The 111007-nt window shown below is 72.2% G+C and carries 111 protein-coding genes and 1 tRNA gene (2 of these 112 cut by a window edge); 59 read left to right on the top strand and 53 right to left on the bottom strand.

The genetic code is table 11. The features are described 5' to 3' along the window. From ACIBST_RS27435 to ACIBST_RS27420, 4 genes are all read right to left on the bottom strand, one after another. On the bottom strand, positions 1–1043 hold the 5' portion of the coding sequence (locus ACIBST_RS27435; RefSeq protein ID WP_397175698.1) for a glycoside hydrolase family 15 protein. It extends 787 nt beyond the left edge of the window; the window shows 1043 of its 1830 coding nt (coding positions 1–1043); its start codon is at positions 1041–1043; its stop codon lies beyond the left edge, outside the window. A 34-nt stretch (positions 1044–1077) separates the two neighbouring features. Further along, positions 1078–2115 carry an NAD(P)-dependent alcohol dehydrogenase gene (locus ACIBST_RS27430; protein ID WP_397175697.1) on the bottom strand — a complete coding sequence of 346 codons (1038 nt, stop codon included), beginning with the start codon at positions 2113–2115 and terminating at the stop codon, positions 1078–1080. Positions 2116–2275: 160 nt separating this feature from the next. Then, positions 2276–3049, bottom strand: coding sequence for an enoyl-CoA hydratase-related protein (locus tag ACIBST_RS27425; RefSeq protein ID WP_397175695.1), 774 nt, complete (start codon positions 3047–3049; stop codon positions 2276–2278). A gap of 41 nt (positions 3050–3090) precedes the next feature. Continuing rightward, positions 3091–4188 (bottom strand): nitric oxide synthase oxygenase, encoded by a 1098-nt coding sequence (locus ACIBST_RS27420; protein WP_397175693.1) that lies wholly within the window; start codon positions 4186–4188, stop codon positions 3091–3093. Between the two features lie 376 nt (positions 4189–4564). On the opposite strand from ACIBST_RS27420, the gene ACIBST_RS27415 reads away from it, so the two are divergent. Next, entirely contained in the window at positions 4565–5383 is an 819-nt protein-coding gene (locus tag ACIBST_RS27415) for a hypothetical protein (protein ID WP_397175691.1), read from the top strand. Between the two features lie 305 nt (positions 5384–5688). On the opposite strand, the gene ACIBST_RS27410 is transcribed toward ACIBST_RS27415, so the two are convergent. Further along, positions 5689–5760 (bottom strand) — tRNA-Asn (locus tag ACIBST_RS27410). A 126-nt stretch (positions 5761–5886) separates the two neighbouring features. On the opposite strand from ACIBST_RS27410, the gene ACIBST_RS27405 reads away from it, so the two are divergent. Then, positions 5887–6204 (top strand): YtxH domain-containing protein, encoded by a 318-nt coding sequence (locus ACIBST_RS27405; protein ID WP_352318894.1) that lies wholly within the window; start codon positions 5887–5889, stop codon positions 6202–6204. Between the two features lie 67 nt (positions 6205–6271). On the opposite strand, the gene ACIBST_RS27400 is transcribed toward ACIBST_RS27405, so the two are convergent. Genes ACIBST_RS27400 through ACIBST_RS27390 form a run of 3 tightly spaced genes read right to left on the bottom strand, consistent with a single transcriptional unit; the run spans position 6272 to position 8207 of the window. Further along, a complete protein-coding gene (locus ACIBST_RS27400; RefSeq protein ID WP_397175690.1) occupies positions 6272–6745 on the bottom strand; it encodes a hypothetical protein in 474 nt (157 codons plus the stop codon). Further along, positions 6742–8016 (bottom strand): amylo-alpha-1,6-glucosidase, encoded by a 1275-nt coding sequence (locus ACIBST_RS27395; RefSeq protein WP_397175688.1) that lies wholly within the window; start codon positions 8014–8016, stop codon positions 6742–6744. Before ACIBST_RS27395 ends, ACIBST_RS27400 begins: the two co-directional genes overlap by 4 nt. A 32-nt stretch (positions 8017–8048) precedes the next feature. Continuing rightward, positions 8049–8207 (bottom strand): hypothetical protein, encoded by a 159-nt coding sequence (locus ACIBST_RS27390; protein ID WP_352318900.1) that lies wholly within the window; start codon positions 8205–8207, stop codon positions 8049–8051. 175 nt (positions 8208–8382) lie between these two features. On the opposite strand from ACIBST_RS27390, the gene ACIBST_RS27385 reads away from it, so the two are divergent. From ACIBST_RS27385 to ACIBST_RS27355, 7 genes are read left to right on the top strand one after another with little or no spacing between them, the layout of a single operon-like run. Continuing rightward, positions 8383–9549 (top strand): hypothetical protein, encoded by a 1167-nt coding sequence (locus ACIBST_RS27385; RefSeq protein ID WP_397175686.1) that lies wholly within the window; start codon positions 8383–8385, stop codon positions 9547–9549. Continuing rightward, positions 9546–11738 carry a tetratricopeptide repeat protein gene (locus ACIBST_RS27380; RefSeq protein ID WP_397175684.1) on the top strand — a complete coding sequence of 731 codons (2193 nt, stop codon included), beginning with the start codon at positions 9546–9548 and terminating at the stop codon, positions 11736–11738. The genes ACIBST_RS27385 and ACIBST_RS27380 overlap by 4 nt, the downstream gene beginning before the upstream one ends. Then, positions 11735–12586 (top strand): PP2C family serine/threonine-protein phosphatase, encoded by an 852-nt coding sequence (locus ACIBST_RS27375; RefSeq protein ID WP_397175682.1) that lies wholly within the window; start codon positions 11735–11737, stop codon positions 12584–12586. Before ACIBST_RS27380 ends, ACIBST_RS27375 begins: the two co-directional genes overlap by 4 nt. Further along, positions 12579–13865, top strand: a complete 1287-nt coding sequence (locus ACIBST_RS27370; RefSeq protein WP_397175681.1) for a VWA domain-containing protein — start codon at positions 12579–12581, stop codon at positions 13863–13865. The genes ACIBST_RS27375 and ACIBST_RS27370 overlap by 8 nt, the downstream gene beginning before the upstream one ends. Beyond that, the gene (locus ACIBST_RS27365; RefSeq protein ID WP_397175679.1) at positions 13865–14503 is read left to right on the top strand and encodes an FHA domain-containing protein; all 639 of its coding nucleotides are present in this window, start codon (positions 13865–13867) and stop codon (positions 14501–14503) included. Before ACIBST_RS27370 ends, ACIBST_RS27365 begins: the two co-directional genes overlap by 1 nt. After that, entirely contained in the window at positions 14500–15879 is a 1380-nt protein-coding gene (locus ACIBST_RS27360; RefSeq protein ID WP_397175677.1) for a hypothetical protein, read from the top strand. The genes ACIBST_RS27365 and ACIBST_RS27360 overlap by 4 nt, the downstream gene beginning before the upstream one ends. Next, positions 15876–16682, top strand: coding sequence for a transporter substrate-binding domain-containing protein (locus ACIBST_RS27355; RefSeq protein ID WP_397175676.1), 807 nt, complete (start codon positions 15876–15878; stop codon positions 16680–16682). The genes ACIBST_RS27360 and ACIBST_RS27355 overlap by 4 nt, the downstream gene beginning before the upstream one ends. Before the next feature lie 64 nt (positions 16683–16746). Here ACIBST_RS27355 and rpoD read toward each other — a convergent pair whose 3' ends face one another. Together rpoD and dnaG are read right to left on the bottom strand one after the other, a co-directional pair. Next, positions 16747–17850 carry an RNA polymerase sigma factor RpoD gene (gene rpoD, locus ACIBST_RS27350; RefSeq protein WP_241563834.1) on the bottom strand — a complete coding sequence of 368 codons (1104 nt, stop codon included), beginning with the start codon at positions 17848–17850 and terminating at the stop codon, positions 16747–16749. 354 nt (positions 17851–18204) lie between these two features. Then, on the bottom strand, positions 18205–20046 hold the full coding sequence (dnaG, locus tag ACIBST_RS27345) for a DNA primase (protein WP_397175674.1): 1842 nt from the start codon (positions 20044–20046) through the stop codon (positions 18205–18207). A 242-nt stretch (positions 20047–20288) separates the two neighbouring features. Here dnaG and ACIBST_RS27340 point away from each other — a divergent pair, with 242 nt between their 5' ends. Further along, on the top strand, positions 20289–21185 hold the full coding sequence (locus ACIBST_RS27340) for a M23 family metallopeptidase (protein WP_397175672.1): 897 nt from the start codon (positions 20289–20291) through the stop codon (positions 21183–21185). Here ACIBST_RS27340 and ACIBST_RS27335 read toward each other — a convergent pair. Both ACIBST_RS27335 and ACIBST_RS27330 read right to left on the bottom strand, forming a co-directional pair. After that, positions 21148–22311: an NAD(P)/FAD-dependent oxidoreductase gene (locus tag ACIBST_RS27335; protein ID WP_397175671.1), complete on the bottom strand. Its 1164-nt coding sequence runs from the start codon at positions 22309–22311 to the stop codon at positions 21148–21150. The two genes, ACIBST_RS27340 and ACIBST_RS27335, sit on opposite strands and share 38 nt — an antisense overlap. Positions 22312–22388: 77 nt before the next feature. Further along, positions 22389–23609 (bottom strand): deoxyguanosinetriphosphate triphosphohydrolase, encoded by a 1221-nt coding sequence (locus tag ACIBST_RS27330; protein ID WP_397175669.1) that lies wholly within the window; start codon positions 23607–23609, stop codon positions 22389–22391. An 80-nt stretch (positions 23610–23689) separates the two neighbouring features. On the opposite strand from ACIBST_RS27330, the gene ACIBST_RS27325 reads away from it, so the two are divergent. Continuing rightward, entirely contained in the window at positions 23690–25180 is a 1491-nt protein-coding gene (locus ACIBST_RS27325; RefSeq protein WP_397175667.1) for a M48 family metalloprotease, read from the top strand. Here ACIBST_RS27325 and ACIBST_RS27320 read toward each other — a convergent pair. Both ACIBST_RS27320 and ppdK read right to left on the bottom strand, forming a co-directional pair. After that, positions 25177–25635, bottom strand: a complete 459-nt coding sequence (locus tag ACIBST_RS27320; RefSeq protein ID WP_397175665.1) for a GNAT family N-acetyltransferase — start codon at positions 25633–25635, stop codon at positions 25177–25179. The two genes, ACIBST_RS27325 and ACIBST_RS27320, sit on opposite strands and share 4 nt — an antisense overlap. 285 nt (positions 25636–25920) lie before the next feature. Further along, the gene (gene ppdK, locus ACIBST_RS27315; protein ID WP_397175664.1) at positions 25921–28557 is read right to left on the bottom strand and encodes a pyruvate, phosphate dikinase; all 2637 of its coding nucleotides are present in this window, start codon (positions 28555–28557) and stop codon (positions 25921–25923) included. A 400-nt stretch (positions 28558–28957) separates the two neighbouring features. Here ppdK and ACIBST_RS27310 point away from each other — a divergent pair, with 400 nt between their 5' ends. Then, entirely contained in the window at positions 28958–29401 is a 444-nt protein-coding gene (locus tag ACIBST_RS27310) for a hypothetical protein (protein WP_397175662.1), read from the top strand. Between the two features lie 51 nt (positions 29402–29452). On the opposite strand, the gene ACIBST_RS27305 is transcribed toward ACIBST_RS27310, so the two are convergent. Beyond that, positions 29453–30625 carry an ATP-binding protein gene (locus tag ACIBST_RS27305; protein ID WP_397175661.1) on the bottom strand — a complete coding sequence of 391 codons (1173 nt, stop codon included), beginning with the start codon at positions 30623–30625 and terminating at the stop codon, positions 29453–29455. Then, positions 30622–31284, bottom strand: a complete 663-nt coding sequence (locus ACIBST_RS27300; protein ID WP_352323395.1) for a response regulator transcription factor — start codon at positions 31282–31284, stop codon at positions 30622–30624. Before ACIBST_RS27300 ends, ACIBST_RS27305 begins: the two co-directional genes overlap by 4 nt. A 150-nt stretch (positions 31285–31434) precedes the next feature. Between ACIBST_RS27300 and ACIBST_RS27295 the strand changes: the two genes are divergently transcribed. Continuing rightward, positions 31435–32346, top strand: a complete 912-nt coding sequence (locus ACIBST_RS27295) for a dienelactone hydrolase family protein (RefSeq protein WP_397175659.1) — start codon at positions 31435–31437, stop codon at positions 32344–32346. A 92-nt stretch (positions 32347–32438) separates the two neighbouring features. On the opposite strand, the gene ACIBST_RS27290 is transcribed toward ACIBST_RS27295, so the two are convergent. Together ACIBST_RS27290 and ACIBST_RS27285 are read right to left on the bottom strand one after the other, a co-directional pair. Further along, positions 32439–33824: a glycine--tRNA ligase gene (locus ACIBST_RS27290; RefSeq protein WP_387672600.1), complete on the bottom strand. Its 1386-nt coding sequence runs from the start codon at positions 33822–33824 to the stop codon at positions 32439–32441. Between the two features lie 94 nt (positions 33825–33918). Further along, positions 33919–34206, bottom strand: coding sequence for an antibiotic biosynthesis monooxygenase (locus tag ACIBST_RS27285; protein WP_358292153.1), 288 nt, complete (start codon positions 34204–34206; stop codon positions 33919–33921). A gap of 57 nt (positions 34207–34263) precedes the next feature. Here ACIBST_RS27285 and ACIBST_RS27280 point away from each other — a divergent pair, with 57 nt between their 5' ends. The 5 genes from ACIBST_RS27280 (at position 34264) to ACIBST_RS27260 (ending at position 37632) form a co-directional block, all read left to right on the top strand. After that, positions 34264–34608 carry a DUF6703 family protein gene (locus ACIBST_RS27280; protein ID WP_397175657.1) on the top strand — a complete coding sequence of 115 codons (345 nt, stop codon included), beginning with the start codon at positions 34264–34266 and terminating at the stop codon, positions 34606–34608. Between the two features lie 75 nt (positions 34609–34683). Further along, positions 34684–35601, top strand: a complete 918-nt coding sequence (locus ACIBST_RS27275) for a metal ABC transporter solute-binding protein, Zn/Mn family (RefSeq protein WP_397175655.1) — start codon at positions 34684–34686, stop codon at positions 35599–35601. Next, positions 35598–36377: a metal ABC transporter ATP-binding protein gene (locus tag ACIBST_RS27270; protein ID WP_397175654.1), complete on the top strand. Its 780-nt coding sequence runs from the start codon at positions 35598–35600 to the stop codon at positions 36375–36377. The genes ACIBST_RS27275 and ACIBST_RS27270 overlap by 4 nt, the downstream gene beginning before the upstream one ends. Then, positions 36374–37246 carry a metal ABC transporter permease gene (locus ACIBST_RS27265; RefSeq protein ID WP_397175652.1) on the top strand — a complete coding sequence of 291 codons (873 nt, stop codon included), beginning with the start codon at positions 36374–36376 and terminating at the stop codon, positions 37244–37246. Before ACIBST_RS27270 ends, ACIBST_RS27265 begins: the two co-directional genes overlap by 4 nt. Beyond that, positions 37243–37632, top strand: a complete 390-nt coding sequence (locus tag ACIBST_RS27260; RefSeq protein WP_352323403.1) for a transcriptional repressor — start codon at positions 37243–37245, stop codon at positions 37630–37632. Before ACIBST_RS27265 ends, ACIBST_RS27260 begins: the two co-directional genes overlap by 4 nt. On the opposite strand, the gene ACIBST_RS27255 is transcribed toward ACIBST_RS27260, so the two are convergent. Further along, complete coding sequence (locus ACIBST_RS27255) at positions 37572–38489, bottom strand: DMT family transporter (protein ID WP_397175650.1); 918 nt, start codon at positions 38487–38489, stop codon at positions 37572–37574. The genes ACIBST_RS27260 and ACIBST_RS27255 overlap by 61 nt on opposite strands. A 91-nt stretch (positions 38490–38580) precedes the next feature. Between ACIBST_RS27255 and ACIBST_RS27250 the strand changes: the two genes are divergently transcribed. After that, positions 38581–39108, top strand: a complete 528-nt coding sequence (locus ACIBST_RS27250; RefSeq protein WP_397176061.1) for a CGNR zinc finger domain-containing protein — start codon at positions 38581–38583, stop codon at positions 39106–39108. Positions 39109–39364: 256 nt separating this feature from the next. On the opposite strand, the gene ACIBST_RS27245 is transcribed toward ACIBST_RS27250, so the two are convergent. The 3 genes from ACIBST_RS27245 to recO are packed head-to-tail and all read right to left on the bottom strand — an operon-like array spanning position 39365 to position 41082. Beyond that, positions 39365–39556 (bottom strand): hypothetical protein, encoded by a 192-nt coding sequence (locus ACIBST_RS27245; protein WP_397175649.1) that lies wholly within the window; start codon positions 39554–39556, stop codon positions 39365–39367. A 12-nt stretch (positions 39557–39568) separates the two neighbouring features. Further along, on the bottom strand, positions 39569–40351 hold the full coding sequence (locus tag ACIBST_RS27240; RefSeq protein WP_397175647.1) for an isoprenyl transferase: 783 nt from the start codon (positions 40349–40351) through the stop codon (positions 39569–39571). Further along, the gene (recO, locus tag ACIBST_RS27235; protein WP_357979377.1) at positions 40348–41082 is read right to left on the bottom strand and encodes a DNA repair protein RecO; all 735 of its coding nucleotides are present in this window, start codon (positions 41080–41082) and stop codon (positions 40348–40350) included. Before recO ends, ACIBST_RS27240 begins: the two co-directional genes overlap by 4 nt. Positions 41083–41222: 140 nt before the next feature. Here recO and ACIBST_RS27230 point away from each other — a divergent pair, with 140 nt between their 5' ends. The 5 genes from ACIBST_RS27230 to ACIBST_RS27210 all read left to right on the top strand — a co-directional run bounded on the left by ACIBST_RS27230 (position 41223) and on the right by ACIBST_RS27210 (position 47000). Next, complete coding sequence (locus tag ACIBST_RS27230) at positions 41223–42731, top strand: CDP-alcohol phosphatidyltransferase family protein (RefSeq protein WP_397175645.1); 1509 nt, start codon at positions 41223–41225, stop codon at positions 42729–42731. Continuing rightward, positions 42728–43447, top strand: coding sequence for a DUF5941 domain-containing protein (locus tag ACIBST_RS27225; protein WP_352323408.1), 720 nt, complete (start codon positions 42728–42730; stop codon positions 43445–43447). Before ACIBST_RS27230 ends, ACIBST_RS27225 begins: the two co-directional genes overlap by 4 nt. Before the next feature lie 177 nt (positions 43448–43624). After that, positions 43625–44404: a hypothetical protein gene (locus ACIBST_RS27220; RefSeq protein WP_397175644.1), complete on the top strand. Its 780-nt coding sequence runs from the start codon at positions 43625–43627 to the stop codon at positions 44402–44404. A gap of 93 nt (positions 44405–44497) precedes the next feature. Next, a complete protein-coding gene (locus ACIBST_RS27215) occupies positions 44498–45895 on the top strand; it encodes a glycoside hydrolase family 16 protein (protein WP_397175642.1) in 1398 nt (465 codons plus the stop codon). 157 nt (positions 45896–46052) lie between these two features. After that, positions 46053–47000: an isopenicillin N synthase family dioxygenase gene (locus ACIBST_RS27210; RefSeq protein WP_397175641.1), complete on the top strand. Its 948-nt coding sequence runs from the start codon at positions 46053–46055 to the stop codon at positions 46998–47000. Here ACIBST_RS27210 and ACIBST_RS27205 read toward each other — a convergent pair. After that, positions 46997–49345 (bottom strand): GH1 family beta-glucosidase, encoded by a 2349-nt coding sequence (locus ACIBST_RS27205; protein ID WP_397175640.1) that lies wholly within the window; start codon positions 49343–49345, stop codon positions 46997–46999. The two genes, ACIBST_RS27210 and ACIBST_RS27205, sit on opposite strands and share 4 nt — an antisense overlap. Before the next feature lie 91 nt (positions 49346–49436). On the opposite strand from ACIBST_RS27205, the gene ACIBST_RS27200 reads away from it, so the two are divergent. From ACIBST_RS27200 to rocD, 3 genes are all read left to right on the top strand, one after another. Continuing rightward, a complete protein-coding gene (locus tag ACIBST_RS27200; RefSeq protein ID WP_397175639.1) occupies positions 49437–49925 on the top strand; it encodes an Lrp/AsnC family transcriptional regulator in 489 nt (162 codons plus the stop codon). 125 nt (positions 49926–50050) lie between these two features. Next, positions 50051–50848 (top strand): dimethylargininase, encoded by a 798-nt coding sequence (ddaH, locus tag ACIBST_RS27195; protein ID WP_397175637.1) that lies wholly within the window; start codon positions 50051–50053, stop codon positions 50846–50848. Position 50849: 1 nt separating this feature from the next. After that, a complete protein-coding gene (gene rocD, locus ACIBST_RS27190; protein ID WP_397175635.1) occupies positions 50850–52055 on the top strand; it encodes an ornithine--oxo-acid transaminase in 1206 nt (401 codons plus the stop codon). A gap of 63 nt (positions 52056–52118) precedes the next feature. Here the strand turns inward: rocD and ACIBST_RS27185 are convergent, their stop codons facing one another. From ACIBST_RS27185 to ACIBST_RS27170, 4 genes are all read right to left on the bottom strand, one after another. Next, positions 52119–53345, bottom strand: coding sequence for a CU044_5270 family protein (locus ACIBST_RS27185; protein ID WP_397175634.1), 1227 nt, complete (start codon positions 53343–53345; stop codon positions 52119–52121). Continuing rightward, positions 53338–53928 (bottom strand): RNA polymerase sigma factor, encoded by a 591-nt coding sequence (locus tag ACIBST_RS27180; protein WP_397175632.1) that lies wholly within the window; start codon positions 53926–53928, stop codon positions 53338–53340. Before ACIBST_RS27180 ends, ACIBST_RS27185 begins: the two co-directional genes overlap by 8 nt. 73 nt (positions 53929–54001) lie before the next feature. After that, entirely contained in the window at positions 54002–54718 is a 717-nt protein-coding gene (locus tag ACIBST_RS27175) for a class I SAM-dependent methyltransferase (RefSeq protein ID WP_397175631.1), read from the bottom strand. A gap of 9 nt (positions 54719–54727) precedes the next feature. Then, positions 54728–56257 carry an alkaline phosphatase D family protein gene (locus ACIBST_RS27170; RefSeq protein WP_397175629.1) on the bottom strand — a complete coding sequence of 510 codons (1530 nt, stop codon included), beginning with the start codon at positions 56255–56257 and terminating at the stop codon, positions 54728–54730. Between the two features lie 240 nt (positions 56258–56497). On the opposite strand from ACIBST_RS27170, the gene ACIBST_RS27165 reads away from it, so the two are divergent. From ACIBST_RS27165 to ACIBST_RS27155, 3 genes are all read left to right on the top strand, one after another. Next, positions 56498–57775 (top strand): Glu/Leu/Phe/Val dehydrogenase, encoded by a 1278-nt coding sequence (locus tag ACIBST_RS27165; RefSeq protein ID WP_397175627.1) that lies wholly within the window; start codon positions 56498–56500, stop codon positions 57773–57775. A gap of 72 nt (positions 57776–57847) precedes the next feature. Then, complete coding sequence (locus tag ACIBST_RS27160) at positions 57848–58042, top strand: hypothetical protein (protein WP_397175625.1); 195 nt, start codon at positions 57848–57850, stop codon at positions 58040–58042. Positions 58043–58070: 28 nt separating this feature from the next. Beyond that, positions 58071–58553 carry a cupin domain-containing protein gene (locus tag ACIBST_RS27155; RefSeq protein ID WP_397175624.1) on the top strand — a complete coding sequence of 161 codons (483 nt, stop codon included), beginning with the start codon at positions 58071–58073 and terminating at the stop codon, positions 58551–58553. Here ACIBST_RS27155 and ACIBST_RS27150 read toward each other — a convergent pair. After that, entirely contained in the window at positions 58522–59007 is a 486-nt protein-coding gene (locus ACIBST_RS27150; protein ID WP_397175622.1) for a MarR family winged helix-turn-helix transcriptional regulator, read from the bottom strand. The genes ACIBST_RS27155 and ACIBST_RS27150 overlap by 32 nt on opposite strands. A gap of 51 nt (positions 59008–59058) precedes the next feature. On the opposite strand from ACIBST_RS27150, the gene ACIBST_RS27145 reads away from it, so the two are divergent. The 4 genes from ACIBST_RS27145 (at position 59059) to ACIBST_RS27130 (ending at position 63460) form a co-directional block, all read left to right on the top strand. Next, a complete protein-coding gene (locus ACIBST_RS27145; protein WP_397175620.1) occupies positions 59059–60138 on the top strand; it encodes a substrate-binding domain-containing protein in 1080 nt (359 codons plus the stop codon). A gap of 57 nt (positions 60139–60195) precedes the next feature. After that, entirely contained in the window at positions 60196–61563 is a 1368-nt protein-coding gene (locus tag ACIBST_RS27140) for an APC family permease (protein WP_397175618.1), read from the top strand. Continuing rightward, a complete protein-coding gene (locus tag ACIBST_RS27135; protein WP_387672540.1) occupies positions 61560–62564 on the top strand; it encodes an acetamidase/formamidase family protein in 1005 nt (334 codons plus the stop codon). Before ACIBST_RS27140 ends, ACIBST_RS27135 begins: the two co-directional genes overlap by 4 nt. A 71-nt stretch (positions 62565–62635) precedes the next feature. Beyond that, positions 62636–63460 (top strand): trypsin-like serine peptidase, encoded by an 825-nt coding sequence (locus ACIBST_RS27130; protein WP_397175617.1) that lies wholly within the window; start codon positions 62636–62638, stop codon positions 63458–63460. Here the strand turns inward: ACIBST_RS27130 and ACIBST_RS27125 are convergent. Genes ACIBST_RS27125 through ACIBST_RS27115 form a run of 3 tightly spaced genes read right to left on the bottom strand, consistent with a single transcriptional unit; the run spans position 63444 to position 65592 of the window. Continuing rightward, a complete protein-coding gene (locus ACIBST_RS27125) occupies positions 63444–64328 on the bottom strand; it encodes a Gfo/Idh/MocA family protein (protein ID WP_397175616.1) in 885 nt (294 codons plus the stop codon). The two genes, ACIBST_RS27130 and ACIBST_RS27125, sit on opposite strands and share 17 nt — an antisense overlap. Beyond that, positions 64325–65236: an NAD-dependent epimerase/dehydratase family protein gene (locus ACIBST_RS27120; RefSeq protein ID WP_397175615.1), complete on the bottom strand. Its 912-nt coding sequence runs from the start codon at positions 65234–65236 to the stop codon at positions 64325–64327. Before ACIBST_RS27120 ends, ACIBST_RS27125 begins: the two co-directional genes overlap by 4 nt. A 2-nt stretch (positions 65237–65238) precedes the next feature. Continuing rightward, positions 65239–65592 carry a YrdB family protein gene (locus tag ACIBST_RS27115; RefSeq protein WP_397175614.1) on the bottom strand — a complete coding sequence of 118 codons (354 nt, stop codon included), beginning with the start codon at positions 65590–65592 and terminating at the stop codon, positions 65239–65241. Between the two features lie 117 nt (positions 65593–65709). On the opposite strand from ACIBST_RS27115, the gene ACIBST_RS27110 reads away from it, so the two are divergent. Beyond that, the gene (locus ACIBST_RS27110) at positions 65710–66405 is read left to right on the top strand and encodes a TetR/AcrR family transcriptional regulator (RefSeq protein WP_397175613.1); all 696 of its coding nucleotides are present in this window, start codon (positions 65710–65712) and stop codon (positions 66403–66405) included. A 67-nt stretch (positions 66406–66472) separates the two neighbouring features. On the opposite strand, the gene leuA is transcribed toward ACIBST_RS27110, so the two are convergent. Together leuA and ddaH (ACIBST_RS27100) are read right to left on the bottom strand one after the other, a co-directional pair. Continuing rightward, a complete protein-coding gene (gene leuA / locus ACIBST_RS27105; protein WP_397175611.1) occupies positions 66473–68179 on the bottom strand; it encodes a 2-isopropylmalate synthase in 1707 nt (568 codons plus the stop codon). A 251-nt stretch (positions 68180–68430) separates the two neighbouring features. After that, positions 68431–69177 carry a dimethylargininase gene (gene ddaH / locus ACIBST_RS27100; protein WP_397175609.1) on the bottom strand — a complete coding sequence of 249 codons (747 nt, stop codon included), beginning with the start codon at positions 69175–69177 and terminating at the stop codon, positions 68431–68433. A gap of 38 nt (positions 69178–69215) precedes the next feature. Here ddaH (ACIBST_RS27100) and ACIBST_RS27095 point away from each other — a divergent pair, with 38 nt between their 5' ends. The 6 genes from ACIBST_RS27095 to ACIBST_RS27070 all read left to right on the top strand — a co-directional run bounded on the left by ACIBST_RS27095 (position 69216) and on the right by ACIBST_RS27070 (position 76156). Then, a complete protein-coding gene (locus tag ACIBST_RS27095) occupies positions 69216–69461 on the top strand; it encodes a DUF2630 family protein (protein ID WP_352327988.1) in 246 nt (81 codons plus the stop codon). 58 nt (positions 69462–69519) lie between these two features. Further along, on the top strand, positions 69520–70494 hold the full coding sequence (locus ACIBST_RS27090) for a GNAT family N-acetyltransferase (RefSeq protein ID WP_397175607.1): 975 nt from the start codon (positions 69520–69522) through the stop codon (positions 70492–70494). Positions 70495–70520: 26 nt separating this feature from the next. After that, positions 70521–72740: a glycoside hydrolase family 6 protein gene (locus ACIBST_RS27085; protein WP_397175605.1), complete on the top strand. Its 2220-nt coding sequence runs from the start codon at positions 70521–70523 to the stop codon at positions 72738–72740. A gap of 108 nt (positions 72741–72848) precedes the next feature. After that, positions 72849–74159, top strand: coding sequence for an MFS transporter (locus ACIBST_RS27080; protein ID WP_397175604.1), 1311 nt, complete (start codon positions 72849–72851; stop codon positions 74157–74159). A 9-nt stretch (positions 74160–74168) separates the two neighbouring features. Next, positions 74169–74834: a response regulator transcription factor gene (locus ACIBST_RS27075; RefSeq protein ID WP_397175602.1), complete on the top strand. Its 666-nt coding sequence runs from the start codon at positions 74169–74171 to the stop codon at positions 74832–74834. Beyond that, the gene (locus ACIBST_RS27070) at positions 74831–76156 is read left to right on the top strand and encodes an ATP-binding protein (RefSeq protein ID WP_397175601.1); all 1326 of its coding nucleotides are present in this window, start codon (positions 74831–74833) and stop codon (positions 76154–76156) included. Before ACIBST_RS27075 ends, ACIBST_RS27070 begins: the two co-directional genes overlap by 4 nt. On the opposite strand, the gene ACIBST_RS27065 is transcribed toward ACIBST_RS27070, so the two are convergent. Further along, positions 76147–77046, bottom strand: a complete 900-nt coding sequence (locus ACIBST_RS27065) for a TAXI family TRAP transporter solute-binding subunit (protein WP_397175600.1) — start codon at positions 77044–77046, stop codon at positions 76147–76149. The two genes, ACIBST_RS27070 and ACIBST_RS27065, sit on opposite strands and share 10 nt — an antisense overlap. 26 nt (positions 77047–77072) lie before the next feature. On the opposite strand from ACIBST_RS27065, the gene ACIBST_RS27060 reads away from it, so the two are divergent. Further along, a complete protein-coding gene (locus ACIBST_RS27060) occupies positions 77073–77804 on the top strand; it encodes a Mut7-C RNAse domain-containing protein (RefSeq protein ID WP_397175599.1) in 732 nt (243 codons plus the stop codon). Between the two features lie 325 nt (positions 77805–78129). Continuing rightward, complete coding sequence (locus ACIBST_RS27055; protein ID WP_397175597.1) at positions 78130–78609, top strand: hypothetical protein; 480 nt, start codon at positions 78130–78132, stop codon at positions 78607–78609. A gap of 13 nt (positions 78610–78622) precedes the next feature. Here ACIBST_RS27055 and ACIBST_RS27050 read toward each other — a convergent pair whose 3' ends face one another. Together ACIBST_RS27050 and ACIBST_RS27045 are read right to left on the bottom strand one after the other, a co-directional pair. Beyond that, entirely contained in the window at positions 78623–78865 is a 243-nt protein-coding gene (locus tag ACIBST_RS27050) for a DUF397 domain-containing protein (RefSeq protein ID WP_397175596.1), read from the bottom strand. After that, positions 78856–79629: a helix-turn-helix transcriptional regulator gene (locus ACIBST_RS27045; RefSeq protein WP_352352480.1), complete on the bottom strand. Its 774-nt coding sequence runs from the start codon at positions 79627–79629 to the stop codon at positions 78856–78858. The genes ACIBST_RS27050 and ACIBST_RS27045 overlap by 10 nt, the downstream gene beginning before the upstream one ends. A gap of 107 nt (positions 79630–79736) precedes the next feature. Between ACIBST_RS27045 and ACIBST_RS27040 the strand changes: the two genes are divergently transcribed. Beyond that, the gene (locus ACIBST_RS27040; RefSeq protein ID WP_397175594.1) at positions 79737–80177 is read left to right on the top strand and encodes an ATP-binding protein; all 441 of its coding nucleotides are present in this window, start codon (positions 79737–79739) and stop codon (positions 80175–80177) included. On the opposite strand, the gene ACIBST_RS27035 is transcribed toward ACIBST_RS27040, so the two are convergent. After that, complete coding sequence (locus ACIBST_RS27035; protein WP_397175592.1) at positions 80174–83590, bottom strand: protein kinase; 3417 nt, start codon at positions 83588–83590, stop codon at positions 80174–80176. The genes ACIBST_RS27040 and ACIBST_RS27035 overlap by 4 nt on opposite strands. A 79-nt stretch (positions 83591–83669) precedes the next feature. Here ACIBST_RS27035 and ACIBST_RS27030 point away from each other — a divergent pair, with 79 nt between their 5' ends. After that, positions 83670–86237: a BTAD domain-containing putative transcriptional regulator gene (locus ACIBST_RS27030; RefSeq protein ID WP_397175590.1), complete on the top strand. Its 2568-nt coding sequence runs from the start codon at positions 83670–83672 to the stop codon at positions 86235–86237. A 152-nt stretch (positions 86238–86389) separates the two neighbouring features. Continuing rightward, entirely contained in the window at positions 86390–86863 is a 474-nt protein-coding gene (locus tag ACIBST_RS27025) for a hypothetical protein (RefSeq protein WP_397175588.1), read from the top strand. Positions 86864–86884: 21 nt separating this feature from the next. On the opposite strand, the gene era is transcribed toward ACIBST_RS27025, so the two are convergent. From era to ACIBST_RS26985, 8 genes are all read right to left on the bottom strand, one after another. Then, positions 86885–87802, bottom strand: coding sequence for a GTPase Era (era, locus tag ACIBST_RS27020; RefSeq protein ID WP_397175587.1), 918 nt, complete (start codon positions 87800–87802; stop codon positions 86885–86887). Positions 87803–87811: 9 nt separating this feature from the next. Then, positions 87812–88282 (bottom strand): NUDIX domain-containing protein, encoded by a 471-nt coding sequence (locus ACIBST_RS27015; RefSeq protein WP_397176059.1) that lies wholly within the window; start codon positions 88280–88282, stop codon positions 87812–87814. A 7-nt stretch (positions 88283–88289) separates the two neighbouring features. After that, positions 88290–88607, bottom strand: coding sequence for a cytidine deaminase (locus ACIBST_RS27010; RefSeq protein WP_397175585.1), 318 nt, complete (start codon positions 88605–88607; stop codon positions 88290–88292). Positions 88608–88617: 10 nt separating this feature from the next. Further along, positions 88618–89268 (bottom strand): hypothetical protein, encoded by a 651-nt coding sequence (locus tag ACIBST_RS27005; RefSeq protein ID WP_397175583.1) that lies wholly within the window; start codon positions 89266–89268, stop codon positions 88618–88620. 309 nt (positions 89269–89577) lie between these two features. After that, positions 89578–90873 carry a hemolysin family protein gene (locus ACIBST_RS27000; protein ID WP_397175582.1) on the bottom strand — a complete coding sequence of 432 codons (1296 nt, stop codon included), beginning with the start codon at positions 90871–90873 and terminating at the stop codon, positions 89578–89580. Further along, entirely contained in the window at positions 90870–91346 is a 477-nt protein-coding gene (gene ybeY / locus ACIBST_RS26995; RefSeq protein ID WP_397175580.1) for an rRNA maturation RNase YbeY, read from the bottom strand. Before ybeY ends, ACIBST_RS27000 begins: the two co-directional genes overlap by 4 nt. After that, positions 91343–92380 carry a PhoH family protein gene (locus ACIBST_RS26990; RefSeq protein ID WP_352352470.1) on the bottom strand — a complete coding sequence of 346 codons (1038 nt, stop codon included), beginning with the start codon at positions 92378–92380 and terminating at the stop codon, positions 91343–91345. Before ACIBST_RS26990 ends, ybeY begins: the two co-directional genes overlap by 4 nt. Positions 92381–92470: 90 nt before the next feature. After that, the gene (locus ACIBST_RS26985; RefSeq protein WP_397175578.1) at positions 92471–92815 is read right to left on the bottom strand and encodes a histidine triad nucleotide-binding protein; all 345 of its coding nucleotides are present in this window, start codon (positions 92813–92815) and stop codon (positions 92471–92473) included. Between the two features lie 279 nt (positions 92816–93094). Here ACIBST_RS26985 and ACIBST_RS26980 point away from each other — a divergent pair, with 279 nt between their 5' ends. Both ACIBST_RS26980 and ACIBST_RS26975 read left to right on the top strand, forming a co-directional pair. After that, positions 93095–93607 carry a SigE family RNA polymerase sigma factor gene (locus ACIBST_RS26980; protein ID WP_049573205.1) on the top strand — a complete coding sequence of 171 codons (513 nt, stop codon included), beginning with the start codon at positions 93095–93097 and terminating at the stop codon, positions 93605–93607. Continuing rightward, positions 93604–94230: a hypothetical protein gene (locus ACIBST_RS26975; protein ID WP_397175576.1), complete on the top strand. Its 627-nt coding sequence runs from the start codon at positions 93604–93606 to the stop codon at positions 94228–94230. The genes ACIBST_RS26980 and ACIBST_RS26975 overlap by 4 nt, the downstream gene beginning before the upstream one ends. Positions 94231–94248: 18 nt before the next feature. Here ACIBST_RS26975 and ACIBST_RS26970 read toward each other — a convergent pair whose 3' ends face one another. The 3 genes from ACIBST_RS26970 to hrcA are packed head-to-tail and all read right to left on the bottom strand — an operon-like array spanning position 94249 to position 97151. Beyond that, on the bottom strand, positions 94249–94974 hold the full coding sequence (locus ACIBST_RS26970; RefSeq protein ID WP_397175575.1) for a 16S rRNA (uracil(1498)-N(3))-methyltransferase: 726 nt from the start codon (positions 94972–94974) through the stop codon (positions 94249–94251). 9 nt (positions 94975–94983) lie between these two features. Next, entirely contained in the window at positions 94984–96126 is a 1143-nt protein-coding gene (gene dnaJ / locus ACIBST_RS26965; protein WP_364339640.1) for a molecular chaperone DnaJ, read from the bottom strand. An 11-nt stretch (positions 96127–96137) separates the two neighbouring features. After that, positions 96138–97151: a heat-inducible transcriptional repressor HrcA gene (hrcA, locus tag ACIBST_RS26960; RefSeq protein ID WP_352324080.1), complete on the bottom strand. Its 1014-nt coding sequence runs from the start codon at positions 97149–97151 to the stop codon at positions 96138–96140. Between the two features lie 156 nt (positions 97152–97307). Between hrcA and ACIBST_RS26955 the strand changes: the two genes are divergently transcribed. The 3 genes from ACIBST_RS26955 to ACIBST_RS26945 are packed head-to-tail and all read left to right on the top strand — an operon-like array spanning position 97308 to position 99588. Next, positions 97308–98126, top strand: coding sequence for a hypothetical protein (locus tag ACIBST_RS26955; protein WP_397175573.1), 819 nt, complete (start codon positions 97308–97310; stop codon positions 98124–98126). 17 nt (positions 98127–98143) lie between these two features. Then, positions 98144–98953, top strand: a complete 810-nt coding sequence (locus ACIBST_RS26950) for a DUF3097 domain-containing protein (RefSeq protein WP_397175571.1) — start codon at positions 98144–98146, stop codon at positions 98951–98953. After that, the gene (locus ACIBST_RS26945) at positions 98950–99588 is read left to right on the top strand and encodes a DUF4870 domain-containing protein (RefSeq protein WP_397175569.1); all 639 of its coding nucleotides are present in this window, start codon (positions 98950–98952) and stop codon (positions 99586–99588) included. Before ACIBST_RS26950 ends, ACIBST_RS26945 begins: the two co-directional genes overlap by 4 nt. Here ACIBST_RS26945 and hemW read toward each other — a convergent pair. Continuing rightward, complete coding sequence (gene hemW, locus ACIBST_RS26940; protein WP_397175567.1) at positions 99581–100798, bottom strand: radical SAM family heme chaperone HemW; 1218 nt, start codon at positions 100796–100798, stop codon at positions 99581–99583. The genes ACIBST_RS26945 and hemW overlap by 8 nt on opposite strands. Positions 100799–100853: 55 nt before the next feature. Between hemW and ACIBST_RS26935 the strand changes: the two genes are divergently transcribed. Both ACIBST_RS26935 and ACIBST_RS26930 read left to right on the top strand, forming a co-directional pair. Next, the gene (locus tag ACIBST_RS26935; RefSeq protein WP_397175566.1) at positions 100854–102059 is read left to right on the top strand and encodes a styrene monooxygenase/indole monooxygenase family protein; all 1206 of its coding nucleotides are present in this window, start codon (positions 100854–100856) and stop codon (positions 102057–102059) included. A 63-nt stretch (positions 102060–102122) separates the two neighbouring features. Next, positions 102123–103367 (top strand): glycoside hydrolase family 18 protein, encoded by a 1245-nt coding sequence (locus ACIBST_RS26930; RefSeq protein ID WP_397175564.1) that lies wholly within the window; start codon positions 102123–102125, stop codon positions 103365–103367. 57 nt (positions 103368–103424) lie between these two features. Here ACIBST_RS26930 and ACIBST_RS26925 read toward each other — a convergent pair whose 3' ends face one another. Beyond that, positions 103425–104057: an MOSC domain-containing protein gene (locus ACIBST_RS26925; protein ID WP_397175562.1), complete on the bottom strand. Its 633-nt coding sequence runs from the start codon at positions 104055–104057 to the stop codon at positions 103425–103427. Positions 104058–104168: 111 nt separating this feature from the next. Next, positions 104169–104486, bottom strand: a complete 318-nt coding sequence (locus ACIBST_RS26920) for a hypothetical protein (protein WP_397175560.1) — start codon at positions 104484–104486, stop codon at positions 104169–104171. 146 nt (positions 104487–104632) lie between these two features. On the opposite strand from ACIBST_RS26920, the gene ccmA reads away from it, so the two are divergent. Beyond that, complete coding sequence (gene ccmA / locus ACIBST_RS26915; protein ID WP_397175558.1) at positions 104633–105256, top strand: heme ABC exporter ATP-binding protein CcmA; 624 nt, start codon at positions 104633–104635, stop codon at positions 105254–105256. A gap of 52 nt (positions 105257–105308) precedes the next feature. After that, a complete protein-coding gene (locus ACIBST_RS26910) occupies positions 105309–106802 on the top strand; it encodes a DUF6297 family protein (RefSeq protein WP_397175557.1) in 1494 nt (497 codons plus the stop codon). A 4-nt stretch (positions 106803–106806) separates the two neighbouring features. Here the strand turns inward: ACIBST_RS26910 and ACIBST_RS26905 are convergent, their stop codons facing one another. Then, complete coding sequence (locus tag ACIBST_RS26905; protein ID WP_397175555.1) at positions 106807–107274, bottom strand: GNAT family N-acetyltransferase; 468 nt, start codon at positions 107272–107274, stop codon at positions 106807–106809. Between the two features lie 91 nt (positions 107275–107365). Here ACIBST_RS26905 and ACIBST_RS26900 point away from each other — a divergent pair, with 91 nt between their 5' ends. Further along, a complete protein-coding gene (locus tag ACIBST_RS26900) occupies positions 107366–107659 on the top strand; it encodes a hypothetical protein (RefSeq protein ID WP_397175553.1) in 294 nt (97 codons plus the stop codon). Further along, on the top strand, positions 107656–107937 hold the full coding sequence (locus tag ACIBST_RS26895) for a hypothetical protein (protein ID WP_397175551.1): 282 nt from the start codon (positions 107656–107658) through the stop codon (positions 107935–107937). The genes ACIBST_RS26900 and ACIBST_RS26895 overlap by 4 nt, the downstream gene beginning before the upstream one ends. A 4-nt stretch (positions 107938–107941) precedes the next feature. On the opposite strand, the gene lepA is transcribed toward ACIBST_RS26895, so the two are convergent. Further along, positions 107942–109777, bottom strand: coding sequence for a translation elongation factor 4 (gene lepA / locus ACIBST_RS26890; RefSeq protein ID WP_397175549.1), 1836 nt, complete (start codon positions 109775–109777; stop codon positions 107942–107944). A gap of 55 nt (positions 109778–109832) precedes the next feature. Between lepA and ACIBST_RS26885 the strand changes: the two genes are divergently transcribed. Then, on the top strand, positions 109833–110822 hold the full coding sequence (locus ACIBST_RS26885) for a hypothetical protein (protein WP_397175547.1): 990 nt from the start codon (positions 109833–109835) through the stop codon (positions 110820–110822). 130 nt (positions 110823–110952) lie between these two features. Beyond that, a protein-coding gene (gene rpsT, locus ACIBST_RS26880) for a 30S ribosomal protein S20 (protein WP_106235424.1) crosses the window boundary here: on the top strand, positions 110953–111007 show its 5' portion. 215 nt of this gene lie beyond the right edge of the window; 55 of the gene's 270 nt are visible here — the first part of the coding sequence; the start codon lies at positions 110953–110955; its stop codon lies beyond the right edge, outside the window.

Below are 111007 nucleotides of genomic sequence, written 5' to 3'. Positions count from 1 at the left end.
TTGCCCCACCGCACCGGCGCCGAGCGCCGGTAGCCCTCCAGGTCGGCGTCGACGACCTCCTCCGGTACGGGGTCGCCGCGCAGCGTGTACATGATCCGCGGCCGGCCGCTCTGCTCGAAGGCGTCGAGTACCCAGCCGAGGAAGCCGTCGGCCTCCTCCGCGAAGCCGACGCGGCGCAGCGCGAAGACGGCGTAGGCGGCGTCGCGGATCCAGGTGTAGCGGTAGTCCCAGTTGCGCACCCCGCCGACGGGCGCGGGCAACGAGGACGTCGGCGCCGCCACCAGCGACCCGTTCACCCAGTCGTCGCACAGCTTCAGCGTGATCACCGACCGCCGGACCAGCGCCTCCTGCGGGCCCCGGTAGGTGCACGCGCCCATCCAGCGCCGCCAGGCGTCGGCGGTCTGCCGCAGCATCGCCTCGGGGTCGAACCGGTGGTGACGGTGGATGCGCCCCCACGACAACACCAGGTCCAGGCGCTCGCCCTCCCGGAGGTCGTGCACGGTGCGCAGCCCGGTCAGCGGCCGGTCGGAGCGCAGGTGCAGCCGCAGGTCGGGGCGGCGGGACACGCCCACCTCCAGGCCGCTGCCGAGCACCCGGGCCTGCCCGCCGCCGCGCGGCGCCAGCTCCGCCCGCAGGCGCACCTCCCCCGCCAGGACGACCGCGGACCTGACCAGCTCGCCCCGCCCGCCGCCGGCGTCGTCGCTGAGGTCGGCGCCGGCGCGCAGGACCAGCGCGTCGGTGATGCGGACGACGCCGGACGGGCCGCGCAGCTCGGTGACCAGGACGGCGGTGTCCGGCTCGTAGTACTGCCTGGCCTCGCGCAGGTCGTCGGTGGTCAGCGTGAAGCAGCCGCCGTGCTCGCGGTCGAGCAGGCCGCACAGCAGCGGGTCGCTGTCGAAGCGCGGCAGGCACAACCACGGGATCGAGCCGTCGAGGGCGACCAGCGCCGCCGTCGTGCCGTCGCCGATGAGCCCCAGGTCCTCCAGCGCCGGGTAGCCGTCCCGGTGGCGCACCGGGCGGAAGGGTGGATCGAGATCGAGCATGGCCGGCGTTCTCCCCCTGTGTGGCTGCTGATCGTCACCGGAAGGTGATCATGACCTTGACCACGTCGTCGAGCTTCTTGTCCGAGACCTCGAAGGCGCGTTCCATCTCCGCGAAGGGGAACGTGTGGGTGGTCAGCGGCGTGGGATCGACCCGGCCGCCCGCGAGGATGCGCAGCAGGCGTTCCATGCGCAGCCGCCCACCCGGGCACAGGCCGGTCGTGATCTTCTTCTCGGCCATGCCGACGCCCCACTCGACGCGCGGGATGCGGACGAACTCGCCCTGGCCGTAGTAGCCGGTGTTGGAGACCGTCCCGCCCGGCTTGACGATCTTGATCGCGGTCTGGAAGGTGGCGTCCGCGCCGAGCGCCTCGATGGCGGTGTCCACGCCGTGTCCCCCGGTCAGGCGGAGCACGCCCTCGACGACGTCCTCGGCGCTGAAGTCGACGATCTCGTCGGCGCCGAAGTCGCGGGCCAGCCGCTTGCGGCGGGGCACCGACTCGACCCCGATGACCAGGCCGGCGCCGCGCAGCCGGGCGCCCGCGGTGGCCATGAGGCCCACCGGGCCCTGGGCCAGCACCGCGACCGTCCCGCCGATGGGGATGTCGCCGTTCTCGGCGCCCATGAACCCGGTCGAGAGCATGTCCGCGCAGTAGACGGCCGTCTCGTCCGGCACCCCGGCAGGGATCTTCGCCATGTTGGCGTCGGCCTCGTTGACGTGGAAGAACTCGGCGAAGACGCCGTCCTTGGAGTTGGCGAACTTGAACCCGCCGAGCGGGCCGCCCGATTGCGAGGGATGGCCGTCCTGGCAGGCGAGGTCGCCCCAGTCGGGGGTGATGGCCCCCACCAGGACGCGGTCGCCCGGCCGGAAGTCCCGCACCTCCTCGCCCACCTCGTGCACCACGCCGACGCCCTCGTGCCCGAGCGTGAGGTCGGTGCGCGGCCCGATGCCGCCCTGGACGGTGTGGGAGTCGGAGGTGCAGATGAGCGCGGTGGTGGTGCGGACGACGGCGTCGCGCGGACCCGGCCGCGGCACCGGTTTGTCCATGAAGCCGACCCGGCCGATCTCCTTCATGACGAAAGCCTGCACCGCGCCCCCCGAACGTGCCCCCCGCTGGACGTGCCCCCACGCCCCGGCCTGTCCGCGAACCCTGCCGGACACGCCCAGCCCTACCCTGCCGGGTTCGCCGTCTAACCTCGGCGCGCTCCGCCCGTACCCCCTCCGGCCTGCGGTTTCACAGCGCCGGGAAGTCCGGCGGGCGGCGCTCCAGGAAGCTGGCGACGCCCTCGGCGAAGTCGGGCCGGCCGAAGGAGGCCAGCATCTCGTGGACGGCCTTCCTGGCCGACTCCTCCAGGGTGACGTCCCAGTCGTGCCACACCTGCCGCTTGATCACCGCCATGGACGCCGGCGAGCTGTGCACGGCCAGCTCCCTGGCGTACTCCTGGGCCTGCTCCAGCAGCGACTCCCCCGGCACCGCCCGGTTGGCCAGCCCCAGCTCGTACGCCTCCCGCCCGCTGAACACCCGGCCCGACAGCAGGACGTCCATGGCCCGCTGCTGGCCCATGACCCGCGGCAGCACCCAGGACAGTCCGTACTCGGCGACCAGGCCGCGGCGCGGGAACGCGGTCGTCCACTTGGCGTCCTCGGCCGTGAAGACCAGGTCGCAGACGAGCGCGTGCACCATGCCGAGCCCGGCGCAGGCGCCGTTGACGGCGGCGATGATCGGCTTGCCGACGGTCGTGGGGAAGGTGTTGGGGCGGGGGTCGGGGGTCTCGTCGTAGGAGCCGGTCTGGATGGCGGCGAGCGTCCTGAAGTCGGCCCCGGCGCAGAAGCCCTTGCCCGCGCCGGTCACCACGATCGCCCGGACGTCCGGGTCCTTCTCGGCCTCGGCCAGCAGGTCGAAGTAGCGCCGGCCCATGGCGTCCGTCCAGGCGTTGAGCGTGTCGGGACGGTTGAAGGTCAGCGTGAGCACGCCCCGGTCCGACGATGAGAGCACGAGTTCCGCCATGCGCTAACCGAACCATGTTCTGGGCGGGGCTGGCAAGCGCATCAGCGGGTGGGGTGGCGGTGCACGTACGCGGGGGTCAGCTCGCAGGTGTCGTAGTAGCGGTGGAAGACCGGGGTCGCGCCGCCCGACAGCGGCGGCACGATCCACGACCAGTCGGCCGGGCAGCGCCGTCCGGCGCGCTCCTCGCGTTCCAGGTGGGTCAGGAAGCGCCGGGACTCGGTGTGGTGGTCGGTGATCGTCACGCCCGCCCGTTCGAACGAGTGCAGCACCGCCACGTTGAGCTCGACCAGCGCGTGGTCGCGCCAGAGCGAGCGCTCGGTGGAGGTGTCCAGGCCGAGGTGCTTGGCCACCTCGGGGAGCAGGTCGTACCGGTCGGAGTCGGCCAGGTTGCGCGCCCCGATCTCGGTGCCCATGTACCAGCCGTTGAACGGCGCGCACGGGTAGCAGACGCCGCCGATCTCCAGGCACATGTCCGAGATGACCGGCACGGCGTGCCAGCGCAGCTCCAGCTCGGCGAACCACGCGTACTCGGGATGCAGCAGCGGCACCTCCAGCACGGCGTCGCCCGGCAGGTTGCACAACAGCGGGTCGCCGAGCCCGGCCCGCACGACCAGCGGCAGCACGTCGAACCGGCCCGGCCCGCCGCGCCAGCCCAGCTCCATGGCCAGGTCGGTGAGCCCGGCGTTGCGCGGGTCGCCGAGGACGCCGCCGCCGTCCAGCCGGTGCCCGGCGTAGCGGACGAGCTGGTCGTTGAGCACCCGCGGGCCCGGCATGGCCGGGGTGTCCGGGGCGAAGACGGTGACGGTGGGCCTGATGCGCCCCTGCCCCGTCGCCTCGCGCAGGTGCGCCACGCACTCCACCGCCACGCCCTCGGCCGTCGTCACCTCCCGCCGGTCGCGCAGCTTCAGCGAACGCCAGTACAGGCGTCCGATGCACCGGCCGCTGTTGCGCCAGGCGACCCGGGCGCCGAACTCCAGCTCCTCGAAGGTGTGGACGTAGGTGCCGTGGCGGGCGACGTCTCTGGCGACGTCGCGCAGCCGGGCGGCCAGGCCGCCGGCGGAGGGGTTCTCGGCGTGGAAGAGCCTGATGAAACGCTCCGCCTCGCGGAGGTCCGTGGTGCGCTCGAACAGCGCGTGCACGGCATGCACATCGAAGGGACGCAGTGACCTGATCCAGGTACGCACGCGGCAACCAACATTTCGCTCAGCGGAGCGCCCCGCCGATTCCGGGTCGGCGGCACGTCCTGCCGGCGGCGCCCTCTCCACGCCCCCGTCACGACTTCCCGCGGCTGCCGGCCACACCCGACCGGCTCCCCCATCTTCCGCCCCGTACCCCTCTTTGTCCCCCCAATCCCAAAATCACCTCCCTCGGCACCGGCCACGTCGGCCTCATCGCCGATCCGGGTTCCGAAGCAAGGCGTTGAAGGTGTACGGCCGGCAAGGGATCCTGACAGCGCACGGGACAGTCGAGGACTTCCTACTTGGACGGGGCCGCATGGTCAGTCTGATATCGGCCGTGATCGCGGTGCTGGGCGCACTCTCGACCGCGGTGATCGGTTTCTGGTGGCAGTCTCGCCTGAGAAGCGCTGAGCGCTCGGACTACATGACTCGTTATCGGGACTCCCTGCTCTGGGTGGCCTTCGACCTGCAGAGCAGGATCTACAACATCCTCTTCGGTCACCAGGTCGACCGCGCAGGCGCCGGCTTCATGCAGGCACTCCTGCTCGAAGGAAGCGAAAGGGAAGCTGAGTACGCCCGGTTCAGCACCGCCTATGTCTTCGCGGAATACCTCGGGTGGGCCGAGATCTTCCGGCGGGACATTCGTTTTCTGGACCTCGGCAAGAACCAGCGTAATCGTAGGGTTCTGCTCTGCTTGGCGAACATCAGCCGCACACTCAGTACCGCTCGCATCCTGGGAACGGACTACCGGCTGTTCCGAGCCGACCAGCGGGCCATCGGCGAGCTCATGATCGCTGAGGACAGCGGTCCCGGAAATCGCTGGTGTCGCGGTTACGCCGAGTTCACGCGCAAGGTCCGAGGTGACGACGAGTTTCGGCACTGGACTCAGGAGCTGTTCCAGCACATCGAGAAAGCGGCCCGCTCTCCGGACGGGGCGACCGAACGGCTGCTGCGCCTCCAACATCAATTGGTCGAGCTGATTGATCTCCTCGATCCCGCCCAGGTTCGGTTTCCCGTCAGTGAGCGGACACGTTTCCAGCCGGCCGAGCCACTCACCGATCTCGAGCCGTACCAGGTTGGCCGACTTGGACCCGCGCACCGAGATTCCTGCTCCAAGGGTGGAGAAAGATCGGGCGATGAGCAGGCCGACGCGTGACGGGCGCCTGCCCTGCCTGCTCTGGGGGCGACGAACCCAGGCGACACCGGACGGCCGGGCGCGCAACGCCTGGCCGAGGCGTCGCGGGAGGAGCGATGGGGACGTCTCGGTGGAACGCATCGCCCATCTCGTCGGCCACCACTCCACCGGCGCCAGATCAGGCCCGTCATCGTCCACGGGCGCGGAAACCATGGCCGCTTCCGGATCCAGGCAGTGGGTTCCCTGCTGGGTCCCGAAACGACTCAGGCCCTCTCGTCTGTCTCCAGAGAGAGGGCCTGAGCTTTGCGATCCTTGGCGGAGCCAAGCTCCCGCGATAGGACTCGAACCTATAACCTGCCGGTTAACAGCCGGCTGCTCTGCCGTTGAGCTACGCGGGATCGTACGTTCGCCCTGCTGGTCGGGCTTGTTGGGCCCTTCCGTCGTGCGCAGGAATAGATTAGCGCACTCCTGGAGTGCGTGTCGCATCGCAACTGGGGTAGGCCGGGAGACAGCGGAGGTGCAAGATGCGTTATCGGATGACATTTGCGGTCGGTCTGGCTGTCGGTTACGTGCTCGGCAGCCGGGCGGGACGCGAGCGGTACGAACAGATCAAGCGGGCTGCCCAGCGTGTGGCTGACAGCCCGAGGGTCCAGGAGGCCGCCGGGGTGGTCGGCGCGCAGGCGTCGAGGCTGGCCGGGGCGGCCAGGGAGAAGGTGGGCGGGACGCTTCAGGAGAAGATCCCGTTCCTCGGCTCCGACGGCCACCACCGGTCCGGCAGCGGCTGGCCCGAGGAGGAGGATCTCGCGGAACGGAAGTCCCGCGAGACCGGCATTCCCTACTGAGGGCCCGGCCTGAGATCCGGCCTCAAGATCGGCCCCGAGATCCGGCGCGGCACGGACGTGTGATCCCTCACACGCCCATGCTGCGCCGGACGCCTTCCAGGGCCTGTTCGGCCTGCGCGCGCAGGCCCGGGTCCGTCGGATCGAGCCCCTCGTCGAAGACGAGCGTCCAGCCCAGCACCTCGCCGCCCGGCGGGCGCCTGGCCACCAGCCGGACGCCGCCGCGCCCCGGCAGGCTGACCCGCTTGTTGACCACGATGGTGGAGTTCACCCGCTCGCGCACGGTCTCGGGCACCATCCGCGGTTCGGCGACGCGCTCGAAGTGGCGGGCGCCGGTGGTGGTGACGACGCGCAGCCCCTCGTCGTCCCAGGACGCCTTGTCGATCTCCTCGTACGGCACCCGCGTCCCGTCCGACAGGAACAGGGCGAGGTTGGTGGCCACCAGGTGACCGTCGGCGGTCTCGGTGAACGTCAGCACCCGCTCCCCCGGCCGGGTGTCCAGGGATCGGCGCACGTCGGCGGGCAGGCGGCGAAGAATGCTCATATCTCCACGGTATCGGCGAGCAGGTCGAGGGTGAGCGCCGCGCTCCAGGAGAAGTCCCTGCACCCGCGCCCGCTGCCGTCGAACGGGTCGAAGCACTCGCGGAACCCGGCCTGCCGGACGAGCCGCAGCGTGCCGTTGGCGAGCTGCCGGCCGAGCTGGTCGAGCGAGTGGACGGCGGCGGCCCGGCGTAACAGCCAGTTGGTGTTCACCCAGGACGGCCCGCGCCAGTAGCGGGTGCGGTCGAACTGGGCGGCGCGGATCTCGCAGCTCGGCACCGGGTAGCCGGTCGCGCCCATGAACCGGGCCGACTCCAGCACCTCGACGCAGGCGTGCAGGTGGTCGCTGGGCAGCCCGGGATCGAGCAGCGGGCCGAACGCGCCCACCGTGCAGACCTTGATCAGCCGGCCGGAGCGCAGGTCGCGGGGGTAGAAGCAGCCGTCCCAGAGCCGGTCGAGCATGGCCTGCCTGAGCCGTTCGGCCTGTTCGGCGTGGGGTGCGGGGTCGGCCCCGGCCACCGGCGCCAGCTCGGCCAGCGCCTGGCAGGAGGCGAGCCAGATCCCGTTGAACATCGGGTCCTCGACCGCGAACGGGTGCTCGTCGCGCAGGTACTCGGCGCGGTAGCCGGCGTCGCGGTACCGCATGGCCAGCCAGACGTAGCGGTCGTGGTCGCTGTCGGGGTGGCGTTCGGCGAGCTGCACGTTGCGGTAGCCGTAGCCGATGGCGGGCAGCGCGGCCAGCGGCTGGTCCCAGGCGGGGCTGTCGTCCATGCCCGACTCCCAGGGGTGGACGATCGCCGCCAGTCCGGCGCCGCCGAGGTCGCGTGCCGAGGCGAGGTAGTGGTGCTGGGCGACGAGCAGCGGGAACGTGCGCCGGACGAAGGCCACGTCGCCGGTGTGCCGGTAGAGCCACCGCAGCGCCAGCGCCTGCAGCGGCGGGGAGGTGAGCCCGGAGGTGCAGACCCTGGGCGCGGACGCGTGCTCCTGCGAGCGCCAGACCGACGGCCCGGGGAAGTACGCCTCGCGGGTGTGGAAGACGATGTGGGGCACCATGCCGGTCGCCCACTGGCCGCTCAGCAGGCTGAGCAGCTCCTCCCGGGCGCGCTCCGGGCGATGCCTGGCCAGGCCGATGACGACGAACGCGGAGTCCCAGCTCCACTGGTGCGGGTAGAGACCCGGCGCGGGCACGGTGCCGCTGCCCGTCCAGTTCGCCTCGAGCACGGCCAGCGCCTCGCGCCCGAGCGCGGCATCGTCAACCGCCGGCCGCGCCTCCATTCACTCACTATGCCTTGGGAAGCGGGCGGAAGCTACGGCCTCTTGGCCCACTTCGCGACGAACGTGACACCGAGGACGACGGCGCCGATGATGAGAGCCCACTTGAGAAGCGTGAAGACGAAACCCACGAGCGGGCCGACGAGAAGCAGTGCGACGATGATCGCGGCGATGATCAGAAGGATGCGTGCCATGTCTCCACCGTAGGAGATCGTTAAGCCGTTTGCAGGTGACCGAGGGTTGAATCAGGGACAAGTCAGGGTCACCCCTACCCTATGGAACCAACCGGTCAAGACTCCCGTTGAGCCGGTAGGACACGGGGCATCGGGGGCCCTCTTCACGGGGAGCGTGATGAGTCTGGGACCACCCATGAGCAGGGAAGGCGCCGAGTACGCGCTGCGCGCTCGGGCCGACGAACGCGACCGGATCTCCGGCGACCTGCTCGATCTCGAATCCCACACCACGTACCAGTTGCTCAAGGGCGCCACGCTGGACGGGGTGACGGCGCAGCGCTGGGCCGCCGTCCAGGCCGCGCTGACCCGGCTGTGGCTGCTGAACGACGCCTACCGGGCCGTGCTGCGCGACGCCGAGCAGGTCAGGGCCGCGCGCGCGAAACTGGGCGCCGAGCAGCTCGACGAGCTGACCCGGCTGCTGTCGGGCACGTCCGTCGTGCTGCGGGCCGCGGCCAAGCCCGTCGAGCAGCGCTCGCTGCTGCCCGAGGCCGACGAGCGGCTGACCCTCGACGAGACCGTCGCCCGCATGGACGGCGCCTTCCGCGAGGTCACCTCGGCGCTCAACGACATCGACGCCGTGTGGAACGCCGTCCTGCCCCGGCTCGACGACGCCGACCGCGTCCTGCGCGAGATCCGCGACCTGGAGCGGGAGCTGGGCGAGAGCGCCGGCCTGGAGGCGCAGGAGTCGGAGCTGCGGCGGATGCGCGCGGCCCTGCTCGCCGACCCGCTCGGCGCGGGCGTCGGCCCCGACCTCGGCGGGGTCGCCCGCGTGCTGGCCGAGGCCCGCGCGGAGATCGACCAGGCGATCGTGGTCAAGCGCGAGTACGCCAGGCGCCGCGAGGACCTGGTGGCCGCCCTCGACCGGGTACGCGCGGCCGAGAGCGAGGCCAGGCTGGCCCACGGCGCGGTCGTGGTCAAGATCGCCCTGCCGCCGCAGGCCCGCCCGCGCAGCCGGGTCGAGGAGCTGACCGGCGAGCTGGCCGCGCTCGACGCCTCGGCCGACACCTGGGTGGTGCGGGCCAGGCGGCTGGCGAGCGTGGAGAGCGAGGCGGAGAAGGCGGCCGACCGCGCGCGGGCCACCGCCAAGGCCCTGTACGGCCTGGTCGGCAGGCGCGACGAGTTACGCGGCCGGCTCGGCGCCTGCCAGGCCATGGCGGTGCGCAAGGGCATGGCCGAGGACCCCGGCGCCACCGCGTGCTTCGAGCGGGCACGATCCCTGCTGTGGAGCGCTCCCTGCGACCTGACCGAGGCGGCCGCCGCGGTCGACACCTACCAGCGCGCGATACACGGAGGTAAGCCATGACCCGCTGCGCGCAGCCGGGCTGCACCGGCACCATCGAGGACGGCTACTGCGACCTGTGCGGCAACGCGGCGGCCGCGCCGCCCCCGGCGGCGTCCGTCCCCCAGCAGGCGTCGGGCCCGGCGTCGGCCTCGGCCTCGGGCCCGCTCTCGGGGCCGCTCTCGGGGCCGCTCTCGGGGCCGGTGAACACCCAGCCGGTGAGCCGGTCGCTGACCTCGCCGGTGAGCAGCAGCGGCAGGTCGCGGGCCGGGGTGCTGGGCGGCATCGCCGACCTGCCGTCCGTGCCGTACCGGGATCCGGCGACGGCCGTGATGGCCGATCCGCAGGTGCCGGAGGAGAAGCGGTTCTGCGCCAACCCGGCCTGCGGCGAGCCGGTGGGCCGGTCCCGGCAGGGCCGTCCCGGGCTGACGGAGGGGTTCTGCCCGCACTGCCGCACGCCGTACTCCTTCACCCCGAAACTGGCCAAGGACGACATGGTGGCCGGGCAGTACCGGGTGCTCGGCTGCCTGGCGCACGGCGGCCTCGGCTGGATCTACCTGGCCGCCGACGAGGCCCTGGACGGCCGCTGGGTCGTCCTCAAGGGCCTGCTCAACACCAACGACGCCGAGGCGCTGGCGGCGGCCGAGGCCGAGCGCAAGTTCCTCACCACGGTCGACCACCCCAACATCGTCAAGATCCTCAACTTCCAGCTCTCCGGCGGCCTCGGCTACATCGTCATGGAGTACGTCGGCGGCCAGTCGCTGCACGAGCTGCGCCGCCAGGGCCCGCTGCCGCTGCGCGAGGCGCTGATCTACGGCCGGGAGATCCTGCACGCGTTCGGCTACCTGCACGAGAACGGCCTGGTCTACTGCGACCTCAAGCCGGCCAACGTGATCCGGGTCGGCCGGCGGCTCAAGCTGATCGACCTGGGCGCCGTCCAGCCGGTCGGCTCGCCGCCCGGCACGTCCTGGGCGACGGTCGGCTACCACGCACCCGAGCTGGACACCCATCCCTCGTCCGTGGCCTCCGACCTCTACACCGTGGCCAGGACCCTGGCGGTGCTGACGATCCCGTCCTGGAGCCCGGCCAAGGGCGGCACTGCCAGTCCGCTGCCGCAGGACTGCGGGCACGAGTCGTTCGCCCGGCTGCTGCGCAAGGCCACCGCGCCCGACCCCGCCGACCGGTTCCAGAGCGCGTGGGAGATGGAGGAGCAGCTCGTCGGGGTGCTGCGGGAGATCAGCGCGGCCGAGGAGGGCGTGCCGTTCCCGGCGCCCTCGACCCTGTTCGGGCCCGAGCGCTCGGCCGTGTGGACGGCGCTGTCGGACTCCCGCCAGGAGGTGTTCGGGCCGCTCGACCCGGCCGCGGTCGCGGTCGAGCTGCCGGTGCCGCACGTCGACCCGCTCGACCCGGCGGCGGGCGCGCTGGCGGGCCTGCTCGGGTTCGACGGCAAGGAGCTGTTCGACCAGCTCTCGGCGATGCCGCCGACGCCCGAGACCCGGCTCATGCGCGCCAGGCTGCTGGCCGAGGCGGGCGCCGCCGAGACCCCGGTGGCGCTATCGGAGCTGGACCAGCAGCTCCCCGGCGACTGGCGGACGACCTGGTACCGCGGGGTGCTCGCGCTGGCCACGCGCCAGACGGACACCGCGGTGACGATGTTCGACGCGTGCGTGTCGGCGCTGCCCGGCGAGCTCGCGCCCAAGCTGGCGCTGGCCTTCGCGCTGGAGTGCGCCGGCAGGCAGTCGGCCCACTGGTACAACGCCGTCTGGCGGACCGACCACTCCTACGTCAGCGCCGCGTTCGGGCTGGCCAGGACGGGCCGCGTCAACGTGCTGGACGAGGTGCCGCCCGCCTCCAGCTACCGGGTCGCGGCGCAGGTGGCCCTGGCCGCCTCGGTGTTCCGCCGGAGCGACCTGAGCACGGTGTCCGCCGCCGACCTGGTGGGCGCGGCCGGACGGCTGGCCAACCTGGCCGACCTCGACCCGCGCCGCCGCGACCTGCTCACCGCCGAGCTGCTGCGCTGCGCGCTGGCCTGGCTGGACAACAACCCCGCGCCGCCCGGGACGAAGCTGGCCGGGGCCGACTTCACCGAACCGGGGCTGCGCAGGCGCCTGGAGTCGATCTACCGGAAGCTCGCGGTGGCGGCCGGCTCCCGCCATGAACGCCACGCGCTCATCGACGAGGCGAACGCCGTACGACCGAGGACGTGGCTGTGACCGAACCCAACCCCCAGAGCTGCCCGATGTGCGCCTCCCCCGTCGTCCAGGGGGACGTCTACTGCGAGCGCTGCGGGCACGCGCTCGGCGCGCCCGTCTGCACCTCCTGCGGCGCGGCCGCGGTGGACGCCGAGGGCTACTGCGAGCGGTGCGGCGCCCGCCAGCCCACCGGCCGCGACCACGCTGAGACCGTCCTGGACGGCGGCGCCGCCGCGGTGACCGACAAGGGCCTGCGACGCGCCCGCAACGAGGACGCCATGGCGCTGCTGACCACCGGCGACGCCGTGATCACGGTGGTGTGCGACGGCGTGGGCAGCTCGCCGCGCGCCGACGAGGCCTCGGCCGCGGCGGTGGAGACCGCGGGCGCCGCCCTGGCCAGGGGCGCCTCCGCGCAGGAGGCGTTCGAGCTGGCCGGGAAGGCCGTGGCCGCGCTGGCGACGTCCGTGGACGACGCCCCCGCCTGCACCTACGTCGCCGCGGTCGCCGCCCCCGGCGGGATCACGCTGAGCTGGGCGGGTGACACGCGGGCGTACTGGCTGCCCGGCGAGGCCCCCGGGCAGGGCGTGCTGCTGACCGAGGACGACGTGGTCCCGACCGGCGAGATCACCGCGTGGCTCGGCGCGGATTCCGGCGAGGTGTCGCTGCATGTGCGCACGCTCGCCCCGGGGGCGCCCGGCCTGCTGCTGGTGTGCAGCGACGGGCTGTGGCGCTACCTGGACGGCTACCGGTTCCCGCAGACGGGAACCCCTCTCGACATGGCCCGCGAGATGCTGCGCCACGCACTGGCCTCCGGCGGCCAGGACAACGTGACGATCGTTCTCATCCCCCTAGGAGAAACGCATGGGTGACCAGCCCACGTTCACGCTGAACATCGACCAGAACAAATACCTGTCCACCGACGCCCGGGAGGTGCACGCGATCCTCACCGTGGCCTCCTCCGGCGGCGGCTTCGCCCAGGCCGCGCCCACCGAGGCGGCCGAGGTCATCATCGTCGACACCTCCGGCTCGATGAGCGGCGGCAAGATCCGCGAGGCCCGGCAGGCCGCGGCGGCGGCCGTGCACGCGCTGCGCGACGGCGTGCACTTCGCGGTGATCGCCGGGACCGAGAAGGCCAAGGTCGTCTACCCCGGCGGCAACGCCAACCTGGTCAGGGCCACGCCCGCCACCCGCGCCGAGGCCGAGCGGGCGATCAGCAGGCTGCTCGCGCACGGCGGCACGGCCATCGGCGAGTGGCTGAAGCTGGCCGGGCACCTGCTGAGCGGGTACCCCAACGCGATCAGGCACGCGCTGCTGATGACCGACGGGCAGAACAACGAGCGCCCCGAGGTGTTCGGGGCCGTGCTGCAGGGGTGGAGCGGCAAGTTCGTCTGCGACAGCCTGGGCGTGGGCGACGACTGGGTGCCCGCCGAGCTGCGGAAGGTCGCCGAGGCGATGCTCGGCTCGTTCGAGTTCGTACGGAACCAGAGCGATCTGGCCGAGTTCTTCCGCCGGGTGACGCAGACGTCGATGAGCAAGACCGTGGCGGACCTGTCGCTGCGGGTGTGGGTGCCGCAGACCGCCAAGCTGAAGTTCGTCAAGCAGGTCTCCCCCACGCTGCTCGACCTGACCGGCAAGCGCACCGACGTCAACCCGCTGACCGGCGACTACCCGACCGGCTCGTGGGGCCAGGAGGAACGCGAGTACCACCTGTGCGTCGAGGTGCCGCCGGGCCAGATCGGCCAGGAGATCAGGGCCGGCTGGGTGAAGCTGGTGCGCCCCGACACCCAGGACGTCGTGGCCACCGGCAACGTGCTGGCCCAGTGGACCGACGACCTGGCGCAGTCCACGCAGATCAACCGGAAGGTCGCCCACTACACCGGCCAGGCCGAGCTGCACGAGCTCATCCAGGACGGCCTCAGCGCCCGCGCCGCCGGGGACGTGGAGGCCGCGACCGCGCGCCTGGCCAAGGCCAGGGAGCTGGCCGCGGAGTCCGGCCGCGAGGACACCGCCCGGCTGCTGGAGAAGGTCGTGGAGGTCGATCCCGCGACCGGCACGGCCCGCTTGCGCAGGAACGTGGACAAGGCCGACGAGATCGAGCTGGACACCGGCTCCGTCCGCACCAGCCGGCTGCGTAAGGGCGAGGGCTGATGGCGACCTGTCCCCAGGGGCACGCCTCCGGCTCCGACGACTACTGCGACGTCTGCGGCGCGCAGATCGGCGGCGCGCCCGCCGCGTCCCAGCCCCAGCCGTCCGCGGCGGGCGCGGGCGGGGGTGACGACGCCTGCCCGGTCTGCCAGACGCCGCGCGCCGGGCAGTTCTGCGAGGTGTGCGGGCACGACTTCACCGGCGGCGGGGGCGGCGTCCCGCTCCCGGTGCGGGGAGCGCGGTGGGAGGCGGTCGCCGCCGCCGACCGCGCGTACTACGAGAAGGTGGTCGCCGAGGGCGGTCCCGACGCGGCGCGCATGGCCTTCCCGCCCTACTGTCCCGAGCGCTCGTTCGGGCTGGTCGGCGAGCAGGTGCGCATCGGACGGCGCAGCCGGGCCAGGAACCTGGCGCCGGAGATCGACCTGACCGGCCCGCCCGAGGACCCGGGGGTGTCGCACCTGCACGCCGTGCTGCTGGCCCAGCCCGACGGCACCTGGACGCTGGTGGACCCGGGGTCGGCCAACGGCACCCAGGTCAACGGCAGGACCCTGGAGATCAACACGCCCGTCCGGGTCGGTCCCGGCGACCGGATCCACCTGGGCGCCTGGACCGTCATCACCATCAGGGAGGGCACACCGTGACCCTGGTGCAGAACCCGGGCGCCGTCGTCCCGGCGGGCGCCCCCGCCCCCCTGCCGCGCCGCAGCGTGCCCGGCCGCATCCGCGTCATCTCCGGCGTCACCGTGGCGGCGCTCGCGCTGCTGTTCGCGGCGCTCGGGGTGGGCAGCCTGACCGCCGGCGACGGGCTGCAGGTCATCGGCCGCGACGCCGGGCCGCAGGTCGTCGCCACCGCCGGGCTCTACCTGGCGCTCAGCGACATGGACGCCCAGGTCGCCAACGCGCTGGTCATGGGCGACCAGTACGGCCAGCAGCGCCGCGAGGCCGTCGACCGGTACGAGCGGCGGCGCACGGAGGCCAACCAGGCGCTGCTGAAGGCGTTCGAGCTGGCCGGCGACAACGCCGCCGAGCGGCGGACCGTGCAGTCGGTGCTCGACGGCCTCGGCCGCTACGAACGGCTCGCCGGGCAGGCGCTGCTGCTGAACGAGCAGGCCCGGCACGCGCCCGGCGCGCCGCCGGACGACGTCGTGGGCACCTACCGGCAGGCCACCGACCTGATGCGGCTGGTACTGCTGCCGCAGGCCTACAACCTGACCCTGGAGAGCGGCACGATCGTCCGCCGCACCTACGACGACAACAACGCCATGGTCCCGCTGCTGCGCTCGGCGGTGCTGCTGGCCGGGCTGCTCGCGCTGGGCTGCCTGATCTGGCTCCAGATCTTCCTGGCCCGGCGGTTCCGCCGGATGTTCGGCCCGGCGCTGCTGGTCGCCACGCTGGCCACCGTGGTCTCGCTGATCCTCGGCGTGAACGTGCTCGGCCAGGACCAGACGGACCTGCGCACGGCCAAGACACAGGGCTTCGACTCGGTCCTGACGCTGGCCAAGGCCCGCGCGATCAGCAACAGCGCGCAGGGCGACCAGAGCCGCTACCTGCTGGACAAGGACCGCGCCGACACCTACGAGCACACGTTCCTGGACAAGTCGCAGTCGGTCGTCTACTTCGAGTCGGGCAACCTCACCCAGTACCACGCGAAGGTGGCCGCCGACGCCGGGGCGGCCCGCGGCATGCTGGGACCCGAGCTGACCGGCCCCGAGGGCACCCGCGTGCTGGACGCGTACCGGGCCTTCCAGCAGGCCGACACCTCCTTCCGCGCGCTGGCGCTGGAGGGCAGGACCGCCGAGGCGGTGACCGCCAAGCTCGGGCCGGTCACCGCCGCCTTCGACGCCTACGACCAGGCCCTGGTGGCCCTGGCCGAACGGCACGAGCGCACCTTCGACCGGGCCATCGACGCCGGCGAGAACGCGCTGGACAACCTGTGGCGGCTGCTGCCGTTCGCGATCGCCGGGATCGGGCTGCTGATGATCGCCGGGGTGTGGCCGAGACTCAAGGAGTACCGTTGAAGCGGGCACTGGTAGCGGCCCTGGCCCTGACCGCGGTGGCCGCCGCGGCCTGCGGGACCGGCGGCCGGGAGTCGATCGTCGACAAGGACTCCCTCGTCATCGCCGTCCGTTCCGACCTGCCGTCGGTGGGATTCCGCAAGCCGGACGGCACCTTCGAGGGCTTCGACGTCGACGTCGCGCGTTACCTGGCCAAGCGGCTGGGCAAGGACTTCAAGCTGATCCCCGTGCTGGCCGGCGACCGGGAGAAGGTGCTGGTCCAGGGGCGGGCCGACATGGTGGTGGCGACGTACACGATCAGCATGGACCGCAAGGCGAAGGTGCTGTTCGCGGGGCCGTACCACATCTCCTACCAGGACATCCTGACGCGGCCGGACGACAAGGTGAACAACGTCCGGGAGCTGAAGGGCCGCCGGATCTGCGCGGTGGAGGGCTCGAACGCCGCCGAGCGGGTCGTGGAGGAACGCAGCGTGGCGGCCAAGCTGGTGCCGTTCAAGGACTACGCGACGTGCCTGAGCGCGCTGAAGAACCGGCAGGTGGACGCGGTCACCACCAACGACGTCATCCTGGCCGGCCTGGCCAACCAGGACGGCTCGGGGCTGCGGCTGGCCAACGCCCAGTTCAACGAGCAGCGCAGCGGGGTGGGCCTGCACAAGGACGACGTGCCGGGCTGCGAGGCGGTGAACCGGGCGATCACCGACATGTACCAGGACGGCACCGCGAGCAGGCTGCTGCACAAGTGGTTCAGCAAGGCGGGCCTGAACCTGGCCAACATCGCCGTGCCGCAGTTCGAGGGCTGCTCCTGAGCCCGCCGCCCGGCATGCGGACGGGCCCGGCACGCTCGCCGGGCCCGCCCTCGGGGTCGAAGGGTCAGTCCAGGTAGTCCCTGAGCATCTGCGCGCGCGTCGGGTGGCGGAGCTTGGCCAGGGTCTTCGACTCGATCTGCCGGATGCGCTCGCGCGTCACGCCGAACTCCCTGCCCACCTCCTCCAGCGTGCGCGGATGCCCGTCGGCCAGGCCGAAGCGGAGCTGGATGATGCGCTGCTCGCGGTCGGACAGCGTGGCCAGGATGTCGTCGAGCTGGTCCTGCAGCATGATGAAGGCGGCGGCCTCCATGGGCACGACGGCGTCGGCGTCCTCGATGAAGTCACCGAGGTCGGAGTCCTCCTCGCCGATCGGCGACTGCAGGGACACCGGCTCCTGGGCGATGCGCTGGATCTCCACCACGCGGTCGACCGGGAGGTCCATCTCCTTGGCGATCTCCTCGGGGATGGGCTCGCGGCCGAGGTCCTGGTGGAGCTGACGCTGCACTCTGACGAGCTTGTTGATGGTCTCCACCATGTGCACCGGAATGCGGATGGTGCGCGCCTGGTCGGCGATCGCCCGGGTGATCGCCTGCCTGATCCACCAGGTGGCGTAGGTGGAGAACTTGTAGCCCTTCGTGTAGTCGAACTTCTCGACCGCCCGGATGAGCCCGAGGTTGCCTTCCTGGATCAGGTCGAGGAACAGCATGCCGCGGCCCACGTACCGCTTGGCGATCGACACCACGAGCCTGAGGTTGGCCTCGATCAGCCGCTGCTTGGCCCTGGTGCCCTGCCAGACGAGCTCCCTGAACTCCGGGAAGGCCAGACGCGAGACCCCGTTGGCCAGCTTGTCCTCGGCGAACAGGCCGGCTTCGATCGACTTGGCGAGCTCCACCTCCTCCTCGGCGGTCAGCAGGGGGACGCGGCCGATCTCCCGCAGATAGATACGGACGAGATCGCTGGTCGGCGCCCGCTTGCCTACGTCCTCCTCATCGGCGCGGGTGGACTCCTCGTCGCCCTGGGGCTCGAGGACCTCCACGCCGTTCTCTGCGAGCATCCGCACGACGCGTTCCAGCGCGTCGGACGGCAGCTCGGATCGGTCAAGCGCGGCGGCGACGTCATCGACGGTTACGCTTCCGCGCTCCCTTCCCTTCGCGACGAGGTCCGCCACCTGATCTACCGATGGCGGCCCGCTTGGCAGCACCGATGCACCCACGGGAGACAGTCTGCAGTATTGGTTCCATCAAATGGCAGACCCATTTTTGTTGCGGAAGGTAAGACGATCAGCATTACCGAATTGAGATCGAGTAAAGGTTTGGCCCGAGTTTGATCAGGAAAGAAAAGTCAATTACGCGGTCTGGAATCCCACGTCCGGCGACGTCCGCCGGCCGGACGTATCTCTTTCGCTGCCCGGAAGACGCCGGAGACGCCCCTTCACGGCGGCGCGGACCGGCCGGGATTCCCCGGACACCTCCCGGTTCCCCGGCCGTCCCCGCTGCCGAACTGTTATCAAATGCCCCGGCGGTCAGCTTCCCGCGGCGCGGTCGCGCAGCACCCGGCGCTGCTGCTCCAGCGCCACCAGCTCGCCGAACAGCCTGTTGTACTCCTGCTGCTCCTCCACCGGGTTGAGGCGCTGCATGCGGGACTTGGCCTGGGCGATGGCCCGGTCGACCGCGATCGCCTCGATGGCCGCCAGCATGGCCCCCGCGTAACGCTCCTCGGCGTGCGCGTCGGCCTGGACGGGCTCCACCGCGAACCGCGTCACCAGCGCCCTGGTGGCCTCGTCGTGGGCGTGCTCCAGCAGCCGGTCGACCCACTCGCGGCCGCCGTGACCGGCCGAGCCGGCGCCTCCGGCGGCCTGGATGACCTTGTGCAGCGCGACGTGGTCGGGCGCGGTGAACGCCTGCGGGTCGAGGGCGTCGAAGCGCGGACCGAGCAGCGCCGGCCGCTGGACGGCCAGCTTGAGCAGCTCGCCCTCCACCCGCACGCTCGGATCGACGGGAGCCGCCTTGGGGGCGCGCTGGGGGCGGCCCTGCTGGGTGTTGGCCACCTCGCCGATGCGCTGCATGACGAAGCGCTCGTCCATGAACCCGAGCCAGCGGTCGAGGTCGATGGCGTAGCGCTTGCGCAGGCCGACGTCCTTGATCCCGGCCACGATGGGCGCCGCCGCGTCGAGGGCGGCGATCTTGCCCTCGTTGCTGCGCAGGTCGTAGCGGGAGATGGTGCTCCTGATGGCGAACTGGAACAGCGGCTCGCGGCTCGCGATGAGGTCGCGCACCGCCGCGTCGCCCTGCTTGATCCGCAGGTCGCACGGGTCGAGGCCGTCGCTCTGCACCGCGACGTAGGTCTGCGTGACGAACTTCTGCTCGTCGGCGAAGGCCCGCAGCGCCGCCTTCTGGCCGGCCGCGTCGCCGTCGAAGGTGAAGATGACCTCGCCGCGGAACTCGGCCTGGTCGAGCAGGAACCGGCGCAGGATCTTGATGTGCTCCTCGCCGAACGACGTGCCGCAGGTGGCCACCGCGGTCGGAACTCCGGCCAGATGGCAGGCCATCACGTCGGTGTATCCCTCGACGATCACCGCCTGGGCGCGCTTGCTGATCTCTCGTTTGGCGAGATCAATGCCATAAAGGACCTGGCTCTTCTTGTAAAGCGGCGAGTCAGGCGTATTCAGATATTTCGGACCATCGTCGGAATCGAGCAACTTGCGCGCGCCGAATCCGATCACGTCGCCCGTGGCGTCCCTGATCGGCCAGATCAGCCGCCCCCTGAACCGGTCGATCGGCCCCCGCCTGCCCTCCTTGGCCAGGCCGCCCTTGACCAGCTCGTCGGCGGTGAACCCGCGCCCCATCAGGTGGCGCGCCAGCGCCTCCCACTCGTTCGGCGCGTAGCCGACGCCGAACGTCTCGGCGTCGGCGCGCTCGAACCCGCGCTCGGACAGGAACCGCCGCCCCGGGGCCGCGTCGGGCCCGAACAGCTTCTCGGCGTAGAACTCGGCGGCCACCCGGTGGGCCTCGATCAGCCGGGCCCGCTCGCCGTGGTCGCGCTTGGGGACGTAGCCGCCCTGCTCGTACTGGAGCTGGATGCCGGCCCGCTGGGCCAGCCGCTCGACCGCCTCACCGAACGGCAGATGCTCGATCTTCTCGACGAACGTGATCACGTCGCCGCCTTCTGAGCACCCGAAGCAGAAGTACATTCCGCGCTCGGGGGTGACGTTGAAGGACGGGCTCTTCTCGTCGTGGAAGGGGCACAGGCCCTTGAGGTTGCCCCCTCCGGCGTTGCGCAACTGGATGTGCTCGCCGATCACGTCGGCGATGGGGGAGCGCTCGCGTACGAGCGCGATGTCGACATCACGGATCCGGCCAGCCACGCCGGTGAGTCTATTCCGCCCGACCGACGGTTCCGCCCCTCGCGGGGTGTGCCGCGGCCGGTGAACGGCGTGGCACGGCCGGTCGACGGCCGGGGAAGACGCGCGTCACCTCTGGGTTGCTAAAGCGGGAAACTGGTGATGCGGAGTCCCGTGGTCGGCTACAAAGGTGAGGGTTGTCGGTGGAAACGGTGACACGGGTGAGGAAGACTATGCATTCCGGGCATATCGTACGGTGGGCGGTTGTGGCCGGCGCCGTGCTGCTCACCGGCGCCTGCGCCCAGGCGACCGGGGTGGCGGGCGTCAGCGCCCAGTCGCCCTCCACGGCCCCGCCCACGAGCACGAGCACGTCCGCGAGCGCGTCCACGGGCACGCCCACCCCGGCGGTCACCGCCACCATCCCCTCGCCCGGCCCGTCCGGCCAGGAGGGCGAGCAGCAGGCCGAGCGGCCGCCCAAGGGGGACGACCCGGTCAAGGTGCCGCCGCCCAAGCTGTCGAAGTTCACCTACACCTTCCCGGTCAAGGGCTGCGGCACGACCTACCAGCGCAGCCTGCTGGTGCTGCCCAAGACGACGATCTGGGCCCCGCAGGGCTGCTCGTTCGTCGCGCCGGTGGACGGCGTCGTGGACGAGGTCAACGTCAAGAACCGGTGGGCGCCCTCGACCGACAAGGGCGCCGACCGCGAGGGCCGGTTCGTCACGATCATCGGCGACGACGGCGTGCGCTACCTCGGCGGCCACCTCGACTCCGTCGCCGACGGCGTGCGGCCGGGCGTGCGGGTCAAGGCCGGGCAGCTGCTCGGCCGGGTGGGCAGGTCGGGCAACGCCCGCGACGCCGGCTCCAACCTCTACTTCGCGATCTCCTGGAAGACCGGCCCGGCCTACTGGTGGGTGCGCCGCGGCATGGTCGAGCCGTGGGACTACCTCGACGCCTGGCGCTCCGGCAACCGCACGCTCTCCCCCCGCAAGGAGACGCTGGCGCTGCGCGGCAGGCTCGGCGAGACGCCGCGCTGCGCGGTCCAGTGCACGTCGAAGAAGGTGCCGCAGGCCACCAAGCAGCCCAGGAAGCCGCGCAAGACCGCCGAGCCCAAGGACGACAACCCGATCACGGCGAACCCGTCGTCAACTCCTTTCGGTCAATGACGGCGCCCGACCTGATCAGCTGCTGGATCTCCGGCACGGCGTCGCGGGTGTTGACGCTCATGCCGGCGACCACCCGGCCCTCGCGCAGCCAGAAGGCGACGAAGCGCAGGTCCTCCACCGACCCCCGGCAGACGATCTCGTCGTGGCCGCCGGTGTCGCCGGTGAACTCCATGCTCAGGTCGTACTGGTCGGTGAACAGGTAGGGGATGTCGTCGTGGACGACGTCCTGGCCGAGCATGGCGCGGGCGGCGGCCGGACCGCCCTTGAGCGCGCCCGACCGGTGCTCGACGCGGACGTGCCGGCCGTACAGGGGGTGGAAGGGCTCGGCGGCGTCGCCGGCGGCGTACACGTCGGGGTGCGAGGTGCGCAGGGAGGCGTCGGTGCGGATGCCCTGCCGGATCTCCAGGCCCGCGTCGCGGGCCAGCTCCACCTCGGGCGCGACGCCGATGCCGGCCACCACGAGGTCGGCCGTCAGCCGCTCCCCCGTGCTGAGCCGCACGCCGGTGCCGGTGACCTCGGCGACGGCGGTGCCGAAGCGCAGGTCCACGCCGTTGCGGGCGTGCAGGCGGGCGAACACCGCGCCCAGCTCGGGGCCGAGCGCCCGGTTGAGCGCGGTGGGCTCGGGCTCGACGACGGTGACCGGGCAGCCCGCCGCGCGGGCCGCCGCCGCGCTCTCCAGCCCGATCCAGGACGCCCCGACCACGATGACGCTGCCGCCCTCGGCGAAGCGCCGCCTGAGCGCCTCGCAGTCCTCGACGGTACGCAGGTAGTAGGCGGGGCCCGGCAGGCGTCTCGGCGTCGCCCCGGTCGCGATCAGCAGCTTGTCGTAGGCCCGCCGGGACCCGTTGGCGAACCTGACGACGTGGTTGCGGGGCTCGATGCGGGTGACGGGCAGGCCGAGCCGCAGCTCCACGTCGTTGTCGGCGTACCAGCCGGGGGCGTGGACGTAGATCTTCTCCCGGTCGCCGCCGCCCCGCAGGTACTCCTTGGACAGGGGCGGCCGTTCGTACGGGCGTTCGCTCTCCGCGCCGGCGAGCACCACCTCGCCGGCGAAGCCCTCCTCGCGCAACGTCTGCGCGGCCTTGGCTCCCGCAAGGCCCGCGCCGACGATGACATATGTGGCCATGCGCGCAGTATCCGCCGACGAGGCAGGTCCGCAAAGCCGCTCGTGGGGGCGGTTTCACCGGCCCCGGCGGCGGGCCGTCACTTCGACAGGCGCCGGTGCCAGGCCACGGCCGAGGTGTCGGTGAGCGAGGCGATCTGGTCGATCACGACGCGCACCCGGGCGGGGTCGTCGGGGGCGTCCAGGAAGGCGGGGCGGAAGGCGGGTTCGAGGGTGGCGGGGGCGCCGAGCGTGATCAGCGAGGCCAGCTCGGTGATCAGCTCGCGCTGCCTGGCCTGGTTGGCGTGGTGGCCCTCGGTGGTCATCACGTAGTGGGCGGTGACGCCCTTGAGCAGGGCGCACTCCAGCAGCGTGGCGCGCGGCACGACGAGGTCGGCGCGGTGGCGGGCGCCGTGGACCTCCAGGGTGGCGGTCTGGGCCGAGCGGCAGAACCGGCCGATCAGGCCGCTGGTGAGCGCCTTGAGGCCGGCCAGGTCGGCGAGCGTGGCCTCGAAGCGGCGCGGCCACAGCGGGTCGGCGATCAGCTTGGCGAAGACCTCCTCCAGCTCGTTGAGGTCGGCGCCGGGCGCGTACCAGGTGCGGGTGATGCGGGCCACCGCGCCGCGCTCCACGGGCGACTGGAGCGCCTCGGGGGTGACGTGGCCGGAGTGGAGCGCGTCCTCCAGGTCGTGGACGGAGTAGGCGACGTCGTCGGCCCAGTCCATGATCTGGGCCTCGAAGCTCACGCGGCCCTCGGGGGCGCCGTCCCTGATCCACTCGAAGACCGGCAGGTCGTCGTGGTAGACGCCGAACTTCGGGGACTTCTCGCACGTCCAGGGGTATTTGACGGAGGCGTCGAGCGCGGCCCTGGTGAGGTTGAGGCCGGCGCTGCGGCCGTCTTCGGTGAGGACCTTGGCCTCCAGCCTGGTGAGCAGGCGCAGGCTCTGGGCGTTGCCCTCGAAGCCGCCGCACGAGGTGGCCAGCGCGTTGAGCGCCACCTCGCCGTTGTGCCCGAACGGCGGATGGCCGAGGTCGTGGGCCAGGCAGGCGGTCTCGACCAGGTCGGGGTCGACGCCGAGCGTGGCGCCCATCTCCCTGCCGACCTGGGCGCATTCGAGCGAGTGGGTCAGCCGGGTGCGCGGGATGTGCTGGCCGCCGCCGAGCGTCTCGCCGGGGCCCACGACCTGCGTCTTGGCCGCCAGCCTGCGCAGCGCGGCGCTGTGCAGGACGCGGGCGCGGTCGCGTTCGAACGCGGCGCGGCCGGGGTTGCCGGGTGGTTCCGGGACCCATCGTTCCTGGTCGTGCTCGTCGTAGTACGACATTGGTGCAGTGATTTTATCCAGTTTCCTGTCTCCGCTAGTGTCGAGCCTCGCGAGAACCCCTTCCCCGGGAGCCCTCCCCCATGACGACAGCGTTCCGAGCGGTGCTGGCCTTCAGTCTGCTCGCCGGCTTCTACGTGCTGGTCGGCGTCATCCTGGTGGCCGCCGTGTTCTTCGACGTCCTGCTGCTGGTGGACTTCCACACCGCGGCGCTGAAGGTCGCGATCTTGCTCACGCTGGCGGCGGGCGCGCTGGTGCGGGCGCTGTTCATGGTCGGCAGGAACCAGGGGGGCGAGCTGCCGGGGGTTCCGGTGGGGCGCGAGCACGAGCCCGCGCTCTGGCAGGCGGTGGAGGACCTGGCCCGGCGGGTGCGCACCGCGCCGCCCGACGAGATCCGGCTCGTCCCCGAGGTGAACGCGGCGGTCTCGGAGGACACCCGGTTCCTGGGGCTGCGCGCCACGCGGCGGCGGATGTTCATCGGGCTGCCGCTGCTCCAGACGCTCACCGTCGACGAGATGCGCGCCGTGCTCGGGCACGAGCTGGGCCACTACAGCGGCGCGCACACCCGGCTCGGCGCGCCCGTCTACCGGGGGCGGGTGTCGCTGATCGCGACCGTGCAGGGGCTGGGCAACCATCCGATCATTCAACGGCTCTTCGCCTGGTACGCCAAGCTCTACCTGCGGGTCTCGCAGGCCGTGTCGCGCCGCCAGGAGCTGGAGGCCGACGAGTTCGCGGTGTCGATCGGCGGGCGCCAGGCCATGTCGGGCGCGCTCCGCAAGATCCACGACACCTCCCTGGGCTGGGACCTGTACGCCGGCGACTACCTGTCGCTGACCGGCGTGGGCGGCACCCGGCCCGCCTCGGTGTTCGGCGGCTTCCACGCGCTGATGAACGACCCCGACCGGCAGGCCGAGATCGCGCGGCTGGGCGAGCGGCCCGAGGAGGTCTCGCCGTACGACTCCCATCCCGGCCTGGCCGACCGGCTGGCGGCCATCGCGGTGCTGCCCGAGCCCGAGCACGTCCCCGACCCGCGTCCGGCGCTGACGCTGCTGCGCGATCCCGGCGTCGCGGCCGAGGCGGTCGAGCGGTCGATGTGGACGCCGGAGGCGCTGGCCGCGCTGCGCCCGGTGCCGTGGGACGAGCTGGTGGCCCAGGGCATGTACGCCGCGCGCAACGCCGAGGCCCTGCACGACCTGGCGGTGGCGGGTCAGCGGGTGATGGGGGCGGCGCGGCCCTACCTCGACGCGGCCTTCGAGGCGATCGCCAGGGGCCGCCAGGCCGAGCTGGCCGAGCGGCTGCGCGAGCTGGGCTGGAAGCCGTCGGAGACGCTGCTCGCCGGGGTGCTGGGCCAGGCGCTGGAGGCGGTGCTGATCCAGCTCGGCGAGGCCAGGTGGACGCTGTCGTGGTCGGGCCCCGCCCGGCTGCTGTTCGAGGACGGCGAGGAGGTGGCCCTGGCCGAGTACGCGGCCCGGGTCGCGGGCGATCCGGAGGCCGTGGCCGGGCTGCGGCAGTGGCTGGGCGACCACGGGATGCGGCACGACTACGTGCCGGCCGAGGAGCCCGCGCCCCGCTAGCCCGCCGCGGGCTGCCCGGCGCCCGGCCGGCGGACCATGAGGACGTCCACCTGGTCCGCGCCCTCGACGGTGAAACCGTGCCGCTCGTAGAGCCGCTGGGCGGCGCTGCCGCGCAGGACGACCAGGCGCACGGTCGCGCGCTCGGCGTCGGCGCGGTCCAGCAGCGCCCGCAGGACGGCCGTGCCGAGCCCGCGTCCCTGGACGGCGGGGGCGAGGTAGAAGTGCTCCAGCAGGCGGCCGTCCTCGGCGGGCCGCAGGGTGACGCAGCCGGCGAAGGCGCCGCCGGCCAGGATGACGGAGGTGTGCCCGGGAGCGAAGGAGTCGCGGAAGCGCTGCCGTACCCGGTGCTCGTCGAAGCGGCCCAGCCGTTCCAGGTCGGGGCGCATCACCGTGGCCCGCAGCTCGGCGATGGCCTCCACGTCGCCCGGCACGGCGGTCCGCAGCTCCCATTCCATGGCGGAAAGTATCCCAAAAGCCGCTTTTCGCGTGATCTCCGGGGTCCATGGACAGGACGTCAACAGATCCTCAACCGCGCGCTCCTACGATCCGTCGCAAGGAGCGCTCCTCCAGGGGCGCCGGCAGGGAGGGAACCCCCGTGAACTTAGGCGTCCCGGAGATCATCATCGGTTTCGTGCTCTTCTTCCTCCTGATCGGGATCGTGGTCTTCACCGCCGTGGCGCTGGCCAACCGGCGCCGCGGGTAGCGGCGGCCGGGGCCAGGGGCCCCGGCCGCCGCGCCCGTCAGCGGGTGTCGGAGTCGGTGTCGGTCAGGGCGGCGCGGCCGGCCTCCAGCCGGGCCACCGGGATGCGGAACGGGGAGCAGGAGACGTAGTCGAGGCCGACCTCGTGGCAGAAGTGCACCGAGTCGGGGTCGCCCCCGTGCTCGCCGCAGATGCCGAGGTGCAGGTCGGGGCGGGCCGCGCGGCCCTCCTCGGCGGCGATCCTGACCAGCCGTCCGACGCCGTCGCGGTCCAGGGTCTCGAACGGGCTGACGCCGAAGATGCCGAGCTCCAGGTAGCGCGAGAAGAAGGCGGCCTCCACGTCGTCGCGGCTGAAGCCCCAGGTCATCTGGGTCAGGTCGTTCGTGCCGAAGGAGAAGAACTCGGCGGCCTCGGCGATCTGGCCCGCCGTCAGCGCCGCCCTCGGCACCTCGATCATGGTGCCGATCAGCGCCTCGACGCCGGTCTCCGCGAGGATCCTGGTCGCCTCCTCGCGTACGGACTCCAGCTCCTGGACCGACGCCACCAGCGGGATCATGATCTCCGGACGCGCGCCCGGGACCTCGGCCGCGGCCTGGGCGATCGCCCGCACCTGCATGGCGAACAGCCCCGGGATCACCAGGCCGAGCCGCACGCCGCGCAGGCCCAGCATCGGGTTCTGCTCGTGCAGCCTCTTGACGGCGGCCAGCAGCCTGCGGTCCTTGTCGGTCACGTCGGGCGAGGTGGCGACCTTCACCGACAGGTCCACCAGGTCCGGCAGGAACTCGTGCAGGGGCGGGTCGATGAGCCGGATGGTGACCGGGTCGCCGCCCATGGCCTTGAAGATGCCGATGAAGTCGGCCTTCTGGAGGGGTTCGAGGGCGTCGAGCGCGGCCTGCCGCTCCGCCTCGCCGTCGGCCAGGACCAGGTCCTCGACGAGCTGGCGGCGCTCGCCGAGGAACATGTGCTCGGTGCGGCACAGGCCGATGCCCTGGGCGCCGAAGCGGCGGGCCCGCGCGGCGTCCTCGGGGGTGTCGGCGTTGGCGCGGACCCGGAGCCGGCGCACGGAGTCGGCGTGGCCCATGATCCGGTCCACGGCCCTGACCAGGTCGTCGTCCGGCTGCGCGCCCTCGAAGTACTCGACGACGGCCGAGTCCACGACCGGGACCTCGCCGAGGTAGACCTCGCCGGTGGTGCCGTCGATGGAGATCACGTCCCCTTCGGAGACGACCTCGCCGCCGGGGGCGGTGAACCGGCGCTCGCCGGTGGAGACCTCCAGTTCCTCGGCGCCGCACACGCACGTCTTGCCCATGCCGCGGGCGACCACGGCGGCGTGCGAGGTCTTGCCGCCGCGGCTGGTCAGGATGCCCTTGGCGGCGATCATGCCGGCCAGGTCGTCGGGGTTGGTCTCGCGGCGGACGAGGATGACGTCCTCACCCCGTCCGGCCAGCTCGACGGCGCGCTCGGAGGAGAAGACGACCTTGCCCACGGCGGCGCCCGGCGAGGCGTTCATGCCCTTGGCGATCTTCTTCTTCTCGGCGCCGCCGTCGAAGCGGGGGAACATGAGCTGGGCGAGCTGGTCGCCGGTGACGCGGGTGACGGCCTCGTCGAGGGTGATCAGGCCCTGGTCGACGAGCTGGGTGGCGATGCAGAAGGCGGCCGCGGCGGTGCGCTTGCCGACCCGGGTCTGGAGCATCCACAGCTTGCCGCGCTCGATCGTGAACTCGATGTCGCACAGGTCCTTGTAGTGGTTCTCCAGCGTCTCCATGATCTGCAGCAGCTCGTCGTAGGAGCGCTTGTCGAGGCGTTCGAGTTCCTGGAGGGGGATGGTGTTGCGGATGCCGGCGACGACGTCCTCGCCCTGGGCGTTCTGCAGGTAGTCGCCGTAGATGCCCTGCTGGCCGGAGCCGGGGTCGCGGGTGAAGGCGACGCCGGTGCCGGAGTCGTTGCCGACGTTGCCGAAGACCATGGCCACGATGTTGACGGCGGTGCCGAGGTCGGCCGGGATGCGCTCCTGGCGGCGGTAGAGGATGGCGCGCGGGGCGTTCCAGGAGTCGAAGACCGCCATGACGGCCAGCCGCATCTGCTCGCGGGGGTCGGCCGGGAAGTCCTTGCCGGTCTGCTCCCTGACGATGCCCTTGTAGGTCTCGACCAGGCCCTGCAGCTCGCCCGCGTCGAGGTCGGTGTCCTGGCGGCGGCCCTTCAGCTCGTCGAGCGCGTGCTCGAACAGGTCGCCGTCGAGCCCGAGCACGGTCTTGCCGAACATCTGGATCAGCCGGCGGTAGGAGTCCCAGGCGAAGCGGTCGTTGCCGCCCGCCTGCTTGGCCAGGCCGTGCACCGACTCGTCGTTGAGCCCGATGTTGAGGACCGTCTCCATCATGCCCGGCATGGAGAACTTCGCGCCCGACCGTACGCTGACCAGCAGCGGATCGTCGGCCTGACCGAGCCGGCGGCCCATCTGGGCCTCCAGGGCGTCCAGGTGCTCGGCGACCTCGCGCTCCAGGCCGTCGGGAAGAGCGCCTTCCGTCAGGTAGTGACGGCAGGCTTCAGTGGTGATCGTGAATCCGGGGGGTACGGGCAGCCCGAGATTCGTCATCTCGGCGAGATTCGCGCCCTTTCCACCGAGAAGATCCTTGAGATTCCTGTTGCCCTCGGTGAAGTCGTAAACGTACTTGGCCACCACAGCTCCAATCCAACGCTTCTGTCCCGGACTCTACCGGCGAAATAGATGATGAAACTGCACTCCTCGGTTAAGTCATCGTTTTTGCAGGTCAACAGCCCGCGACAGGTCTAATCCAATTATAGGACCGCTGACCGATAAATTGGTTTATACCAATTGGTTTACACCAATTCTTGAGAAAGAGGAGCGAGAGGTGGGGAATCGGATCCCGTCCTGCCAGGAGACGCCCATGGCCGCTCGCGCCAAGCCAAAGCGCCGTGCAGGCTTCGTCGCGGGATCGGCCAAGCCCCCCGCCGGCACGGTGATCTACCTGGACCTCCGGCCGTCGTGATCGCTCAACGTGACCCAGCTCGGGTCGTTCCGCGATATGGACGTGATCGGGACATGACACTCTGCTCGCATGCCCCGCACGACGCCCCGAGGTCTGATGGCCGCCTGCCTGGTCCTGGCGCTGTCCGCCTGCGGCTCGGGAACGCCCGAGCCCTCCGGGGGGTCGACGGTGCCGGGAGCGGAACAGCGGCACGCGACCCAGCTCCGGCCGGGCGACTGCCTCGTGTCGATCCCCGACGACCTGATCGCGACGCTCGTGCCGTGCGGCAACCCGCACGAGGCCGAGTTCGGCATGATCTACGTCGTGCCGGAGGGGGCGTGGCCGGGCGCCGACCAGGCCAGGAGGCAGGCCACGGACTTCTGCGCCCCGCGGCTGCGGATCCTGCCGGGCAGGGTGAGCGAGGTCGAGGTGACCGCGCTGCCGCCGCTGGAGGAGGAGTGGCCGCGGCACCGCACGGCGTACTGCGTGGCGGTGGCACGCGACGGGCAGCTCGTCGGGCGCGTGCTGGAGTAGCGCGCACCGGCCCGCGCCGGCGCGGGCCCGAGAGACTGCCAGGCGGGGCGGTCAGGCCAGGATGGGGTTGTGCTCGGGGGCCGGGCCCGGCGCGCCGTCGCGTGGCGGCAGCCACAGGACGAACGTGGCCCCCTGACCGAGCCTGGAGAACACCGCAACCCGTCCCCCGTGCGACTCCACGATCTGCCGGACGATGGCCAGGCCGAGGCCCGTGTGCCGGTCGCGCCGGCTGGCCTCGCCGCGCCAGAACCGGTCGAAGACCCGCTCCTGCTCCGCCACGCCGAGGCCGGGTCCGTCGTCCCTGACCGCGACCCACAGCCAGCCGTCCGACCGGCCGGCCTCCACCCGGACGACGCCGCCCGGCGGGGTCAGGCGCACCGCGTTGGACAGCAGGTTGGCCACCGCCCGGCGCAGCGCGTCCTGGTCGCCGGTCATCTCCAGGTTCCGGTCCAGCCCGCGGGTGATCGTCAGGCCGCGGGCGGCGGCCGGGGCCGCGTACTCCTCGCACGCCTCCCGCGCCACCCGGCTCAGGTCGAGGTCGGTGTCGGCGAACGCGGTCGCCTGCCGCCGGGCGCTGGCCAGCAGGTCCTCCACGAGCCTGGTCATCCGGGTGGTGGCCCGGTCCACGATCTGCACGGCCCTGGCCCGCTCCGCCTCGCTGGCGTCGGGCGAGGCCAGCACGGCGTCCACGTTGGCGCGGATGATCGTCAGCGGGCTGCGCAGCTCGTGCGAGGCGTCGTCGATCAGCCGGCGCTGCGCGCTGAACGCCTCCTCCAGCCGGTCGAGCATGGTGTCGATGGTGTCGGCCAGGTCCTTGAGCTCGTCGCGCGAGCCGCCCAGCCTGATCCGCCGCGTCAGGTCGGTCGCCTGGATCTCCTCCGTCGTCCGGGTGATCGACCGCACCGGACGCAGCACCCGTCCGGACAACACCCAGCCGATGCCCAGGGACGCCAGGTAGAGCCCGGCCAGGGTGGCCAGCGAGTAGTCGCGCAGCGTGGCCAGCGTCCTGATGTTGACCTCGTTCTCGACCTCCTCGATGAAGACGACCTCCTGCTTGCCCACGTACTGGTTGCCGCGGTACGCCTTGGCGTACTCGGTCGAGTACGGGCGTTCCTCGGTGGTCTTGGAGACCGCGACGTAGATGCCCCCCAGCACCAGCGCGGCCAGCACGAACAGCAGCCCCGAGTAGAGCACGGTGAGCCGGAAGCGGATGGTGTGGATCACGCCGGCTCCCTGAGCCGGTAGCCGCGGCTGATCACCGTCTCGATGAGACCGTCCTCCTGGAGCTTGCGGCGCAGGTTGCCGACGGTGACCCGGACGGTGTTGGTGAACGGGTCGGCGTGCTCGTCCCAGACGTGTTCGAGCAGCTCCTCGGTGGAGACCACGTGGCCGGGACGGGTCATCAGGTAGTGCAGCACGCCGTACTCCTTGGGGGTCAGGGCCAGGGAGCGGCCGTCGAGGGAGACCTCCATCCGGGCGGTGTCGATGCGCAGCCCGCCCACCTGGAGGACGGCGGTGCCGCCGGTGTCCCTGCGCAGCAGCGCCCGCACCCTGGCCAGCAGCTCGGGGAAGGCGAACGGCTTGACCAGGTAGTCGTCGGCGCCCTCGTCGAGGCCGCGCACCCGGTCGTCGAGGCGGTCGCGGGCGGTGACCATGATGATGCGCACCCCGCGGCCGGCGGCCCGTACCGAACGGCAGAGCTCGAAGCCGTCGCCGCCGGGCAGGTTCAGGTCGAGCAGGACCAGGTCATAGGTGTTGACCTCCAGCTTCTCGTGCGCCGACGGCGCGTCGTAGGCCACGTCCACCGCGTAGCCCGCCCGGACCAGACCCACCCGTAACGCGTCGACCAGGTCTTCCTCGTCCTCGACCACCAGCAGTCGCATGATCTTGACCATAGTTCCGGATGAGGGGTCACGCCATGGGGCCGGAGCGGCGTTCCCGACTTGAGCACCACCTCACCAAATACCAGCGAAAAACCACATAACTATCGCCTTTACACGATTTTTCGGTGTTGACAGTTAGATCTTTCGACCATGACGCCCTTCCAGCGATATCTGGCAGAAGAAGTGGCACTCGACCACGTAGAGGGCCTGATCTCGCGGCGCGAGGCCCTGCGCCGCCTGGGCCTCCTCGGGCTCACCCTCCCCGCCGCCACTGCTCTCCTCGCCGCCTGCGGCGCCACCCCCGACACCGGCCCGGCGAGCACGCCTACGCCGCTCGCGGCCTCGCCGTCCGGCACGGCCTCGCCCGCGGGCCCGGCCCCGCTGCCCACGCAGGAGATCACGTTCCCCGGCCCGGACGGCGCCACCCTGCGGGCCGCCTGGTCCCCCGCCGCCGTCCCCAAGGGCGCGGTGCTGGTCATGCACGAGAACCGCGGCCTGACCGACCACATCCGCTCGGTCGCCGGCCGGCTGGCCGCGAGCGGCTACTCGGCCCTGGCGCCCGACCTGCTCTCCCGGGACGGCGGCACGGCCGCGTTCGCCGACACCGCCCAGGTCACGGCCAAGCTGGGCGAGATCCCCCAGGAGCGGTTCGTGGCCGACATGAAGGCGGCCGTCGGCGAGCTGGAGAAGCGGGCCGAGGGCGCCGGGCTGGGCATGATCGGGTTCTGCTTCGGCGGCGGCATGACGTGGCTGCTGCTGTCGTCCGGGGAGGACCGGCTGGCCGCCGCGGCGCCCTTCTACGGCCCGCTGCCCGACCACGCCGACCTGACCGGCGCCAAGGCGTCCGTGCTGGCGATCTACGCCGAGCAGGACGACCGCGTCAACGCCACCAGGGACGCGGCCGAGGCGGCGCTGACGGAGGCCGGGCTCACCCACGAGCTGGTGACCGTACCCGGCGTCGGCCACGCCTTCTTCAACGACAAGGGCGCCCGCTACGACGAGCGGGCCGCCTCGCAGGCCTACGACTACGTGCTGACCTGGTTCGCCCGCCACCTGCCCTGACCGGCCGGGCCGCCCGGCTCGGCCGGGCCGGGAGAACGCGAGCGCCGCCCGCGGCGGAGAGCCGGGGCGGCGCCGGTGAGGTGGTGCCGGGGTCAGTCGTTGAGGCGCTGACGCAGGTAGGAGTCGACCTGGTCGATGGCGATGCGCTCCTGGGCCATGCTGTCGCGCTCGCGGATCGTCACCGCGTGGTCTTCGAGGGTGTCGAAGTCGACGGTGATGCAGAACGGGGTGCCGATCTCGTCCTGGCGGCGGTAGCGGCGGCCGATCGCGCCCGCGTCGTCGAACTCGACGTTCCACCGCCTGCGCAGCTGCGCGGCCAGGTCGCGGGCCTTCGGCGACAGGTCGGCGTTGCGCGACAGCGGCAGCACCGCGGCCTTGACCGGCGCGAGCCGGTGGTCGAGCCGCAGCACCGTGCGCTTCTCCAGGACGCCCTTGGCGTTGGGCGCCTCGTCCTCGGTGTAGGCGTCGAGCAGGAAGGTCAGCGTGGCCCGGTCGACGCCGGCGGCCGGCTCGATGACGTAGGGGACGTAACGCTCACCGGTGTCCTGCTCGAAGAAGCTCAGGTCGACGCCCGAGGCCTTGGAGTGGGCGGTGAGGTCGAAGTCGGTGCGGTTGGCGATGCCTTCGAGCTCGCCCCACTCCGAGCCCTGGAAGTTGAAGCGGTACTCGACGTCGACGGTGCGCTTGGCGTAGTGGGACAGCTTCTCCTGCGGGTGCTCGTAGAGGCGCAGGTTGTCCTTGTTGATACCCAGGTCGGAGTACCAGCGGAAACGCTCGTCGATCCAGTACTGGTGCCACTCCTCGTCGGTGCCGGGCTTGACGAAGAACTCCATCTCCATCTGCTCGAACTCGCGGGTGCGGAAGATGAAGTTGCCCGGGGTGATCTCGTTGCGGAAGGACTTGCCGACCTGGCCGATGCCGAACGGGACCTTCTTGCGCGCCGACTGCTGCACGTTGAGGTAGTTGATGAAGATGCCCTGGGCGGTCTCCGGACGCAGGTAGGCCAGGCCAGACTCGTCCTCCACCGGGCCGAGGAAGGTCTTGAGCAGGCCGCTGAACTGCCGGGGCTCGGTGAAGGTGCCCTTGTTGCCGCAGTTGGGGCAGGTGATGTCGGCCAGGCCGTTCTCGGGCTCCTTGCCGTTCTTCTCCTCGTACGCCTCGACGAGGTGGTCGGCGCGGAAGCGCTTGTGGCACGACTGGCACTCGGTCAGCGGGTCGGTGAAGGTCTCGACGTGGCCGCTGGCCCGCCAGACCTCGGGGGCCAGGATGACGCAGGAGTCGAGGCCCACCACGTCGTCGCGCGACTGGACCATCGACAGCCACCACTGCCGCTTGACGTTGTTCTTCAGCTCGACACCCAGAGGACCGTAGTCCCACGACGCGCGAAGTCCGCCGTAGATCTCGCTCGACGGGTAAACGAGCCCGCGGCGCTTGGCGAGGCTGACGATGGTGTCCATGACGTCGGTGCGTCGTGCCATTTTGGTTGCGTCTCTTTCCGGCTGGAGGTCGGCGAGTGAATTCGGTGAGATCCCAGCTTAGGGGACGCTCACCCGGTCCCGCGCGCGAGTATCGCTACGCACCCTCTTGCGTGTACACGTCCTCGTACGCGCTGGGTTCGTTGACCATGAGGATCATCAACGGGTACATGACCATCCTGGAGGCCGACAGCGCCCTGCGGTAGAACCCCGCGCCCTCCCATTCGCTGACCAGCGCCCACAGGTTGGGCTCGTCGACCGAACGGGCCAGCCGCCCGCGGTGGAAACCCGGCTGGGCGGCGAAGGTGTCGAGGATGGCGTGGCCCTGCTTGATGAAGTCCTGGGACTGGGACTCTGGCACGGTGTATCGGATCACGGCGAGCACCAGCCCAGCCTAGAGGTGCGCACCCTGCTGTCACGCGAACTCCCATAGGCTCTCGACGTGGCCTCCAAAAACAAGCGCCCGCTGCCCCAGGGCGAGCAGTTCTTCACGCCGGGCGCGGGCGGCGCGCGCAAGGCCGTCGAGCGGCGCAGCGCCATCCCGATGACCTTTCTGTTCACGCAGGTGCCCAGGTGGGCGACCCCCGCCGTGCTGGTGATCCTGCTGCTGGCCGCCTTCGCGCTGGCCAACTGGCTGGGCGGCGTGGCGGCGCTGGTGGTGCTGGCGTTCGTCGGGTGGCTGGCGTACCTGTCGTGGCCGTCGCTGGGCATCGGCGGGCGGCTGCTGCGGGTCGTGATGCTGGTCTTCCTGGCGGTCCTGGCCGCTGACCGGTTTGGGGCGTTCTAGCCCGGCCCGCCGGAGATTTTGACAATCATTTTCATTTTCTCCATACTTGAGGGCGTGATGTCCCGTACGCCCCCAATGCGCGCCGTAACCTTCCTCGCCGGAGCAGCCCTGCTGGCCACGTCCGCCTGTGGCGCCGGGGCCGCGGAGGGCACCGAGACCGCCGCGGGCGGCAGGCCCGAGGTGATCGCCGCCTTCTACCCGCTCCAGTGGCTCACGGAGCAGGTGGCCGGGCCCGACGCGAACGTAACCGTCCTGACCGCGCCCGGCGTCGAGCCGCACGACCTGGAGCTGGGCATCCAGCAGATGACCAAGCTCCAGGACGCCGCGCTCACGGTCTACGTCAAGGGCGTGCAGCCGGCCGTCGACGACGCCGTCTCCGCCGACACCGCCTTCGACGCCGCCGCCGTCGTCACGACGATCCCGGCGGGCGGGCACGCCGGCGAGGAGGGGCACGCGGAGGAGCACGCGGACGAGCACGGCGTCTCCTACGACCCGCACATCTGGCTCGACCCGTCCCGGCTGGCCACGGTCGCCGGGAAGCTGGGCGAGCGCCTGGCCGCCGCCGACCCCGCCCACGCGCAGGCGTACAAGGCCCGCGCCGCCACGGCGGCGGGCGTGCTGGGCGGCCTCGACCAGGAGTTCGCCAAGGGCCTGGCCGCCTGCGCCGGCAAGACGCTGGTCACCGCGCACGAGGCGTTCGGCTACCTGGCCGACCGCTACAAGCTCAAGCAGGTGGGCATCACGCTCGACCCCGAGACCGAGCCGTCGCCGAAGCGCCTGTCGGAGGTGGCCGCGCTGGCCAGGGCCGAGGGCGCCACCACGATCTTCACCGAGTCCCTGGTGAGCCCGAAGGTGGCCGAGGTGCTGGCCGGCGAGGTCGGCGCGAAGACGGCCGTGCTCGACCCGCTGGAGAGCAAGCCCGCCGGCGACTACCTGACGGCCATGCGCGACAACCTCAAGACCCTCCGCACGGCTCTGGGGTGTGCGGCATGAGCGAGACGGCCTTCGCGATGACCGGCGGCCGGGTCAGCTTCGACGGCCGGCAGATCCTGCGCGGCGTCGACCTGACCGTCTGCCCCGGCGAGGTCGTGGCCCTGCTGGGGGCCAACGGCTCCGGCAAGTCCACCCTGGTCCGCGCGCTGCTCGGCCTCACCCCGCTGTCCGGCGGCCGGACCCTCCTGTACGGCTCCCCGCCCGCCCGCTTCCGCGACTGGTGGCGCATCGGCTACGTGCCCCAGCGCCTCCAGGTCGGCGGCGGCGTGCCCGCCACCGTCCGCGAGGTCGTGGCCTCGGGCCGCATCGCCCGGCAGAGCCGGCTGCGCAGGACCAGCGCGGCCGACCGGGCGGCGGTCGCGCACGCCCTTGACGCGGTCGACCTGACCGGCCGGGCCGGCGACCCCGTGCAGTCGCTGTCGGGCGGCCAGCAGCAGCGCGTGCTCATCGCCCGCGCCCTGGCCGGGGAGCCCGACACGTACGTGATGGACGAGCCCACGGCGGGCGTCGACGCCGAGACCCAGCAGCTCCTGGCCGACACGCTGGGCGGCCTGGTCCGCGACGGCAAGACGATCGTCCTGGTCGCCCACGAGCTGGGCCCGCTGGAGCCGCTCATCACCCGCGGCGTCGTGGTCCGCGAGGGCCGCGTCGCGCACGACGGCGCGCCGCCGCGGCCCGAGGGCGAGTGCGCCAGGCCGGGACACGAGCACCAGCATCCGCACGCCGAGGAGCCGGCCGCCGGCCCGCTGACCGGCTGGCAGGGAGAAGCGCGATGATCGACCTTCTGCAGGAGAACCTCTTCCAGCTCGCGCTGATCGCCGCGCTGCTGGTGGGGCTGTGCGCGCCCGCGGTGGGCACGTTCATCGTGCAGCGCAGGCTGTCGCTGCTCGGCGACGGCATCGGGCACGTCGCGCTGACCGGCGTGGCGCTGGGCTTCCTGACCGGCACGGCGCCGGTGCTGACGGCCGTGATCGTCTCGGTGCTGGGCGCGGTGGCGATCGAGCTGGTCAGGGCCCGGGGCCGGACCAGCGGCGACGTCGCGCTCGCCCTGCTGTTCTACGGCGGCATCGCGGGCGGCGTCATGCTCATGGGCATCGCCCCCGGCGGCAGCAACGCCAAGCTGAACTCCTACCTGTTCGGCGCCATCGCCAGCGTCACGCGGGAGGACATCTGGATCATCGGCGCGCTGGCCGTGGCGGTGATCGGCGTGGTCGTCGTCTTCGGCAGGGAGCTGTTCGTGCTCTGCCAGGACGAGGAGATGGCCAAGGCCAGCGGCCTGCCGGTGCGCTTCCTCAGCCTGCTGATCGCGGTCACCGCCGCGCTCACCGTGGTCATCGCCATGCGGGTGGTCGGCCTGCTGCTGGTCAGCGCCCTGATGGTGATCCCGGTGGCCACGAGCCAGCAGCTCACCAGGGGCTTTCGGGCCACGATGGGGCTGGCGATGCTGTTCGGCGTGCTCGCCTCGGTGGGCGGTCTGCTGGCCTCGACGATGTCGTCGCGGGTGCCTCCGGGCGCGGCGATCGTGCTTCTCGCCCTCGCCGGCTTCGTCCTGGCCCTCGCTGTCGGTAAATTCGTACGGCGAGGCCGTATCCAGGAGTCCCCAGTGAGCCGGCGACCACAAGTCCGTGTCGAGGAGGTCGCATGACGACGAGGCGCGATGCCGTGCACGACACCCTTCGCCGCAGCGAGGGGTTCCGCAGCGCCCAGGACGTCTACGCGGAGATGCGCCTGCACGGCGCCAAGATCGGGTTGACCACCGTCTACCGGGCGTTGCAGGCGCTGGCCGACTGCGGCCAGGTCGACGTGCTGCGCACCGACGAGGGCGAGTCGGTCTACCGGGCGTGCGCCAGCGACGACCATCACCACCACCTGGTCTGCCGTCGTTGCGGGCACACGGTCGAGGTGGCCGGGCCGGCCGTCGAGCGCTGGGCCGAGGCGGTCGGCAGCGACCACGGCTTCACCGAGATCACTCACACGGTCGAGGTCTTCGGCACCTGCTCGTCCTGCTCGGCGCCGGCCCGCGTGGGCTGAGGGCCGCGGGAGCCGTACAGCACGCCGAGCACGACGGCGGCGCACCCGGCGAGCTGCAGCGCGGAGGGCCGCTCCCCCAGCGTGAGCGTGGAGATGGCGACCGTGGTCATCGGCTGCACGAGCAGCAGCAGCGCCGTGAGCGCCGCGGGCTGCCTGGGCAGCGAGTACGTGATCAGCAGCCATCCGGCCACCTGCGGCCCCAGCGCGAGCAGCAGCAGCCACCCGTGCGCCGGCCATTGCGGCGCCAGGTCGGCCCCGCCGAACAGCGGGCCGAGCGCGGCGATCAGCACGGTGGCCACGACGGTCGCGTGCGCCAGGGGCCCCGCCGTCCGGCCCGGCCCGGCCTTCATGAGCAGCAGGTAGGCGGCGTACACGACGGAGGTCGCCAGGCCGGTGACGGCGCCCATGACGGGGTCGAGCCCGTACGCCGCGCCGTCGAACACCCCGGAGATCAGCACCACGCCGCCGAAGACGATCGGCGTGCTCGCCATGAGCCGGTTGGAGGGGCGCTCGCGGAACAGGCCCCAGGCGGCGAAGGCCACGATGAACACCTGGAGGTTGCCCAGCACGGTCGCCAGACCCGCGCCGACCAGCTTGATCGACTGGTGCCAGAACAGCAGGTCGAGCGAGAACAGCACGCCCGCCGCCCAGGCCGGCAGCGCGTTCCGCCAGGGCAGGGGCCCCAGCTTCCGCCGTTCGAGCCAGGCGAGCAGCACCATGGGCGGCACCGCGTACGCGCAGCGGAACAACGCCGACGTCGCGGGCGAGACCCCGGACAGCCGCACCAGGGGCGCGGAGGTGGAGATGATCAGTGCTCCGGCGATCGCGATCAGGACGATACGCCGATATGCACTCACGGAAACCCCCGGAGTCCCATGGGAGAGATACGCTGCGACCACGCTAGAACCGGCCCCGACAGGAGTCAACATGCCGTTTGGCCATGACATGGTGCATTCTTTGGCGACCGTTGTCGACCTGGTCAACACCTCGCCGTCCACCGGCGGCGACGACGGTCTGGCCAGCCTGGCCGAGTTGCAAGCCTTCGTGGAGTCCCGGCAGATCAGCGGCATCGGCGCGCTGACCGCCCGCGACCTCGGCCAGGTGCGCATGGTGCGCGAGGCGTTCCACCGGGTGTTCACGGCCTCCGACGTGGCCAGCGCCGTGCGCACGCTCAACGCGTTGCTCGCCGAGACGCGTATTACGCCCAGGCTGACCGAGCACGACGGTCATCCGCTGCACGTGCACTACTTCGCCAACGACGCCTCCCTGGCCGAGCACGTGGCCGCCGACTGCGGCGTGGCGCTGGCGCACCTGCTGGTGGAGGGCGAGATGGAGCGCCTGCGCACCTGCTCGGCCCCCGACTGCGACCGCGTGTTCGTCGACGAGTCCCGCAACCGCTCGCGGGTCTACTGCGACAGCCGCACCTGCGGCAACCGCATGCACGTCGCCGCCTACCGGGCCCGCCGCCGCGCCTGACCGTCCGGCACGCGAACCGCCCGTCCCCGCGACGACCGGGGGACGGGCGGCAGGTACGGGTGGTTCAGGGTGCTTCGCTGGACGTCTGCCACCACGGCGGCTTGGCGGTGGCGAAGACGTCGGAACAGTTGCACGAGCCGCAACCTGGGATCATCGGCCCTCCTTCATCGTGGGGGAACGGGTTGTACCCGCCTTCACCGGCTCTCAGCCTGACCCTCGTGCCAGAATTCCGGATACCGCCGCGACGCCACGTCTCTCAGCCGACGTCCCGCCGAGCAGGGCGGTCAGGATCCAGGCCGCCCAGCACAGCGGCACGCTCGCGGCGCAGCGCCGGGCGGACGAGCGTCCACGTGCCGTTGTGCCGGCCACCCTCGTGGTGGCGCAGGAAGGTCGTGCTCTTGCCCGCGCCGTCGGGGCCGGGAAGCCGTGCACCTCGGCAGGGGTGCACCCCGGGGTGCCTCTAGGCGCCGGCGACCTCGTTGGGGATCGCGCCGCCGTAGCGGCGGTCGCGCTTGGCGTAGATCTCGCACGCCGCCCACAGGTCGCGGCGGTCGAAGTCGGGCCAGAGCCGGTCGAGGAAGACCATCTCGGCGTAGGCCGACTGCCACAGCAGGAAGTTCGAGAAGCGCTGCTCGCCCGAGGAGCGCACGAACAGGTCGACCGGCGGGATCTCCGGCTCGTCGAGGTAGCGGGCGAACACCTTCTCGCTCACCTTGGACGGCTTGACCCGCCCGGCCGCGATGTCGGCCGCCAGCTTGACCGCCGCGTCGACGATCTCGGCCTGGCCGCCGTAGTTGACGCAGAACTGCAACGTCAGCTTGCTGTTGCCGAGGGTCATCTGCTCGGCGCTCTGCAACTCGGAGATCACGCTCTTCCACAGCCGGCCCGGCCGGCCCGCCCAGCGCACCCGCACGCCCATGGCGTTGAGCTCGTCGCGCCGCCGCCTGATGACGTCGCGGTTGAAGCCCATCAGGAAGCGCACCTCGTCGGGCGAGCGCTTCCAGTTCTCCGTGGAGAAGGCGTAGGCGCTCAGGTAGGGGACGCCCAGCTCAAGGGCCCCCTCGATGACGTCGAACAGCGAGGACTCGCCCGCCTTGTGCCCTTCGGTGCGCGGCAGGCCACGCGCCTTGGCCCAGCGGCCGTTGCCGTCCATCACGATGGCGACGTGCCGGGGCACGAGGTCACGCGGGATCGGCGGCGGGGTGGCGCCTGACGGATGAGGGGTCGGAGGCCGGACGTTCACGCATGCTCCCTTTCGACGTGTCGCAGAGAGCGTATTCCGTGTTCCAGATGCCATTGCAGATATGCGGCCACCAGACCGCTGCACTCGCTGCGGTGACGCGACTCCGAGGCGTCGGCGGTGGCCCAGTCGCCGCGCAGCAGCGCCGTCATGAGCCCGATCGTCTCCCCCGCCGGCACCGCCGAGCCCGCCGGACGGCAGGCCCCGCACACCACGCCGCCCGCGACGATGGCGAAGGCCCTGACCGCCGGGGCCTGGCACTTGGCGCACGCCTCCAGCGCCGGCGCGTAACCGGCCACCGCCAGCGAGCGCAGGAAGTAGGCGTCGAGGACCAGCCTGGCCTCGTGGACGCGTTCGGACAGCGTGCGCAGGCCGCCGACCAGCAGCAGGAACTGCCGCAGCGCCGGCTCCTTCTCGCCGTGGGTCAGCCGGTCGGCCGTCTCCAGCATGGCGCTGCCGGCGGTGTAACGGGGGTAGTCGACGGCCAGCGCCTCGCCGTAGGGCCTGATGGTCTCCGCCTGGGTGATCACGTCGAGCGTGCGGCCGGTGTGGAGCTGGAGGTCGACGTGCGTGAACGGCTCCAGCCGCGCGCCGAAGCGTGACTTGGTGCGGCGCACGCCCCTGGCCACCGCCCGGATCTTGCCGGTGCGCTTGGCCAGAACGGTGACGATGCGATCGGCCTCACCGAGTTTCTGCGTCCGCAGGACGACGCCTTCGTCGCGGTAGAGACTCACTTGCCCATCTTACGGCCGCACGCGCGGCATGTTCCGGGCATGCTCTGGTGACGCGAGTTTGCCCTGTCGTCACTAGACTTTGACGTCTGTCCCCGCATCACCCGTTGTTCAACCCCCCGCTACTGCCTCGAAAGGGAGTCATGACCCGCGTGGTCCTGCTGGGCTCTTCGCCCGGCCCCGACACCTCTCCGACCGGCCTGAGGCTGGCCGCGCTGCCCGGCAATCCCACCGTGGCCGAGCGGCTGCGCAGCCAGCTCGTCTCCTATGACCCGCGGCCCGCCACGATCGAGACCGGCGACGTGGCCGCCGCCCTGCGCGCCCTGGCCGACGTCGCAGAATCGGCAACGGAGAGCCTCTTCATCATCCCCCAGAACTCGGTCGTCCACGACGAGCTGATCTACCAGATCACCAAGGCCAAGCGCGGCGCGCTGGCGCTCGTGGCCAAGGAGCCGCGTCTGGAGGTGACCGAGGAGGCGCAGGAGGACACCGTACCGATCGACGAGGCCGACCCGGAGATCGGCTACGGCCGGCTCGAGGGGCTGCCGGTGCGCGCGCGCGTCGGCAAGTCGCGCGTCGTGTCGGTCGGCACCGCCAACCACGCGGTGACCAGGCCCAACGCGGTGGTGCTCGGCCCGCTGCACATCAGCGCCCGCAACGCCCCCGTGCTCGCGCAGACCTGCCGCGAGCTGGCCCTCATGGCCGACCGCTTCGGCGCGGACGACGACCTCGTCCAGCTCGTGGTGTTCGGCCTGGTGCGCAACGGCGTGTCGGTCGGCGTGCGCGGCCGCCGCGACCTGTTCTACCGGCGGGTGAGCACGCCGGAGGAGGTCAACGAGGCCGGCGCCGAGATGGCCGGCATGAACGAGGACCGCGCCCGGCTCAACAACGCGGTCAAGGGCGCCGACGGCTTCTTCACCACCTACTTCGTCTCCACCTACTCGCGCTTCATCGCCCGCTGGGCGGCGCGGCGCGGGCTCACGCCCAACCAGGTGACGCTGATCTCGATCACGCTCGGCGTGGCCGCCGCCGCGTGCTTCGCCACCGGCGACCGGCCGTGGATGGTCGCCGGCGGCCTGCTGATCTACTTCGCCTTCGTCTTCGACTGCGTCGACGGGCAGGTGGCCCGGTACGCCCGCAAGTTCGGCGTGCTGGGGGCCTGGCTCGACGCCACCTTCGACCGCTTCAAGGAATACGTGGTCTTCGCCGGCCTGGCCGTCGGCTGGGTCGTCTCGGGCAACGGCGACGACATCTGGATCCTGGCGCTGGCCGCCATCGGGCTCCAGTCCGTCCGCCACCTGCTCGACTTCTCCTTCGGCATCTCCAACCGGCGCAAGCCGCCCGCGCAGCTCCCCACCCTCCCGCTCGACGCCCCCGACGACCGCGACCTGCGCAGGGCGCTGGAGCGGCGCAAGGCCGAGCGCAGCCAGGGCCTGCGCGGCGTGCTCAAGATGTGGACCAGGGCGGGCAAGTTCCGCGCGGTCCACTGGGCGCGGAAGATGATCGTGTTCCCCATCGGCGAGCGGTTCGCGGCCATCGCGATCACCGCCGCCCTCTTCGACGCCCGGATCACATTCCTCACCCTCGTGGTCTGGGGCTCCGTCGCCGCCGCCTACACCCTCACCGGACGCCTCATGAGGTCGCTCGTATGATCACTCAACCGCAGGCCATGGCCACCCCCACGCCGGACCCCGACGAGGAACGCCGCCGCATCCAGACCGCCCGCCTGCTCGCCTACCGCGACGACGGCCCGCTCGTGCACGCCCTCGCGGGCAAGCTGGGCAAGGGCCTGCCGCCCGTGCCCGCCACGCTCGTGGCGCTGCTCGCCGTCGTCGCCGTCACCGTCGTCGGGCTGCCCGACAAGGGGCCGCTGCTGCTCGTGCCGGTGGCCATCACGCTGCTGCTCGTGCTGCCGACCGCGCCGCGCGACCACCTGGGCCGCTTCGACTGGCTCACCCCGCCGCTGCTGCGCGGCACCGAGTTCCTCGCCATGATCGCGATCGGCCTGGCCGCCGGCGCGCCGAAGTGGCTGCTGTTCGTGCTGGTCTACGTGGTGGGCTACCACACCTACGACACCGTCTACCGCACCCGGCAGAGCATCTGGCCGCCCGCGTGGGTGTTCCACGCGGGGCTCGGCTGGGAGCTGCGCCTGCTGATCATCGGTGCCGGTGCGGCGCTGGGCTGGCTGACGCCGGTGCTCGCGGTGCTGACGGCGTACCTGTTCGTGCTGTTCGCGGTGGAGAGCGTGACGAGCTGGGTGCGCCTGGACAAGGCCTCCGCGCAGGCCGGCGCCGACGCCGAGCAGGACCTCGAGGCCTCGCCCGAGGACGCGCTCGAGCAGGCCACCGGCGAGGCGGAGAAGGGCTGAGCGGCCACCTCCCCCTCCGGACACGACGGCGGTCACGGGCTCCCGACAAGGGCGCCGGTGGCCGCCGTTTCGCGTGCGGGCGCCGAATCGCCCCGCCAGAAAAGGACATGACGGACTAGTCTGAAATTCAGCCACATTCGAGCCGGGGTCCGGTCCGGCCGGAGCCAGGAGACGCGGATGGCGTTCGGGTCGCGGCCGTTCAGACGAGGGCATCCGCCGGACGGGCGCGCGGCGGCGCGCGGGCCGTGGGCGGGCCGGTCCGGGCGGGTCGTGGTGGTGCTGGCGTTGGCCGTCGGCCCGGTGAGCGGGTGCGGCACGGATCCGGGCCCGGTGTGCGGCGCGGTCGTCGACTCGACGGGCTACGCCGACCCGGTGACCGCCAGGAACGACGTCGACTCCGAACTGCCGGGGTTCGCCAAGGGCTGCGACTGGATCGGCTTCGCGGCGGTGACCGGCAGCTCGGAGAGCAGCGCGTGCCGCGAGGACCCGGTGCCCATCGCCGCCACCCGCACCGAGAACCCCGGCGACGACCCCGCGGTCGAGGACCGGGTCAGGGCCCGCCGGATCCAGCAGGTGCTCCCCCGGGCGGTCGGGCTGTTCGACTGCCCGAAGGAGGGCCGGGGCTCGGACGTCCTGGGCGCCCTGCGGTACGCGGTCAAGCAGCTCAGCGCGCTGCGGCAGCCGGACAGGGAGCACCGGCTCATCGTGTTCAGCGACCTGCTCAACGACCGCGGCGACCTGGACGTCGGCAAGCTGGACCTGGGCGAGGCCGCCCGCGGCCGGAAGATCGGGGAACTGCGGGCCGCGCGGCTGCTGCCCGACCTGTCCGGGTACGCGGTGGTGGTGCACGGGTTCCTGCGGGCGAAGAAGTCCGCCCCCGGCCGGTTCCCATTGCTGGAGAGCTTCTGGCGGGAGGCGTTCGAGGCCGCCGGGGCGTCGTCCGTGGACCTGCTCTAGAGCGCTCTCCCATATTGACACGCGGTCAGCGGCGTGTTTACGTCGCGTCAAGAGAGCGCTCTCTCACCCGCCATCACCCCCCATGGAGCAGGGATGACAACAGAGATCCGGCACCGGCGCCGCCTGGTGGCCGTGGCGGTGGTGCTCGTGGCACTCACCGGCCTGCTCGTCAAAGTGGCCGTCAGCGCCTCGGCGTCCGTGCCGTCCACGCCGTCCGGCTGGTCGCTGGTCTGGTCCGACGACTTCAACGGCTCGGCGGGCACGCCGCCCTCGTCCGCCGAGTGGATCATCGACACTGGGCACGGCTACCCCGGCGGGCCGGGCAACTGGGGCACGGGCGAGATCCAGAACTACACCTCCAGCACCTCCAACGTCAGCCTCGACGGCTCCGGCAACCTGCGCATCACGCCCCTGCGCAGCGGCTCGGGCGAGTGGACCTCGGCCCGCATCGAGACCAGGCGGGCCGACTTCAAGCCGGCCGCCGGGCGCGTCCTGCGGATCGAGGGCCGGATCCAGATGCCGAACGTGACCGGTCAGGCGGCGCTCGGCTACTGGCCGGCGTTCTGGGCGCTGGGGTCGCCGTACCGGGGGAACTACTGGAACTGGCCGGGCATCGGCGAGTTCGACATCATGGAGAACGTCAACGGCATCGACTCGGTGTGGGGCGTGCTCCACTGCGGCGTCAGCCCCGGCGGGCCCTGCAACGAGACGACCGGCCTGGGCGCGAGCCGGGCCTGCCCCGGATCGTCCTGCCAGTCGGCCTTCCACACCTACCGCTTCGAGTGGGACCGCGCCGCCAGCCCGAACCAGCTCCGCTGGTACGTCGACGGCCAGCAGTTCCACAGCGTCAGCCAGAACCAGCTCGACGCCACCACCTGGGCCGACATGACCGGGCACGGCGGCTACTTCCTGCTGCTCAACCTGGCGATGGGCGGCGCATTCCCCAACGCCCTGGCCGGCACGGGCACGCCGACGGCGGCGACGGTCCCCGGCCACCCGCTGCTGGTGGACTACGTGGCCGTCTGGCAGAGCGGCACGGTCTCCACCCCGACGGCCACGCCGACCGTCCCGGGCGGCGTGGACGCGCGCTCCACCATCCAGGCCGAGCGCTACCAGGCCCAGTCGGGCACCATCGTCGAGGCCACCACCGACACCGGCGGCGGCCAGAACGTCGGCGCCATCACGAACGGCGACTGGCTGCGCTACGACGGGGTCGACTTCGGCTCCGAGCCCGCCCGCCAGTTCAAGGCCAGGGTGGCGTCGGGGGCGGCGGCCGGCGTGAGCGGGCTGGTGCAGGTGCGGCTGGACAGCCCGTCCGCCCCGCCGATCGGCGACTTCGCGCTGGCCAGTACGGGCGGCTGGCAGAGCTGGCGCACGGTCCCCGCCAACATCAGCGGGGTCACCGGGACGCACACCGTCTACCTGACCTTCAGCAGCGGCCAGCCCGCCGACTTCGTCAACGTCAACTGGTTCACCTTCTCGACGAACTGACCGCCCAGCACGGCGGAGGGGCGCGGCGGAGACACCCGAGCCCGCGCTCCCTGACCGCCCAGGACGGCGGAGGGGCGCGGCGGAGACGCCCGAGCCCGCGCTCCTCCCGCCGGCGGCCCTTCGTCGGTGATCGCGGTAGATGGGGAACAATGGGACAGTGCGCGAATTGCCGGTGATCGACATCTCCCCGCTGGTCGGCGACACCCCGGGCGGTGACAGGCAGGCCGTCGGCGCGGAGATCGGCGCGGCCTGCCGGGACAGCGGCTTCTTCTACGTCCGCGGGCACGGCGTGCCGCAGGACCTCCTCGACCGGCTCGACGCCGCCGCCAGGCGCTTCTTCGCGCTGCCCGAGGAGGTCAAGGCCGAGATCTCGATGGACCGCGGCGGCCCGGCCTGGCGCGGCTTCTTCCCGGTGGGCGGCGAGCTGACCTCGGGGCGGCCGGACCTGAAGGAGGGTGTCTACTTCGGCGCCGAGCAGCCGCCCGGCCCGCTCCCGCTGCACGGCCCCAACCAGTTCCCCGTCCAGGTGCCCGAGCTGCGGGAGGCCGTCCTCGCCTACCTGGAGACGATGACGGGGGTCGCGCAGGCGGTCATGTCGGGGGTCGCGCTCAGCCTCGGCCTGGACGAGGGCTACTTCCGCACCGGCTACACCGCGGACCCGACCGTCCTGTTCCGCATCTTCCACTACCCGCCCGCGCCCCCGGACGACGACGAGACCTGGGGCGTGGGCGAGCACACCGACTACGGCCTGCTCACCCTGCTCCTCCAGGACGCCAACGGCGGCCTCCAGGTCCGGACGGCGGACGGCTGGGTCGAGGCGCCGCCGCTGCCGGGCACGTTCGTCTGCAACATCGGCGACATGCTCGACAAGCTCACGGGCGGCCGCTACCGCTCGACGCCGCACCGCGTGCGCAACCGCAGCGGCAACGAGCGCCTGAGCTACCCGTTCTTCTTCGACCCCGGGTGGGACAGCGTGGTGCCGCCCCTCCCCTACGCCGCCGGCGAGCGCTGGGACGGCCAGGTCGACTTCACCGGCACCTACGGCGAGTACCTGCTGTCGAAGGTGTCCAAGGTCTTCCCGAGCCTGTTCGAGCGGCAGATCTAGGCCGACTCCCGCACGATCAGCCGGGTGGGCAGGACGACCGGCGTGGTGCTCCGGCCCTCCAGCCGCGACAGCAGCAGCCGCGCCAGCGCCAGCGCCTGCTCGGTGACGGGCACCCGGACGGTGGTGAGGGCGGGGGTGGTGGCCGAGGCGGCGTCGATGTCGTCGAAGCCCACGATCGCCAGATCGTCGGGCACCCGCCGGCCGGCGGCGCGGGCGGCCAGCAGGGCGCCGACGGCCATCTGGTCGTCGGCCGCGAAGATCGCGTCCAGGTCGGGGGCGTCGCCGAGGAGCTGCCCGGCCGCCGCCGTGCCGGAGGCCCGGGTCAGGTCGCCGATCGCCAGTCTGGGCCGCAGCCCGGCGCGGTCGAGGGCCGTACGGTGGCCGGCGAGCCGGTCCTGGGTGGCGACCAGGTCCATCGGGCCGCAGATCATGCCGATCCGGCGGCGGCCGGTGGCCAGCAGGTGCTCGGTGGCCGCCGCCGCGCCCGCGACGTTGTCGGCGTCCACGTACGGCACCAGCGAGGCGACCGGCGGCCGGCCCAGCAGCACGAGCGGCACGCCGGTGCGCGAGAGCCGTTCGGCCAGGGTGTCGCCCCGCTCGGGCGGCAGCAGGACGACGCCGTCCACCAGGCGCGCCTCGGCGTGCCGGACGATGCGGCGCTGGCTCTCGGCGGTGTCGGCGAGCATGAGGGTGATCTGCTTGCCCGCGCCCTCCAGCAGGCTCGTCACGTACTGGACGGCGGCGGCGACCATCGGGTCGGCGGCGTGCCTGGGGGCCGGCAGCACGAGCGCGACGGTGTCGGTGCGCCGGGTCACCAGGCTGCGGGCGGCGGCGTTGGGCACGTAGCCGAGCTCCTTGACGGCCTGGAGGACCGTGGAGCGCACCTCGGGGCTGACCGACGCCTCGCCGTTGACGACGCGGGAGACCGTGGCCCGGGAGACGCGGGCGCGGGCGGCCACCGTCTCCAGCGTGGGACGCCGGGGCGGCGCCTCGGTCAGGCCGTTGCGCCTGATGACGTCGCGGTACCACAGGGCGCTGTCCTTGGGCCGCCTGCGCTGGCTGTCGAAGTCGACGTGCACGAGGCCGAACTTGCGCCGGTACCCCTCGGCCCATTCGAGATTGTCGAGCAGCGTCCAGGCGAGATATCCGCGAACGTTCGCGCCCTCCTCGACGGCGGTCCGCAGGGCCCGCAGGTGTTCCTCGATGAAATGCACGCGGTCGACGTCGTGAATGCCGTCGGGAGTGACCGTGTCGACGAAGTCCGCGCCATTCTCGGTGATCATGAGTTCGAGCCCGGGATATTCGCCGGCGAGCCGCCGCAGTAACAGCGAAAGGGCGTTCGGGACGATCGGCCAGCCCATCGCGGTGACCGCCGTGGGAATGGTGCTGAAAAGCACGCCGGCGCTTCCCGGATAAGCCGGGTCGGCCGGTTCGCCGGGCTGCGCCTGGACGACGGCCGGCGCGTAGTAGTTGACGCCGAGCAGGTCGAGCGGCTGGGCGATGTCGGCCAGGTCGCCGTCGCGGACGTGCCCGAGCCCGGCGTGCCGCTCGATGACCGGCAGCAGGTCGGCGGGGTAGGCGCCGCGCAGCATCGGGTCGAGGAACTGCCGGTGGACGAGCGCGTCGATCCTGGCCACGGCCTCGGCGTCCTCCTCCGACAGCGGCCGGTCGAAGTCGCCGACCTGGGCCGGCGTCAGCACGGGCGAGAAGTTGAGCACGGCCCCCACCTCGGCGGCCCCGGCGGCGCGCAGGGCCTGGGCGCCCAGGCCGTGGGCGAGCAGCAGGTGGTGGGCGCTCCTGAACGCCTCGGCGGCCGACCGGCGGCCCGGCGCGTGCACCCCCGAGCCGTGGCCGACGAAGGCCGCCACCCACGGCTCGTTCACGGTGAACCAGGTGCCGACCCGGTCGGCGAGCCGCTCGGCCACGATCGCCGCGTAGTCCGCGAAACAGCGGGCGGTGTCGCGGGACGGCCATCCGCCGCGCTCCTGCAGCGCCTGCGGCAGGTCCCAGTGATAAAGGGTGGCCAAAGGCGTGATGCCCGCCTCCAGCAGGGCGTCGACCAGCCGCTGGTAGAAGTCGAGACCGGCCGCGTTCACCTTTCCCGAGCCGTCCGGGAGAATGCGCGGCCAGCTCACCGAGAACCGGTAGGCGGCCATTCCCAGGTCTTTCATCAGCGAGACGTCCTCGCGATATCGGTGGTAATGGTCGCAGGCGTCGGCAGTGCCTCCCGCGAAGGCGTCCCAAATGGACGGCCCGCGGCCGTCGGCGGCGGTGCCGCCCTCGATCTGGAAGGCCGACGTCGAGACCCCCCAGACGAAACCCTCGGGAAAACGTGCGACATTCATGTGGCGGCAATCCTCCGGCAGTGGACCGAGCGCCCAGTCTCCCGCGCGGCGCTCGTCGCGCGCCAGCCTGGCCAGGCGGTATACAGAGCCGGTGGAACTGGACCGGCTCGATCGTGACATCATCGCGGCGCTCGTCGACGACGCCCGCGCGACCTACGCGGACATCGGCCAGCAGGTGGGGCTGAGCGCGTCGGCCGTCAAGCGGCGGGTCGACCGGCTGCAGAAGAGCGGGGCGATCACCGGCTTCAGCGCGCGGGTCGCGCCGCAGGCGCTCGGCTGGACCACCGAGGCGTACGTCGAGCTGTTCTGCCAGGGCAAGACCAAGCCGTCGGACATCGCCCTGGCGGTGGCCAAGTTCCCCGAGGTGGTGGCGGCGGCCACGATCACCGGCGAGGCCGACGCGCTGCTGCACATCAGGGCCACCGACGTGCGGCACGTCGAGCGGGTCATCGAGCGCATCGCGGCGGAGGCTTTCGTGGTGCGGACCAAGAGCTCGATCGTGCTGTCGCGGCTGGTGGACACCCCTCCGGGAGCCGCCCTGACGGACTCGCGCAACGGATCGCACGTCGTTGGCCGATAGACGCAACAGACCCGCGCCAACGCGCAATGCGCACCGCTTGGCCTGCGCAAACGTCAATTCTTAGGCTGTCCCCGTCCTCCCGGAACAACACGGGAACTCTCCCTGCCCAGACGACGGAGCCCTGCATGCCCAAACACTTCCTCATGTGCCGCCCGGACTACTTCGCGGTCGAGTACGCCATCAACCCGTGGATGGACCCCGAGGCCGGCGCCGACCGTGAGGTGGCGATCCGGCAGTGGGAAGGGCTGAAGTCGGCGTACGAGGAGCTCGGGCACCAGGTCAGCCTCATCGACCCGATCGAGGGCCTGCCCGACATGGTGTTCGCCGCCAACGGCGCGCTGGTCGTCGGCGGACGGGTCTACGGCGCCCGTTTCACCTTCCCCGAGCGCGGCCCCGAGGGCCCGGCCTACCTGCGCTGGTTCGTCGAGCGCGGCTACCCGACGCTGGAGCCCACGCACGTCAACGAGGGCGAGGGCGACTTCCTCACCCTCGACGACGTCATCCTGGCCGGCACCGGCTTCCGCACCGACGTGGTCGCCCACCAGGAGGCGCAGGAGTACCTGGGCCGCCCGGTCGTCTCGCTGAAGCTGGTCGACCCGCGCTTCTACCACCTGGACACCGCGCTGTTCCCGCTCGACGGCCGCAACGTCGCCTACTACCCCGGCGCCTTCTCCAAGGGCAGCCAGGAGGTGCTGCGCGCGATGTTCCCGGACGCGGTGATCGCGACCGCCGAGGACGCCGAGGTGCTCGGCCTCAACGCGGTCAGCGACGGCCGCAACGTGGTGATCAACTCCGAGGCGTCCGGGCTCCAGCTGGAGCTCAAGCGGCACGGCTACGAGGTGATCCCGGTCGAGCTGTCGGAGCTGCGCAAGGCGGGCGGCGGTCCCAAGTGCTGCACACTGGAGATCAGGGGGGAGAAGTAACATGAGCACCAGCGCAGAGCTGATCGAAGTAAGCGAGCGCCGCAGCGCGCACAACTACCATCCGCTGCCCGTGGTCATCCACGAGGCGCACGGCGCGTGGGTCACCGACGTCGAGGGCAAGCGCTATCTCGACTGCCTGTCGGGCTACTCGTCACTGAACTTCGGCCACGGCAACCCGAAGATCATCGAGGCCGCCCAGGAGCAGCTGAAGAACCTCACGCTGACCAGCCGGGCCTTCTACCACGACCAGTTCGCCCAGTTCTGCGCCGGGCTCGGCGACCTCACCGGCAAGGACATGATCCTGCCGATGAACACCGGCGCCGAGGCCGTCGAGACCGCGATCAAGGTGGCCCGCAAGTGGGGCTACGAGGTCAAGGGCGTCGCGCCGGAGCGGGCCAACATCATCGTGATGGAGGACAACTTCCACGGCCGCACCACCACGATCATCAGCTTCTCCACCGACCCCGACGCGCACGACGGGTTCGGGCCGTACACGCCCGGGTTCAAGATCGTCCGTTACGGCTCGGCCGAGGCGATCAGGGAGGCGATCGACGACGACACCGTGGCCGTGCTCGTCGAGCCGATCCAGGGCGAGGCGGGCGTGCTGGTGCCGCCGGACGGCTACCTGACCGAGGTCCGGCGCATCTGCACCGACAACAACGTGCTGATGATCGCCGACGAGATCCAGTCGGGTCTCGGGCGCACCGGCCGCACGTTCGCCTGCGACCACGAGAACGTCGTCCCCGACGTCTACATCCTGGGCAAGGCGCTCGGCGGCGGCGTGGTGCCGGTCTCGGCCATCGCCGCGGACGAGGACGTCCTCGGGGTCATCAAGCCGGGCCAGCACGGGTCCACGTTCGGCGGCAACCCGCTGGCCTGCGCGGTCGGCATCGCCGTCATCGACATCCTGAACACCGGCGAGTTCCAGGCCAGGGCCGCCCGGCTCGGCGAGGTGCTGCACGCGCGGCTGCGCGAGCTGGCCGGCAAGGGCGTCGTGGCGGTGCGCGGGCGCGGGCTGTGGGCGGGCGTGGACATCGACCCGGCCCTCGGCACCGGGCGCGAGGTCTCCAAGGCGCTGATGGCGCGCGGCGTGCTCGCCAAGGACACCCACGGGTCCACGATCCGGCTCGCGCCGCCGATCGTGATCTCCGAGGAGGACCTGCTCTGGGCGGTCGACCAGCTCGCCGCCGTCCTGGAAAGCCTCTAGCCCTCAGATCCCGGACAGGCCCCGGGCGGGCGCGCCGGCCACACCGGCGCGCCCGTCCGGCTGTCAGGACCCGGCGGAGGCGCTCGGCTCGACCGTGACGGTCCTGGTCGGCTGCGGCTCGCCGGTCGGGACGGCCGTGCCGGTGGGCGTCGGCCGCGGCTCCTCGGACGGCTCGGCCGAGGGCGCGCCGGCCGCCGGCTCCCGGGTGAACGTGATCGTCGCCTCGGCCGTCGGCGGCTCCGACGTCGTCGAGCCGGACTCCGACGGAGTGGGCACGGGGGCCTGGGTCTCCGGCATGCAGCTCGCGTCGGCGGCGGCGTCGGGGGCCTCCGGCAGGGCGTCCACCACGGAGACGTCGAGCTGGGCCGTCAGCGCCAGGACGCTGTCCTTCGGCGCGCCCGCCTTGGCGTCGACCACGACCTGCCGCTCCCCCAGGAACGTGTGCCCGGCCGGGTCGAAGATCAGCTCCTCGCGCACGCCCCAGCCGGCGACCCGGCCCAGCGCCACGCCCACGCGTCCCGAGGAGTCGGCGACGCCCTCGGCCGCCTCGACGCCGGGGATCGTCTTCACCGCCTCGAACAGGGCGTCCCGCTGTGCCTTGGGCAGGTAGTTCTCCCTGACGAGGTCGCCGGCGCGGGCGAAGGCGACGGCGTCGGGATCGCCGTCCTTGCCGCCCCCGGGGACCGGCTGGTACAGGCGGTCGCGCATGGCCGTGGCGTCGGTCGGGAGCGTGCTCAGGTAGGCGTAGTCGTCGCGGTAGGGGCCGCGCAGGTCGGGGCAGGAGGCCAGCCGGTTCCACTCGCTGCCCTGCCAACTGGTGGCGTCGGCGGGCAGCGGCTCGCCCGGCCAGGGGCGCGGCTCGCGGCCCTCGATCTGCAGCAGGCCGTCCTTGCTGCCGTCCACGGACTTCCAGATCCTGCGGTGCTGGCGGTAGAGGTAGCGGCTCTGCCCGCCGGAGGCGTCGATCGAGCGCGAGCCGTACATGGTGTCGGACTCGATCAGGATGAACTGGTCCGGCCGGGGGTTCAGCTCGCCGGCCGCCAGCATCACGGAGGTGGCCGGGCGGGCATCCGTCCCGCCCTGGCCGGACAGCGCCACCGCCACGCCGCCGACCAGGACCACCGTGACGCCGAAGGCCGCGGCCGTCTGCCAGCCCAGCCTGGGCAGCCGCAGACGCCGCCCGCCGCGCGCCTCGGCCAGCAGCCGTTCCCTGGCCCGCGCGCGGGCCTGCGGCTCGTACGGCGGCGCCGCCGGCCTGCCGTCGGCGAACGTGCGGATCTCGTCATCCATGCTGGGGCTCCTCTGCGAAGGGATCGATGCCGCCGAGCGCCCTGCGTACCTTGACGCGGAGCCGGTGCAGCCTGGACCGGACGGTGCCGACGGGCACCCCGAGGGCGCGCGCGGCGTCCTCGTAGGTCAGGTCGGCCCACGCCACGAGCAGCAGCAGGTCGCGCTCGCCCGCGCTGAGCCTGGTCAGCGCCCTGGCCAGGCGGGGCTGGAGCTGCTCGGCGGTGACCCGGTCGGCGCTGCGCTCGTCGAACGCGCCCGGACGCTCGGCGCCCACCCTGGCCATGGCCGCGGTGCGCCGCCGTTCGGCCCTGCGGTGCTGGGACACGACCTTGGTGGCGATGCCGTACAGCCAGGGACGGGCGTCGGGCAGGGTGCGGTCGTAGCGGCCGCGGCCGCGGAAGGCGAGGAGGAACACCTCCCCCGTCACGTCCTCGGCCAGCTCGGCGCCCAGGCGGCGGGCGGCGTACCTGTGGATCTCGTCGGCGTGCCGGTCGAACAGCGCGGCGAAACGCTCTGGATCGCTCAGCGAATGCCCGATCAGGGTCGAGTCATCCAGCGTTGCGGTTGTGTCCTCGACACTCACGACATCCGGTCCTCTCTCATGCGGTCACCCTGTTGTTGGCCGCACCCGGAAGCCCGGTTCCACCTTTTTCTGGCTATGTCGCCTTTCGCCAGGCGGACAGGCCGTCGGGGGCCTCGTCCCTGGTGAACCCGGCCGCCGTCAGCTCGGCGGCCAGCCGGTCGCCGGCGGGCCGGTGGGCCTCGCTGGTCACCTCGTCCTCGCCGATCACCACGCCGCGCTGCCTGACCCGGTAGAGGAAACGCGAGCGCACGGTCTCGCCGGTGACGTCGAGCACCTGGCCCCAGACCTCGTAGGCGTGCCGCCCGACCTGGTAGGACCCCATGAGCTCCAGCTCACCGGGCGTGGGCGCGGGCCGCTCGCGCCAGTTGAACAGCAGCAGCCCGCCCGGTTCGAGCTGCCTGGCCAGCACCCGCCACAGCTCCTCCCGCCGCCCGGCCGGGAACGCCTGCAGCACCGAGATCATCACGACGGCCTCGACCGGCTCGTCGACGTCGACGTCGAGCGCCCCGCAGGCCAGCACGGTGACCCGGCGCCGGGCCTCCTCGTCGGCCGCCAGCCGCGACAGCAGCACCGACCGCATGGCCAGCGCCGGCTCGACGGCGAACACCTCGCCCTCCGTCTCGCGCACGATCACCTCGGTGATCAGGCCGGTGCCCGCGCCGATCTCCATGACGCCGCCCCGCACCCCCTTCAGCAGGGGCGGGAGCAGCTCGCGGATCTGGGGGACGTGCCCGTCCTCGTGCCACAGGTCGTAGAACGGCACGGCCCTGGAGTACTGATCGTCATTCATAGGTCATTTCTACGCCAGCCGGGCCGAGTCGATCGGCCTGACACCGTCGCCCGTCGACTCGTACCAGGTGATCGTGTCGGGGAAGGTCAGCGTGGCCAGCGCGTTCTGGAACAGCGGGCCCTTGGTCACCCGCCAGCGGAACGGCGGCCGCGGGATGCCCGCCAGCCGCGCCAGCAGGCTGCCCACCAGCGTCGCCAGCCCGAACTGGGTGAGCACGTTGGCCCAGCGCAGCAACCGGCTGAGCGGGTTGCGGATCGGCGAGCAGACGACCTGGTAGATCTGCCCGGCCGAGGCCTTGGCCAGGTAGGAGTAGTGGACGTCGCCGGACAGGATCACCGCCGGCTTGCCGAGCCGGACCAGCAGCCTGCCCAGGTCCTCGAACGAGCGCCGGAAGGCCGCCCAGTGCTCCAGGTCGACGGCCTGGCGCAGCTGCTCCGACCACCGCTGCACGGTACGGCCCCACTTGCCGTCGCACAGCGCCTCGTTCCAGTTCTGGACGCCGTGCACGCCCTCGGGCAGCAGGAACGGGATCGAGGAGCCGATGACCAGCCGCTCGGCCGGGGCGGCGGCCTGCTCCTGGAGCCAGGCCCACTCCTCGGGGTCGAGCATGCGCCGGTCGCCGGGGGTGAGCTGCCTGGCGCACCGGGTGTCGATCATGATGAGCCGGGTGTGCCCGAGGTCGCGGGTGTAGCTCCAGCGGTTGCTGCTCGGCTCGGCGTCGGCCTTGGCGGCGAAGGCGTCGAGGGCCGGGCCGCCGTCGCCGCCGCCCTCGGTGAGCTCGCGCACCAGCGGGTCGGCCGCCCGCTCGGCCGGCGTCAGGTTGCCGAGGTGCTGGTAGACGAAGTAGGCGCCCAGCCCGGCGACCACGCGGCGCGGCCACCAGCTCGTCAGAGCCATCTTCTCCCGCCAGGGCTGGGAGGTGTTCCAGTCGTCGCGCAGGTCGTGGTCGTCGAAGATCATGGCGGTGGGCACGGTGGACAGCAGCCAGCGGATCTCCGGGTCGGTCCAGGCCTGGCGGTAGAGCTCGGCGTACTCCTCGTAGTCGGCGATCTCGCCCTGCGGCTCGGTGGTCCTGCGCGCGTGGATGTAGTCGAGCATCTGGGGCGAGGGGCTGTCGGCGTAGACCTGGTCGCCGAGGAGCAGCAGCAGGTCGGGCCACTCCTCCTCGTCGGCGCGCATGAGGCTCACGCCGTAGGCGCGCAGCACGTCGTCGCCGTGGGTGCGGACGTGCGCCGAGTCGTGCGGCACGCTCGTGCGGCACGACCCGAACGCCAGCTTGCGGGGCCCTTCGGCGGGCAGCAGCCGCACCCGGCTGGCCGGGCGACCCGCCAGGGGCCAGACCTGGTCCCCGTCGAGGCTGACGGAATAGGAGGCGATATCCTGGGACAGGTCAACGAGATCCACGATCGCGTAGTGGTGACCGTGCACGGTGAAGGTGGGCGACCGATAAGCCCCGCCTGCCGTCTCGACGGTGACCGTGCAGGGCTCGCTGGTCTCCACCCAGATCGAGGCACTGACCGAGTCGACGTGACGCAACATCGGCCCAACCACGAGTGCGGGCATCCAACCCTCCGGTTTTCGACGATTCGGCACACTCTCGCTCGATAGCCTGCCAGAGTGGCACGTTCCCAGCACGTTGATCAACGGCTTGGATATGCCTTCATAGCCTAGGCAAGGTCAAACTGCCCCGCCTAGGATGATCGAGACAACACGCCCAAGAGGGAAGGCAACGGCGCCTTCTCGCACAAAATGGGCGCGCATACAGGAGGAAACTCGACCATGAGCATCATGGTGCCGTCAAAGACGCCGGCGCTGATCACACCTGGTCAACAGGCGCTCGACTCCGCTCTTCACCAACTGAACCAGGCCGCCGCCCACCTCGGGCTCGACGACGGCCTCCGCACGATGCTGGCCACGCCCCGCCGCTCCCTGACCGTCTCGGTCCCGGTGCGCCGCGAGGACGGGCGCATGGACGTCGTCCAGGGCTTCCGCGTCCAGCACAACGTCTCGCGCGGCCCGGCCAAGGGCGGCATCCGCTTTCATCCCGGCACCGACATCCACGAGGTCACCGCCCTGGCGATGTGGATGACGTGGAAGTGCGCACTGGTCGGCATCCCGTACGGCGGCGCCAAGGGCGGCGTGGCCGTGGACCCGGGCGCGCTGACCACGATCGAGCTCGAACGGCTCACCCGCCGCTACGTCAACGAGATCCTGCCGCTGATCGGCCCGGAGAAGGACATCCCGGCCCCCGACGTCGGCACCGACGAGCAGACCATGGCCTGGATCATGGACACCTACAGCGTCAACGCCGGCTACTCGGTGCCCGGCGTGGTCACCGGCAAGCCGATGACGCTCGGCGGCTCGCTCGGCCGCACCGGCTCCACCTCTCGCGGCGTGCAGATCGCGGCCCTGGCCGCCCTCGGGCGCTCGCCGGAGGGCGTCACGGTCGCCGTGCAGGGCTTCGGCAAGGTGGGCGCGCTGGCCGCGCAGTACCTGTCCGACGAGGGCTGCAAGGTCGTCGCCGTCTCCGACGTCACCGGCGCGCTCTACGCGCCCGGCGGCCTCGACGTCGCCCGCGTGCGCGCCTGGGTGGCCGAGACCGGCGGCGTGGCCGGCTACCCGCACGCCGACGCGATGGCCCACGACGACCTGTTCGAGCTGGACGTGGACGTGCTCGTCCCGGCCGCGCTCGAAGGCGTGATCACCGAGGCGAACGCGCCCCGCGTGCGCGCCCGGCTGATCGTGGAGGGCGCCAACGGCCCCACCACGCCGGAGGCCGACGAGATCCTGGCCGCGAACGGCACCACCGTCGTGCCGGACATCCTGGCCAACGCCGGCGGGGTGATCGTGTCCTACCTGGAGTGGGTGCAGAACATGCAGGCCTTCTCCTGGAGCTCCCGCGAGGTCGAGGTGAAGCTGCGCGACCTGATGGAGGGCGCCTTCTCCGAGGTCAAGTCGATGTCCGCCGAGCGCGGGCTGACGCTGCGGGAGGCGGCGCACGTGATCGGCGTGGGCCGGGTCGCCGAGGCCCACAGCATGCGGGGCCTGTACCCCTGACCTACTTTGGTCGCACGTGACCCGCCCAAGGTCGGATGCCGGGGCGGGTCCCGTTCTGCGACGGTCGGGGTCATGAGGGGTTTCATCGGGGTCATGGCCATCATCCAGGGGCTCGGCGGGTTCGCCGGGCGCGTCTGGTTCGACACGGAATGGGGGTTCGTGGGGCGGTTCGTGGAGCTGCCCCTGGCGGCCTACCTGGGCCTCGCGGTCGCGGGCCTGGCGTTGCTGCTGTGGTCCGACCACGACAGGAAGAACCGCGAGAGCTGATCGGGGGCGGGTCGGGCAGGATGGCCTCATGACCTATCCCGAACCGCGCTATCCGGGCGACACCGGCGAGCTGTCCGCCACGTACCGCCCCTACGAGCACGCCCCCGAGCTGACCTACCCGAGCGGCAACACCGTCCACTACCTGGCCACCGGGGCCACCACCAACGGCCAGTTCGGGCTCTACCGCTGGGTGATGGGGCCCGAGCCGTCCGGCCCGAGCCCCCACTTCCACAAGTCGATCTCCGAGTCGTTCTACGTCCTCGACGGATCGGTGCGGATCTACGACGGCAGCCGCTGGATCGACACCCGCCCCGGCGACTGGGTGCACGTGCCCGAGGGCGGCGTGCACGCCTTCCGCAACGAGTCGGGCGAGCCCGCGACCATGCTGCTGCACTTCGCGCCCGGCGCTCCGCGCGAGGGCTACTTCGAGGGGCTGCTCGACCTGGCCGGCAAGAGCGAGGAGGAGAAGGCCGAGTTCTTCATCCGCCACGACACGTACTGGCTGGACTGACCGGGCCCGGCGGCTGAGCGGAGGCCCGGTCGAGGGCGGCGGCCAGCTCGTCCAGCTCGCGCATCAGCCGTTCGGTGCGCTCCTGGCCGAACGCGGCGGCGATGGCCCGGTGATGGTCGGCCACCGCGCCGTCCACGCGGGCCAGCAGGTCGCGCCCCCGGTCGGCGAGGAACACCGTCACCCGCCGCCGGTCGCCCGCCGACGCGCCCCGGTGGACCAGCGCCCGGTCGATCAGCCGGTCGACCGCCTTGGTGAGCGTCGGGTGCGGCATGAGCACCGCCTCGGCCAGCTCCCCCATCGAGTGGCCGCGCCCGTCGGCCAGCGCGCGCAGGATGCGCCACTGCTCGACGGTGACGTCCTCGCCGGCCAGGGTCGCCGCCAGGCCGCGCGTGACCTCGCGTTCGGCGCGGCTGAGCACGTACGCGAGTGAGGACCCCAGCCCGGATTTAGCCATGACACATCAGGTCCTTTCACCGGAGAGCTAGTTCGGAGGATACTCGTCGGCGTGGCGGCCATCGTCGATCCTTTCGAGGCCCGGCTCATCCCCTCGGACGCGGTCCGGATCGGCCTGGTCGTGCCCGTGTCGGGGGTGCTCGGGCTGGTGGGGCCGTGCGCGATCAACTGCGCGGTGCTGGCCGCCGAGGAGGTCGACGCCCGGGGCGGCGTGCTCGGCAGGCGGATCGAGCTGGTGCTGATCGACGGCGGGCGGCCGGGGCGCGAGGTGGCGGCCGAGGTGGCCGGCCTGGTCGCGTCCGGCACGGTCGAGGCGGTGGTGGGCACGCACGCCAGCGACGTGCGCATCGACGTGGTCGCGGCCATCGGCGGGCGGGTCCCGTTCGTGTACGCGCCGCCGTACGAGGGGGGCGGGCACGCGCCGGGCGTCTACTTCCTCGGCGAGACCCCCGGCAGGCAGCTCGAACCGGGCATCGAGTGGCTGGTCAGCGTCCACCGGGCGCGCCGCTGGTACCTGCTGGGCAACGACTACGTCTGGCCGCGCCTGGTGCACGCGGGCGCCCGCCGCCGGCTGCGCGCGCGCGGCGCGACCGTCGTCGGCGAGGCGTTCGTCCGGTACGGCGGGGCGGCCTCCTGGCTCGGCCGGATCGCCGACGCCCGCCCCGACGCGATCCTGCTCACGCTGATCGGCAGCGATCTGGTCGCCTTCAACCGGGCCTACGCGGCCGCCGGCCTCGGCGCGGCCCGGCTGTGCGGGGCGCTGGAGGAGCACGGCCTGCTCGGCATCGGCGGCGACGGCACCGGCGAGCTCTACGCGTCGATGGGTTACTTCCGCGACCTGCCGACCGAGGCCAGCCTGCACTTCGCCGAACGGTACGCCAAACGCTTCGGCCCGCACGCCCCCATGCTCAACGCCCACGGCCAGGGCTGCTACGAGGCCGTCGCGATGCTCGCCGCCCTGTCGGCACGGGCGGGCAGCCTGGCCGTCCCCGCCCTCGACGCGGTGGCCGACGGCACCACGATCGTCAGCGCGCGCGGCCCGCTCACGCTGCTGAACCGGCAGGTGCGGCGCACGGTGCACCTCGGCAGGGCGGACGGCCTGGATTTCTTGCTTGAGAAACCTTTTCACTAGAAAGCTTTGGCTCTAAGGTGCGAAACGCCCCCCAACCTCACCAAGGAGCCGCGCAACATGAGCACCGTTGAGCAGTTCGGCTACCGCCAGGAGCTCAAACGCTCTCTGGGCTTCGCCGACCTGATGATCTACGGCCTGATCTTCATGGTGCCGATCGCACCGTTCGGCATCTTCGGCGGCGTGTTCCAGTCGTCCGGCGGCATGGTCGCGCTGGCCTACATCATCGGCCTGGTCGCCATGGCGTTCACGGCGCTGTCGTACTCGCAGATGGCCCAGGCGTTCCCCATGGCCGGCTCCGTCTACACCTACGCCGGGCGCGGCATCTCGGCGCCGGTCGGGTTCATCGCCGGATGGGCGATCCTGCTCGACTACATCCTGGTGCCGTCGCTGCTCTACCTCATCGCCAGCCTGGCCATGAACTCGTTCGTGCCGGGCATCCCGGTGTCGGGCTGGCTGGTCATCTTCGTGCTGCTCAACACGGCCGTCAACTACATGGGCATCCAGATGACCGCGCGCATCACGCGGGTGATGCTGGTCGCCGAGCTGGCCGTGCTGGCGATCTTCCTGGTGGTCGGCGGCATCGCCCTGGCGCAGGGCAAGGCCCAGGCGGGCGCGCTCACGCCGATCTTCGAGTCCTCCGCGTTCAACTGGACGCTGGTGTTCGGCGCGGCGGCCACGGCGGTGCTGTCCTTCCTCGGCTTCGACGGCATCTCCACCCTCGCCGAGGAGAACAAGGAGGACGGCCGGCGGCTCGGCCGTTCGATGGTGGCCGCGCTCGCGCTGGCCGCGGTGCTGTTCGTGGCGCAGACGTGGGTCGCGGCGCTGCTCATGCCCGACCGCGCCCAGCTGATCAAGGCCGGCGACCCGAACGGCGACGCCTTCTACCGCATGGCGGAGTTCGCCGGCGGCCACTGGCTGAGCGTGCTGACCGCCGTCGCCACCGCGATCGCGTGGGGCTTCGCCAACTCGCTGGTCGCCCAGGCGGCCACCTCGCGGCTGCTGTTCGCGATGGCCCGCGACCGCATGCTCCCCTCGTTCCTGGCCAAGGTCCACCCCAAGCACCAGGTGCCGGTCAACGCCACGCTGGCGGTCGCCGTGCTGTCGCTGGGCATCGGCCTCTACATGAACAGCCGTGACGACGGCATCGCCCTGCTCAGCCAGCTGGTGAACTTCGGCGCGATGACCGCCTTCCTGATCCTGCACGTGGCCGTCGTCGTCCACCACTTCTTCCGCAGGCGCAGCGGGAACGTGTGGGCCCATCTGATCGCGCCGGCGATAGGCTTCCTCGTCCTGGCCGCCGTGGTGTACAACACCAAACTGGTGACCCAGACGGTCGGCCTGATCTGGCTGGCGGTCGGTCTCGCCGTCCTGGGCGTCAGCTATCTGATCGGCCGCAGGCCCGTTCTCCCCTCGGAGGTCAAGTGAACGTCGTCTCCTACCACCCCACGCCGGAGGAGCTCAGCTACACCTTCGGCGGCCGTGCCGCCCTGGGCAGGGTCCGGCCCGGGACGGTGCTGGAGCTGTACACCGAGGACTGCTTCGGCGGCCGGGTGCGGACCGTGGAGGACCTGCCGTCGCGGGTCTGCGAGTTCCCGTACCTGAACCCCGTCACCGGTCCCTTCCACGTGGAGGGGGCCGAGCCGGGCGACACGCTGGCGCTGCACTTCGTGAAGATCACCCCGGCCCGCGACTGGGCGGTCTCCACCACGTTCCCGCACTTCGGCGCGCTGACCGGCACCCACACCACGGCGACGCTCCAGCCGCCGCTGGAGGAGCGGGTCTGGCGCTACGACATCGACGTGGACAAGGGCGTGGCCGTCTACCACGCGCGCAACAGCGACTTCAGCGTGGCGCTGCCGCTCGACCCGATGCACGGCACGGTGGGCGTGGCCCCGGGCGCGAACGAGGCCCGCATGACCATCACCCCCGACGCGCACGGCGGCAACATGGACACCCCCGAGCTGCGCGCGGGCGTCACCGTCTACCTGGGCGTCAACGTCGAGGGCGGCATGTTCTCGATCGGCGACGGCCACGGCCTGCAGGGGCACGGCGAGGTCTGCGGCACGGCCGTGGAGTCGGCCATGAACACCGTGGTCGCGGTCGAGCTGATCAAGGGCGTGGCCACGCCGTGGCCCCGGCTGGAGGACGACCTGCACCTGATGTCCACCGGCTCGGCCAGGCCCCTGGAGGACGCCTACCGCATCAGCCAGCACGACCTGGTGACCTGGACGTCGGAGCTGACCGGGCTCGACACGCTGGACGCGTACCAGCTCGTCAGCCAGGCCGGCCAGGCGCCGGTCGGGAACGTGTGCGACACCAACTACACCATGGTCGCCAAGCTGCCCAAGACCTACCTGGGCGCCCCTTCGGTGTACGAGGACGCCCACGCTCGCCTGCGCGCCCTGGGCGCCCAGTACGACGCATGACAATCCCCCACTTAGGTAAACCTTGGTGTCGCAGGTCAGGGCATTGATCATCTTCCCCGTAGAGTGGGAAAGTGCTCAGGTTGGTACTGTCTCTGGTCCTGCTCGATCCGGCTGGCCTCACCGATGTCGCGCAGCGCAGCGTCCCCGTCCCCCAGGTGCTGACCCCGGACGGCGACCGCCTGGGCTACGCGCCGGTCCCGCGCCCCTACACGGGGGCGCGGCGGCTGACCGGCGTGCTGCTCGGCCATGACCCCGTCACCCGCACCGACGTGTGGTGCGGCGGCGCGGTCATCGGCTCGCGCAGCCGCAGCCTGGTGCTGACGGCCGCGCACTGCCTCTACCACGACGGCCGGCCGCTCAAGCGGCTGGTCTTCATGCCCGGGTTCGACAGGGGCAACCCGCGGCACGGCGTCTGGTCCGCGGTGCGCACGTGGGCGCCGGACCGCTGGCGGGCGAACCCCGACTCCCCCGACGTGCTGCCGTACGACGTCGGCCTGGTCGGGGTCGTCAAGGGCAGGCGCCCGCTGGAGGACGTGGTCGGCCAGGGCCTGCCGCCTCTGCGCACGAGCCGCGGCGCCGGGCTGCGCGGGCTGGAACTGCTCGGCTACCCGGCCGGCAAGCGCTACCCCGGCACGCAGATGTACCGCTGCCTGGGCGACGCGGTCGAGGGCTCGACGGTGGGCCCCGGGCTGATGGTCACCCGCAACTGCCATGCCGCCGCCGGGGGGAGCGGCGGCCCGGTGCTGTACGGCGACTCGGTGGCGGGCGTGGTCTCCTCCTCCAGCCCGCTGAGCGACACCGACGGCTACACGGTGCTGGCCCGGCTGGGCGGGACGACGTTCGACCGGATGTTCGCCAGGGCCGACGAGTCGATGCGGGTCAGGAAGCCTGGCTGACGGCCTCTTCGCAGATGGCATGGGTGATCAGGGCGTCGTCGGCGGTGATCACCCGGCCCTCGCGGACCGCGAGCAGGAACTCCTGGCAGATCTGCTCGATGCCGCGCTGCCGGGCGACCGGCACCCAGTCGGGCCGCCTGGTGAGCGTCTCGCCGCCCTCGTAGTCGAGGACGTCGCCGAGGTTGACCACCCGCCGCTTGATGCCGTCGCCCATGACCTCGCAGGTCTCCTCGGCGGCGCCGCTGACCCGGTTCATGACGCCGATCGCGGTGAACCCGGCGCCCGACAGCTCAAGGACGATGTGTTCGAGCAGGTCGCGGCGGACGCGGGTGCGGATCCTGGTCTCGGTGACCGGGCCGGGGGCCAGGAACCTGAGCGTGTCCACGACGTGGATGAAGTCCTCGAAGATGGCCCGCCGGGGCGCGTCGGGGTAGTTGTCGCGGTTCTTCTCCATCAGCACGAGATGACGCGGAAGGGCCATGAGCCCCGCGTAGCCGGGGGCGTGGCGGCGGTTGAACCCGACCATCAGCGACCTGCCCTCGGACTCGGCCAGGCGCACCAGGCGCTCGGACTCGGCCAGGCTGTAGGCGATCGGCTTGTCGACGTAGACGTGGATCCCCGCGCTGAGCAGCGGCTCGACGATCTCCGGGTGCGCCTCGGTCGCGGCGTGCACGAACGCGGCGTCGACCCCCGCCTTGATCACCTCGTCGACGCTGGTGGACCGGTCGGCGACGCGGTAGGCGTCACCGAGCCGGTCGAGCCGCGCGGTGTTGCGGGTGCACAGGTGGAGGTCGAGGGACTGGGCGGCGAGCACGGGCAGGTACGCCTTCTCCGCGATGTCGCCCAGGCCGATCATGGCTATCTTCATCCGTCGAGCGTAGCCTTCAGCGCGGCCTCCACCGGCGTAGGCGCGACGCCGAAGACCTGCTGAAACGCCGAGGAGTCGAGCACATAGGGCGCGGTGAACTGGTAGCGCACGTGCCGCAGCTCGCCGATCATGGGCGAGAACAGCCCGGACGCCCGCAGCAGCGGCCACGGCAGCGTGGTCATCCTGGGCTCCGGCAGGTCCAGCAGGGCGGCCATCCGGGCGCCGACCTCGCGGAAGGTCATCGGGTCGTTGGTGGGCACGTGCCACGGGCGGCCCCAGGCCCGCTCGTCGGCGCCGGCGATGATCAGGGCGTCGGCCACGTCCGGCAGGTAGGTCCAGCTGTGCGGGACGTCGGCGGGGAAGACGAGCCGGATCGTCCGGCCGGCCTTGAGCGCGGGGATGAAGCGGGTGCCCAGGTGGGACTGGTCGGTGGCACCTGGGCCGAAGAAGTCCGAGCCGCGCACCTCGGTCACCCTGATCCGCCCTTCGCGGTGGGCGGCCAGCGCGTCGTGCCAGATCCTGGCCCGCACCCGGGCCTTGGGGGTGGTGGAGGCCGGCGGCAGGTCCTCGGTCATCGGGCCGGAGACGGGCCCGTACGGGTAGAGGTTGCCCAGGATGGCCAGCACGGCCCCGCTCGACTCGGCGGCGGCCAGGAACGAGGCGGCCATCGGCGGCCAGTCGGTCAGCCACCGATGGTAGGCCGGGTTGACGCAGTTGTAGAGGACGTCGGCCCCCATGGCCAGCTCGGACAGCCGGGCCTGGTCGGCCACGTCGGCGGCCACCTTGACCGTGCCCTCCGGCCCGCGGCCCGAGCGGGTCACGACGACGACCTCGTGCCCCTGCGCGGCGAGCTTGGCGGCCAGGTGCGAGCCGACCTGGCCGGACCCCACGACGACGTGCTTACCCATGATCAGACCTGCTTCCAGATGACGCGCAGCAGCGCGTTGACGACGAAGACGGCGGCGAAGACGATCGCCGGGGTGACCCGGCCCGCGGCGTAGAGCGCGAGCGCGCCGCCGCCGAACCAGACGATCTCCAGCGCGACGCGGGCCAGACCGGTGAGCGGGATGGTGGCGTTCGCGCCGCCTCCCGCGCCGAACAGCGCCCACGCGGCGATGAACAGCGCCGGGCCGCCCAGCCCCGCCAGGAGCTTGATCGCCCAGTTCGGGCTGAGCGTGAAGCCCCAGTAGGCCACCGCGCCCAGCACGCCGAGCTCCAGGAAGAACATCAGGGCGGCGTTGGCGTTCTTGGCGAGGGCGAGCATGGGGATCTCCTGAGGGGGTGCGCTGTTCGCTTACGAGAGCAATGCTCTCGCAAAAGAGCGGCACTCGTCAAGAGCAGTGCTCTCGTTTTTTGCCAGTGCTCTGATAACCTGCTGTGCATGACAGCCAGCCGTACCGCGCGAGAGCGCGTGAGAGCCGAGCTCACCAGGGAGATCACCGACATCGCCCGCCGCCAACTGGCCACCGACGGCGCGGGCGGCCTGTCGCTGCGGGCCGTGGCGCGGGAGATGGGCATGGTCTCCTCGGCCATCTACCGCTACTTCCCGAGCCGCGACGACCTGCTGACCGCCCTGATCATCGACGGCTACAACGCTTTGGGCCAGGCCGTCGAGCAGGCCGAGGCCGCCTGCCCGCGCACGGCCCACCTCGGCCGCTGGCTGGCCGCCGGCCATGCCGTGCGCGACTGGGCGGTGGCCCACCCCCACGAGTACGCCCTGCTCTACGGCTCGCCCGTGCCGGGCTACCAGGCGCCGCAGGACACCATCGCGGCCCGGCTGCGCGACGTCACCGTGCTCGGCGCGCTCGTCGTCGACGCCTGGGACGCGGGCGAGCTGCACCCGCCGGCCGCCCCCGAGCCGCCCGCCGAGGTGGCCGCGGACGCCGAGAACATCCGCGCCCTGATGCCCGGCGTGCCCGACGACGTGGTGTGGCGGGCGATGGCGTCCTGGGCGACGCTGTACGGCTGGGTCAACTTCGAGGTGTTCGGCCAGTTCAACAACACGATCGACAGCCGGCGGGCGGCCTTCGACCACGCGCTGCGGCTGGCCGCCGCCACACTCGGCCTCGCCGCGTGACCGGAACGTCCCCGCAAGCCGGAAGGGGCAGGAGCGCATGTGCACTCCTGCCCCTTCCGCGAGAACGTCAGCGCGCGGCGCGGTTGACCGCCGAGATGATGGCCTTGAGCGAGGCCGTGGTGGTGTTGGCGTCGATGCCCACGCCCCACAGCACCTGCCCGTCGACCTCGCACTCCAGGTAGGAGGCGGCCTTGGCGTCGCTGCCCGCGCTCATCGCGTGCTCGACGTAGTCGAGGACCCGCACCTTGATGCCGACGCCGGCGATGGCGTCGATGAAGGCCGAGATCGGGCCGTTGCCGACGCCCGCGATCTCCCGGATCTCACCGTCGAGGCGCACGTCCGCGCCGATGCGGTCTTTGTCGTCGACGGTCGACTCGTGGCGGTGGGCCATGAGGCTCAGCCGGCCCCAGCGGTTGGCGGGGTTGGGCAGGTACTCGTCGCGGAAGATCTCGTACATGGCCGTGGGGCTGATCTCGCCGCCGCCCGCGTCGGTGCGGGCCTGCACGACCTTGGAGAACTCGATCTGCAGCCGGCGCGGCAGGTCGAGCTGGTGGTCGGCCTTCATGATGTAGGCCACGCCGCCCTTGCCCGACTGGCTGTTGACCCGGATGACGGCCTCGTAGGTGCGGCCGATGTCCTTGGGGTCGATCGGCAGGTAGGGCACCGCCCAGGTGAACTCGGCCACCGGCGTGCCGGCCGCCGCGGCGTCGCGCTCCAGGTGCTCGAAGCCCTTCTTGATGGCGTCCTGGTGGGAGCCGGAGAAGGCGGTGTAGACCAGCTCGCCGCCCCACGGGTGGCGCGGGTGCACCGGGAGCTGGTTGCAGTACTCGGTGACGCGGCGGATCTCGTCGATGTCGCTGAAGTCGATCTCGGGGTCGACGCCCTGCGAGAACAGGTTCATGCCCAGGGTGACCAGGCACACGTTGCCGGTGCGCTCGCCGTTGCCGAACAGGCAGCCCTCGATGCGGTCGGCGCCGGCCATGTAGCCCAGCTCGGCGGCGGCCACGGCGCTGCCCCGGTCGTTGTGCGGATGCAGCGACAGCACGATCGAGTCGCGGTGCCGCAGGTTGCGGTGCATCCACTCGATCTGGTCGGCGTAGACGTTGGGCGTGGCCATCTCGACCGTGGCGGGCAGATTGATGATGACCTTGCGGTCGGGGGTGGGCTGCCACACCTCGTTGACGGCGTCGCACACCTCGACGGCGTACTCCAGCTCGGTGCCGGTGAACGACTCGGGCGAGTACTGGTAGAAGACGTCGACGTCGGTGGCCTCGGCCAGCTTCCTGACCAGCTTGGCGCCCTCGACGGCGATGGCGGTGATGCCCTCCTTGTCCTGGCCGAACACGACGCGGCGCTGGAGGGTGGAGGTCGAGTTGTACAGGTGGACGATGGCCTGCTTGGCGCCCTCGATCGCCTCGAAGGTGCGCTCGATCAGCTCGGGCCTGGCCTGGGTCAGCACCTGGATGACGACGTCGTCGGGGATGCGGCCCTCGTCGATGATCTGCCGGACGAAGTCGAAGTCGGTCTGGGAGGCGGCCGGGAAGCCCACCTCGATCTCCTTGTAGCCCATGCGTACCAGCAGCTCGAACATCTGGAGCTTGCGGTGGGAGTCCATCGGGTCGATCAGGGCCTGGTTGCCGTCGCGCAGGTCGACCGCGCACCACCGGGGCGCCTTGGTGATGACCTGGTCGGGCCAGGTGCGATCGGTCAGCCGGATCGGTTCGAACGGCTGATAGCGATGGGCCGGCATGGGGCTGGGCTGCTGGGCGTTCATCTCTGCTGCTCCTCGTCGGTCGAGTCGAAAGTCGAGTCGAAAGCGGCCGACGCGCATGACTGGCTCCGCGACGAGGGAGCCGGCCTTACAGGCCCTCGCCGCGGCAGCTAAGAAGCAGCCCGCGCAGCATGCCAAGCACGCTACCAGACGTCTCGGGATTCGCTGCCCTTGATCTCACATCATGAGAGCCGATCGGTCCACCGATGGTGAAACACCTGGTCAGGGCCGCGAAATTCCGACCCGCGCCACCGCTAGTCCGGGATGAGCACGCTCAGGCAGGTGACGCAGCCCTCCAGTCGCTCGAACTCCGAGATGTCCACCCTCGTCACGACGAGCCCGCGCCTCTCCAGCATCGCCGCGGTCCGCGGGGCGGAGGCGGCCAGCAGCACCCGGTCGCCGCCCAGCGGCACCACGTGCGCGCCCGGCTCCTCCGGCGGTTCCAGCAGGCCCGGCAGCTCGACGCGACCGGGATCGCCGATGAGCGTCCCGTCGGGCAGGGCGGTCACCGCCGACTTCAGGTGCAGCACGCCGCGCAGGCTCACGGGCTCGACCCGGCGCTCGGGCAGCAGGGCGGCGAGCTGGCTGACGCCCTCGTCGTCGGTGCGGGCCGACCTGCCGACGTACACGGTGGGGCCGACCTGGAGCACGTCGCCGCCGTCCAGGGTGCCGGGGCGGGCGATCCGGACCGCCTTCAGGCCGAGCTCCCGTACGGCCCGCTCGACGGACTCCACCTCCGGACGCCGCTCCGGCGCGCCCGGCCGGGTGAGCACGGCCAGGCGCCCCGACACCACCACGGCGTCCTCCACGAAGGGCGCGTCGGGCAGGTGGTCGGCGTCCTCGGCGTAGACCGGCCGCCATCCGGCCGCGGCCAGCGCCGCGACGTAGGCGTCGTGCTGGTGACGTGCGCGTTCGTGGTCCACGGGCACGCGCTCGATGTGCGTGACGATGCCCTCGGCGATCCGGGGTCCGGGCTTCCTTACCAGCGCGATACCAGACATAGGGCGTGTTCTATCACGCAGTCGTTAGAGTCTTGGGCATGCGGGACGACGAGATTCTCACCAGGATCAGCGCTCTGGTCGCCGAGGAGCACGAGCTGCGCGGCAGGCTGTCGGCGGGCGAGGTCACCTCCGACGAGGAGCACGCGCGGGTCAAGCAGCTTGAGGTGGCGCTCGACCAGTGCTGGGACCTGCTGCGGCAGCGCCGGGCCAGGCGCGGCGCGGGCGAGGACCCCGACGGCGCGGCCGTCCGCCCGGCCGGCGAGGTGGAGAACTACCGGCAGTAGGGCCCACCGGCGGTAAAACGGCTGGCCAGACGCCACGCCGATGCGCTTGGCTGGACGGATGCACATCCAGCCAATCGACTTCGACCGGCCGGGCGAGCTGATGACGGGCCTGCACGACGCCTACCTGGCCGCGCACGCGCACGAGCCCGGCCCCAAGTTGTCACTCGCCCGCCTCTCCGCCATCGCCCGCCTGGGCGGCCCCGGCGACCTGGCCGAGACCTGGGTGGCGACCGACGGCGGCAAGGTCGCCGGCGGCTACTCCCTGGCGCTGCACCAGTACGACAACCGGCACATGGGCTGGCTCTTCCCGCTCGTGGTCCGGCCGGAGCTGCGCGGCCGCGGCCTCGGCGGCGAGCTGTTCGAGCACGTCCTCGGCCGGATGCGCGCCCACGGCCGCACCCTGCTGCTCACCGAGACCCCCACCACCGGCGTCGGCGCCCGCTTCGCCCGCGCCCACGGGATGACGGTCGCGCTCCGGGAGGCCCGCCGCACGCTCGACCTGCGCACGGCCGACTGGGCCGCGCTGCGCGGCATGCTGCCGGAGGTGCCCGGCTACCGCGTCGAGCGGTTCGCCGGACCGGCCGGTCCTGAGCTGCTGGCCGACCTCGCCACGCTGATGAGCGGCATGAACGACGCCCCCCGCGACGCCGACGTCGAGGACATGACCTTCAGCCTCGACCGCCTGCGCCTGCGCGAGGAGCGCGTCACGATCAACGGCGAGACCTGCTACACGATGATCGCCAGGCGCGAGTCCGACGGCGCGCCCGCCGGTTACACGCGGATCTACCTCACCGCCGACCGCTCCGACGGCTGGGGCCACCAGGCCGACACCACCGTCCTGCGCGAGCACCGCGGCCATCGCCTGGGCCTGCTGCTCAAGCTGTCCAACCTGCTGTGGCTGCGCGAGCGCGAGCCGCACCTGGAGCAGATCATCACCTGGAACGCCACGTCCAACGCCCACATGCTGGCCATCAACGAGGCCATGGGGTTCGAGCTGCTCGACGAGTGGGACGAGTGGCGGCTGACGGTCTGACCTTTCCCCGGCTAACCTGACTCGTCATGACGGTGGAGGCGTTACGGGACGCGGATCCGCGGCGGGTGGGGCGCTACGCCCTCCTGGGCCGGCTGGGCGAGGGCGGCATGGGCGTCGTCTACCTGGGCGAGGGCCCGGGCGGCGCACGGGTGGCCGTCAAGCTCATCCGCGCCAGGATGGACGCCGACCCCGACTTCCGGCGCAGGTTCGCCCGCGAGGTGGCCGCGGCCCGGCGGGTCGCCCGCTTCTGCACCGCCCCGGTGCTCGACGCCGACGTGCACGCGGACGTGGCGTACCTGGTCACCGAGTACGTCGAGGGGCCCAGCCTGGACGACGCGGTGCGCGGCTCCGGGCCGCTGACGGGCTCCGCGCTCGACGGGCTGGCCGCGGCCATGGCGATGGCGTTGCGGGCCATCCACGGGGCCGGGGTCGTGCACCGCGACCTCAAGCCGTCGAACGTGCTGCTGTCCCGGGTGGGGCCCAAGGTCATCGACTTCGGCATCGCGCGGCTGGCGGAGTCGGAGATGAGCAGCGCGATCGTGGGGACGCCGTCGTACATGTCGCCCGAGCAGGTGGCGGGGTCGCAGGTCGGGCCGGCCTCGGACATCTTCTCGTGGGGCTGCACGGTCGCCTTCGCCGCCGGTGGGCTGCCGCCGTTCGGGTCGGGGTCGGTGCCGACGATCCTGTTACGCATCGTCAACGAGGCTCCCGAGCTGCGGGGGCTGTCGGGGCCGCTGCTCGACCTGGTGACCGCGTCCCTGGCCAAGAGCCCGGCCGCCCGTCCCACGGCCCAGGACCTGATGGACGCCCTCAGCACCGCCACCCCCTCAGCCGCCCTCCCCACCCCGCCCCCACACCCCGCAGCCCCGTCCGACGACCACCCGCCCCCCGCCGAGACACCGGCCACCCTCCCCCCTCCCACCGCCGGAACGCCGGCCACCCTCCCCCCTTCCCCTCCCGTTGACGGGACGCCGGCCACCCTCCCCCCTCCCCCTCCCGTTGACGGGACGCCGGCCACCCTCCCCCCTCCTCCCGAAGGGACGGACGGGACGACGGCGGGGAAGCGGCGTACGAGACTGCTGGCCGCCACCGCGGCGGTCGTGGTGGCGGCCGCCGGCGCCACCACGGCCCTGCTGTGGCCCCACGACGTCACCCCCGCGACCACCCCCGCGACCACCCCCGCGACCACCCGCACGACCGCGGGTCCCGAACCGGCCTCCACCGCGACCCCCCGCAACCCGCTGCGCGAGAACGGCGTCACCTTCTGGTCCGAGAAGGAGAAGGCCGCCGCCCGCCAGGCCGCCGTGTGGCGGAAGGACCGCCCGGCGGACGCCGCGCTCATGGACCGGCTGGCCGCCGTCCCGCACGCCATCCGCCTGAACCAGCCCGAGGTCAGGGCCACGGTCGAGAGCGCCGTGACCGCCGCGCAGGAGGCGGGCGGCGTGCCGGTGTTCCTGATCAACTACATGCCGGGCGGCGGCGACTGCGCCGCCACGGGCGCCGCCGAGATGACGGCCTACCAGGAGTGGGTCAGGGGCGTGGCGCGTCAGGTCGGCGACCGCAAGGCCGTGGTCATCCTGGAGCCGTCCAGCCTGGTCAACCTGCCCGGCACCAAGGACTGCACGGCGGCCGGCACGGCCGAGCAGCGCTACCGCGACCTGCGCGAGGCCGTGAAGTCGCTCAAGACCGGGCACCCCGGCACGGCCGTCTACCTCGACGGCAGCCAGGACCTCTACCCCGGCACCGAGGTGATGGCCCGGCGCCTGATCGGCGCGGGCATCGACCAGGCCGACGGGTTCTTCGTCAACACCGCCTCCTTCCAGCCCACCCCCAAGGCCGTCGAGTACGGCAAGTCGCTGTCGGCCTGCATCGCCGTCATGCGCAGGACGGGCGGCGCCACCTGCCCGAAGGACGCCGACCCCGGCGGCGACCTGCCGCACTTCGTGGTGGACACGGCCAGGAACGGCCAGGGCCAGTGGTCGCCGACGAAGAAGTACAAAGACCCGCAGACCTGGTGCAACCCACCGGGCCGGGGCGTCGGCGAGCGCCCCACGACCGACACCGGCGAGGAGCTGGCGGACGCCTACCTGTGGATCACCCGGGCCGGCAGCTCCGGCGGACGATGCCGGCGCGGCACGAACGGCGACGAGGACCCCGAACGCGGCGTGGTGGCGCCGGAGAGCGGCGAGTGGTGGGCCGATCTGGCGCTCGAACGCGCCAAGAACGCCCGTCCCCCGTTGCGCTGAGGAGAACCCGATGTTAAGCGCACGTTAGATCTGAGCCGCCGCACCTTGTCCGAACAACCTTCTGGGGAGAGGCTCTGGCCTGCATCCACTCCCCCCAGGAGGTCCTACATGAACAAAGCGCGCGTGCCGTGGAAGGCAGTGATCGGCGGCTCCGTCGGCAATCTGGTCGAGTGGTACGACTGGTTCGTCTACAGCAGCTTCGCCGTGTACTTCGCCGCTTCGTTCTTCCCTGACGGGGACGACACGGCCAAGCTGCTCAACACCGCGGCCATCTTCGCCGTCGGCTTCTTCATGCGCCCGCTCGGCGGCTGGCTGCTCGGCCGCTACGCCGACCGCCGGGGCCGCAAGGCGGCGCTCACGCTCACCGTCACGCTGATGTCGGCCAGCGCGCTGCTGATCGCCATCGCGCCGACGTACGAGTCGGTCGGTTACGCCGGCGCGCTGGTCCTGGTGGTCGCGCGGCTGCTCCAGGGCCTGTCGGTGGGCGGCGAGTACGCCGCCAGCGCCACGTACCTGACCGAGGCCACCCCGCGCGGCCGGCGCGGCTTCGCCTCCAGCTTCCAGTACGTCTCCATGACCGCCGGCCAGCTCGTCGGCCTCGGCCTGCAGATCATCCTGCAGAACACGATGTCGAAGGAGGCCCTGAACTCCTACGGCTGGCGCATCCCGTTCGTGGTCGGGGCCGCGGCCGCCGCCGTCGTGTTCTACCTGCGCCGCAGCCTGCTGGAGACCGAGGCGTACGGCGAGGAGGAAGAGGAGCGCAGGGACAAGGGCACCATCAGGCAGCTCCTGGCGCACAAGAAGGAGGCGCTGCTGGTCATCGCCCTGACCATGGGCGGCACGGTCGCGTACTACACCTACACGACGTACCTCACCAAGTACCTGTCGAACACCGCGGGCCTGCCGAAGGAGACGGCCACGCTGGTCAGCTTCTGCGCGCTGTTCATCTTCATGTGCCTGCAGCCGCTGGCCGGGTCGCTGTCGGACCGCATCGGCCGCCGGCCGCTGCTGATCACGTTCGGGATCGGGTCGATGCTGGGAACGGTGCCGTTGATGACCGCGCTGGGCGGGGCGAGCGGCTTCGGGGGCGCGCTCGTCCTGTCGCTCGCCGGTCTGGTGATCGTCACCGGCTACACCTCGATCAACGCCGTGGTCAAGGCCGAGCTGTTCCCGACGCACGTGCGCGCGCTGGGGGTGGCGCTGCCGTACGCGATCGCGAACGCGCTGTTCGGCGGCACCGCCGAATACGTCGCCCTGTGGTTCAAGGACAAGGGCATCGAGTCCGGCTTCTACTGGTACGTCTCCGCCTGCGCCGCCGTCTCCCTGGTCGTCTACCTGACCATGCGCGAGACCCGCGACGCGGCGCTGTCGCGCAGCGAGGGCGCCGAGCCGTCGGATCCGGTCACCGCCCGCGTCTAACCTGGCACCATGCGGGTTCTCCTGGTCGAGGACGACGATCGGCTCGCCTCCGCGCTCACCACGGCGCTGGCCCGGCACGGCCATTCGGTCACCCGCGCCGGCCTGGCCGTCGACGCCCTCCGCCTGGCGGGGGGCGTCGACTTCGTGCTGCTCGACCTGGGCCTGCCCGACATGGACGGGCTCGACGTGCTGCGCCGGCTGCGCCGCGTCTCGGCGGTGCCGCTCATCGTGGTCACCGCGCGCACGCAGGAGCGCGAGGTGCTGCGCGGCCTGCGCTCGGGGGCCGACGACTACCTGGTCAAGCCGTTCCGCACGGTCGAGCTGATGGCCCGCATGGAGGCGGTGCTGCGGCGCGGCACGCGTCCGATGCCGGCCCGCGACCACGTGGTGCGCGTCGGCGACGTGCGCATCGACCTGGAGTGCCGGCAGGTCACGGTGGCCGGGCGGCCGGTGGCGCTGACCAGGCGCGAGTTCGACGTGCTGGCGCTGCTGGCCCGCGAGCCGGGCGTGGTGCGCAGCCGGGAGGAGATCCTCGACGAGGTCTGGGGCGATCCGCTGCTGTCGGCGTCCCGGTCGCTCGACGTGCACGTGGCGGGGCTGCGGTCCAAGACCGGGCGTCCCGGGCTGGTGGAGACGTTGCGCGGCACCGGCTACCGGCTGGGCCCGGCGGGATGAACGCGCGGCTGGTGGTCACCTTCACCACGCTGATCGTCTTCCTGATCGCGGCGCTGGCGGTGCCGCTCGGCCTGGCCTACGCCTCCCACCGGACCAACCGCCTGCTGCTCGACCGGCGCGCCGACGCCACCCGCTTCGCCGAGCTGGCCGACGCCGCGGCCCGCGACGACGACCGTACGGGCCTGATCATCGAGGTCTCCCGCTACGCCGACCTGTACGGCGCGGCCGTCCGGGTGCGCGACCGCGACGGCTCGATCCTGGTCTCGGCCGGCCGGTTCGAGGCCGACGACCGGGAGGCGACCCGGCTCGCGCTGTCCGGCCGCACGACCGAGGACCTGCCCACGGTCAGCCCGTTCGGCCCGGCCACGGTGCTGCTGGCCGAGCCCGCCGGTCGTGACGCGCAGCTGTCCGGCGTGGTGCTGCTGGAGGCCCCGACCGGCCAGGCCCGGCTGGACGTGTCGCTGGTCTGGGGCGCGCTGGCGGCGGGGGCGCTGGTCGCGCTGGCCTGGTCGGCGCTGGCGGCCCGGCGGCTGGCCCGCTGGATCCTGCGGCCGGTGACCGAGCTCGACCGCACCACGCGGGCCATCGCGCAGGGCCGGCTCGACGCGCGGGCGCATCCCGGGGCGGGCCCGTCGGAGCTGCGGCGGCTGGAGGAGCGCTTCAACGCGATGGCCGACGCGGTCTCGGCGGCGATGGAACGGCAGCGCGCGTTCGTGGCCGACGCCTCGCACGAGCTGCGCACCCCGCTCACCGTGCTCGGGCTGCGGCTGGAGAACCTGGAGCCGCACCTGCGCGAGGAGGGCACCGCCGAGTACGCCGAGGCGATGTCCGAGCTCGACCGGCTGGCGCTGCTGGTGGAGGACCTGCTGGCGCTGGCCAGGGTCGAGGCGGGCGCGGGCCTGGCGGGCAAGGAGGTCGGGCTCGGCGAGCGGCTGGCGGTGTGGCGCGAGGTCTTCGCGGCCAAGGGCGTGTGCCTGGTGGCCGATGTCCCGGCGGGCGCGGTGGTGCCGGAGGCGGCGGCCAGGATCGCCGACATCGCGCTCGACAACGCCCAGAAGTTCGTCCCCGAGGGCGGCACGGTGACGGTCACGCTCGACGGCGGGGTGCTGCGCGTCGCCGACGACGGGCCGGGGCTGGGCGCGGAGGAGCGGGCCGAGGCGCTGGGGCGGTTCTGGCGGTCGGGGGCGCACGCGAACGTCCCGGGCAGCGGGCTCGGCCTGGCCATCGCCGCCGAGCTGGCCAAGGCGTGCGGGGCCACCCTGCGGCTGCTGCCGGCCGTGCCGCGCGGGCTGGTGGTCGAGCTGGCCCTGGCTCAGCCGTAGACCGAGCGGTAGTAGCGGGCCGCGCCCGGGTGCAGGGGCACGACGCCGGTGCCGATGGCGTAACGCCTGTCGAGGCGGCCGCCGGGGGCCGAGGGGGCCTGGAGGCGGTCGCGGGCGCGGAAGAGCGTCTCGGTGACGGTGAAGGCCAGGTCGTCGGGGAGCGTCGTACGGCACATCAGGTAGCTCGGCGTGCCCACGGTCGGCACCTGCCTGGCCAGCCCGTACGCGCCGGCCGGCACGGCGGCGTGCTCGTAGACCGGCCCGTAGCGGCGGCGCAGCACCGGCACCAGCGACTCCAGCGGCACCAGCGCGATGTCGTCGAGCGCGGCGAGCGCGGGCGTCGGCACGCCGCCCGACCAGAAGAACGCCTCGATCCGGCCGGCGCGCAGCTCGGTGACGGAGGCGTCGAGGCCGAGCCTGCTGATCTGCGGCGGCGTGCGCAGCCCGGCGGCCGACAGCACGCGCGTCGCGGTCACCGCCGTGCCCGACCCCTCGACCCCGATCGACACCGGCCGCCCCGCCAGGTCGCCGACGCCGGTGACGCGCGCGCCCTCGCGCACGACCAGGTGCACGTAGTTCATGTACATCCGGGCCAGCGCGGAGACCGGCTGGTGGCGCACCCTGACCGCGTCGTCGGCGCTGTCGGCCAGCGCGAACCCGACGTCGGCCCGGCCGCCGGCCATCATGGTCAGGTTCTGGACGCTGGCCGCGGTCTCCACCACCCGCACGGTCAGCCCGTCGTGCCGCAGCTCGCCCGCCAGCCGCTGCCCGAGCGCGCCGTACGGGCCGCCCGCCAGCCCGGTGACCAGCCGCAGCTCGGCGGGCCTGGCCGTGGAGCAGCCGACCGCGAGCGCGGCGAGCCCGAGGAAGGCTCGGCGGGACATGGGCATGATGTCACGGTATCCGGTCCCGCAGAATGGACAGTGTGACCGAACGGGACGCACGCCTGCGCATCGCCGCCGAGCTGAGGATGTTCGTGCCCGTGAGCCGCCGTGGGGAGTGGCAGCGGGTGACCATCGACGGCACCTCCACGCTCGGCCATCACGTGGAGTCGCTCGGCATCCCGCTGACCGAGGCGGGCCCGATGCTGTCGGACGGCCGCGGCGTGGCCCCGTCCCACCTGCTCGCGCCGGGCGAGACGGTCGAGGTGCACCCGGTGCCCCGGCCGCAGCCGCTGCCCGCCGGGCCGCGGTTCCTGCTCGACGTGCACCTCGGCACGCTGGCCCGGCGGTTGCGGCTGCTCGGCGTGGACACCGCGTACCACAACGACATGGACGACCCGGCGCTGGTGGTGCAGGCCAACGAGGAGCGGCGGGTGCTGCTCACCCAGGACCGCGGCCTGCTGCGCCGCCGCGCGCTGTGGCTGGGCGCCTACGTCCGCGGCTCGCGCCCCGCCGACCAGCTCCGCGACGTGCTCGAACGCTTCGAGCCGCCGCTGGCCCCCTGGACGCGCTGCACGGCCTGCAACGGCGTGCTCGTGCCGGTGTCGAAGGACGAGGTCGGGCCGCTGCTGGAGGCCGGCACCCGGCGCAGCTACGACGCCTACGGCCGGTGCGGCGACTGCGGCCAGGTCTACTGGCAGGGCGCGCACAGCGACAACCTTGAGGAGATCGTGCAATCGGCGCGCATTTGGGCCAATAGCCGCTGATTCGCACTTTGAGAACGACCGTCAAGTTGATCTCAAAAACACCCTCGGCCGGGGGTTACGCGGACGATCAAGGGTATGAGCAGGGGAAACGGCATCACCCGATATCGGGTGCATACTGACACCCTTCCACCCCGTTGAGCAAAAGACTCCAATTCGACGTTTATCCGGAAAAATTCGGATTCGTCGCGTTTCCGCGTATCCATCTCGCGGCGCACGATCGGGGGAAATACCGCAAATGGCCAAGAATCGAAAGCTCGGCCGCGGCGCCGGGCCCGCTCCACGCGTATGGAGCGCCAGAAGGAAGTGGGCCACCGCCATTGTCGGCATGGCCACGACGCTGGTGGGCCTGCCCGGCGTCGTGGTGAAGTACAGCCAGGCGCAGAGCGAGCGGGAGACGCCCCGGCTCGCCATCACCGCGCCCGTCACCGGCCCCGGGGCCACCGCCTCGCCCTGCCCGCTGGTGAGAGGCACCGCCACGCTGCCCGAGGGCACGACCCTGCTGATCGGCGTACGCCGCACGACCGGCACGCCGCGCACCAGGCACACCCGCTTCTACCGCGTCGACCCCGTACGAGCCTCCGGCCAGTGGGACGTGCCCGTCTCGCTCGAAGGCGGCGACCCCGCCATGGCCGGGGAGTGGTACGCGATCACCGCGCTCACCGTGCCGACCGAGTGGGCCGACTTCCTGGAGAAGGTCGGCGGCACCCCGGGCGATCCGCTGATGTCCGCGTCCGCGATGCCGCCGCACGTGGGCGAGACGCCCTCCATAGAGGTCCAGCGGGACGCCGGTCCGGCCACCTGCTGAACCCCGCCGCGAACTACCGGGCGCGGTCGAACTCGCTCGCCTTCACGCCCGCCACGAACGCGTCCCACTCGGCGGGCGTGAAGAACAGCTTGGGCCCGTCGGGGTCCTTGGAGTCACGCACGACGACCAGCTCGGCCTGCCCGCCCTTGTGCGCAGGGCCGCCAGGAACGTTCTTGAGCTCGGCGATCTCGACGCAGTTGCCGCCGTTGTCGCCGGAAAAACTGGACTTCTGCCACTGGACACAGCTCAGGTCCATCGTTCCACCATGGCTTTCTTTATCGTTTCAAGGGACATGCTCAAGGGCAACGCCTCGGTACGGATGGCCTCGAACCGCTCCACGGCCGCCGAGACGTCCTCATGATCGCTCGTCGTGATGCCGCGCACCGCGGTTTCCGCGTACAACACCTCGGAGCCTCCGTCCAGGGTCGCGATCACGAAGCCGCCCGTCAAGCCGGAGTGCAGCCCGTGCGGGAGGACCTGGATGCTGAGCCGCGGGGTGACCGCGTCGAGCAGCCGCCGGAGCTGACCCTTCATCAGCTCCGGCCCGCCGATGGGCCGGAACAGCACCGCCTCGTCGATGACGCAGCGCAGCGACGGAGGGTCGTCGCGGGCAAGGATCGCCTGCCTCTCCATGCGCGCGGCCACCGCGGCCTCGTTGCCGCGCAGCAGGGCGCGGGCGTACTGCTCGGTCTGCAGGAGGCCGGGCACCAGGAGCGGCTCGTAGGTGCGCAGGGTGAGCGCCGCCTGCTCCTTCTCGTGCCACTTGCCGAACCAGGAGGGGAAGATCTGACCCTTGCGCCAGTCGAGCAGGCGGCGCAGGGCTCCGCCGGTGCCGAGGGCCTTGTCGCAGGCTTCGGCGAACTCGGGGCTGGCCGGGAGCTGACCGGTCTCGACGCCGCTGATCAGGCCCTCGCTGAAATGGATGCGCTCGGCGAGCTGCCCCTGTGTCAGGCCCGCCGCTTTTCGGTAGTGCCGCAACTCCCTGCCCCATATCGCCTGAGGCGCGTAGAAGTCGGCCACCCTGCCCTCCCCTCGCCCGAGTTCAACGCCAACGGCACGGACTTCAAAGTCCACTCCTTGCAATCAGACCACTACCGACCGTAGTCATATGGCGTCACGCTGGCCACATGAAATCCGAAAGTCCCGCCGTGACGCTCGCCCACCGGCGGCCCCTGCCGGACACGGTCCTCGGCGAACGGCGGATGCCCCGGCAGCCCGGCTGCGTCTCCTCCGTGCGGCGGTTCGTCCGCGACGTCGCCAAGGATCACGAAGCGGCGGCGGCCGCCGTCGAGATCGCCCAGTTGCTCGTCTCGGAGCTGGCCACCAACGCGCTCACCCACGCCCCCTCGGCGGAACCCGTCCGGGTCGTGGTGGTCCGGGAGGGGCGGCTGCTGACCGTGGAGGTCCGCGACTCGTGCGCGGCACTCCCCCGGATGGGCCAGGCCGATCCGCTGGCCTGCCGGGGGCGGGGGCTGGCCATCGTCCACAGCCTGTCCCACGACTGGGGCTGGCACCCCGTGCCGCCCGGCAAGGCGGTCTGGTTCCAGGTCGTCGCCTGGGCGTCCTAGCGGCACACGTCGAACGGCTCGACCCCCGGCAGGTACGTCCGCCACTCCGCCGCCGTGAGCGCGCGGCCGGCGCGGGCGCACACGGTCGCGGCCACATGCCGCCGGTCGAGGTCGTGCGTACGGAAGGCGCCGTCGTCGTCCAGCGTGTACAGCTTTGTGCCGTCGGCCGAGAAGCCGAGCCAGGCGTTGTCGCCCGCCGACTCCGCCAGCGCGTCGAACACCACCCCGACGTACCGCCGCGAGGCCACGTCCCACAGGCGGATCCGCGGGCCCTTCTCGTACGTGGCGATCAGCCGCCCGTCGGGCGACCAGACCGGCAGCGCCAGTTGCTCCGCGCCCGGCACGCTGGGGAAGGCGCCGAGCATGGTCCGCAGGTCCCGGTCCCACAGCGTGATCCGGTCAGGATGCGAGAAGGCCACCTGGCGGCCGTCCGGGCTGTAGGCGAACGCGCCGCCGACCCGCCGGGCCTCGGCCCCCACCGGCAGCGCGGTCCCGCCCACCGGATCGTAGAGCCGCAGCTCGGGGCCGCCCATGAGGAGCCGCGAACCGTCCGGCGCGAAGCTCATGGGCCCGGCGCCCGTCACCTTCGTGGTCCGCGCCCGCGAGCCCGCGAGGTCGTGCAGCTCCAGCGGCAGCGGCCCCTCGAACCTGGAGGGCAGCACGGCCAGGGTCCGGCCGCCGGGGTCGAAGGCGAGCGCGTCGGCCTTCTCCGCCCCCTTCCCGGCCAGCTCGAACGCCTGCGCCTCCCGCCCGCTCGCGACGTCGAGCACGCGGACGCGGTCGCCGTCGCCGTAGGCCAGCCGCCTGCCGTCCGCGCTGAAGGCCATCGCCGAGCCGTCGCCCTTCCAGGCGATCGGGCCGGCCAGGCGGCGGCGGGTCGCCGGGTCGAGCAGTTCGAGCCGTTCGTCCCGCTTGACGGCCAGGACCCGGCCGTCCTGGCTCATCCGCAGGTCGGGCAGCTCATCGCCGAGCCGGGGATCGAACAGCGTGGAGACATCGACGGTGGAGACGCCGCCCGCCGCGTCCAGCAGGCGCACGGCCTTGCCCGCCAGGTCGAAGCGGACCTGCGTGACGCCCTCCGGCACCGGGAGCACCAGAGTGGTCACCAGGCTGTCGCGCGGCCGCAGGACGAGCAGGTCAGCCGGTCGCCACGTGGCCACGTACCGGCCGTCGAAGACCAGGTCCGCGGCCTGCGCGTGCTCGCCTTCGAGCTCGTACTCGGAGGTGCCGGAGGGCAGCTCGTACAGGTGGACCTTGGGCTTGTCGTGGCGGGGCACGTCCTCGACGACCACGAGGGCGCGGCCGTCGTCGCTGAACCTCGCCTCGACGGAGGTGCCGGTGCCGGGCAGCGAGGGCAGGTCCAGCCGCCGGCGGCGGCCCAGGTCCCACACCTCGGACCGGTCCTCGCTGTCGGCGACGAAGCCGTAGCGGCCGTCGGGGCTGACGCCGTTGAGTATCGCGCCGCCGGGGGCGGTGAGGGGGGTGCGGGTGGCGACGTCCCACCATTGCTCGCCGTCGGAGCCGTACGGCACCGCGAGCCGGCGTCCTGTGCGGTCGAACTCCAGCGCCCCGAACCCGCCCGCCATGGTCGCGAACCGGCCGCCGAGCCGGCTGCCGGTGACGGCGTCCCACAGCCGCACGCCCTTGTCGTCCAGGGCGGCCAGCAGGCGGCCGTCGAGGCTCACGGCGACGTTCTGCACGCCCGCGCCGAGGCCGGCCAGCTCGTGCAGCTTCCGGCCGGTCGGGACGTCCCAGATGCGGGCGGTGCCGTCCGTCACGGAGGCCAGGACGTGGCCGTCCGTGCTGAGCGCCTGCACGCTCTCCGTGTCCACGTACGGCGCCACGAACACGTCGGTGACGTGCTGGGAGCCCGCGTCGTACAGCGCGCCCGCCGTCTCGACCAGCGCCGGGGCCAGCCGCCAGGCCGCCACGGACAGCAGCCCGGCCAGCGCGGGCTCCAGCTCGCGCAGCCCGGCGGCGCGCAGCGCCAGCTCCCTGGCCAGCGCCTCGTCCCGCTGCCGGGCCGACTCCCTGCGCAGGTACTCCGCCGCGCCGAGCCCGCCCAGCGCCACCACCAGCAGCACCGCCAGCACGGCCGCGAGCAGGCCGCGCCGCCGGGTGCGCCTGCGGGCCTGCCCGGCGGCGGCGTCCAGGAAGTCGCGCTCGCGTCTGGCCAGGGTGAGGTCCTTGCGTTCGGTGGCGGCCCACTGCAGCGTGCGGTCCAGGTTGGTGCCCTGGAGCAGGTCGGCGGGCTTGCGGCCGTGGCCGTCCCACTCAGCGGCGGCCTCGGCCAGGCGGCGGTGCACGGGCAGCCCCTCGCGGTTGCCCGCCAGCCAGTCGCGCAACCGCGGCCACGCCTGCACCAGGCCGGGGGCGGCCAGCTCGTACGCGTCACCGCCCGGCGTCAGGATGCCCGCCGAGACGAACACGGCGAGCATCGAGTCGACCGCCTTGTCCTCGGGCAGCTCCTCGCGCTCCACGGGACGCAGGCCGTCGCCGTCGAGCAGCCGCAGGAAGACCTCGGGCACGGCCGTCCGCTCGTCCTCGCTCAGCTCGCCGTAGAGCTCTTCGGCGATCGCCCCCAGATCGGGGCCGGCCTGCCCCCGCAGCTCCCCCGCCACGATCCCGCCACGGGCCAGGGGGTCGCCGGCGTCCCGGCGGGTGCCCTCGCCCAGCAGGCGCAGCAGCAGGTCACCGGCGGCGGGACGGGCGGCGGGATCGCGGGCGGTGGCGGCCGACACCAGCGGGGCCAGGTCCTCCGGCAGCCCGGCGACGTCCGCCTCGAACTCCAGCACCCGGCCCACGACCGCCATCGGCTCGCCGACCTCGACCGCGTCGCGCCCCCGCGCCGCGAACAGCACCACCATCCCCCACGCCCACACGTCGGCCGCCTCGGTGGCGGCGCGCCCGGTGAGCACCTCGGGCGCCATGTAGCCCGGCGTGCCCATGATCGGCCCGGTCGTGGTCGGCCCCGCCACCCTGGCCACTCCGAAGTCGATCACGCGGGGGCCGTCCGGGCCCAGGATGATGTTGTCCGGCTTGAGGTCGCGGTGGACGATCCCGGCCTGGTGGATGGCCGTCAGCGCGGTCGCGACGCCGATCGCCAGGCGGCGCAGCGCGTCCCCCTCGTACGCCCCCGCCTCCGCGGCCACCTCCCGCAGGCTCGGCCCCGGGACGTACTCGCTGACGATGTACAGCGGCGCCTCGTCCACCTGCGCCTCGATCACCCTGGCCGTGCAGAACGAGGCCACCCGCTGGGCCGCCGCCGCCTCCTTGGCCAGCCTGGAGCGCGACTCCGGGCTGTCGGACCTGGGCACCTTGACCGCGACGCGCTCCCCGGCCTCGCCGTACGCCTCGTAGACCACGCCCTGGCCCCCGGCGCCGAGCCGTGCGGCCAGCCAGTAACGGCCCAAGCGGTGAGGGTCGGAGGAAGTCAGGGCAGCCATCAGATGTGCCATTCTGATCGACATCTCCTCCGAAAAGGAAGGCCGCGTGGAATTCCGCATCATGGGCCCGCTCGAAGTCCGCGACGGCGGCCGGGATCGCACCCCCACGACCCCGAAGCACCGGGACCTGCTGGCGATGTTCCTGCTGAACGCGGGCCGCCCGCTGACCGTGGAACGGCTGCGCCGGCTGCTGTGGCCACGCGAGGGCGGCGACCGCTCCGACAGCCTCGTCCGCGGGTACGTGGGCCAGCTCCGCCAGCTCCTGGGCAAGGACGTGATCACGACCGTGTCCGGCTCGTACGTGCTGGCGATCGGCGCCCACCAGCTCGACGTCGACCGGTTCCGGCTGCTGGTCGAGCGCGGCTCGTACGAGGAGGCGCTGTCGCTGTGGCGCGGCCCCGCCCTGGACGACCTCGACCCCGAGGGCGAGCGGTGGGAGGAGACCCGGCGCCTGCGCGAGGAGCTGGAGGAGCTGCGCCTGCTCGCCCTGGAACGCCGCCTCCAGGCCGACCTCGACGCCGGCCGCCACCGCGAGCTGCTGGCCGAGCTGAAGCGGCTGACCAAACAGCACCCGCTGTGGCAGCGCTTCCGCGGCCAGTACATGCTGGCCCTCTACCGCAGCGGCCGCCGGGTCGACGCGCTGGCCGCGTACGCGGTGCTGCGCGACCAGCTCGACGGCGGCCACGCGATCGAGCCCGACCCCGAGCTGCAACTGCTCTACCACCGCATGCTCCACGACGACGTGTCGCTGCACGTCTCGGCGGGCCCCCCGGTGCTGCTGCCGCCGGACATCGCGAACTTCACCGGCCGCGCCGACCTGCTCGACCGGGTGGTCGGCGGCCACGTCGTCGTGCACGGCCAGGCCGGCGCGGGCAAGTCGGCCCTGGCCGTGCACGCCGCCTGGCGTGCCCGTGAGTCCTTCCCCGACGGCATCCTGTACGCCGACCTGCGCGAGACCACGGCCCCCTCGGCCGTCCTGGAGGACTTCCTGCGCTGGCTCGGCTGCCCGGCCCAGGCCATCCCGGCCGGGCTGGAGCAGCGCGAGCGCCTGTTCCGCACCTACACGGCCAACCGCCGCCTGCTGGTGCTGCTGGACAACGCCGCCGGCGAGGCCCAGGTGCGCCCGCTGCTGACGTCCTGCCCGACGGTCGTGACCAGCCGCTCGCCGCTGGGCGGCCTGACCGGCGCGACCCGGCTGTCGGTGGGCGTGCTCGACCGGGAGGAGGCCCTGGCCCTGCTCGTGGCCGGCTCCGGACGGCCCGCGGACGAGGCTCTGCACCGGCTGGCCCGCTTCTGCGGCGGCCTGCCGATCGCGCTGCGCATCGCCGCGTCCCGGCTGGCGGCCCGTCCGAACTGGACGGTGGACTACCTGGTGGGCCTCCTGGAGGACGAGCACAAGCGGCTCGACCTGCTGCACGCGGGCGACCAGACGGTCCGCAGCGTGTTCGCCATCGGCTACGAGGGGCTGCCCGAGCCGGCCAGGCGGACGTTACGCGGCCTCGGCGCCCTGTCGGCCCCCGACTTCGCCGACTGGCTCACCGACCGGCTCGGCGGCGGCGCCGAGGCCCTGGTGGACGCCGGTCTGCTGGAGACGCACGGCGTGGACGCGGCCGGCCAGATCCGCTACCGCATGCACGACCTGACCCGCTTGTTCGCGCGCGAGCAGCCGCTGCCGGGCGTGCTGGCCGAGGTGTCGGAGCTCGTCCTGGCCCGGGTGCGGGCCTCGCGCTTCTCGCTGGTGTCGGGCGACCCCGGCACGGCCGTGGCGACCAGGGACATCAGGGAGTCGGTCGAGTGGCTGGACGCCGAGCGGCCGTTCCTGGTGAGCCTGGTGGCCGACCTGCACGCCGCCGGGCTGGACGAGCCGTGCTGGCGGCTGGCGCACCTGCTGGGGCCGTACCTGGAGCGGCACCGCTTCCTCGACGACTGGCGGGCGGTCACGCAGCGGGCGCTGGAGTCGGCGCGGCGGGCCGGCGACGACCGGGGTGAGGCGCTCGTCCTGCTCAGCCAGGGCGACCTGCACCTGGCCGAGCGCGAATGGGACCTGGCCCACGAGAAGCTGCGGCTGGCGCTCGGCATGTTCCTGCGGCAGGGCCGCACCCGCGACGTCAACCAGACCCGGCGCCGCCTGGGCCAGGTGCACCTGGAGCGCGACCGGCTGGAGGAGGCCGAGCGGGCGCTGCTGGCCTGCCTGGAGGCGGCCGAGCACCAGCGGGACGCCGCCGACGCCGAGCAGGTGCTCGGCGCGGTGCTGCGCCGCGCGGGCCGGCTGGAGGAGGCCGCCGTCCACCTCCTGGCGGCCGTCGGGCATCTGACGGAGCTGGGCGACCGTCACCGGCAGGCCGACACCCTGCTCGACCTGGCCGCCGTACGGCTGGCGCAGGGCGCCAAACCCGATGCCAGGTCGGCCGCCGAACGTGCCAGGGGCATCGCCGTCCGGCTCGGCGACCGCCTGCTGGACGCGTACGCGCTGCTGGCCCTGGCGGGGGTCAACCGGGCCGAGGGTGCCGCCGGGCGCGCCCGGGAGCTGGCCACGGCCGCCCTGGAGGTCTTCGACGAGACCGGCGACCGCCGGGCCGCCGCCAACGCGCGCGCCTTCCTGTCCACCCCCTGACCCCACACCCCGCCGCCCGGCACCCCGCTGGTCCGTCACCCGGGCCCCCGTCGCCCCCTCTCGACCCCTGCCCGCCGCGGCGGGTGTCCGGGTTGGTGACGAGTCCGTCGCGTCGGGTGGTGACGGCCGGGGGTCCGGCTTACAGTGATCGTGTGGCCGAAGACCTCAAGCCCGCCCGGACGACGTCCGCCCGCCGCGGCGCCGCGCTGGCCGTCGCCGTCGCGGCCGCCCTCCTGGTGCTCACCGCGATCATGCCCTGGGCCGGCGTCGAAGCCCGCAGCGACCTGATCGGCGCCGGCGTCTCCGACGACGTGCGCGGCGTCGACGTCAGCACGGGCCTCTACACACTGCTCGCCGGGCTGGCCGCGCTGGCGCTCGGCGTCACGGGCCTGCTGGGCGGCCGGCCGCGCGTGGCGGCGCTGGCGGTGGTGCCGGGCGCGGTGGCCACGCTGCTGCTGGTGATGTTCGTCGCCGACCCGCAGCGCATCGGCGACCGGCTCTCCCTCGACCTGGGCGGGCTGCTGTCGGTCGAGCCGGTCATCAGGTTCGGCTGGTTCGCCGCGCTGGCCTGCTCGATCGCGGTCGTCGTGCTGTCCGTGCTGGCCCTGGCGCGCCGCGCGCGCTGACCGCCCGCCCAGCCCGGCGGCTCAGTCGAAGAAGCCGAGGCGGCGCAGCTGCTTGGGGTCGCGCTGCCAGTCCTTGGCCACGCTGATCCGCAGGTCGAGGTAGACCCGCGTGCCGAGCAGCGCCTCGATCTGCCGGCGGGCCTTGGTGCCCACCTCGCGCAGCCGCTCGCCCTTGTGCCCGATGACGATGGCCTTCTGGGAGGGCCGCTCGACGAACATGTGGGCGTAGACGTCGAGCAGGTCGTCGCGGCCCTCGCGGGGCAGCATCTCGTCGACGACCACGGCGATCGAGTGCGGCAGCTCGTCGCGCACGCCCTCCAGGGCCGCCTCCCTGATCAGCTCCCCCACCAGCACCTGCTCGGGCTCGTCGGTGAGCTGCCCGCCCTCGTACAGCGGCGGCGACTCGGGCAGGTGCTCGATCAGCACGTCGCCCAGCACGTCGAGCTGCTCGCCTGACTGGGCCGACACCGGCACGACCGCCGCGAACTCGGCCACCTGCGACACCGCGAGCAGCTGCTGGGCGACCTGCTCCCGGCTCGCCAGGTCGCACTTGGTCACCACGGCGATCACGGGCGTCTTCTTCACCGCCGCCAGCTTGTCGGCGATGAAGCGGTCGCCCTTGCCGATCGGCTCGTTGGCCGGCACGCAGAAGCCGATCACGTCGACCTCGGTGAGCGTGGACAGCACCAGGCTGTCCAGCCGCTCGCCGAGGAGGGTGCGCGGCCGGTGCAGGCCAGGCGTGTCCACGATGACGATCTGGGCGTCGGGGCGGTGCACGATGCCCCTGATGACCCGCCTGGTCGTCTGCGGCTTGGACGAGGTGATCGCCACCTTGGCGCCGACCAGGGCGTTCATCAATGTGGACTTGCCGACGTTCGGCCTTCCCACGAAGCAGGCGAATCCGGCGCGATGATTGTCTGGCGAAGTCACATTGTGCATTGTCGCTTATCAGCTGCCGTGTTCACGCCACCAGGCGAACGCGTCGGGCAGCGCCAGGGGTGTCCAGGCCGGCGTCGTCAGGCCGCCGGCCTCGTGCTCGGTCACCCACCGGTAGTCGTTGATCTCCTCGCCGTCGGGGGTCGGCGTGCCGGAGACGAGGGTGCAGGCGTACATGGCGATGACGTACGCCACCTCGTGGCCGTTGGGGTAGACCGTGCGGTACTCGGGGCCGCCGTAGACGCCGATCAGCCCGCGTACCTCGACCTCGACGGCCAGCTCTTCGCGCAGTTCCCTGACCACCGCGTCCTGCGGCCGCTCGCCTGGGTCGACGCCGCCGCCGGGGGTGGCCCACAGGCCGTCGTCGCCGTGCCGGGCCATCAGCACCCGCCCGGCGCGGTCGAAGACGCACCCGTTGACCGACGGCAGCATGAGCAGGTCGTTGCCGATCTTGGCGCGCAGCCGGGCCAGGAACGGCGACATGGCCACGTCAGGACCTCAGCGTGCCGTCGGGGCCGGCCACGAGCAGGGCCTTGACGCCCAGCTCGGCCGCGACCGCCTCGTCGGCCGGGTCGGGCTCGCCCGCCGTCACCAGCGCGACCGCCTCCAGCGAACGCGCGCCGCCGGAGACCGCCATGGCCACCGCGACCTGCACGGCCGACAGCGTCAGCGACGACAACGCGACGCCGGTCGCCGAGTACGTGCGGCCGGTCTCGTCGCGCACGGCGGCGCCCTCGGCGGCCTCGTTGCGGGCCCTGACCGCCCGCGCCAGGGTGATGATCTTGCTGTCTTCAGGATCGAGAGTCACGGGAACCAGGTTAGGCCGTGGACATCGACAGCAGGGCGGCGACCAGCTTCCTCGTCCGGTCCCGGTTCACGTCGCTCATGCCCGCGTGCACGACCGACACCAGCGTGTCGCCGTCCCGCGACAGCACGACGTCGAGGGCGTACGGGTAGCCGTTCAGCCGGCCGCGCAGCCGCGCCGCGGCGGCCTCGTCCCCGGAGCGGGCGGCGTCGCCGACGTCCAGCCTGCGGGCCCGCAGGGCGGTGCCGCCCGGCGTCCGGACCTCCCGGCACGACTCCAGGGCGTCGCTGAGGTCGTCGAAGCGCGCCTCGGCCTCGTCGCCGGCGTACCGGGCCAGTCCGACGGCGGCCCGCTCCCCCAGTCCGTCCCCCTGGTAGCTGACCGCGGCCTGGCCGGTGAGCCCCTCCTGGGGCGCGTGCCCGGCCGCCACGTCGAGCGCTGCCCGGCACGCCTGGTCCACCCGGCCGAACGGCACCCGCCAGGCCTGCTCGGGCCGTTGCGCGAAGCCGTCCGGCAGGCTCGGCCGCCTGGTGAGCACCTCACGGAGCTGGGCCATGGCCTGGGCGTCGACGACGGCCGCCATCTTCCCGTCCGCCCCGCCGCTGCCCGCGCAGCCCGCCAGGGTCGCGGCCAGCAGCCCGTACACGATGATCCGCGCCTTCATGATTCCCCCTGGACCGCAGCCTCCCCCGGCGACGAATGCGGCAATCTCCGCAGAGTTTCCACCAAACGCAAAAAGGGTGCCCTCGCCTGAGTTTTCAGACGAGAACACCCTTTACGCCGATCGACGTCCTGGCCGGCTAGCTGGCCGGAACGCCATCGTCCCCCCAGGAGCGCCCTCCGGCCGCGAACCCCACCCGGCGTTCGGACGCTTCCTCGTGACACCCACCGCACCGGGTGTCAGGTACGAGACTGCCGGACCCCGCTTGCAGACGACTTGTAGAACGCTTGCGACATCTCCCCGCAAAAGCGGTCAGTCACGTTCGGCGGCGGCCTGGACGTCGTCCTCCTCGGACGCCGCCACCCGGCGGACGACGACCGTGCTGATGCGGTTGCGCCGCCCGGCCAGGCTCTCGGCCGTCAGCTCCAGCCCAGCAACCTCCGCCTGCGACCCGGCGATCGGCACCCGGCCGAGCGCGTGGGCCAGCAGGCCGCCGACGGTCTCGACGTCGTCGACGTCGATCTCGGTGTCGAACAGCTCGCCCAGCTCGTCGACCGGCATGCGGGCGGTCACCCGCAGCGCGCCCTCGGACATGGTCTCCACGCGCGGGGCCTCCTGGTCGTACTCGTCGGTGATCTCGCCGACGATCTCCTCCAGGACGTCTTCGATGGTGACCAGGCCGGCGGTGCCGCCGTACTCGTCGATGACGATCGCGATGTGGATCTGCCGGGCCTGCATCTCGCGCATGAGCTGGTCGATGGGCTTGCTCTCCGGCACGTACGCGGCCGTCCGCATGATCGACTCGACCGTCTCCTTGCCGCCGCCCTCGCCCGACTCGTGGATCTTGCGGGCGATGTCCTTGAGGTAGGCGATGCCGATGACGTCGTCCTCGTTCTCGCCCACGACCGGGATGCGGGAGAAGCCGCTGCGCAGCGCGAGCGACAGCGCCTGGCTGATCGTCTTGCCGCGCTCGATGTAGACCATGTCGGTGCGGGGCACCATGACCTCGCGGACCAGCGTGTCGCCCAGCTCGAAGACCGAGTGGATCATCTCGCGCTCGTCCGGCTCGATCACCCGGCGCTCCTCGGCCAGGTCGACCAGGTCGCGCAGCTCGGCCTCGGAGGTGAACGGGCCGTCGCGGAAGCCCTTGCCGGGGGTCAGGGCGTTGCCGAGCAGGATGAGCAGCTTGGGCAGCGGGCCGAAGATGCGGGTCAGGCCGTAGACGATCGGCGCCCCGGCCAGCGCGACCGGCTCGGCGTGCTGGCGCCCCAGCGTACGCGGCATGACCCCGACGACGACGTAGCTGACCACGATCATGACGGCCGCGGCGGCCACGTAGGCCCAGCCCTGGTCGTGCATGAGGTCGATGAACAGCAGCGTGGCGATGACCGTCGCCACCAGCTCGCAGCTCAGGCGCAGCAGCAGGAGCAGGTTGAGGTAGCGGGGCGGGTCGGTGACGATGGCCTGGAGCCGGTCGGCCCCGCGCCGGCCCTCGCGGACGAACTCCTCCGCGCGCACCCTGGAGATGCGCGTCAGTGCCGTTTCCGCACTGGCGATCAGGCCACCGATGATCACAAGGGCGATGGCCCACAGCAACCAGGCGTTCACCGCGAGTCGCGCACCTCCTGCCAGGACTCGAGCATCTGGGCCTGCAGCCCGAACATCTCCTTGTGCTCCTCGGGCTCGGCGTGGTCGTAGCCGAGCAGGTGCAGGATGCCGTGGGTGCACAGCAGCTCCAGCTCGGCCTGGGCGCTGTGCCCGGCCTCCTCGGCCTGCCTGGCCGCCACCTGCGGGCAGAGCACCACGTCGCCGAGCAGCGCCGGGTCGGCCGGGCTCTCGCCGTCGCCGCGCGCGCCGCCGCCGGGACGCAGCTCGTCCATCGGGAAGGCCAGCACGTCGGTCGGGCCGGGCTCGCCCATCCACTTCTCGTGCAGCTCGGACATGGCGTCTTCGTCGACCACCACGATGGACAGCTCGGCGAGCGGGTTGATGCCCATCTCGCCGAGCACGTGGGTGGCCAGCGCGACGAGGTTCTCCTCGTCGACGCCGACGCCGGACTCGTTGTTGATCTCGATGCTCACGGGCGTCGTTTCCCCCGGTGGATGGCCTTCGGTTCCTGGGCGGCCTGGGTGGCGTCGTAGCGCCCGTAGGCGTCGACGATGTCGCTCACCAGCTTGTGGCGCACCACGTCGGCGCTGGACAGGCGGGCGAAGTGGATGTCGGGGATGCCCTCCAGGATGTCCTGGACGACCCGCAGCCCGCTCACCGTGCCCGAGGGCAGGTCGACCTGGGTCACGTCGCCGGTCACCACGATCTTGGAGTTGAACCCCAGCCGGGTCAGGAACATCTTCATCTGCTCGGCCGAGGAGTTCTGGGCCTCGTCGAGGATGATGAAGGCGTCGTTGAGGGTACGGCCGCGCATGTACGCCAGCGGCGCGACCTCGATCGTGCCCGCGGCCATCAGCTTCGGGATCGAGTCGGGGTCGACCATGTCGTGCAGCGCGTCGTAGAGCGGCCGCAGGTAGGGGTCGATCTTCTCGTAGAGGGTGCCGGGCAGGAAGCCGAGCCGCTCGCCCGCCTCGACCGCCGGCCTGGTCAGGATGATGCGGTTGACCCGCTTCTCCTGCAGCGCGCGCACGGCCTTGGCCATCGCCAGGTACGTCTTGCCGGTGCCCGCGGGCCCGATGCCGAACACGATCGTGTGCTGGTCGATCGCGTCGACGTAGCGCTTCTGGTTGACGGTCTTCGGCCTGATCGTGCGGCCGCGGGAGGACAGGATGTCGAGGGAGAGCACCTCGGCCGGACGGTCGGAGGTCATGCGCAGCATGGCGATGCTCCGCTCGACCGCGTCGGGCGTGAGCTCGCCCCCGCTGCGCAGCACCTCGACCAGCTCCTCGAACAGGCGCACGACCGCGCCGCTCTCGTCGGGGCTGCCGGTGACGGTGATCTCGTTGCCCCGCACGTGGATGTCGGCCCTGAAGGCGCCCTCGATGACGCGAAGCAGCTCGTCACGGGAGCCGAGGAGGCTGACCATCGGGTATTCGTCCGGAATCAGCACCTTGGCTTGAGTGCGCGAGGGAGGTGCCGTGCGTCGGGATTCATGTAGTTCGGACATGGGCAGGCCAGCGGCCTGATGCCTCCCGGTCTGTTCGGTGTTCTTCTCCGCCCATCGTATCCGGCACCAGGCTGATTGCTCGCGTCAATATCAGCCGGGCGGCCACGTGAGGTCACGCCCTCCGAGAACATGCGCGTGCACGTGGAAGACGGTCTGGCCGGCGCCGGCGCCGGTGTTGAACACGACGCGGTAGCCGCTCTCGGCCACCCCCTCCTGGACGGCGACGGCGTGCGCGGCCTTGAGCACGTCGTCGGCGAGCCCGTCGTCGGCGGCGGCCAGTGACGCCGCGTCGGGGTGGTGCGCGCGCGGGATGACCAGCACGTGCGTCGGGGCCTGCGGATTGATGTCGCGGAACGCCAGCGCCCTGGCGTTCTCGTAGACGACGTCGGCCGGAATTTCCTTGGCCACGATTTTGCAGAAGAGGCAGTCGCTCACGGCAGTACCCTATCGAGAGCGACCGTTCGGCAGTCCGTTGCGAATCGGTAATCCGTGGTGTCGTGCGCCCGAAGATCCGCGCGGTTAGGGTGAGTGTGCGACACTTCAGAGCAAAAAAGATGATTCAGGGTCGGGCGAGCGCCACCTGGCGAGGAACACGACTGGGTAATGCACCCTAAGGAACCGGGGAAAGCTTCAGAACCGGAAGAGAGTAAACCCTCTGGGAAGGCCGCGCGTCCCACTGATGTGACCACCGAAACCCTTCTGGCCGACAGGTCGATGGGGGCGGTGCCGGTCGGGTGGGATGCCGACATGGCCGTGACCGCGCTCTACAGCGCGCACTTCCGGTCATTGGTGCGTCTCGCGGTGTTGCTGGTGCGTGACATGGCAACCGCCGAGGAAGTCGTGCAGGACGCGTTCGTCGCCATTCACGGCGCCTGGCGCAGACTCCGCGATCCCGACAAAGCACTCGCTTACCTGCGTCAGTCTGTCGTCAACCGGTCCCGTTCCGTGCTGCGTCACCGCGCGGTCGTCGAGAAGTACGCACCCAAGGGCCTGCCGGACGCCCCGAGCGCCGAGAACGGCGCGATCGGCGAGCTGGAACGCTCCGCCGTCATCGAGGCGTTACGCGCCCTGCCGACCCGACAGAGAGAAGCACTGGTTCTGCGTTATTACGGAGATCTGTCCGAAGCTGAGATCGCCCACGCCATGGGCATCAGCAAGGGCGCGGTCAAGAGCCACACCGCCCGTGGAATGGCCGCGTTGCGGTCCGTCCTGGAGAAGATGTCATGACCCAGCCCCCCGACGAGTACGGCGACGTCCTGCGCCGTGCGCTCCGCGCGGAGGCGGACGCGGTCGTGCCCTCGCCGGAAGGACTGCAGATCATCCGCGCCCGCATCGAGCGGCGCGGCGTCCGTAACCTGTTCTGGTGGCGTGCGGGCGCGGCGGCCGTCAGCGCCGTGCTGGTGGCGGGGACGATCGTGATGGTCGTTCCCGGGCTGCGCTCCCAGATCTTCGAGACGCCCGTCAAGGTGGTGGACAACTCGACCACCACGCCGGGCAACTCCTCGACCAGGCTGTCCACGCCGCCCAGGCCCGACAGCCACAGCGCCGAGCCGCCGCCCGTGGTGGTCGTGCCGCCCAGCCACAGCCAGACCCACCGGCCCTCGGAGACGGCCAGGTCGACCAGGCAGCCCACGCCGTCGCCGACGCCGTCCTCGACGCCCTGCCCGAGCGGCGAGCCCGCCGGCGACCAGGAGTGCCCCGAGATCACGCCGACCCCCACGCCGACGCCGACCGAGCCGACCGACACGCCGACGTCGTGCCCCTCCGACGAGTGCCCGCCGGACGACATGCCGACCGGCCCGAGCGACCTGAGCAGCCCGCTGGTGGACGTGCCGCACACGACGCCGTGAGAGCGCCCTGAGCCGGGCCTACCAGCGCCCGGTACGCGCGAGCAGCACGGACGCCGCCGCCACCCCCGCCGTGGAGGTGCGCAGCACGGTGGGCCCGAGCAGCACGGGCACCGCCTTGGCCGCGGCGAACCTGCGCAGCTCCTCCTCCGCGACGCCGCCCTCGGGCCCCACGACGACGACGATGTCGCCGCCGGGCGGCAGCGCCACCTTCGACAGCGGCTCGGCGGCCTCCTCGTGCAGCACGAGCCCCAGCGCCGCGTCGGCCAGCAGCCCCTCGACCTGGGCGGTGGAGGCCAGGTCGGCCACCTCGGGCAGGTGGAACCGGCGCGCCTGCTTGCCGGCCTCGCGGGCCGTGGCACGCCACCGGCCCAGCGCCTTGGCGATCTTGTCGCCCTTCCACTGCGTGATGCTGCGCGAGGCGGCCCAGGGCACGATCACGTCGACCCCCACCTCGGTCATCATCTCGACGGCCAGCTCGCCCCTGTCGCCCTTGGGCAGCCCCTGGACGACCACCAGCCGCCGCGCGGGCGGCTCGACGGTGTAGCGGGCCAGCACGTCGAGGGCGAGGGCGTCCTTGAACACCTCGCGCACCACGCACTCGGCGACGTCGCCCGCGCCGTTGGTCAGGTCGACCCGCTCGCCGGCGCGCAGCCGCCGCACGGAGGCCGCGTGCCGCCCCTCAGGGCCGTCGAGCGTGAGCTCGGAGCCGACGAGGTCCTCGGCGATGAACACGGGGACGGTCACGGGTGATCGTCACCTGCCGTTGAAGGCGTCACGCAGGCGGGAGAAGAAACCCTGCTGGCCGGGGGCGAACTTGCCCGGCGGCCGCTCCTCGCCGCGCAGCCTGGACAGCTCGCGCAGCAGGTCCTCCTGCGTCTGGTCGAGCCTCATCGGGGTCTCGACGTTGACGTGGATGAGCAGGTCGCCCCTGCCGGACTCGTTGAGCCGCTGCACGCCGCGCCCGTACATGGTGATGACCTGGCCGGACTGGGTGCCGGGGCGCACGTCGATCTCCTCGGAGCCGTCGAGCGTCTCGACGGCGAGGATGGTGCCGAGCGCGGCGGCCGTCATCGGGATCTGGACCGTGCAGTGGAGGTCGTCGCCGCGCCGCTCGAAGATCTCGTGCGCGCGCTCGACGATCTCCAGGAAGAGGTCTCCGGGCGGGCCGCCGCCGGGGCCGACCTCGCCCTCGCCGGCGAGCTGGATGTGGGTGCCGTCCTCGACGCCCGCGGGGATGCGGACCTTGATCGTACGGCGGGTGCGCACCCGGCCGTCGCCCGAGCACTCCTGGCAGGGGTGGCGGATGATGCTGCCGAAGCCGCCGCACTGGGGGCACGGCCGCGAGGTCATGACCTGGCCCAGGAACGAGCGGGTGACCTGGGAGATCTCGCCGCGCCCGTTGCACATGTCGCAGGCGTCGGGGTGGGTGCCGGGGGCCGCGCCGGCGCCGTGGCACACCTCGCACAGCACGGCGGTGTCCACGACCAGCTCGCGGGTGGTGCCGAACGCCGTCTCGCGCAGGTCGAGCTCTACCCGGATGGTGGCGTTGCGGCCCCTCCTGGCGCGCGAGCGCGGCCCGCGGGTGCCGCCCGCGGTGCCGAAGAAGGCGTCCATGATGTCGCTGAAGGGGAAACCCGCGCCGAAGCCGCCGGCGCCCGCGCCGGCGCCGGCTCCGCCGCCGAAGGGGTCGCCGCCCAGGTCGTACATCTGGCGCTTGTTCGGGTCGGACAGCACCTCGTAGGCCTGCGTGATCTCCTTGAACCGCTCCTGGGTCTCAGGATCGGGGTTCACGTCGGGGTGCAGCTCGCGGGCGAGGCGGCGGTAGGCCTTCTTGATCTCGTCCTGACTGGCGTCACGGCGCACCCCGAGGGTGGCGTAGTAGTCGCTGTTTGCCACTTATCGACCTCTTAAGATGCAGCCAGGATCTGGCTGACGTAGCGTGCCACCGCGCGTACGGCGCCCATCGTCACGGGGTAGTCCATCCTCGTGGGACCCAGCACGCCGAGCCGGGCCAGTTGGTTGTCGCCAGAACCGTATCCGGTTGCGACGATGGACGTGCCGCGAAGGTAGGGGTTTTCCGAGCCGATGCGCACGGTGAGCGCGGACGGGGTGTCTGTGGATGTCTCGCCGAGCAACCGCATGAGCACGACCTGCTCCTCCAGCGCCTCCAGCACGTCGCGCAGGCCGGTGGCGAAGTCGGCGCCCGCGAGATTGGCCGCGCCGGCGAACACGATCTTCTCGTCATGGCGTTCGACGAGGGTTTCGAGCAGCACCGACAGGATGGTGGCCACGGCGGGCCGATCCTCGGCGGGCAGCCGCTCGGGCAGGTCGGCGACCAGCTCGGGGACGTTGCTCAGCCCGCAGCCGTCGAGGCAGGAGTTGAGCACCGCGCGCAGGTGGGCGATGCGGTCGTCCTCCACCACCTCGGGCAGCTCGATCACGCGCTGCTCGACGCGCCCGGTGTTGGTGATCAGCACGAGCATGACCCGCCGGTCGTTGAGCGGGACCAGCTCGACGTGCCTGACCGTGGAACGGGTCAGCGTCGGGTACTGCACGACCGCGACCTGCCTGGTGAGCTGCGCGAGCAGCCGCACGGTGCGGAAGACCACGTCGTCGAGGTCGACCGCGCCGGCGAGGAAGGTCTCGATCGCCCGCCGCTCGGCCCCCGACAGGGGCTTGACCTGCGAAAGCCGGTCGACGAACAGGCGGTAGCCCTTGTCCGTCGGCACGCGGCCCGCGCTGGTGTGCGGCTGGGTGATGTAGCCCTCCTCCTCCAGAGCGGCCATGTCGTTCCTGACCGTTGCCGGGGAGACCTTGAGGTTGTGGCGCTCCGCGAGCGCCTTGGAGCCCACCGGTTCGTTGGTGGACACGTAGTCTTCGACAATGGCGCGGAGCACCGCAAGCTTCCGTTCGTCGAGCACGTGCTCACCTCCTGCCTCTGCCTAACAGGGAAACGACAGGTCTAGCACTCCGTGTTCCCGAGTGCCAAGTGTACGGCTCTCGCCCACAAGGTGCGATAACACCAGGTCCCATCCTGTTGCTAGCGACTTACAAGCGACAGGCCTCACACTTGCCGCATGACCGACAATTCCCAGCCCCCGCAGTACGGACCGCCCCAGGGGCAGGGTCCCTACTACGGTCAGCCGAACCAGTACGCCCAGCCGCCGTACCAGCCGCAGCAGCACGGCCAGCCGCCCTACCAGCAGCAACAGCCGCCCGCCCAGTACGGCCCCCCGCCCCAGTACGGCCAGCAGAACCAGTACGGCCAGCAGAACCAGTACGGCCAGCCCGGCCCCCACAACCAGTACGGCCCGCAGCCGCAGTTCCCGGCCAGGATCGACGGCAAGGCGATCAAGCCGCGCCTGTGGTGGATCGCCGTCGTGTGGGCCGTCGCGGTCGTGCTGGGCGTCGTGGGCGTGTTCGTGTTCGCCGGCGGCGTGCTGAGCAGCGTCTCGGACATGGCCCCGACGACCACGTTCGCGTCGGGCGAAAGCGTGAAGGTCGCGATCGACCCCGCCAAGCGCCCGGCCGTCTACATCGCCACCGACACGCGGGTCAACTACCAGTGCGAGATCTCCGGCGGCCCGGCCCAGGCCAGGCTGGTCAAGGTCTCCGGCACCCAGACGCTCAGCGCCGGCGGGACCACCTGGCAGGAGATCCTCGCCGTCAACGCCCCCGCCAAGGGCGACTACCAGCTGACCTGCGCCACGCAGGAGGAGTCATCGGCCCGCTTCGGCGTGGGCCGTGACGTGCTCTCCGCGGCGGGCGGCCTGTTCGGCGGGGTGGCGGCGCTGTTCCTGTTCCCCGGCATCGGCCTGCTCATCGGCGTCATCGGCACGATCGTCGTCCTCGTCCGGCGCAGCGGCGCGCGTAAGCGCCTTGCGGTCAGCGGGTGATTTGCTACGGTCCCCGTGTGTACGAGGGTGATGTGCTGGCGGGCAATTGGCGGCGGCCGGGCAAGGGCAAGATCCCGAAGGTGCCCGCCGAACTCGACCTGGTCGTGGAGGACGCCGACAGCGGCTTCTGCGGCGCCGTGGTGGCCTGCGACAAGGAGGCCGTCACCCTTGAGGACCGGTTCGGCAAACGCCGCCTGTTCCCGCTGGCGCCGGCCGCGTTCCTGCTGGAGGGCAGGCCCGTGACGCTGGTGCGCCCGGCGGCCGCGGCCCCGGCGGGGCCCAGGCGCAGCGCGTCCGGGTCCATCGCCGTGGAGGGGCTGCGGGCCCGGGTCGCCAAGGAGAGCCGGATCTACGTCGAGGGCGTGCACGACGCCGCGCTCGTGGAGAAGATCTGGGGCCACGACCTGCGGGTCGAGGGGGTCGTGGTGGAGTACCTGGAGGGCGTGGACGACCTGCCCGCCATCGTGGCCGAGTTCGCCCCCGAGCCGGGTCGCAGGCTGGGCGTGCTGGTCGACCATCTGGTGCCGGGGTCGAAGGAGAGCCGGATCGCGGCCCGCATCACCTCGCCGCACGTGCTCGTCGTGGGTCATCCGTACATCGACATCTGGCAGGCGGTCAAACCGTCCGTGCTGCGCATCCCGGGCTGGCCCGACGTGCCGCGCGGGGTGCCGTGGAAGGAGGGCGTGCTCGCCGCACTGGGCTGGCGCATGGAGCCCGCGGACGCCTGGCGGCGCATTCTGGGCGCCGTCTCGTCCTACACCGACCTGGAGCCGGAGCTGCTCGGCCGGGTCGAGGAACTGATCGACTTCGTTACGGAGGCATCATGAGCCAGGCCCCGCCGTCCCCCGACGACCCCACCCCCGCCGACTCGGCCCCTGACGTCCCGCCGTACGACCCGCCGTACGACGTGCCTCGCGACCAGGGTTCGGGCCCCCAGCTCGGCTACGGCCAGCAGCCGGGCTCCCGGCCCGACTACGGGCGGCAGCCGCCGAGCGGGCCCGGCCAGCAGTCCGGCCACATGCCTCCGCCGCCCCGCTACGTGCCCCCGCCGCCGGGCTACGGCCAGGCCCCCGGCTACGGCGCCCAGCCGGGTCACGGCTACCCCGCCGGGCCGTACGTGCCCGGCCGGTTCGGCCCCCGCCGCGGCAGCGACGACACCACGATGGCCATGCTCGCCCACCTGCTGGGCCTGCTCGTCTCGTGGGTCGGCCCGCTGGTCATCTACCTGATGAAGAAGGACGAGTCCCCCTATGTCAGGGACCAGGCGGCCGAGGCGCTGAACTTCCAGATCACGATGTTCATCGGCTACGCGGTGGCGATCGTGCTGTCGCTGGTGCTGGTCGGCCTGCTGCTGTTCCCGATCATCTGGATCGTGTCGCTGATCTTCCACGTGCAGGCGGCCATCGCCACCAACCGGGGCGAGAACTACCGCTACCCGTTCGCCATCCGCCTGGTCACATGAGCTCGGTGATCAGGGCGTCGGCCAGCAGCCGCCCCTTGAGGGTGAGCACCATCCGGCCCGCCCTGAACGGCTCGGGCTCCAGCAGCCCGCGCGCCAGCGCGCTCGCCACCGCCGTGCGCGCGCCGGGGGCGACCTCGGCCAGCGGGTAGCCGGAGACCAGCCGCAGCTCCAGCATCAGCCGCTCGGCGGCCCGGTCGTCGCCGGTGAGCACCTCGCGCGCGTGCGCGGGCGAGGCGCCCGCCGCCAGGCGCTGGGCGTAGGCGGCCGGGTGCTTGACGTTCCACCAGCGGGTGCCGCCGACGTGGCTGTGGGCGCCGGGGCCGGCGGCCCACCAGTCGCCGCCGGTCCAGTAGAGCAGGTTGTGCCGGCAGCGGGCCTGCTCGGAGGCGGCCCAGTTGGACACCTCGTACCAGGAGAAACCGGCCTCGGTCAGCAGCTCCTCGGCGATCAGGTAGCGGTCGGCGGCGACGTCGTCGTCGGGCATGGGCAGCTCGCCGCGCCGGATGCGGGCCGCGAGCCTGGTGCCCTCCTCCACGATCAGCGAGTACGCCGACACGTGGTCGGGCCCGGCCTCGATCGCGGCGGCCAGCGAGGCCCGCCAGTCGTCGTCGGACTCCCCCGGCGTGCTGTAGATGAGGTCGAGGTTGACGTGCTCGAACCCGGCCGCCCGCGCCTCCTGGACGGCCCGCGCCGGGCGGCCCGGCGTGTGCCTGCGGTCGAGCACCTGGAGCACGTGCTCACGTGCGCTCTGCATGCCGAAGCTGACCCGGTTGAAGCCGCCCTGACGGAGTTTGTCGAGGTAGGAGGGGTCGACGGACTCGGGGTTGGCCTCGGTGGTGACCTCCGCCCCCGGCCGCAGCCCGAACTCGGCGTCGATGGCGGCCAGGACGCGCGCCAGGTCCTCGGGAGGCAGCAGCGTGGGCGTGCCGCCGCCGAAGAACACCGTCTCCACGGGCAGGTCGGCGTCGCCGAGGACGCGCCGGGCCAGGCGCACCTCGGCCACGACCGTGTCGGCGTAGTCGCGGTGGGAGGCGCCGGGCCCTAGCTCGGCGGCGGTGTAGGTGTTGAAATCGCAGTAGCCGCAGCGGGTGACGCAGAACGGCACGTGCACGTAGAAGCCGAACGGGCGCTCGCCGAGCCCGCGCAGCGCGCTGTCGGGCAGCTCGCCGGAGGCGGGCGCCGGATCGCCGTCGGGCAGGGTGGATGGCACGTCATCCAGTGTGCCTGCTCACGGGGGTGCTCCGAGCCATCGAAGGAGGCCGCACATGACGGGCGTCGGGATCGTGGGCGCGGGCATCTCCGGGCTGACGCTGGCCCTGCGGCTGCAGCAGCTCGGCGTCGCGACCACGCTCTACAGCGAGGGCGACGCGGCGGACCTGGGCCGCGGGCGGCTGCCGAACACGGTCGGCAGGATGGGCCGCGCGCAGGCCCGGGAGCGGGAGCTGGGCAGCCTGCACTTCCTCGACCCCGGCTGCCTGCTGGTCAGCGGCAGCCTCTCGATCAAGGGCGATCCGCCGCTGGAGTTCACCGGCCGCGTGAGCGAGCCGTTCCACGGGGTCGACTTCCGGGTGCTGCTGCCGGCGCTCATGGACGACTACACCGGCAGGGGCGGCCGCCTGGTCGTCGATCCCCTCCCGCCGGACGCGGGCCAGGTCGCCCGCTGGTCGCGCGGCCACGAGCTGATGGTGGTGGCCACCGGGCGGCGCTCGGTGCGCGAGCTGTTCCCGCGCATTCCGGCCTGGTCGCCGTACGGGGCGCCGCAGCGGATCCTGGCCGCCGGGCTGTTCCACGGGTTCGATCCGGGGCCCGCCTTCGGCTTCAACATCTCGCCCGGCTGCGGCGAGATCCTGTGCATGGCGATGATGACGCGGTCGGGCGTGCACGGCGGCGTCCTGGTCGAGGCGATCCCCGGCGGGCCGCTCGACGTGCTGGCCCGGGTGCCCGCCGACGAGTTCTGCGAGACGCTGCTCGCCCTGCTGCCCGAGCACGCGCCGCGCCTGGCCGAGCTGATCGATCCGGCGGCGTTCGAGCTGCTCGGACCGGAGGACCTGCTGCAGGGCGCGATCACGCCGGTCGTGCGCGAGGCGGTGGCCGAGCTGCCCGGCGGCGTCGTGGCGCTGGCGATCGGCGACGCCTGGGTCGCCAACGACCCGATCACCGGGCAGGGCGCGAACCTGGGCTCGGCCTGCGCCTGGATCGCGGCCGAGGCCATCGCGGCGGGCGGCCCGTACGACGCGGCGTTCGCGCGGGGGACGGCCCGGCGCATGTGGGTGGCGGCCGAGCCGGTCGTCGCGTGGACGAACGCCTTCCTGCGGCCGCCGGCGGAGCACGTCCTCACCCTGCTCGAAGCCGCCGCGACCAGGCAGGAGGTGGCCGATCTGGTGCTGTCGCTGTTCGGCGACCCGGCGCGCGCGTGGCGGCTGTTCTCCAGCGCCGAGGAGGTGGCGCGCGTCGTTGACGGCACGGGGTGACGGTTCTACGATCGCGTCAACTTATAGGAAAGTTTCTTATAAGTTCACCCCCCAGGAGCGCCCGTGAAGAAGATCCTCCTCGCACTCTCGCTCTTACTCGGGCTCACGGCGGTGTCCGTGCCCGCCGAGGCCCATCCCGGATTCAAGCGGGTCGCCTACTTCATCCAGTGGGGCGTGTACGGGCGCAACTACCACGTCAAGGACGTGGACACCAGCGGCGCCGCCGCCAAGCTCACCCACCTCAACTACGCCTTCGGCTTCGTCAGCGCCGAGGGCGCCTGCTACTCGGCCGACCCCTGGGCCGACTGGCAGCGCCCGGTGCCGGCCGAGCAGAGCGTGGACGGCGTCGCCGACCAGCCGGGCCAGGCCCTCAACGGCAACCTCAACCAGCTGCGCAAGCTCAAGGCCAGGCACCCCGGCCTCAAGGTGCTGATCTCGCTCGGCGGATGGACCGGGTCCAAGTACTTCTCCGACGCCGTGCTCACCGCCGAGTCACGGTCCGCGCTGGCCCGCTCGTGCGTCGACCTGTGGCTGCGCGGCAACCTGCCGGGCCTGGAGCCGGGCGCGGGCGCCGGCGTGTTCGACGGCGTCGACCTGGACTGGGAGTGGCCGGGCTCGGCGGGCAACGACGGGAACGTGATCAGGCCGGAGGACCGGCGCAACTTCACCCTCTTCGTCGAGGAACTGCGCGCCCAGCTCCGGGCCTTCTCGGCGAGCTCCCAGCTCACCGCCTTCCTCCCGGCCGCCGCCGCGAAGATCGACGCCGGTTTCGAGGTGCGCCGGGTGTTCCGGTCGCTCGACTTCGCCACCGTCCAGGGGTACGACCTGCACGGCACCTGGGAGTCGCGGACCGGGCACAACGGGAACCTGTTCACCGACCGGCGCGACCCCAACCCCGTCAGGTACAGCGTGGACCAGACCGTCCGCGACTACCTGTCGCGCGGCGCGCCCGGCCGCAAGATCGTCGTGGGCGTGCCCGCGTACGGGCAGGGCTGGACCGGCGTGACCGGCGGCGGCGACGGCCTCTGGCAGCCCGCGACCGGACCGGCGGCCGGCAAGTGGGGGCCGGGCAGCGAGGACTACAAGGACCTGGCCGCCAAGCCCGGCAAGCGCTACCGGGACGTGCGCACCGGCGCCATGTGGCTGTACGACGGCAACGAGTTCTGGTCCTACGACGACCCGGCGTCGCTGCTGGAGAAGGCGGCCTACATCCGGCTCAAGGGCCTGGGCGGCTCGATGATGTGGTCGATCGACCAGGACGACGCCCGCGCCTCCCTCACCTCGGCCCTGTACGCCGTGCTGCGCTGACCGGCGCCCGGCCGGGTGGAGGCGGTCTCCAGCCGCCCGGCCGGATGGAGGCGGTCTCTAGCTGACCATCCGGCCGGCCCGCGCGGCCAGCTCGTCCCATTCCGGGGCGTGGCCGGGGACCGCGAGCACCCGGGCCAGCGCGTCGGCGTCGCCGTGGCGGGCGCGGAAGGCGTCCGCCACCGTCATCCCGGCCGCCGGGCGCGAGACGATCTCCACCTCGTCGCCCGCGCCCAGCTCGCCCGGCTCGACCACGGCCAGGTAGGCGCCCGGCCGCGCGGCCCCGGTGAAGCGCTTGAGCCAGCCCGGCTCGTCCATCCAGTTGCGGAACACCACGCAGGGGATGCGCGGGCCGGTGACCTCCAGCAGGGCGCTGCCGACGCGCCACCGCTCGCCCACGAGGGCGTCGTTGACGGCGAGGCCGGCGGTGGTCAGGTTCTCCCCGAAACGGCCGTCGCGCAGGTCGCGGCCGAGCTCGCCCTGCCACCAGTCGTAGTCTTCGCGGGCGTAGGCGTAGACGGCCTGGGTGGGGGCGCCGTGGTTGGGCGTGTCGGCCCGCTCGTCGCCGGCCAGGCCGTTGCGCAGCACCTCCACCCGGTGGCGCACGGCCCGCTTGTCGATCGCCGTACGGCCGAGCTTGCCGGCCCATTCCGCGTCGAAGGACAGCCCGACGTTGACGGAGAGGATGCGCATGCCGCGACGGTAGCGGACGGACGGCCACCCGGCGCACCGATTTTTCCGCCTTTCTCAGCCTTTCAGCGGAGAAGAACAGACATGTGCCCATTCGGCCTGTTCGCCGAGCCGTCACCCGCGCCCGTCGCCGGGCTCCGGCGCCACCCGGGCGAGCTGGGAGTCGGTGTCGAACTCGGCCAGTTGTAACAGGGTCTCCAGGGCCGCCTGCCGGGTCTCCTCGACCGAGCCGCCGCGTTCGCCGAAACACTCGGCCGCGACGTCGAGCAGCGCCGCCACCACCGCCGCGTCGGGATAGGGCACGTCGACCACCACCCTGCCGTCGCCGCCCACCTCGGCGGGTCGCAGGTGAAGCCGCAGCAGCCGCCGGGTCTCCTCCGCCACGGCCACCCCCAGCACAGCGGCACGCTCGAATCGCTCAGAAGCAATCACGTCACCCTCCAGTAGCACTGGTGTTCGGGAACAGCAAAGGTAGCGACCGGCACCGACAGAATCGGCTCTCCCGCCCCGGGGAAGGCGGCGGGACGGCCCCGCGGACCGGTCACGCGGGCGGCCGCCGGGGTGGCTACGCTCGAACGGTGAGCGGTTTGATCATCGAAGTCACGGACCTGTCCGTCGAGCTCGGGGGCAATCCGGTGCTCCGGGGCCTCGACCTGGCCGTCGAGCCGGGTGAGGTCGTGGCGGTCGTCGGGCCCAACGGATCGGGCAAGTCCACGTTGCTGCGCTGCCTGGCCGGCCTCCAGCCCGCCACGTCCGGCGCGGTCCATCTGTTCGGCGCCGAGCCCGCCGACGACGCGTCCTTCTGGCGCCGGGTGGCGCTGCTCGGCGACGAGCCCGCCTGGTACCCCGGGCTGACCGCGCGCGAGCACCTGGAGCTCATGGGCGCCGTGTACGCCGAGGCGCGCATGACGGTGGACTCGGCGCTGGAGGAGTTCGCGCTGACCGAGCGGGCCGACGCGCCGCCGCTCAACCTGTCCACCGGCCAGCGCCAGCGCCTCTGCCTGGCCGCCACGCTGCTGCGGCCGAGCACGCTGCTGCTGCTCGACGAGCCCGAACGCGGCCTCGACGCGGCGTTCCGCGTCCGGCTCGGGGAACTGCTGGAGGAGTACGCCGACGAGGGCGGCACCGTGGTGATGGCCACCCACGACCAGACCCTGGCCGACGCCGCCCGCCGGGTCTCCCCCGCCGGGGTGCCCGCATGAGCGGCCACGCCGTCGTCCGGAAGAGCGGCCTGACGGGGAAGGCGGGCGGGCGGTGAGCGCGGGGGAGGTGAGCGTGCGGTCGGTGCGGGCGTTCGTCCGGGCGCGCGGGCGGGCCCGGGCCGGGCTGGTCGATCGTTACGTCAGCCTGTTCGGCCTGTGCATGCTGCTCGCCGTCGTCGGGCAGCCGCTGTCCTCGGTGGTCTCCGGCCTGGGCGGGACGGTCGAGCCGGGGCGGATGGGCGCGGGGGTCGCCCTGGTGCTGCTGGGGTTCGCGGGCTGCCTGGCGCTGGCGCGGGCGGCCGGGCCGGTGATGCTGCCCGCGGCGGAGGCGTCCTGGTTGCTGACCTCGCCGCTGGACCGGCGGCGGCTGCTCGGGCGTTCCGGGCGGCTGCTCATGGTCGTCGCGCTGGTGGCCGGGCTGCTGCTCGGGCTCGGGCTGCTGGCGGCGCTCGGCGCGCCGGGCGCGCTGGTGTGGCGGCTGCTGGCCGCGCTGGCGGTGGCGACGGCGGCGAGCGTGGCGGGCATGGCGCTGGCGATGCTCGCCCAGTCCTCCCCGACCTGGAACCTGTGGCTGACCGGCGTGCTGGTCGCGCTCCTGTTGCTGGCCGTGGTCGCCGTGAGCGGCCAGGCCCGTACGGCGCTCGCGGCCGCCGCGAACGCGCCCCTGCCGGCGCTGGCGGCCACGGCGTCGGCCATGGCCGCGCTCGCCGCCGTCCTGGCCCGCCGGGCGTGGGGGTCGCTGGCCGCCATCCCCACCCGTCTGCTGCTGACCGCCTCCACCCGGGCCGGGCACGTCACCAGCGCCGCCGTCACCCTCGATCCCGGCGCGCTGACCTGGATCGCCGAGGACAACCACTGGCGGGCCAGGAAGCTCGCCTCGCGGGCGTGGCCGGGGCTGCCCGCGCCGCTCGCGCTGGCCTGGCAGGACTGGGTGCGGCTCGGCCGCCGGCCCTGGCGGCTGGCGGCCACGGCGGCGAGCGCGGCGTTGCCCGCCGTGTTCGCCCAGGCGGGCGCCGCTCCGGCGGCTCTCGGGCTGGTCGTGCTCGGCGGCGCGCTGGCGGTGGCGGCGTCCGGTACGTCCGGCGCGCGCCGGGACGCCGACAACCCCGCCCTGGCCCGGCTGATCGGCGTGGGCCGGCGTCCGGCGCTGGCGGCGCGGGCGCTGCTGCCCGGCCTGCTGGGCGGCGCGTGGGCGACCCTGGCCCTGGCCGGCGTCGCGGCGGTGGGCGGCCTTCCGTCCGGCACGTGGGTGTTCGGGCTGCTCACCGCGCCCGCGCTCGCGGCCGGCGCGCTGCGGATGGCCAGGAGAGGGCCGGTCGACCATTCGATGCCGGTCATCGACACCCCCGCCGGCACGATCCCGACCGGCCCGGTGCTGTGGGCGGCGACGGGCGCCGACCTGGCGCTGCTCGGCTGCCTGCCCGCGGTGGTCGCGCTGGCCACCGGGCCGGCCGCGGCGGGCGGGTTCCTGGCGGCCCAGGCGGTGGCGGGCCTGGTGGCGCTGGCGGGCGTCCTGGTGAGCTCCCGTCGGGGCCCCCGCCCGTGAGCGGTCAGGCGACGTAGAGGTCGCTCGGCACGCCGCCGTACGGGATCGTGCGCTCCCTGTGCAGGCCGGCCTTCTCCGCCACCCGGCGGGAGGGCTCGTTGCCGTCCCCGATCAGGGCGACCACGGTGCCGAGGTCGCGCCCGACGCGCAGGGCCGCCCTGGCGAGCTCGACCGCGTACCCGTGGCCCCAGGCGGCGGGGCGGAATCGGTAGTACAGGTGGAGCACGTCCGCGCCGTCCAGGGCCGCGTGCCGCAGGCCGCCGACGCCCAGCACCTGCGATCCCTCCGTCAGCCGGGCGGCCCAGTAGCCGATCCCCCGGTCCGCCCAGTCGGCCAGCCACAGGTCGAGCATGACCCGGCTGGCCTCCAGGTCGACGGTGGGCCCGGCGGCGCTGTAGACGTTCGTCCGCGGGTCGGAGTGGATCTCGTGCACGGCTTCGAGGTCCTCCAGGCGGATCCGGGATAGGACCATTCGTTCCGTATGCACCACTTCCACCCTTTCAGGGTATCCGCTGCCATCGCTAAGCTATCGCTGGCAATCGGATAGCGATGGAGGAGCGCCGATGGACATCGCCCGCGTGCAGGCCTCGCTGCGCCTGATGGCGCGCGGCCTGGAGGAGCTGGCCGCCGCGCTCGGCGAGGAGGAGCCGGACGAGGCCGAGCGCACGGCCCGCGTCATCGCGGAATGGGGACGCCGCGGCCTCACCCAGAAGGAGGCGTCGGCGCTGTTCCAGCGGCACGGCTTCGCCCCCCAGACCACGGGCGGCTGGGCCCGCGGCGAATGGGTGGAGCTCGGCGACGACGGCCTGCGCTACCTCACCGCCAAATCGCACGCCTGGCTGGCTGAACGATCATGACCTTCTCGGTGCCCATCGCCGTACGCGGCTACGAGCTCGACACCCGGGGCCACCTCGACAACGTGGTCTACCACCAGTACGGCGACCACGCCCGCTGGGAGTGCCTGCGCGCGGCCGGCGTCGGGGTCAGGCAGGAGTTCAGGGGCGCGGACGGCGAGCCGGCCGCCGAGCTGACCGGCGTCGGCGGCCTGATGGACCTGCGGGCCCGCCGCCTGCTCCCCGACCCGGGCCGGCACTGGCGGGCGCTCGCGCGAACGCCCGCCGTACCGGGCCCGTAGTCGGCTACTTCTTGGTCTTGTCGGCGGCGGCGCCGGAGTCGGTGGACAGCGCGGCGACGAAGGCCTCCTGGGGCACCTCGACGCGGCCGACCATCTTCATCCGCTTCTTGCCCTCCTTCTGCTTCTCCAGCAGCTTGCGCTTACGGGAGATGTCACCGCCGTAGCACTTGGCCAGGACGTCCTTGCGGATGGCCCGGATGTTCTCGCGGGCGATGACCCGGGCGCCGATGGCGGCCTGGATCGGCACCTCGAACTGCTGCCGCGGGATCAGCTCGCGCAGCTTCTTGGCCATGTCGACGCCGTAGGAGTACGCCTTGTCCTTGTGGACGATCGCGCTGAAGGCGTCGACGGCCTCGCCCTGCAGCAGGATGTCGACCTTGACCAGCTCGGCCTCCTGCTCGCCGGCCGGCTCGTAGTCGAGCGAGGCGTAGCCGCGGGTGCGCGACTTGAGCTGGTCGAAGAAGTCGAAGATGATCTCGCCGAGCGGCAGCGTGTAGCGGATCTCGACGCGGTCTTCCGACAGGTAGTCCATGCCGAGGAGCTGGCCGCGCCGCCCCTGGCAGATCTCCATGATCGCGCCGATGAACTCGGCCGGCGCCAGGATCGTGGACTTGGTGACCGGCTCGAAGACCTGCGCGATCTTGCCGCCCGTCGGGAACTCGGACGGGTTGGTGACCGTGAGCTCCTTGCCGTCCTCCATCACCACGCGGTAGACCACGTTGGGCGCGGTGGAGATCAGCGACAGGCCGAACTCGCGCTCCAGGCGCTCGCGCACGATCTCCATGTGCAGCAGGCCGAGGAAACCGACGCGGAAGCCGAAGCCGAGCGCGGCCGAGGTCTCCGGCTCGTAGATCAGCGCGGCGTCGTTGAGCTGGAGCTTGTCGAGCGCCTCGCGCAGCTCGGGGTACTCGTCGCCGTCGATCGGGTAGAGCCCGGAGAACACCATCGGCTTGGGGTGCTCGTAGCCGGCCAGCATCTCCTTGGCGGGCTTGACCGAGGAGGTGACGGTGTCACCCACGCGCGACTGGCGCACGTCCTTCACGCCGGTGATCAGGTAGCCCACCTCGCCGACGCCGAGGCCGCGCTCGGCGGGCTTGGGCTCGGGCGAGATGACGCCGATCTCCAGCGTCTCGTGGGTGGCGTTGGTGGACATCATGAGGATGCGCTCGCGCTTGCTCAGATGGCCGTCGATGACCCTGACGTACGTCACGACGCCGCGGTAGGTGTCATAGACGGAGTCGAAGATGAGCGCCCGCGCGGCGGCGTCGGCCTGGCCCACGGGCGCCGGGACGGTCGCCACCACGTGGTCGAGCAGCTCGCGCACGCCCACGCCGGTCTTGCCGGACACCTTGAGCACGTCGGAGGGGTCGCAGCCGATCAGGCCGGCCAGCTCCTCGGCGAACTTCTCCGGCTGGGCCGCCGGCAGGTCGATCTTGTTGAGCACCGGGATGATGTGCAGGTCGGCGTTCATGGCCAGGTAGAGGTTGGCCAGCGTCTGCGCCTCGATGCCCTGCGCGGCGTCGACCAGCAGGATCGCGCCCTCGCACGCCTGCAGCGAGCGGGACACCTCGTAGGTGAAGTCGACGTGCCCGGGGGTGTCGATCATGTTGAGGACGTGGCCGTCCCAGGGCAGGCGCACGGCCTGCGACTTGATCGTGATGCCGCGTTCGCGCTCGATGTCCATCCGGTCGAGGTACTGGGCGCGCATGGAGCGGTCGTCGACCACGCCGGTGATCTGCAGCATCCGGTCGGCAAGGGTCGATTTGCCATGGTCGATGTGCGCGATGATGCAGAAGTTGCGGATCAACGCGGGGTCGGTCTGGCCAGGCTGAGTGCGCACCGAAGTCCGTTTCGACAGGGTTGAGGTCAAGCGTCTTTCATGGTGACATGCCCAGATGATGATCCGGACCGTCGTCCGCCGCGGCCTGCGCCTGATCGCGCTGGCCTTGGCCGTCGTGGTGGCGCTGGCCGGCCTGCTCGCCGTCGCGCTCCGCCTCCAGTTTACCGGTGCCCCGGCGGCCTGGGCGAAGAGCACCGGCAACGACGCCCTCTGGCTCGGCCACGCCTGGGTCGACGGCCGCCGTACGGAGCGGGACGTGGAACGACTCGCCGCCCGCCTGCGCACCACCGGCATCAAGGACGTGTACGTCCATTCCGGCCCGTTCGAGCGGGACGGCCGCCTTGACCCCGCCAAGCACCCCAAGGCAGCAGATTTCGTGACATGGATGCATCGGCACCTGCCCGGCGTCCGCGTCTCCGCCTGGCTGGGCCAGTCCGTCGAGAACGGCCTCGACCTCGACGACGCCCGTTCCCGCGCGAACGTCCTGGCCGGCGTGGCCGCCGTCATGAAGGCGGGCTACGACGGCGTCCACTACAACTTCGAGCCGATCGGCGACGGCGACACCGAGTTCCTCGACCTGCTGGAACGCACGCGGGCCCATACGAGGCTGCTGTCCGCCTCGACCCCGCAGATCGAGCCCTATCCCCTCATGCGCCCGGCGGCCAGGCTCGCGCTCGGCCACGACAAGTACTGGTCGCAGGGCTACTTCCAGGAGGTCGTGAACCGGGTGGACCAGGTCGCGATCATGACCTACGACTCGGGCGCGCCCGCCCAGTCCCTCTACGGCGGCCACGTGGCCAGGCAGGCCGCGCTCGCCCTCGACCTCGTCCCGCGGGACAAGTCCCTGTTCGTCGGCGCCCCCGCCTACCACGACCACGGCCTGCCCTGGCTGGACGCCGCCGAGAGCGTGGCGACGGCCGCCGAGGGCGCCCGGCTGGCCCTGTCCGAGCACGGCCGCCGCGAGCGCTTCGGCCTGGCCCTGTACGTCGATTTCGCCGCCACCGAAGAGGACTGGAAGGAGTACATGACCCGCTGGCTGGCCTAAACTGGGAGCACCCGGGGCGTTGATTTGAGCAGCCACCTGGGTTATTGGTACCCTGTTCACTTGCGTGTGGCGCGCCCTCTCTCGAGCCCGCGCGCCCCATCCATCCTTAGACTTTCACCGAGGCTTCTTCGTGGCGAACATCAAGTCCCAGATCAAGCGCAACAAGCAGAACGAGAAGGCGCGTC

It is taken from the genome of Nonomuraea sp. NPDC049684 (assembly GCF_044465345.1).
In the GTDB taxonomy this organism is placed as follows: Bacteria; Actinomycetota; Actinomycetes; order Streptosporangiales; family Streptosporangiaceae; genus Nonomuraea.
This window is presented reverse-complemented; position numbering and strand designations above follow the sequence as displayed.

Bases quoted from the DNA above. Each gene is read 5' to 3' on its own strand.
- ACIBST_RS26895 (WP_397175551.1), top strand. From the start codon at position 107,656: ATGACCTTCTCGGTGCCCATCGCCGTACGCGGCTACGAGCTCGACACC.
- ACIBST_RS27320 (WP_397175665.1), bottom strand. From the start codon at position 25,635: ATGGAATGGGAGCTGCGGACCGCCGTGCCGGGCGACGTGGAGGCCATC.
- ACIBST_RS27040 (WP_397175594.1), top strand. From the start codon at position 79,737: ATGAAATCCGAAAGTCCCGCCGTGACGCTCGCCCACCGGCGGCCCCTG.
- ACIBST_RS27300 (WP_352323395.1), bottom strand. From the start codon at position 31,284: ATGCGACTGCTGGTGGTCGAGGACGAGGAAGACCTGGTCGACGCGTTA.
- ACIBST_RS27120 (WP_397175615.1), bottom strand. From the start codon at position 65,236: ATGGGTAAGCACGTCGTCGTGGGGTCCGGCCAGGTCGGCTCGCACCTG.
- ACIBST_RS27115 (WP_397175614.1), bottom strand. From the start codon at position 65,592: ATGCTCGCCCTCGCCAAGAACGCCAACGCCGCCCTGATGTTCTTCCTG.
- ACIBST_RS26885 (WP_397175547.1), top strand. From the start codon at position 109,833: ATGATGATCCGGACCGTCGTCCGCCGCGGCCTGCGCCTGATCGCGCTG.
- ACIBST_RS27075 (WP_397175602.1), top strand. From the start codon at position 74,169: ATGCGGGTTCTCCTGGTCGAGGACGACGATCGGCTCGCCTCCGCGCTC.
- era (WP_397175587.1), bottom strand. From the start codon at position 87,802: ATGCACAATGTGACTTCGCCAGACAATCATCGCGCCGGATTCGCCTGC.
- ddaH (WP_397175637.1), top strand. From the start codon at position 50,051: ATGCCCAAACACTTCCTCATGTGCCGCCCGGACTACTTCGCGGTCGAG.
- ACIBST_RS27275 (WP_397175655.1), top strand. From the start codon at position 34,684: ATGCGCGCCGTAACCTTCCTCGCCGGAGCAGCCCTGCTGGCCACGTCC.
- ACIBST_RS27070 (WP_397175601.1), top strand. From the start codon at position 74,831: ATGAACGCGCGGCTGGTGGTCACCTTCACCACGCTGATCGTCTTCCTG.
- ACIBST_RS26975 (WP_397175576.1), top strand. From the start codon at position 93,604: ATGACCCAGCCCCCCGACGAGTACGGCGACGTCCTGCGCCGTGCGCTC.
- leuA (WP_397175611.1), bottom strand. From the start codon at position 68,179: ATGAACGCCCAGCAGCCCAGCCCCATGCCGGCCCATCGCTATCAGCCG.
- ACIBST_RS26925 (WP_397175562.1), bottom strand. From the start codon at position 104,057: ATGCGCATCCTCTCCGTCAACGTCGGGCTGTCCTTCGACGCGGAATGG.
- ACIBST_RS27050 (WP_397175596.1), bottom strand. From the start codon at position 78,865: ATGGACCTGAGCTGTGTCCAGTGGCAGAAGTCCAGTTTTTCCGGCGAC.
- ACIBST_RS27090 (WP_397175607.1), top strand. From the start codon at position 69,520: ATGCACATCCAGCCAATCGACTTCGACCGGCCGGGCGAGCTGATGACG.
- ACIBST_RS27290 (WP_387672600.1), bottom strand. From the start codon at position 33,824: ATGGCACGACGCACCGACGTCATGGACACCATCGTCAGCCTCGCCAAG.
- ACIBST_RS27170 (WP_397175629.1), bottom strand. From the start codon at position 56,257: ATGTTGCGTCACGTCGACTCGGTCAGTGCCTCGATCTGGGTGGAGACC.
- ACIBST_RS27425 (WP_397175695.1), bottom strand. From the start codon at position 3,049: ATGGCGGAACTCGTGCTCTCATCGTCGGACCGGGGCGTGCTCACGCTG.
- ACIBST_RS27095 (WP_352327988.1), top strand. From the start codon at position 69,216: ATGCGGGACGACGAGATTCTCACCAGGATCAGCGCTCTGGTCGCCGAG.
- ACIBST_RS27365 (WP_397175679.1), top strand. From the start codon at position 13,865: ATGGCGACCTGTCCCCAGGGGCACGCCTCCGGCTCCGACGACTACTGC.
- ACIBST_RS27400 (WP_397175690.1), bottom strand. From the start codon at position 6,745: ATGAGCATTCTTCGCCGCCTGCCCGCCGACGTGCGCCGATCCCTGGAC.
- ACIBST_RS26955 (WP_397175573.1), top strand. From the start codon at position 97,308: ATGACCGACAATTCCCAGCCCCCGCAGTACGGACCGCCCCAGGGGCAG.
- ACIBST_RS26945 (WP_397175569.1), top strand. From the start codon at position 98,950: ATGAGCCAGGCCCCGCCGTCCCCCGACGACCCCACCCCCGCCGACTCG.
- rocD (WP_397175635.1), top strand. From the start codon at position 50,850: ATGAGCACCAGCGCAGAGCTGATCGAAGTAAGCGAGCGCCGCAGCGCG.
- ACIBST_RS27370 (WP_397175681.1), top strand. From the start codon at position 12,579: ATGGGTGACCAGCCCACGTTCACGCTGAACATCGACCAGAACAAATAC.
- ACIBST_RS27335 (WP_397175671.1), bottom strand. From the start codon at position 22,311: ATGGCCACATATGTCATCGTCGGCGCGGGCCTTGCGGGAGCCAAGGCC.
- ACIBST_RS27380 (WP_397175684.1), top strand. From the start codon at position 9,546: ATGACCCGCTGCGCGCAGCCGGGCTGCACCGGCACCATCGAGGACGGC.
- ACIBST_RS26980 (WP_049573205.1), top strand. From the start codon at position 93,095: ATGGGGGCGGTGCCGGTCGGGTGGGATGCCGACATGGCCGTGACCGCG.
- ACIBST_RS27325 (WP_397175667.1), top strand. From the start codon at position 23,690: ATGACGACAGCGTTCCGAGCGGTGCTGGCCTTCAGTCTGCTCGCCGGC.
- ACIBST_RS27215 (WP_397175642.1), top strand. From the start codon at position 44,498: ATGACAACAGAGATCCGGCACCGGCGCCGCCTGGTGGCCGTGGCGGTG.
- ACIBST_RS27140 (WP_397175618.1), top strand. From the start codon at position 60,196: ATGAGCACCGTTGAGCAGTTCGGCTACCGCCAGGAGCTCAAACGCTCT.
- ACIBST_RS27405 (WP_352318894.1), top strand. From the start codon at position 5,887: ATGCGTTATCGGATGACATTTGCGGTCGGTCTGGCTGTCGGTTACGTG.
- ACIBST_RS27265 (WP_397175652.1), top strand. From the start codon at position 36,374: ATGATCGACCTTCTGCAGGAGAACCTCTTCCAGCTCGCGCTGATCGCC.
- ACIBST_RS27055 (WP_397175597.1), top strand. From the start codon at position 78,130: ATGGCCACGACGCTGGTGGGCCTGCCCGGCGTCGTGGTGAAGTACAGC.
- ACIBST_RS27110 (WP_397175613.1), top strand. From the start codon at position 65,710: ATGACAGCCAGCCGTACCGCGCGAGAGCGCGTGAGAGCCGAGCTCACC.
- ACIBST_RS27015 (WP_397176059.1), bottom strand. From the start codon at position 88,282: ATGTCGCCGTTCCTGGCCCGGCTGCGCGCCAAGATCGGCAACGACCTG.
- ACIBST_RS27270 (WP_397175654.1), top strand. From the start codon at position 35,598: ATGAGCGAGACGGCCTTCGCGATGACCGGCGGCCGGGTCAGCTTCGAC.
- ACIBST_RS27310 (WP_397175662.1), top strand. From the start codon at position 28,958: ATGCCCCGCACGACGCCCCGAGGTCTGATGGCCGCCTGCCTGGTCCTG.
- ACIBST_RS27390 (WP_352318900.1), bottom strand. From the start codon at position 8,207: ATGGCACGCATCCTTCTGATCATCGCCGCGATCATCGTCGCACTGCTT.
- ACIBST_RS26990 (WP_352352470.1), bottom strand. From the start codon at position 92,380: ATGTCCGAACTACATGAATCCCGACGCACGGCACCTCCCTCGCGCACT.
- ACIBST_RS26935 (WP_397175566.1), top strand. From the start codon at position 100,854: ATGACGGGCGTCGGGATCGTGGGCGCGGGCATCTCCGGGCTGACGCTG.
- ddaH (WP_397175609.1), bottom strand. From the start codon at position 69,177: ATGTCTGGTATCGCGCTGGTAAGGAAGCCCGGACCCCGGATCGCCGAG.
- ACIBST_RS27165 (WP_397175627.1), top strand. From the start codon at position 56,498: ATGAGCATCATGGTGCCGTCAAAGACGCCGGCGCTGATCACACCTGGT.
- ACIBST_RS27185 (WP_397175634.1), bottom strand. From the start codon at position 53,345: ATGGATGACGAGATCCGCACGTTCGCCGACGGCAGGCCGGCGGCGCCG.
- ACIBST_RS27085 (WP_397175605.1), top strand. From the start codon at position 70,521: ATGACGGTGGAGGCGTTACGGGACGCGGATCCGCGGCGGGTGGGGCGC.
- ACIBST_RS27150 (WP_397175622.1), bottom strand. From the start codon at position 59,007: ATGGCTAAATCCGGGCTGGGGTCCTCACTCGCGTACGTGCTCAGCCGC.
- ACIBST_RS27005 (WP_397175583.1), bottom strand. From the start codon at position 89,268: ATGAAGGCGCGGATCATCGTGTACGGGCTGCTGGCCGCGACCCTGGCG.
- ACIBST_RS27430 (WP_397175697.1), bottom strand. From the start codon at position 2,115: ATGAAGGAGATCGGCCGGGTCGGCTTCATGGACAAACCGGTGCCGCGG.
- ACIBST_RS27385 (WP_397175686.1), top strand. From the start codon at position 8,383: ATGAGCAGGGAAGGCGCCGAGTACGCGCTGCGCGCTCGGGCCGACGAA.
- ACIBST_RS26905 (WP_397175555.1), bottom strand. From the start codon at position 107,274: ATGGTCCTATCCCGGATCCGCCTGGAGGACCTCGAAGCCGTGCACGAG.
- ACIBST_RS27155 (WP_397175624.1), top strand. From the start codon at position 58,071: ATGACCTATCCCGAACCGCGCTATCCGGGCGACACCGGCGAGCTGTCC.
- ACIBST_RS27205 (WP_397175640.1), bottom strand. From the start codon at position 49,345: ATGAATGTCGCACGTTTTCCCGAGGGTTTCGTCTGGGGGGTCTCGACG.
- ACIBST_RS27260 (WP_352323403.1), top strand. From the start codon at position 37,243: ATGACGACGAGGCGCGATGCCGTGCACGACACCCTTCGCCGCAGCGAG.
- ACIBST_RS27125 (WP_397175616.1), bottom strand. From the start codon at position 64,328: ATGAAGATAGCCATGATCGGCCTGGGCGACATCGCGGAGAAGGCGTAC.
- ACIBST_RS27230 (WP_397175645.1), top strand. From the start codon at position 41,223: ATGACCCGCGTGGTCCTGCTGGGCTCTTCGCCCGGCCCCGACACCTCT.
- ACIBST_RS27395 (WP_397175688.1), bottom strand. From the start codon at position 8,016: ATGGAGGCGCGGCCGGCGGTTGACGATGCCGCGCTCGGGCGCGAGGCG.
- ACIBST_RS27330 (WP_397175669.1), bottom strand. From the start codon at position 23,609: ATGTCGTACTACGACGAGCACGACCAGGAACGATGGGTCCCGGAACCA.
- ACIBST_RS27160 (WP_397175625.1), top strand. From the start codon at position 57,848: ATGAGGGGTTTCATCGGGGTCATGGCCATCATCCAGGGGCTCGGCGGG.
- ACIBST_RS27220 (WP_397175644.1), top strand. From the start codon at position 43,625: ATGGCGTTCGGGTCGCGGCCGTTCAGACGAGGGCATCCGCCGGACGGG.
- ACIBST_RS27175 (WP_397175631.1), bottom strand. From the start codon at position 54,718: ATGAATGACGATCAGTACTCCAGGGCCGTGCCGTTCTACGACCTGTGG.
- ACIBST_RS27080 (WP_397175604.1), top strand. From the start codon at position 72,849: ATGAACAAAGCGCGCGTGCCGTGGAAGGCAGTGATCGGCGGCTCCGTC.
- ACIBST_RS26900 (WP_397175553.1), top strand. From the start codon at position 107,366: ATGGACATCGCCCGCGTGCAGGCCTCGCTGCGCCTGATGGCGCGCGGC.
- ACIBST_RS27060 (WP_397175599.1), top strand. From the start codon at position 77,073: ATGGACAGTGTGACCGAACGGGACGCACGCCTGCGCATCGCCGCCGAG.
- ACIBST_RS27295 (WP_397175659.1), top strand. From the start codon at position 31,435: ATGACGCCCTTCCAGCGATATCTGGCAGAAGAAGTGGCACTCGACCAC.
- ACIBST_RS27225 (WP_352323408.1), top strand. From the start codon at position 42,728: ATGATCACTCAACCGCAGGCCATGGCCACCCCCACGCCGGACCCCGAC.
- ACIBST_RS27065 (WP_397175600.1), bottom strand. From the start codon at position 77,046: ATGCCCATGTCCCGCCGAGCCTTCCTCGGGCTCGCCGCGCTCGCGGTC.